The sequence below is a fragment of the Paenibacillus sp. RC334 genome (genome assembly GCF_030034735.1).
Lineage (GTDB): Bacteria > Bacillota > Bacilli > Paenibacillales > Paenibacillaceae > Paenibacillus > Paenibacillus terrae_A.
Window position 1 is genome coordinate 1,843,293 of record NZ_CP125370.1, and the last position, 115,343, is coordinate 1,958,635.

The 115,343-nt window shown below is 45.5% G+C and carries 106 protein-coding genes, 1 tRNA gene, 1 other RNA gene and 7 pseudogenes (1 of these 115 only partly in view); 87 read left to right on the forward strand and 28 right to left on the reverse strand.

What is annotated here, in order from left to right:
• Positions 1–4: 4 nt before the first annotated feature.
• The gene (locus QMK20_RS08675; RefSeq protein ID WP_283656236.1) at positions 5–817 is read right to left on the reverse strand and encodes a DNA alkylation repair protein; all 813 of its coding nucleotides are present in this window, start codon (positions 815–817) and stop codon (positions 5–7) included.
• A 158-nt stretch (positions 818–975) separates the two neighbouring features.
• Entirely contained in the window at positions 976–1,650 is a 675-nt protein-coding gene (locus QMK20_RS08680; protein WP_283655397.1) for a Crp/Fnr family transcriptional regulator, read from the reverse strand.
• Positions 1,651–1,848: 198 nt separating this feature from the next.
• On the opposite strand from QMK20_RS08680, the gene QMK20_RS08685 reads away from it, so the two are divergent.
• The gene (locus QMK20_RS08685) at positions 1,849–2,931 is read left to right on the forward strand and encodes an ankyrin repeat domain-containing protein (protein ID WP_283655398.1); all 1,083 of its coding nucleotides are present in this window, start codon (positions 1,849–1,851) and stop codon (positions 2,929–2,931) included.
• Positions 2,932–3,031: 100 nt separating this feature from the next.
• Here the strand turns inward: QMK20_RS08685 and QMK20_RS08690 are convergent, their stop codons facing one another.
• The gene (locus QMK20_RS08690; RefSeq protein ID WP_283655399.1) at positions 3,032–3,925 is read right to left on the reverse strand and encodes a LysR family transcriptional regulator; all 894 of its coding nucleotides are present in this window, start codon (positions 3,923–3,925) and stop codon (positions 3,032–3,034) included.
• A gap of 126 nt (positions 3,926–4,051) precedes the next feature.
• Between QMK20_RS08690 and QMK20_RS08695 the strand changes: the two genes are divergently transcribed.
• The 4 genes from QMK20_RS08695 to QMK20_RS08710 all read left to right on the forward strand — a co-directional run bounded on the left by QMK20_RS08695 (position 4,052) and on the right by QMK20_RS08710 (position 8,692).
• Positions 4,052–4,723 carry an O-methyltransferase gene (locus QMK20_RS08695; protein WP_283655400.1) on the forward strand — a complete coding sequence of 224 codons (672 nt, stop codon included), beginning with the start codon at positions 4,052–4,054 and terminating at the stop codon, positions 4,721–4,723.
• A 312-nt stretch (positions 4,724–5,035) separates the two neighbouring features.
• Entirely contained in the window at positions 5,036–5,782 is a 747-nt protein-coding gene (locus tag QMK20_RS08700) for a DeoR/GlpR family DNA-binding transcription regulator (protein ID WP_283655401.1), read from the forward strand.
• 2 nt (positions 5,783–5,784) lie between these two features.
• Positions 5,785–6,696 carry a 1-phosphofructokinase gene (gene pfkB / locus QMK20_RS08705; protein ID WP_283655402.1) on the forward strand — a complete coding sequence of 304 codons (912 nt, stop codon included), beginning with the start codon at positions 5,785–5,787 and terminating at the stop codon, positions 6,694–6,696.
• A gap of 67 nt (positions 6,697–6,763) precedes the next feature.
• The gene (locus tag QMK20_RS08710) at positions 6,764–8,692 is read left to right on the forward strand and encodes a PTS fructose transporter subunit IIABC (protein WP_283655403.1); all 1,929 of its coding nucleotides are present in this window, start codon (positions 6,764–6,766) and stop codon (positions 8,690–8,692) included.
• A gap of 184 nt (positions 8,693–8,876) precedes the next feature.
• On the opposite strand, the gene QMK20_RS08715 is transcribed toward QMK20_RS08710, so the two are convergent.
• The gene (locus QMK20_RS08715; RefSeq protein WP_283655404.1) at positions 8,877–9,761 is read right to left on the reverse strand and encodes a LysR family transcriptional regulator; all 885 of its coding nucleotides are present in this window, start codon (positions 9,759–9,761) and stop codon (positions 8,877–8,879) included.
• Between the two features lie 111 nt (positions 9,762–9,872).
• Between QMK20_RS08715 and QMK20_RS08720 the strand changes: the two are divergent.
• Positions 9,873–10,258: pseudogene (locus tag QMK20_RS08720) on the forward strand (tautomerase family protein).
• A gap of 68 nt (positions 10,259–10,326) precedes the next feature.
• Positions 10,327–10,662: a carboxymuconolactone decarboxylase family protein gene (locus QMK20_RS08725; RefSeq protein WP_283655405.1), complete on the forward strand. Its 336-nt coding sequence runs from the start codon at positions 10,327–10,329 to the stop codon at positions 10,660–10,662.
• Positions 10,663–10,768: 106 nt separating this feature from the next.
• Here QMK20_RS08725 and QMK20_RS08730 read toward each other — a convergent pair whose 3' ends face one another.
• Positions 10,769–11,389 carry a GntR family transcriptional regulator gene (locus tag QMK20_RS08730; protein ID WP_283655406.1) on the reverse strand — a complete coding sequence of 207 codons (621 nt, stop codon included), beginning with the start codon at positions 11,387–11,389 and terminating at the stop codon, positions 10,769–10,771.
• 22 nt (positions 11,390–11,411) lie between these two features.
• Between QMK20_RS08730 and QMK20_RS08735 the strand changes: the two are divergent.
• From QMK20_RS08735 to tkt, 10 genes and pseudogenes are all read left to right on the forward strand, one after another.
• A pseudogene (locus QMK20_RS08735) lies at positions 11,412–12,463 on the forward strand (GntT/GntP/DsdX family permease); the annotation flags it as partial.
• 224 nt (positions 12,464–12,687) lie between these two features.
• Positions 12,688–13,545, forward strand: coding sequence for a BglG family transcription antiterminator LicT (gene licT, locus QMK20_RS08740; protein WP_283655407.1), 858 nt, complete (start codon positions 12,688–12,690; stop codon positions 13,543–13,545).
• A gap of 183 nt (positions 13,546–13,728) precedes the next feature.
• The gene (locus tag QMK20_RS08745) at positions 13,729–15,588 is read left to right on the forward strand and encodes a beta-glucoside-specific PTS transporter subunit IIABC (protein WP_283655408.1); all 1,860 of its coding nucleotides are present in this window, start codon (positions 13,729–13,731) and stop codon (positions 15,586–15,588) included.
• Between the two features lie 76 nt (positions 15,589–15,664).
• Positions 15,665–17,074 carry a glycoside hydrolase family 1 protein gene (locus QMK20_RS08750; RefSeq protein WP_283655409.1) on the forward strand — a complete coding sequence of 470 codons (1,410 nt, stop codon included), beginning with the start codon at positions 15,665–15,667 and terminating at the stop codon, positions 17,072–17,074.
• Positions 17,075–17,218: 144 nt separating this feature from the next.
• On the forward strand, positions 17,219–18,121 hold the full coding sequence (locus QMK20_RS08755; protein WP_283655410.1) for a LysR family transcriptional regulator: 903 nt from the start codon (positions 17,219–17,221) through the stop codon (positions 18,119–18,121).
• A 123-nt stretch (positions 18,122–18,244) separates the two neighbouring features.
• Positions 18,245–19,384, forward strand: a complete 1,140-nt coding sequence (locus QMK20_RS08760) for a 5-methyltetrahydropteroyltriglutamate--homocysteine S-methyltransferase (protein ID WP_283655411.1) — start codon at positions 18,245–18,247, stop codon at positions 19,382–19,384.
• 415 nt (positions 19,385–19,799) lie between these two features.
• The gene (locus QMK20_RS08765; protein ID WP_283655412.1) at positions 19,800–21,845 is read left to right on the forward strand and encodes a BglG family transcription antiterminator; all 2,046 of its coding nucleotides are present in this window, start codon (positions 19,800–19,802) and stop codon (positions 21,843–21,845) included.
• The gene (locus QMK20_RS08770) at positions 21,842–22,123 is read left to right on the forward strand and encodes a PTS sugar transporter subunit IIB (RefSeq protein ID WP_044647107.1); all 282 of its coding nucleotides are present in this window, start codon (positions 21,842–21,844) and stop codon (positions 22,121–22,123) included. Before QMK20_RS08765 ends, QMK20_RS08770 begins: the two co-directional genes overlap by 4 nt.
• A gap of 15 nt (positions 22,124–22,138) precedes the next feature.
• A complete protein-coding gene (locus QMK20_RS08775; protein ID WP_283655413.1) occupies positions 22,139–23,497 on the forward strand; it encodes a PTS ascorbate transporter subunit IIC in 1,359 nt (452 codons plus the stop codon).
• Between the two features lie 55 nt (positions 23,498–23,552).
• Positions 23,553–25,565, forward strand: a complete 2,013-nt coding sequence (gene tkt / locus QMK20_RS08780; protein ID WP_283655414.1) for a transketolase — start codon at positions 23,553–23,555, stop codon at positions 25,563–25,565.
• Between the two features lie 142 nt (positions 25,566–25,707).
• Here tkt and QMK20_RS08785 read toward each other — a convergent pair whose 3' ends face one another.
• Positions 25,708–26,052, reverse strand: a complete 345-nt coding sequence (locus QMK20_RS08785) for a helix-turn-helix domain-containing protein (protein WP_044647110.1) — start codon at positions 26,050–26,052, stop codon at positions 25,708–25,710.
• Positions 26,053–26,197: 145 nt separating this feature from the next.
• Here QMK20_RS08785 and QMK20_RS08790 point away from each other — a divergent pair, with 145 nt between their 5' ends.
• The 3 genes from QMK20_RS08790 to QMK20_RS08800 all read left to right on the forward strand — a co-directional run bounded on the left by QMK20_RS08790 (position 26,198) and on the right by QMK20_RS08800 (position 27,309).
• Entirely contained in the window at positions 26,198–26,671 is a 474-nt protein-coding gene (locus tag QMK20_RS08790) for a hypothetical protein (protein WP_283655415.1), read from the forward strand.
• A gap of 119 nt (positions 26,672–26,790) precedes the next feature.
• Positions 26,791–26,895, forward strand: a complete 105-nt coding sequence (locus tag QMK20_RS08795; RefSeq protein WP_014280781.1) for a hypothetical protein — start codon at positions 26,791–26,793, stop codon at positions 26,893–26,895.
• A 231-nt stretch (positions 26,896–27,126) separates the two neighbouring features.
• Entirely contained in the window at positions 27,127–27,309 is a 183-nt protein-coding gene (locus tag QMK20_RS08800) for a DUF6386 family protein (RefSeq protein WP_283655416.1), read from the forward strand.
• A 188-nt stretch (positions 27,310–27,497) separates the two neighbouring features.
• On the opposite strand, the gene QMK20_RS08805 is transcribed toward QMK20_RS08800, so the two are convergent.
• Positions 27,498–28,628, reverse strand: coding sequence for a phosphodiester glycosidase family protein (locus QMK20_RS08805; protein ID WP_283655417.1), 1,131 nt, complete (start codon positions 28,626–28,628; stop codon positions 27,498–27,500).
• A gap of 249 nt (positions 28,629–28,877) precedes the next feature.
• On the opposite strand from QMK20_RS08805, the gene QMK20_RS08810 reads away from it, so the two are divergent.
• The 4 genes from QMK20_RS08810 (at position 28,878) to nspC (ending at position 34,336) form a co-directional block, all read left to right on the forward strand.
• Positions 28,878–29,501, forward strand: coding sequence for an SMI1/KNR4 family protein (locus QMK20_RS08810; RefSeq protein ID WP_283655418.1), 624 nt, complete (start codon positions 28,878–28,880; stop codon positions 29,499–29,501).
• A 181-nt stretch (positions 29,502–29,682) separates the two neighbouring features.
• Entirely contained in the window at positions 29,683–31,563 is a 1,881-nt protein-coding gene (htpG, locus tag QMK20_RS08815; RefSeq protein ID WP_283655419.1) for a molecular chaperone HtpG, read from the forward strand.
• 425 nt (positions 31,564–31,988) lie between these two features.
• Complete coding sequence (locus QMK20_RS08820) at positions 31,989–33,188, forward strand: saccharopine dehydrogenase family protein (protein WP_137062499.1); 1,200 nt, start codon at positions 31,989–31,991, stop codon at positions 33,186–33,188.
• Between the two features lie 8 nt (positions 33,189–33,196).
• Positions 33,197–34,336 (forward strand): carboxynorspermidine decarboxylase, encoded by a 1,140-nt coding sequence (nspC, locus tag QMK20_RS08825; protein WP_283655420.1) that lies wholly within the window; start codon positions 33,197–33,199, stop codon positions 34,334–34,336.
• A gap of 94 nt (positions 34,337–34,430) precedes the next feature.
• On the opposite strand, the gene QMK20_RS08830 is transcribed toward nspC, so the two are convergent.
• A complete protein-coding gene (locus tag QMK20_RS08830) occupies positions 34,431–34,919 on the reverse strand; it encodes a hypothetical protein (RefSeq protein WP_283655421.1) in 489 nt (162 codons plus the stop codon).
• A 381-nt stretch (positions 34,920–35,300) separates the two neighbouring features.
• Here QMK20_RS08830 and QMK20_RS08835 point away from each other — a divergent pair, with 381 nt between their 5' ends.
• Together QMK20_RS08835 and QMK20_RS08840 are read left to right on the forward strand one after the other, a co-directional pair.
• On the forward strand, positions 35,301–35,816 hold the full coding sequence (locus QMK20_RS08835) for a hypothetical protein (RefSeq protein WP_283655422.1): 516 nt from the start codon (positions 35,301–35,303) through the stop codon (positions 35,814–35,816).
• A 77-nt stretch (positions 35,817–35,893) separates the two neighbouring features.
• Positions 35,894–36,400 carry a GNAT family N-acetyltransferase gene (locus tag QMK20_RS08840; protein WP_283655423.1) on the forward strand — a complete coding sequence of 169 codons (507 nt, stop codon included), beginning with the start codon at positions 35,894–35,896 and terminating at the stop codon, positions 36,398–36,400.
• A 103-nt stretch (positions 36,401–36,503) separates the two neighbouring features.
• Here the strand turns inward: QMK20_RS08840 and QMK20_RS08845 are convergent, their stop codons facing one another.
• The gene (locus QMK20_RS08845) at positions 36,504–36,941 is read right to left on the reverse strand and encodes an N-acetyltransferase (RefSeq protein ID WP_283655424.1); all 438 of its coding nucleotides are present in this window, start codon (positions 36,939–36,941) and stop codon (positions 36,504–36,506) included.
• Between the two features lie 417 nt (positions 36,942–37,358).
• On the opposite strand from QMK20_RS08845, the gene QMK20_RS08850 reads away from it, so the two are divergent.
• Positions 37,359–37,442 (forward strand) — tRNA-Leu (locus QMK20_RS08850).
• 129 nt (positions 37,443–37,571) lie between these two features.
• On the opposite strand, the gene QMK20_RS08855 is transcribed toward QMK20_RS08850, so the two are convergent.
• On the reverse strand, positions 37,572–38,117 hold the full coding sequence (locus QMK20_RS08855; RefSeq protein WP_283655425.1) for a CGNR zinc finger domain-containing protein: 546 nt from the start codon (positions 38,115–38,117) through the stop codon (positions 37,572–37,574).
• A 115-nt stretch (positions 38,118–38,232) separates the two neighbouring features.
• Between QMK20_RS08855 and QMK20_RS08860 the strand changes: the two genes are divergently transcribed.
• Positions 38,233–39,102: an arginase family protein gene (locus QMK20_RS08860; RefSeq protein ID WP_283655426.1), complete on the forward strand. Its 870-nt coding sequence runs from the start codon at positions 38,233–38,235 to the stop codon at positions 39,100–39,102.
• A gap of 123 nt (positions 39,103–39,225) precedes the next feature.
• Positions 39,226–40,398: an enoyl-ACP reductase FabV gene (fabV, locus tag QMK20_RS08865; protein WP_283655427.1), complete on the forward strand. Its 1,173-nt coding sequence runs from the start codon at positions 39,226–39,228 to the stop codon at positions 40,396–40,398.
• 219 nt (positions 40,399–40,617) lie between these two features.
• On the opposite strand, the gene QMK20_RS08870 is transcribed toward fabV, so the two are convergent.
• A complete protein-coding gene (locus QMK20_RS08870) occupies positions 40,618–40,821 on the reverse strand; it encodes a hypothetical protein (RefSeq protein ID WP_283655428.1) in 204 nt (67 codons plus the stop codon).
• Positions 40,822–40,989: 168 nt separating this feature from the next.
• Here QMK20_RS08870 and QMK20_RS08875 point away from each other — a divergent pair, with 168 nt between their 5' ends.
• The 4 genes and pseudogenes from QMK20_RS08875 (at position 40,990) to QMK20_RS08890 (ending at position 46,189) form a co-directional block, all read left to right on the forward strand.
• The gene (locus QMK20_RS08875; protein ID WP_283655429.1) at positions 40,990–42,141 is read left to right on the forward strand and encodes a sn-glycerol-1-phosphate dehydrogenase; all 1,152 of its coding nucleotides are present in this window, start codon (positions 40,990–40,992) and stop codon (positions 42,139–42,141) included.
• Between the two features lie 198 nt (positions 42,142–42,339).
• Positions 42,340–43,437 (forward strand): GntR family transcriptional regulator, encoded by a 1,098-nt coding sequence (locus QMK20_RS08880; RefSeq protein WP_283655430.1) that lies wholly within the window; start codon positions 42,340–42,342, stop codon positions 43,435–43,437.
• A 346-nt stretch (positions 43,438–43,783) separates the two neighbouring features.
• Positions 43,784–44,495 (forward strand): annotated as a pseudogene (araD, locus tag QMK20_RS08885) (L-ribulose-5-phosphate 4-epimerase).
• Complete coding sequence (locus tag QMK20_RS08890; RefSeq protein ID WP_283655431.1) at positions 44,492–46,189, forward strand: ribulokinase; 1,698 nt, start codon at positions 44,492–44,494, stop codon at positions 46,187–46,189. The pseudogene araD and the gene QMK20_RS08890 overlap by 4 nt, the downstream one beginning before the upstream one ends.
• A gap of 175 nt (positions 46,190–46,364) precedes the next feature.
• Here QMK20_RS08890 and QMK20_RS08895 read toward each other — a convergent pair whose 3' ends face one another.
• Positions 46,365–46,949, reverse strand: a complete 585-nt coding sequence (locus QMK20_RS08895; protein ID WP_014280814.1) for a helix-turn-helix domain-containing protein — start codon at positions 46,947–46,949, stop codon at positions 46,365–46,367.
• A gap of 299 nt (positions 46,950–47,248) precedes the next feature.
• Between QMK20_RS08895 and QMK20_RS08900 the strand changes: the two genes are divergently transcribed.
• From QMK20_RS08900 to QMK20_RS09050, 31 genes and pseudogenes are all read left to right on the forward strand, one after another.
• Complete coding sequence (locus tag QMK20_RS08900; RefSeq protein ID WP_283655432.1) at positions 47,249–50,491, forward strand: hypothetical protein; 3,243 nt, start codon at positions 47,249–47,251, stop codon at positions 50,489–50,491.
• Positions 50,492–50,505: 14 nt separating this feature from the next.
• Entirely contained in the window at positions 50,506–51,414 is a 909-nt protein-coding gene (locus QMK20_RS08905; RefSeq protein WP_283655433.1) for a DUF6531 domain-containing protein, read from the forward strand.
• Positions 51,395–52,381, forward strand: coding sequence for a hypothetical protein (locus tag QMK20_RS08910; protein ID WP_283655434.1), 987 nt, complete (start codon positions 51,395–51,397; stop codon positions 52,379–52,381). The genes QMK20_RS08905 and QMK20_RS08910 overlap by 20 nt, the downstream gene beginning before the upstream one ends.
• 22 nt (positions 52,382–52,403) lie before the next feature.
• On the forward strand, positions 52,404–52,823 hold the full coding sequence (locus QMK20_RS08915) for a hypothetical protein (protein WP_283655435.1): 420 nt from the start codon (positions 52,404–52,406) through the stop codon (positions 52,821–52,823).
• Positions 52,765–55,890, forward strand: coding sequence for a polymorphic toxin-type HINT domain-containing protein (locus QMK20_RS08920; protein ID WP_283655436.1), 3,126 nt, complete (start codon positions 52,765–52,767; stop codon positions 55,888–55,890). Before QMK20_RS08915 ends, QMK20_RS08920 begins: the two co-directional genes overlap by 59 nt.
• Positions 55,887–56,480 carry a hypothetical protein gene (locus QMK20_RS08925; RefSeq protein WP_283655437.1) on the forward strand — a complete coding sequence of 198 codons (594 nt, stop codon included), beginning with the start codon at positions 55,887–55,889 and terminating at the stop codon, positions 56,478–56,480. Before QMK20_RS08920 ends, QMK20_RS08925 begins: the two co-directional genes overlap by 4 nt.
• Before the next feature lie 333 nt (positions 56,481–56,813).
• A complete protein-coding gene (locus QMK20_RS08930; protein WP_283655438.1) occupies positions 56,814–57,191 on the forward strand; it encodes an Imm8 family immunity protein in 378 nt (125 codons plus the stop codon).
• A gap of 123 nt (positions 57,192–57,314) precedes the next feature.
• Positions 57,315–57,506, forward strand: coding sequence for a hypothetical protein (locus QMK20_RS08935; protein ID WP_283655439.1), 192 nt, complete (start codon positions 57,315–57,317; stop codon positions 57,504–57,506).
• Between the two features lie 235 nt (positions 57,507–57,741).
• On the forward strand, positions 57,742–58,398 hold the full coding sequence (locus tag QMK20_RS08940; protein ID WP_283655440.1) for a tetratricopeptide repeat protein: 657 nt from the start codon (positions 57,742–57,744) through the stop codon (positions 58,396–58,398).
• A 203-nt stretch (positions 58,399–58,601) separates the two neighbouring features.
• Positions 58,602–59,456: a hypothetical protein gene (locus tag QMK20_RS08945; RefSeq protein ID WP_283655441.1), complete on the forward strand. Its 855-nt coding sequence runs from the start codon at positions 58,602–58,604 to the stop codon at positions 59,454–59,456.
• Positions 59,443–60,483 carry an RHS repeat-associated core domain-containing protein gene (locus QMK20_RS08950; RefSeq protein ID WP_283655442.1) on the forward strand — a complete coding sequence of 347 codons (1,041 nt, stop codon included), beginning with the start codon at positions 59,443–59,445 and terminating at the stop codon, positions 60,481–60,483. Before QMK20_RS08945 ends, QMK20_RS08950 begins: the two co-directional genes overlap by 14 nt.
• 76 nt (positions 60,484–60,559) lie before the next feature.
• Positions 60,560–61,213: a hypothetical protein gene (locus QMK20_RS08955; RefSeq protein ID WP_283655443.1), complete on the forward strand. Its 654-nt coding sequence runs from the start codon at positions 60,560–60,562 to the stop codon at positions 61,211–61,213.
• 110 nt (positions 61,214–61,323) lie between these two features.
• Positions 61,324–63,618, forward strand: a pseudogene (locus QMK20_RS08960) (polymorphic toxin-type HINT domain-containing protein); the annotation flags it as partial.
• A 19-nt stretch (positions 63,619–63,637) separates the two neighbouring features.
• On the forward strand, positions 63,638–63,958 hold the full coding sequence (locus QMK20_RS08965; RefSeq protein WP_283655445.1) for a hypothetical protein: 321 nt from the start codon (positions 63,638–63,640) through the stop codon (positions 63,956–63,958).
• Positions 63,959–64,365: 407 nt separating this feature from the next.
• Positions 64,366–64,646, forward strand: a pseudogene (locus QMK20_RS08970) (polymorphic toxin-type HINT domain-containing protein); the annotation flags it as partial.
• Positions 64,647–64,997 carry a hypothetical protein gene (locus QMK20_RS08975; protein WP_283656364.1) on the forward strand — a complete coding sequence of 117 codons (351 nt, stop codon included), beginning with the start codon at positions 64,647–64,649 and terminating at the stop codon, positions 64,995–64,997.
• Positions 64,998–65,017: 20 nt separating this feature from the next.
• Positions 65,018–65,338, forward strand: coding sequence for a hypothetical protein (locus tag QMK20_RS08980; RefSeq protein ID WP_283655446.1), 321 nt, complete (start codon positions 65,018–65,020; stop codon positions 65,336–65,338).
• 206 nt (positions 65,339–65,544) lie between these two features.
• Positions 65,545–66,195, forward strand: coding sequence for a hypothetical protein (locus QMK20_RS08985; RefSeq protein ID WP_283655447.1), 651 nt, complete (start codon positions 65,545–65,547; stop codon positions 66,193–66,195).
• 70 nt (positions 66,196–66,265) lie between these two features.
• Entirely contained in the window at positions 66,266–66,916 is a 651-nt protein-coding gene (locus QMK20_RS08990; RefSeq protein ID WP_283655448.1) for an RHS repeat domain-containing protein, read from the forward strand.
• A gap of 760 nt (positions 66,917–67,676) precedes the next feature.
• Positions 67,677–68,813 (forward strand): polysaccharide deacetylase family protein, encoded by a 1,137-nt coding sequence (locus QMK20_RS08995; protein ID WP_283655449.1) that lies wholly within the window; start codon positions 67,677–67,679, stop codon positions 68,811–68,813.
• A gap of 230 nt (positions 68,814–69,043) precedes the next feature.
• A complete protein-coding gene (locus QMK20_RS09000; RefSeq protein ID WP_014280817.1) occupies positions 69,044–69,469 on the forward strand; it encodes a phage holin family protein in 426 nt (141 codons plus the stop codon).
• Between the two features lie 82 nt (positions 69,470–69,551).
• Positions 69,552–69,839, forward strand: a complete 288-nt coding sequence (locus QMK20_RS09005) for a Dabb family protein (protein ID WP_250267997.1) — start codon at positions 69,552–69,554, stop codon at positions 69,837–69,839.
• A 24-nt stretch (positions 69,840–69,863) separates the two neighbouring features.
• On the forward strand, positions 69,864–70,304 hold the full coding sequence (locus QMK20_RS09010) for a DUF86 domain-containing protein (protein WP_283655450.1): 441 nt from the start codon (positions 69,864–69,866) through the stop codon (positions 70,302–70,304).
• An 8-nt stretch (positions 70,305–70,312) separates the two neighbouring features.
• Positions 70,313–70,961: pseudogene (locus QMK20_RS09015) on the forward strand (helix-turn-helix transcriptional regulator).
• 97 nt (positions 70,962–71,058) lie between these two features.
• Positions 71,059–71,382, forward strand: coding sequence for a YtxH domain-containing protein (locus QMK20_RS09020; RefSeq protein WP_283655451.1), 324 nt, complete (start codon positions 71,059–71,061; stop codon positions 71,380–71,382).
• Positions 71,383–71,590: 208 nt separating this feature from the next.
• The gene (racE, locus tag QMK20_RS09025) at positions 71,591–72,400 is read left to right on the forward strand and encodes a glutamate racemase (RefSeq protein ID WP_044646372.1); all 810 of its coding nucleotides are present in this window, start codon (positions 71,591–71,593) and stop codon (positions 72,398–72,400) included.
• A 117-nt stretch (positions 72,401–72,517) separates the two neighbouring features.
• The gene (locus tag QMK20_RS09030; protein ID WP_283655452.1) at positions 72,518–73,774 is read left to right on the forward strand and encodes a M14 family metallopeptidase; all 1,257 of its coding nucleotides are present in this window, start codon (positions 72,518–72,520) and stop codon (positions 73,772–73,774) included.
• A 133-nt stretch (positions 73,775–73,907) separates the two neighbouring features.
• Positions 73,908–74,174, forward strand: a complete 267-nt coding sequence (locus QMK20_RS09035) for a hypothetical protein (RefSeq protein ID WP_283655453.1) — start codon at positions 73,908–73,910, stop codon at positions 74,172–74,174.
• A 183-nt stretch (positions 74,175–74,357) separates the two neighbouring features.
• Positions 74,358–74,660, forward strand: a complete 303-nt coding sequence (locus tag QMK20_RS09040; RefSeq protein WP_014280825.1) for a heme biosynthesis protein HemY — start codon at positions 74,358–74,360, stop codon at positions 74,658–74,660.
• A gap of 23 nt (positions 74,661–74,683) precedes the next feature.
• Positions 74,684–74,905, forward strand: coding sequence for a YuzB family protein (locus tag QMK20_RS09045; protein ID WP_014280826.1), 222 nt, complete (start codon positions 74,684–74,686; stop codon positions 74,903–74,905).
• A 93-nt stretch (positions 74,906–74,998) separates the two neighbouring features.
• Entirely contained in the window at positions 74,999–75,268 is a 270-nt protein-coding gene (locus tag QMK20_RS09050; RefSeq protein ID WP_044646319.1) for a hypothetical protein, read from the forward strand.
• A gap of 153 nt (positions 75,269–75,421) precedes the next feature.
• On the opposite strand, the gene QMK20_RS09055 is transcribed toward QMK20_RS09050, so the two are convergent.
• Together QMK20_RS09055 and QMK20_RS09060 are read right to left on the reverse strand one after the other, a co-directional pair.
• Entirely contained in the window at positions 75,422–77,431 is a 2,010-nt protein-coding gene (locus tag QMK20_RS09055) for an LTA synthase family protein (RefSeq protein ID WP_283655454.1), read from the reverse strand.
• A gap of 239 nt (positions 77,432–77,670) precedes the next feature.
• Positions 77,671–78,831 (reverse strand): THUMP domain-containing class I SAM-dependent RNA methyltransferase, encoded by a 1,161-nt coding sequence (locus QMK20_RS09060; protein WP_283655455.1) that lies wholly within the window; start codon positions 78,829–78,831, stop codon positions 77,671–77,673.
• 157 nt (positions 78,832–78,988) lie between these two features.
• Here QMK20_RS09060 and QMK20_RS09065 point away from each other — a divergent pair, with 157 nt between their 5' ends.
• Positions 78,989–79,633, forward strand: a complete 645-nt coding sequence (locus QMK20_RS09065; protein ID WP_283655456.1) for an O-methyltransferase — start codon at positions 78,989–78,991, stop codon at positions 79,631–79,633.
• A gap of 124 nt (positions 79,634–79,757) precedes the next feature.
• Here QMK20_RS09065 and QMK20_RS09070 read toward each other — a convergent pair whose 3' ends face one another.
• The gene (locus QMK20_RS09070; protein ID WP_044646322.1) at positions 79,758–80,978 is read right to left on the reverse strand and encodes an MFS transporter; all 1,221 of its coding nucleotides are present in this window, start codon (positions 80,976–80,978) and stop codon (positions 79,758–79,760) included.
• A 230-nt stretch (positions 80,979–81,208) separates the two neighbouring features.
• On the opposite strand from QMK20_RS09070, the gene hemE reads away from it, so the two are divergent.
• The 10 genes and pseudogenes from hemE to QMK20_RS09120 all read left to right on the forward strand — a co-directional run bounded on the left by hemE (position 81,209) and on the right by QMK20_RS09120 (position 92,794).
• Positions 81,209–82,255 (forward strand): uroporphyrinogen decarboxylase, encoded by a 1,047-nt coding sequence (gene hemE / locus QMK20_RS09075; RefSeq protein ID WP_283655457.1) that lies wholly within the window; start codon positions 81,209–81,211, stop codon positions 82,253–82,255.
• Positions 82,256–82,286: 31 nt separating this feature from the next.
• Positions 82,287–83,228 carry a ferrochelatase gene (gene hemH, locus QMK20_RS09080; protein WP_283655458.1) on the forward strand — a complete coding sequence of 314 codons (942 nt, stop codon included), beginning with the start codon at positions 82,287–82,289 and terminating at the stop codon, positions 83,226–83,228.
• Between the two features lie 7 nt (positions 83,229–83,235).
• Positions 83,236–84,681 carry a protoporphyrinogen oxidase gene (hemG, locus tag QMK20_RS09085; RefSeq protein WP_283655459.1) on the forward strand — a complete coding sequence of 482 codons (1,446 nt, stop codon included), beginning with the start codon at positions 83,236–83,238 and terminating at the stop codon, positions 84,679–84,681.
• 156 nt (positions 84,682–84,837) lie between these two features.
• Positions 84,838–86,326 (forward strand): annotated as a pseudogene (locus QMK20_RS09090) (CapA family protein).
• 74 nt (positions 86,327–86,400) lie between these two features.
• On the forward strand, positions 86,401–87,174 hold the full coding sequence (locus QMK20_RS09095) for a glycerophosphodiester phosphodiesterase (RefSeq protein WP_283655460.1): 774 nt from the start codon (positions 86,401–86,403) through the stop codon (positions 87,172–87,174).
• Positions 87,175–87,208: 34 nt separating this feature from the next.
• Entirely contained in the window at positions 87,209–87,832 is a 624-nt protein-coding gene (locus tag QMK20_RS09100) for a fumarylacetoacetate hydrolase family protein (protein ID WP_283655461.1), read from the forward strand.
• A 214-nt stretch (positions 87,833–88,046) separates the two neighbouring features.
• On the forward strand, positions 88,047–88,853 hold the full coding sequence (locus tag QMK20_RS09105) for a DUF92 domain-containing protein (RefSeq protein WP_283655462.1): 807 nt from the start codon (positions 88,047–88,049) through the stop codon (positions 88,851–88,853).
• 17 nt (positions 88,854–88,870) lie between these two features.
• On the forward strand, positions 88,871–89,455 hold the full coding sequence (locus tag QMK20_RS09110) for a TetR/AcrR family transcriptional regulator (RefSeq protein ID WP_283655463.1): 585 nt from the start codon (positions 88,871–88,873) through the stop codon (positions 89,453–89,455).
• 120 nt (positions 89,456–89,575) lie between these two features.
• Entirely contained in the window at positions 89,576–91,522 is a 1,947-nt protein-coding gene (locus tag QMK20_RS09115) for an ABC-F family ATP-binding cassette domain-containing protein (protein WP_283655464.1), read from the forward strand.
• Between the two features lie 282 nt (positions 91,523–91,804).
• A complete protein-coding gene (locus QMK20_RS09120) occupies positions 91,805–92,794 on the forward strand; it encodes an aldo/keto reductase family protein (RefSeq protein WP_283655465.1) in 990 nt (329 codons plus the stop codon).
• Positions 92,795–92,814: 20 nt separating this feature from the next.
• Here QMK20_RS09120 and QMK20_RS09125 read toward each other — a convergent pair whose 3' ends face one another.
• From QMK20_RS09125 to QMK20_RS09150, 6 genes are all read right to left on the reverse strand, one after another.
• On the reverse strand, positions 92,815–93,714 hold the full coding sequence (locus tag QMK20_RS09125) for a LysR substrate-binding domain-containing protein (RefSeq protein ID WP_283655466.1): 900 nt from the start codon (positions 93,712–93,714) through the stop codon (positions 92,815–92,817).
• Positions 93,715–93,786: 72 nt separating this feature from the next.
• Positions 93,787–94,824 carry a M42 family metallopeptidase gene (locus QMK20_RS09130; protein WP_283655467.1) on the reverse strand — a complete coding sequence of 346 codons (1,038 nt, stop codon included), beginning with the start codon at positions 94,822–94,824 and terminating at the stop codon, positions 93,787–93,789.
• Between the two features lie 14 nt (positions 94,825–94,838).
• On the reverse strand, positions 94,839–95,261 hold the full coding sequence (locus tag QMK20_RS09135) for a LapA family protein (RefSeq protein WP_283655468.1): 423 nt from the start codon (positions 95,259–95,261) through the stop codon (positions 94,839–94,841).
• Between the two features lie 56 nt (positions 95,262–95,317).
• On the reverse strand, positions 95,318–97,114 hold the full coding sequence (gene pepF / locus QMK20_RS09140; protein ID WP_283655469.1) for an oligoendopeptidase F: 1,797 nt from the start codon (positions 97,112–97,114) through the stop codon (positions 95,318–95,320).
• Between the two features lie 199 nt (positions 97,115–97,313).
• Entirely contained in the window at positions 97,314–97,502 is a 189-nt protein-coding gene (locus QMK20_RS09145; protein ID WP_025686450.1) for a hypothetical protein, read from the reverse strand.
• Positions 97,503–97,509: 7 nt separating this feature from the next.
• Positions 97,510–97,743, reverse strand: a complete 234-nt coding sequence (locus tag QMK20_RS09150) for a hypothetical protein (RefSeq protein ID WP_044646374.1) — start codon at positions 97,741–97,743, stop codon at positions 97,510–97,512.
• Positions 97,744–97,916: 173 nt separating this feature from the next.
• On the opposite strand from QMK20_RS09150, the gene QMK20_RS09155 reads away from it, so the two are divergent.
• The 5 genes from QMK20_RS09155 to QMK20_RS09175 all read left to right on the forward strand — a co-directional run bounded on the left by QMK20_RS09155 (position 97,917) and on the right by QMK20_RS09175 (position 102,432).
• A complete protein-coding gene (locus QMK20_RS09155) occupies positions 97,917–98,114 on the forward strand; it encodes a cold shock domain-containing protein (RefSeq protein ID WP_010348936.1) in 198 nt (65 codons plus the stop codon).
• Between the two features lie 207 nt (positions 98,115–98,321).
• Entirely contained in the window at positions 98,322–99,737 is a 1,416-nt protein-coding gene (locus QMK20_RS09160; RefSeq protein WP_283655470.1) for an MATE family efflux transporter, read from the forward strand.
• A 225-nt stretch (positions 99,738–99,962) separates the two neighbouring features.
• Positions 99,963–101,042: a tetraprenyl-beta-curcumene synthase family protein gene (locus tag QMK20_RS09165; protein ID WP_283655471.1), complete on the forward strand. Its 1,080-nt coding sequence runs from the start codon at positions 99,963–99,965 to the stop codon at positions 101,040–101,042.
• Positions 101,043–101,065: 23 nt separating this feature from the next.
• Positions 101,066–102,037: a 6-phosphofructokinase gene (pfkA, locus tag QMK20_RS09170; RefSeq protein WP_283655472.1), complete on the forward strand. Its 972-nt coding sequence runs from the start codon at positions 101,066–101,068 to the stop codon at positions 102,035–102,037.
• A 191-nt stretch (positions 102,038–102,228) separates the two neighbouring features.
• On the forward strand, positions 102,229–102,432 hold the full coding sequence (locus QMK20_RS09175; RefSeq protein WP_014280850.1) for a DUF3906 family protein: 204 nt from the start codon (positions 102,229–102,231) through the stop codon (positions 102,430–102,432).
• A gap of 12 nt (positions 102,433–102,444) precedes the next feature.
• On the opposite strand, the gene QMK20_RS09180 is transcribed toward QMK20_RS09175, so the two are convergent.
• From QMK20_RS09180 to QMK20_RS09195, 4 genes are all read right to left on the reverse strand, one after another.
• Positions 102,445–103,815 carry an MATE family efflux transporter gene (locus QMK20_RS09180; RefSeq protein WP_283655473.1) on the reverse strand — a complete coding sequence of 457 codons (1,371 nt, stop codon included), beginning with the start codon at positions 103,813–103,815 and terminating at the stop codon, positions 102,445–102,447.
• A 197-nt stretch (positions 103,816–104,012) separates the two neighbouring features.
• Entirely contained in the window at positions 104,013–105,191 is a 1,179-nt protein-coding gene (locus QMK20_RS09185; protein ID WP_283655474.1) for a putative glycoside hydrolase, read from the reverse strand.
• Positions 105,192–105,422: 231 nt separating this feature from the next.
• A complete protein-coding gene (locus tag QMK20_RS09190; protein ID WP_082067170.1) occupies positions 105,423–105,611 on the reverse strand; it encodes a hypothetical protein in 189 nt (62 codons plus the stop codon).
• 172 nt (positions 105,612–105,783) lie between these two features.
• Complete coding sequence (locus tag QMK20_RS09195; RefSeq protein ID WP_283655475.1) at positions 105,784–106,605, reverse strand: YitT family protein; 822 nt, start codon at positions 106,603–106,605, stop codon at positions 105,784–105,786.
• Between the two features lie 325 nt (positions 106,606–106,930).
• Here QMK20_RS09195 and cshA point away from each other — a divergent pair, with 325 nt between their 5' ends.
• From cshA to QMK20_RS09215, 4 genes are all read left to right on the forward strand, one after another.
• Positions 106,931–108,520, forward strand: a complete 1,590-nt coding sequence (gene cshA / locus QMK20_RS09200; protein ID WP_283655476.1) for a degradosome RNA helicase CshA — start codon at positions 106,931–106,933, stop codon at positions 108,518–108,520.
• A 220-nt stretch (positions 108,521–108,740) separates the two neighbouring features.
• Positions 108,741–109,508: a YesL family protein gene (locus QMK20_RS09205; protein ID WP_283655477.1), complete on the forward strand. Its 768-nt coding sequence runs from the start codon at positions 108,741–108,743 to the stop codon at positions 109,506–109,508.
• 52 nt (positions 109,509–109,560) lie between these two features.
• A non-coding RNA gene (ssrS, locus tag QMK20_RS09210) (6S RNA) lies at positions 109,561–109,754 on the forward strand.
• A 213-nt stretch (positions 109,755–109,967) separates the two neighbouring features.
• Entirely contained in the window at positions 109,968–110,360 is a 393-nt protein-coding gene (locus QMK20_RS09215) for a DUF1499 domain-containing protein (RefSeq protein ID WP_283655478.1), read from the forward strand.
• 109 nt (positions 110,361–110,469) lie between these two features.
• Here the strand turns inward: QMK20_RS09215 and tpx are convergent, their stop codons facing one another.
• Entirely contained in the window at positions 110,470–110,988 is a 519-nt protein-coding gene (gene tpx, locus QMK20_RS09220) for a thiol peroxidase (protein WP_014280858.1), read from the reverse strand.
• A gap of 119 nt (positions 110,989–111,107) precedes the next feature.
• Here tpx and QMK20_RS09225 point away from each other — a divergent pair, with 119 nt between their 5' ends.
• Together QMK20_RS09225 and gltC are read left to right on the forward strand one after the other, a co-directional pair.
• Positions 111,108–111,731, forward strand: a complete 624-nt coding sequence (locus QMK20_RS09225) for a rhomboid family intramembrane serine protease (RefSeq protein ID WP_283655479.1) — start codon at positions 111,108–111,110, stop codon at positions 111,729–111,731.
• Between the two features lie 98 nt (positions 111,732–111,829).
• On the forward strand, positions 111,830–112,759 hold the full coding sequence (gene gltC / locus QMK20_RS09230; protein ID WP_014280860.1) for a glutamate biosynthesis transcriptional regulator GltC: 930 nt from the start codon (positions 111,830–111,832) through the stop codon (positions 112,757–112,759).
• Positions 112,760–112,856: 97 nt separating this feature from the next.
• On the opposite strand, the gene QMK20_RS09235 is transcribed toward gltC, so the two are convergent.
• Positions 112,857–113,528 carry a zinc metallopeptidase gene (locus QMK20_RS09235; protein WP_283655480.1) on the reverse strand — a complete coding sequence of 224 codons (672 nt, stop codon included), beginning with the start codon at positions 113,526–113,528 and terminating at the stop codon, positions 112,857–112,859.
• 44 nt (positions 113,529–113,572) lie between these two features.
• Positions 113,573–114,004: a MerR family transcriptional regulator gene (locus tag QMK20_RS09240; RefSeq protein WP_044646349.1), complete on the reverse strand. Its 432-nt coding sequence runs from the start codon at positions 114,002–114,004 to the stop codon at positions 113,573–113,575.
• Positions 114,005–114,299: 295 nt separating this feature from the next.
• Here QMK20_RS09240 and QMK20_RS09245 point away from each other — a divergent pair, with 295 nt between their 5' ends.
• Positions 114,300–115,343 carry the 5' portion of an ammonium transporter gene (locus QMK20_RS09245; RefSeq protein ID WP_283655481.1) on the forward strand. The gene runs 360 nt beyond the window's last position, so the window shows 1,044 of its 1,404 coding nt (coding positions 1–1,044); its start codon is at positions 114,300–114,302; the stop codon falls past the right edge of the window.

Here is a 115,343-nt window from a genome sequence, read left to right on the forward strand (position 1 = left end):
CTAATTACTGCTTTTTTATCAAGCTTCTTGTGGCTCGAGTGACTATTCGCTTCGTTTCTTTTGTATCCGAAGTCTTCAGCCACGCATCACAAACTTGAAGCACCCATTCCGGCTTGGTTTTACTGGCATCATTCAGCCAATTGCCTACCGAGTCCTGAACATATTTGATCGAGTCGGATTTAACAGCTTCCAAAAGTGGAAGTGCCAGCTCTGGGTGTTCTTTCAGTTCAGGAATGTGCTTGGCCCAGACACCTTGTGGCCGGGTCAATTCGATGGCAAAACGACGTATATTAGCATCCTGATTCCGTACCCAATCGTTTAAAAGCACGAGCGATTCCAGCAGTTGCATGGCTACGGGCCCTCTTACAGCCATCCAGGCAATTTCACGCACTCCGAAATGGGGGTCCGCTGCAAAGGAGCGAATGCCTGCCAATTGTTGCTCAATACTTAAACGGGGGTCAATCCCGACGATATAGGCAGCCCAACAGCGAATGCTGTCTGAAGGATGGGAGGCCATGACATTAAAGAATCGAGTACGTTCTTGATGTGTTTGTTGCTCGAACAAGTTCAGCCATGCTTGGGCAATCGCAGGGATTATTTTCATGATCTTATTTTCCTTCAGATGATCCAATTCGGACAGGAAGCTATCGGATGATCGCTGCAATCCAAACTCATCAAGTGCATTTTGTAGCAGTAAAGCATGGTCGACAGCTAGCCATTCGGTAAGATTCACCGTCTGAAGCTGTCCTTGCTGTAGCAGGTGAAGCACATCATCAGGAATGTCTGTTCCCTTGCGAGCCCCTTTTCGTTGTAATATCGAATCTGGAATTAGGAATTGTTTTTTAGGATTCATATATTGCCCCCATCAGTGCAAATAGAGTTAAATTTTGATTGGCCATTTCATTCGCTCCATATCGTATATTTTCTGGTAGGTATACGATACTTCTTTTCTCTGGACTATAGATGTAATGTAGCTTACAACTCCAGCAGCTTTTCGCGATGGATATAAATCGTCTTAAAGCCGGTTTTAATGACCTTTTCTTTTACAAGTTCCTGTAAAGCAGCAGTTACAGCTTCTCGGGTTGCTCCGACTAAATGAGCGATTTCTTGATGGGATAGCGGGAAATTGATTTTATAATACTCATCTTGAGTTTGGAGGGCGAACTGATCGGACAGTTTTATAAGAACATACAAAATTTTATCCTGTAAATTCCCTAAAGCCAGATATTGGGCCAACCGGCTCATGCCCGAGATTCGATCGCTTAACACTTTGATCATGTTCATCATGAATCGGGGATGTTGGATTAAAAAATGCTCAAAACGGTCTTTGTCCATCCGGCAGATATCGCATTCTTCGATGGTTTCTATGTACATATCCCGTGTCCCTAGTGAAATCATATCCATTTCGCCAAATACATTTCCTTCGCTGAGGATATCCAAAGTAAATTGCTTACCGTCCGCATTCAGCTTGTACAGACGGACCTTTCCCTTTTTCACAAAATAAAGTCCCTCGGAAAAGGTATCCGGGGTTTGAATAAATGTATTTTTCGGTAGGGTCGTAATGGAAGTCATTTGATCCATTTCAACTAAATCTTCTAATGAGAGACTATCAAGCAGATTAAATTGGGATAGGTATTGAATACTATTCATGTGTTCTCCTTATGGTTGCTTGTGACGTACAGAATCATAATACAATTATAGCTTCTCTAAGGAACTTTGGTCTCCTATTGCTCACTTTTTTATAAAGGAGAAGGTAATGAGCGCTTGGGAATCAGGCGGTTTTATGTTAAAGAGGGGATGGTATAAAATAGAGATATAAATACGAGATACATAGGAAAGGGAATGACTATGATCAAATTAAAAGATATCGGTAACTTTGACATTCTTCCTGAGATCGCAATGCATATCGTTGAAGGGAATATACCTGCTTTACGCCAAGCGCTAACCGAAGACTGGGATATTGAACAAGGCATCGTACTCAGCAAATATACAACATTAAGTCCCTTGGACATTACGCTCATTTACGGGCAGTTGGATGTGTTGAAGCTGCTGGTGGAGCAGGGAGTTCAACTCAATGTGAAAGACAATCCTGCATTCCTGACGGCTGTTCGCTATGGTAGAGATGAGATCGTCCGCTATGTAGTTGCCCATGGTGCCAAGCTGGACGGGAAGAATCAAGTAAAATCCGGGGCCTATGAACAAGCCTACTACGGTAATAAAAAGAATATCCCGCTTATTCATGAGCTTGGGCTGGATATAAAGCAACATGGTGGAGCAACGCTGCGCAACGCGGTTAGTAAGCATGACTTAAAAACGGTAGCTTTCCTTTTGGAGCATGGTGTAGATATTAATTTCAATGCCCCTAATATGGTATATCCTTATCAAGCCACGCCTTTAACCGTAGCGACCAGAGATAATAATTTTGCGATGGTGAAGTATCTGATCGAGCAAGGCGCTGATGTGACGTTGGCAGAAAAAGATGGAGAACGGGCGTATACAATTGCCATATCTAATAAAAACACGGAGATGGCAGAGTATTTAAAGTCTGTGGAGCCTCCAGAGTTTCATAACCTGGAAAATAAACGACATGCCTTAAAAAGCTACAAGCTCCCTAAGGACCTTGTGACCTTCCTAACGAGTGACCAGCTTCGTGTGGATATACCTGAAAATGATTATGCTATTGGATTTGTTGAATTTTTCTCATTGGTAGATACCGTTGAGATGAAGGTGGGGCGACAAAAGCTGCTGCGTGTTTCTTTAAAAGTAGACAACTACTCGGATATTCTGTTGGTGTGGAATCCGAAGCAAAAGTGTCTAGGTTATTACGACGAGGAGCATCAGGAATATGCGGATGTGTGCAGCTTTGCCGAATTTTTGGCACAGCCCGCAATCTTTCTGGAGAAGATTCTCGAAGGAGAGCTTTTAGATTAGGCGAAAAAAGCAAAAGAGCCATAGCTGCGGGTACCACCGTACTTATGGCTCTTTGCTGTGTTCAGCACGATAAGGGCTTTTTACAGATGCATAAACCGATTTATGAATAAGAATGGTTGCGGATGAGCTGAATAAGATTCATGCTGGCCGCAGATAGAGGTTCGTTTTTGCGGATACAGATGGCGATTGAATTTTGGAGCTGGATGTCTTCTACGTATACCCGACATAGCTCGCCGCGTTCTACATATTCGCGCACGACCAATGAAGACACAAAGTTCGCACCGTATCCGGCAATGACTGCGGTAATCGCTTCATGCAACCCCGTGAAGTTCAGGGTGATTCGGGGAGCTGGAGCATTGTAGGTTCGACATAAGGAAAATAATCGCTCCCGTGTCGAGCTTCCCTTTTCACGCATGACAAAGGGCTCATGCATCATCTCCAATAAAGTGACCTGCTGATTAGCATAGCGGTGGTCCGGTGCGACGACAAACCATAGCTCATCACGAAATAATTCTTCTGTCTGAATCGTATCCGGGTGTTGCTCCGGCAGTCCCCCATAGACGGCAAAATCCACTTCTATATTTAATAGCTGCTTTAATGCATCATTAGAATTGGTTGTGTTAATCGTCATTTCGACTTGCTCATATTGTTGCTTGAACTTCGCAATCCAGGTTGGAATTAGAAAATGAGCCGGTAAATATGTAGCAGCCAGCCGGATATGCCCGTGGGTTCCATCACGATAATCTTGTGAAAATTGTTCGATTTGCTGTTCAACGGCAAAGAGCCGTTTGGCGAGTAAAGCAAGCTTTTCACCGGCATCGGTCAAGGCAATTCCTCTTCCCAGCGGCATGAACAGTGTGAGGGATATTTCTTTTTCAAATTTTTTGATTTGAGCCGTAATAGCGGGTTGGCTGATATTTAACAGTTCAGAGGCTCGTGTCACACTCCCGGTGGAGGCGACCACATGGAATAAACGTAACGCATGCAGGTTCATTGCAGAACTCTCCTTTTCGACCATTCATACATTTAGATTATAAATAGCGCAAAAACATATATTATTTTTATAATAATAATTCATTTACAATCAAAATGTAAGTTAATCCAAAGGAGAGTGGAGCAAATGAATCAAGCGAACACGTGGGATCAAGTTGATCAGTATATTTCAGAGCGTCTTATTCAGCATGATGCTGTCTTGGAAAAAGTATTGGCTACGAACCAAAAAGCAGGATTACCTCCGCATGATGTAACACCCAATCAGGGCAAACTGTTAAATATCTTTGCTCAAATGCAAGGCGCACGACGTGTGCTGGAGATTGGTACTTTGGGGGGATACAGTACAATCTGGCTGGGAAGGGCATTGCCGACGGATGGAAAAATAGTTACGCTGGAAGCAAATCCGCTTCATGCTGAAACAGCCCGGTCCAATATAGCGTTGGCCCAGTTGGATGGGATGGTTGAACTTCGAGAGGGAGAGGCTTTGAAGCAATTAGCACAGATGGAGAAAGAACGCGTAGCCCCCTTTGATCTAATCTTTATTGATGCAGATAAACCGAATAATCCATTGTATCTAGCTTGGGCACTCCGTTTTTCGCATCCTGGCACGGTGATTATTGGCGATAACGTCATTCGTGAAGGAGAAGTCATTCAAGCCTTCAGCACAGACCCTCGTATACAGGGGGTAAGAAAATTTTATGATTTGCTGGCTGAAGAATCGAGGATTACAGCTACAGCCATTCAGACGGTAGGGAGCAAAGGCTATGATGGTTTCGTCATCGGAATCGTAAATGGTTAAATGGCCGAAATCTGCTAAGCACAGAGGGGACCAACCCGAGTGTTTAGCTTTTTTGTTGTGGTAAAATAATACTGATTAGAACGTCAGAACGTTTTTGAACGTTTACTGCTGAATTCCTATGTAAGAAGAATGAATTTACATAAAAATGGATGGCATTTCCTTTCAATGTAAACGCAACCATGGAGATGGGGCTGGGAATTCACCATTTTGTAAAAAAGTGAAGTTAAGATGAAGCCTTTTGAATCTTTTTGAAGAAAAATGATTGTTTTTTGTGAGGTTTATGGTACGATATGAACAGTTGGGGGAATGAAGATGCTGACGGAAGAAAGATACACGTTAATAATACAGCGCTTACAAGAGCGTGGTGTTGTAAAGTTGCAGGAATTGGTCGATCTGTTGGGCGCTTCTGAATCAACGATTCGGCGTGATTTAATCGATCTTGAAGCCCGTCAGTTGCTAAAGCGGATTCATGGTGGGGCTTCCTTGCTGAATCAGAAAAGTCAGGAACCTGGCATGGAAGAAAAAGCATTCAAAAACGTTCAACAGAAAAACGCAGTCGCCCGTATGGCCGCCAAAGAAATTTTGGATGGCGAATGTATTTATCTGGATGCGGGAACAACAACGATGGCGATGATTCCTTACATTGAAGCTAAAGACGTGACGGTCGTGACCAATGGCCTATCCCACGTAGAAGCACTGGTAAGCAAACGAATCAGAAGCTATCTACTGGGAGGGATGATGAAAATTCATACCAAGGCCGTAATCGGGAGTATTGCCCTGCAGAATATGGACAATTTTCGGTTCGACAAGTGCTTTTTAGGAACGAACGGGGTAGATGTGGAAATGGGGTATACAACTCCTGATCCCGAAGAGGCGCTGATTAAACGGCGTGCCCATCAGCTATCAGGCAAAACGTATGTGTTGGCCGATTCCAGCAAGATTGGTGAAGTTACCTTTGCCAAGCTGTTCGAACTGAAGGAAGCTATCCTTATTACAGAATCGGTGCCTGAACGCTCACGCCGATCCATTGCTCAGAAAACTAAGATAATTGAGGGATAACGATGATATATACAGTAACGCTGAACCCTTCCATTGATTATATCGTGGAAGTTGACGACTTGAAGTTAGGTGATTTGAACCGGATGAAACGTGATTTGAAACTGCCGGGCGGCAAGGGGATTAATGTATCGCGCGTGTTAAATCAGTTGGGAGCAGACAGCACGGCGATTGGTTTTCTCGGAGGATTCACAGGCAGGTTTATCAACGATACATTGCGGGAAGAATCCATTAAAACTAATTTTGTAATCATCGAGGATGATACACGGATCAACATTAAGCTCAAGCATGGCGATGAGACGGAAATCAACGGCTTGGGACCTGCTATACATGAGCAAGAGGCAGATGCGCTGGTGCAAAAGCTGTCGAGTCTCCAGAAAAATGACATTGTCGTCTTGTCTGGAAGCATCCCGCCGTCACTAGGGGGAGACTTCTATGATCGGTTGATTAGCGTATGCCAGCAGACCGGGGCTGAATTCGTCATCGACACCACAGGTGAAGCGCTGATGAAGGCACTGGTTCATAAGCCGCTGCTCGTCAAGCCGAATCACCATGAGTTGGCTGAGTTGTTTGGCGTTACTATCAACTCCAAGGAGGGGATTGTCACTTACGGCCGTAAGCTACTGGAGGCAGGTGCTAAGAATGTACTGATTTCCATGGCAGGAGAAGGCGCTTTGCTCATTACGGCAAATGAAGTGTACCACGCTAATGTACCGGCAGGAACGGTCAAAAATTCTGTAGGCGCAGGTGATTCCATGATTGCTGGATTTGTGGGTACGCTGGCCCTTCATGGCGACCCGATCGAAGCATTCCGTGCGGGTGTGGCATCCGGAAGCGCAACTGCGTTCTCCGATGATCTGGCTACAAGAGAGAAAATTGAACAATTACGGCCGCAAGTCACGATTTCGAATTGGTAGTCCCGCTACATCATGAGCTTATTAGGCGTGTGTCGACACGCTGATCGAACTTAGGAGAGTGTGAAAAATGAGAATAACAGACCTGATGATTAAAGAAACGATGATCATGGACTTGCAGGCAACGACAAAAGACGGGGCGATTGAGGAACTTATCGCCAGTCTCGAAGCCAGCGGACGCATTAATGACCGGGCATTGTTCAAAGAAATGATTTACAAACGCGAAGCAGAATCCAGCACCGGAATCGGCGGCGGCATTGCAATGCCGCATGCCAAAACCAAGGCTGTGAATGAAGCGACTGTCGTTTTCGCGAAAAGCAGTAAAGGCGTAGATTTCGAATCGTTGGATGGGGAGCCAGCGAACGTATTTTTCATGATTGCAGCTCCAGAAGGAGCAGCGAATACGCATCTTCGCACACTGGCGGCACTTTCCCGGTTATTAATTGATACTGATTTCATCGGTAAACTTATGAATACGCAAACACCGGATGAAGTATCCGAGCTGTTTGATACCAAGCAGGCCGAAGTAGAAACAGCCAAGCAAGCAAAAGAGGCGAAGAAAGAAGCTGCCAAGGCACAGCAAACGCCAGACGTTATCGTTGGCAACCCGGATTCTGACGAGTTTGTGGTTGCGGTTACAGCTTGCCCTACGGGTATTGCACACACGTTTATGGCTGAAGACGCTCTCATTAAGAAAGCGAAAGAGATGGGTGTAAATATCCGGGTAGAAACGAACGGCTCGGAAGGTGCGCAAAACGTACTAACCCCGGATGAAATTCGTCGTGCCAAAGGTGTAATCGTCGCAGCCGACAAGAAGGTCGAAATGGCCCGCTTTGACGGCAAGCCTGTATTGCAAAGACCGGTAAGTGACGGTATCCGTAAATCCGAAGAACTGATCCGCAAAGCGCTGAACGGCGATGCTCCAATTTACCGAAGCGAAGGTAGGGGGAACGCGGAGGAGACGAGAGCAGAAAAAGCCAGCGTCGGCAGTAAAATATACAAGGATTTAATGAACGGTATCTCTCATATGCTGCCATTCGTTGTAGGCGGCGGGATTTTGCTGGCGATTTCCTTCCTGTTCGAGCAGGTAGCGGGAGCAGATAATCCGATCTTCAAGCTGCTACAAACGATTGGCGGTGGAACGGGTGCGTTTCACTTCCTGATTCCTGTTCTTGCCGGATTCATCGCGATGAGTATCGGAGACCGTCCGGCACTGATGCCAGGTATGGTTGGTGGTCTGATGGCTGTAAACTCCAATGCCGGTTTCCTTGGCGGTCTGGCAGCAGGTTTCCTGGCTGGTTATGTGGTTATCTTCCTGCGTAAAGCTTTTGCAGGTCTGCCGAAAGCACTGGATGGTTTAAAACCAATCCTGTTATACCCGGTATTTGGACTCCTAATTACAGGCGCGATTATGTTCTACCTGTTCGATCCGATTTTCGGTGGTATTAATACGTGGCTTGTCAATGTTCTGAACAATTTGGGTACAGGTAATGCAGTGATTCTGGGACTGATTCTGGGTGGTATGATGTCGATTGACATGGGTGGACCTTTCAACAAAGCGGCTTATGCATTTTCAATCGGTGTCTTTACTTCCAGTGGTAACACGAACGGGGCTATGATGGCTGCTGTTATGGCGGGTGGTATGGTACCTCCGCTGGCGATCGCATTGGCTTCGACGTTCTTCAAAAATAAATTTACTGAGCAAGAGCGCAAGTCTGGTTTGACAAATTATGTACTCGGTTTGTCCTTTATTACGGAAGGAGCAATCCCATTCGCAGCTGCTGACCCTCTGCGCGTCTTAACCTCTTGTATTGTAGGTTCAGCGATTGCTGGTGGTCTGACGCAGTTTTGGAAAATCAATCTTCCAGCTCCACATGGCGGAATTTTTGTAGCAGCTCTTGCCAATCATGCTTTGCTGTTCTTGCTTGCAGTGGCGATTGGCTCCGTGATTTCCGCGCTCATTCTGGGACTGTGGAAAAAACCGCTCGAAGCGAAATAACGTATTATAAATGAGTGGAAGTTCGCTCCAATTTTTATAAAGCAAAGCCGTTAAACACAGATTCAGTGTGTTTAGCGGCTTTTTTGATATGAGGAACATATCTTTATAGATCATCTATACAGGAGGAGCTGCTTCAGCTGCAATTAGCCTGTTACCTGGGCTAGTCCTTTTCCATGTATTCAGGTCAGGGGCTTTGCGCAGACAGTTGTTCCTTAACCAGTTGCATAAGCAGTTTTTGCGCCGAAGGCATGTATTGCTGGTGCTGGCTGCTGTGTAATAGTCCGACGGGAATAGACGGATCTGCCAACTGTAGAGGAATCGTGATGAGTTCATCTGGCAAAGGTAATGACGATAGAACCACCCCCACCGAAGAGATCGTTTTTACAAATGAGGGTATAGACGAAATTTGGCTTACGGTATAAAAAAACGGCATCGGCGGAAAGCGGGAAAGCTCTTTTTCCAGTCGGATATGGTACAGGCAGTTCTTCCCTCCAACGATCAGCGGGTATTCATACAAGTCTTCTAGATGAAGCTCGCTTTTGGCTGCAAAGGGATGATCACGGGATACGATAAAAGCAATCTGTTCGTGATACACAGGTTCAAAGTGCAGGGAAGGAATCGAGTATGGTTCCCCGCAAATTGCAAAATCAAGTGTGTTCTCCATCAGAGCATTCGAGAGTGCATCTGTGTTTCCTACTGTAAAATGGCACGTCATATTCGGCTTATGCTCCCGAAACTGACGCAGAACCTCAGGCAGCACGGTAGCCGCCACGGTTTCGATCACACCAATGTGGAGGGTGCCTATTTCCTCCTTTTTCAGAGACTTGGCCTGATCCAATACATAATTCCAATGCTGAATAAGTCCATCTACCTCTTCCGCATAATAATTGCCCGCAGCGGTTAATTCCGCATCCCATCCTCTTTTAAAAAGCTGAAATCCCAGCTCCTTCTCCAGTCTCTGAACTTGGCTGGTTACTGTAGACTGTGCGTAGTTTAATTTGGCGGCAGCCTTTGAGAAGGTTCCTTCTTCGATAATGGTACGAAACGTGGTTAGCTCTTTCAGATCCATGAACACTCATCTCCATCGATAAAAATGAATATATTTATGATTATTTTCAATTATATAGATAAAAATAGATAGAGTACAATTAATTTATCCCAACGGACAGGAGAGATAAACATGCCATTTGTACGAGTAGGATACATGGAGGATCAATACACAGAGAAGGGGCTGCCTGGGATTAGCCGCAGTATCATGAACGCTTTGATCGAACATTTTCAGGTGCCGGCAAAGGATTATTTTCAGGTTTTTCATGCTCATAAGCAGAGCGAGTTTTATTACAGTCCGGATTATTTACAGGTACCGAGAACAGACAAGCTGCTCTATATCCAAATTACGCTCGGATCAGGCAGAAGTACGGAACAAAAAAGAGCTTCTACCAAAGGGTAGCCGAACTCTTATCCACCGAATGCAAGATCAGGCCGGAGGATGTATTTGTAACACTGGTGGAAACGGAATTAGAGGATTGGTCCTTTGGCAACGGACTTGCCCAGATGATTTTATAGCTGGAAACTGCACATCTGCATACGATCTGCATAACTGCACATCAGGAACGAAGGGAAGTGTTGAATAAATGAAGCATAAATTAATCACATCGAGTGTACGGGAAAAGGTTGGGGATTTTGCGCCCGCTTTTGTGAACTATACGGAAAATGTTCTTTTTGGGGATGTATGGAGAAGAAGTGAGCTATCTCTCAGAGAACGGAGTCTCATAACCGTTTCCGCATTGGTAGCGGGTGAGCATGGGGGGCAGCTTCCCTATCATCTGAATTTGGCCAAGGATAACGGATTATCGGAAGAAGAACTGGTCGAGGTCATCACTCAGCTTGCCTTTTATGTAGGATGGCCCCGAGCAGCCTCAGCGATTCAAATCGCCAAAGACGTATTTCGGGGAGGAAAAGAGGGTTAGGCGTTCGATCATCCACGAATTTTATACCCTAAAAGACCGCTAAGCACAAGGACTCAAGTGTTTAGCGGTCTTTTAGGCATGGCATTGAAATGGAGAATAGAAAAGCCTATCTGATCAGATGCAGACAAAAATCCAGATCGGCCTGGAGATGCTTCTTCATCAGCCGTTCTGCCGTGTCACCATCATGCGCCCGAATCGCTTCGCAAATGTGCTGATGCTCGTCAATCAGAAAGGGGCGATGATAGTAAACGACCGTATGACGGAATAAATAAATGACGGATTGCATCCGGTCAAATAAACCAATCATCATCGAATTATTGCTGGCGCTCATAATGATTTCGTGAAACTCTTTATTCGCTTGCATCACCTCATCCAGCGAGCCGGAGCGCCCAATTTCCACACATTGCTCCAAAGCCAGCAGCTCTGTCTCGGACAGATAGGCTGCTGCACTTCGCGCAGCATGTCCTTCAAGCAGCATACGCAGCTCAAAGGTATTACGCAGGTCGGTTTCAGAGAGCTTGACTACACGCTTATTGACGATAAGCCCCTCCTGCTCCAGTTTGCGGATGGATTCACGGATAGGTGTCCGGCTCACACCGAGCTGCGTAGCAAGCTTTTCCTCGACCAGCTTGGTTCCCTGAGGAATCGTTCCGTTCAGGATCATATCACGTAGCGTTTCATAGGATTGCTGGTGCGCCGTTCGGGAGTTATTGCTGCTGTACTGCATGGTCATTCACCTCTACGTCTACTTTAGCGAAAAGACGGAGGTTAAACCTATGATGGTTGTCGCTGTTATCTGCGGCATCCCTGTGTTCATACAGGTGGGTATCGTGCTGTTGTTCCCGCTCGTATTCGTGATTGCCAAGCATACGGGAACCTCACTGATCAAAATCGGGATTTCCCTTGTAGCTGGATTGGCAGTCGTGCACAGTCTGATTCCACCACATCCGGCGGCGATGCTGGCTGTAGGTATTTTTAACGCCAATATTGGTAAAACGATCTTCCTTGCGCTCATCGTAGCGTTGCCATCCGCAGCCATTGCGGGTCCGATCTACGGAAGCTGGATCGCCAAGCGTATCAAAGTGGAGACCTCTAGTGAGTTGATGGAGCAATTTACGGAAACGAGAGAAAGAGAGCTGCCAGGCTTCGGTATTACACTTTTCACCATTATGCTGCCTGTTATTCTGATGCTCATGGCGACGATTGTTGATCTGATTTTGCCAGAAGCCAACGGCTTTAGACAGGTCTTGATTTTATCGGCAGTCCGATCATTGCGTTGCTGCTTGCCTTGTTGTTCTCGCTCTACTCTTTTGGTTATGCACGCAATTTCGACAGCAAGCAGCTATTGAAATTTACGAACGATTGTCTCGGCCCGGTCGCTTCTATCATCCTGCTGATCGGTGGTGGCGGCGGTTTCAACAAGATTTTGACCGCCAGTGGTGTGGGTGATGCGATTGCAGGTTTTGCCCAGCATGCACATTTATCACCGCTTGTGCTTGCCTTTGTCATTGCGGGTCTGATCCGTGCAGCCGTCGGTTCGGCTACGGTAGCCATGATGACTGCGGCTGGTATTGTCGCTCCAATCGCGGTCACCATGCCGGGGGTAAGCCCGGAACTGCTGGTACTGGCTACCGGAGCAGGCTCGATCATTTTGTCCCATGTCTATGACTCCGGCTTCTGGATTGTCAAAGAATACATGAACCTGTCCGTACCGCAAACCCTGAAAACGTGGACGGTCATGGAAACCATTCTCGGATTTAGTGCTTTTGCCATCGTAATGCTGCTCAGTATCTTTATCTGACTTATATCATAATCTATATTTACCAAACGACTTTTAATCATGATTGTATTGTTATTCTGGTTTGAAAGCGTTATAGTAAAAGTAATTGAATGAAGGGGCAAGTAACCTTCGGGATTGTTACTGGTTAGCAGGCGATACCCAAATAATGACTAATTATTTAGTCGTTATTTGGTTTTTTTTGTTATTACAAACTTTGTCATTACATCAATGAGGTGAGTAGATATATGATCATCCGGCAAATATTTAACAACAATGTTATTCGGGCCGAAAATCAGGTTGGTCATGAATTTGTTGTCATAGGGAATGGTCTGGGCTTTAAAAAGAAAAATGGTCAGAGGGTCGATGAGGAAAAAATAGAAAAAACTTTTGTATTAAAGTCCGATAAAATTCCGCAAAAATTAATTGATCTCATTGGAGAAACATCTGTGGAATATTTAAAGGTAGCGGATGAAATTGTAGGGAACGCAAAAAAGGAAATGGGAGATATTTTTAGTGATAACATTTATATCTCTTTGATTGATCATATTCAATTTGCTATCTCTCGGTACAGGAAATCCGTGGGACTAAAAAATTCACTTTTGTGGCAAATTAAAAAATTTTACAAAAAAGAATTTATGATTGGTATGAATGCGCTGGATATGATCCACGCTCAATTTGGTATTCACATGGACGAGCATGAAGCAAGCTTTATTGCCATGCATTTTGTCAATGCAAGGCAAGACGGTCAGGGAATGAAGCAAACGGTTGAGATTACGGAGGTCATTGATGACATTTTCAACATTGTAACCGATTACTATCAGCTGGCATTGGATGAAACTTCATTCAACTATTCCCGGTTTATTACCCATTTACAATACTTTGCTCAAAGAATGCTGAGTAACGAACAAGAGCAACGAGCTTCAGGCGACAACTTCTTGTATGAGCAGGTCAAAGATAAATACACTAAGGCTTTTCAATGTACCCATTTGATTAATCAATACCTGGAAAGCAAGCATGAAAGCGCTATGTCGATTGATGAAAAGGTATACTTGACGATTCATATACAGCGTGTGACTTCCAGAAACGATATTGCTGGTTCCTAGAAAAAAAGCTTGCAAACGATTTCTGAGTGATTTATAGTAGGCTCACAACTTAAATATAAGGATTGTTACTGGTTAAGCAGGCGATACCTAAATGAATGGCAGTGATCATTTTCTTTGATTACACAGGCCTTTCGTTTAGGTATTTTTTTGTTTTCAGACAATCTGCCCAGAAGGAGAATGAACATGGACCATAAGAAAATGGGCGATGACATCGTACGCCTCGTTGGAGGAGAAGAAAATATTAACGGGCTTGTCCATTGTGCTACACGTCTCAGATTTGACCTGAAAGATTCAAGAAAAGCCGAAAGAGAATCGCTAGAGAAGCATGAGGGCATCATTACTGTTGTCGAAAGCGGAGGGCAGTTTCAAGTGGTTATCGGGAGCCACGTTGCCTATGTATATACGGAGATCATGAAAAATAGGGATTTTGGATCGGACTCTCCTGCGGCTGGTGAATCAAGCGGAAAGAAGACATCGATCATATCTACAATCTTTGAAGTCATTTCCGGCAGTTTCTCCCCGCTGATTCCGGCGATGGCGGGCTCGGGGATGATAAAAGCACTCCTGACGGTTTTGACCTTGCTGGGGTGGATGTCTGCAACAAGTGATACCTATATGATCCTGTCCGCTGCGGGGAATGCTGTGTTTTACTTCTTACCGATTTTGCTTGGGATCACGCTTGGTATAAAGCTGAAGGCGAATCCTTATGTAGCAGGTGTCATCGGTGCGGCCCTCATGGAACCCAACTTTACGGGGCTGATGGACAAAGGCTCTGATGTATCGTTTTTGGGAATACCGGTGGTCATGATGAACTACTCGGCCAGTGTTTTCCCGGTTTTCATATCCATCAGCATATATGCGTTGGTGGACAAGTTTTTGAAGAAGATCATTCTTAAGGATCTACAGCTTTTTTTAGTTCCGATGCTGGCTTTAATGATTATGGTTCCGCTATCTGCGATCGCATTCGGACCTTTCGGTACAGGGGTAGGAGATTGGATTTCTTCAGGTGTGACATGGTTAATCGGTGTAAGTGGCATTTTGTCAGGGATTGTTCTTGGCGGTTTTATGACCTTTATGGTCGTCTTCGGACTTCACTGGGGGTTTACACCCATCACGATTCAAAATATCGGTGTTGGTGGTGATCCGATTGAGGCGATGGCTGCAGCAGCAGTATTTGCTCAAATTGGTGTCGCATTTGGTATTTTCCTGAAGGCGAAAAAAGATAAAACACTTAGAACTCTTGCGGGTTCCACGAGTATTACAGGATTGCTGGCTGGTGTGACAGAGCCGATTGTGTATGGTCTGGTGCTTCGTTTTAAACGTGTCATTCCCATTGTCATTATCGCTGGGGCTATAGGCGGAGCCATCAATGGACATTTTGGGGTGAAAATGACAGCTTATGTTTTTCATAATATTTTTGCTATTCCAGTATATACGCCAACCTTAATCTACATTATCGCCATTGCATGTTCATTTATAGCTGCAACGCTAATGGTTCTTATTTTTGGGTATGAAAGCAAGGTTAAGGGGGAGGCCCCGGAAATGGATGAATCCGTGAAAACAGAAGAACCCGTGGCCGTCGACATCAAGAAAGAAACGATATACAGCCCGATCACAGGCAAGACTATACCACTGAGCCAAGTGAATGATTCTGCATTTTCTACAGAGGCCATGGGAAAAGGGTTAGCCATTGAACCGTCTGTCGGTGAGGTCGTAGCGCCGATAGATGGAGTTGTAACCTCGCTGTTCCCCACAGGACACGCGATAGGCTTGACTTCAAATGCGGGTACAGAGATATTGATTCATATCGGAATTAACACAGTTGCTCTGAAAGGGAAGCATTTTAATCCAGTGGTTAAAGAGGGGGACAGTGTGAAACAGGGCGATTTGTTAATCCAATTTGACAGGGAACAGATTATAGAAGCAGGATACGATATTGTGACCCCTGTCATCGTTACACTTACTAAAAATAAAGTGGACGTATTCGAGACAAATCAGGAGCAGGTTCAGAAAAACGAAGTATTGTTAACTTTGGTTGTGTGATACAGGAAAGCGTCATCATCACATACATGGATTGCGAACATCAGAAGGATATAACTATAACTGGAGGGACTATATCATGAAACATGACCAATTGAAGGCATTTCCCGAAGATTTTTTCTGGGGAGGTTCAACTTCCGCTTATCAAGTAGAGGGTGCATGGGACGAAGATGGAAAAGGACCCTCTGTCATTGACATGGCTAATCACGTCGAAGGGGTCACTGATTTTAAGGTAACCAGTGATCATTACCATATGTTCAAAGAAGACGTAGCTTTGATGGCTGAAATGGGCTTTAAAGCGTATCGTTTCTCTATTGCCTGGACACGTATTTATCCACAGGGCGTAGGTGAAGTTAATCAGAAGGGAATCGCGTTTTACAGCTCATTAATTGACGAACTCATTAAATATGGTATTGAACCGATTGTTACTATGTATCATTTTGATCTGCCTTATGCTCTTGAAAAACAAGGCGGATGGTCGAAGAGGGAGACGATTGACGCTTTCGAGCAGTATGCCAAAACATTGTATGAGAACTTTGGAGACAGGGTGAAATATTGGTTAACCATCAATGAGCAAAATATGCTGATTCTCCATCCCGGCTCCATCGGAACTTTAGATACAAGCCTGGAAAATCCGCAAAAGGTACTTTACCAACAAAATCATCATATGTTAGTAGCGCAGGCGAAAGCGATGGTGTTGTGCCATGAGATGCTGCCTGACGCGAAAATCGGACCAGCGCCGAATATTGGGGTCATTTATCCAGCGAGTTCCAAGCCGGAAGATACGCTGGCGGCTGACAACTATGCAGCCATTCGCAACTGGCTCTATCTGGATATGGCGGTATTTGGTCGATACAATCACATTGCCTGGAGCTATTTGGTCGAAAAAGGATATGAGCCTGTCATTGAAGAGGGCGATATGGACATATTAGCGAAGGGAAATCCAGACTTTATCGCCTTTAATTATTACACCTCTCAAACCGTAGGAGAAAGCTTGGATGACGGAAATGATTTTTCACATACAGGAGATCAGCATGAGATTGTGGGTGAGCCAGGAGCATACAGAGGCTCGGTGAATCCTAATCTGCAAACGACGGAGTTTGGCTGGGAGATTGACCCGGTCGGTTTTAGATCCACGCTGCGTCAAATTTATTCCCGCTACCATTTGCCTCTCATCGTGACGGAGAATGGTTTGGGCGCTTTTGACAAGCTTGAAGAAGGCGATGTAGTGAATGATCCTTATCGGATTGACTTTTTCAAAAAACATATTGATCAGATTCAACTGGCAATTACAGATGGCGTAGAAGTATTCGGCTTCTGTCCATGGTCTGCGATTGATCTTGTTAGTACCCATCAGGGCTCCAGTAAGCGTTACGGGTTTATCTATGTTGATCGTGAAGAGTTTGATCTCAAAGATTTGCGCCGTATTCGTAAACAAAGCTTCTATTGGTACCAAAAACTGATCGCTACCAATGGTGAAGTCCGTTAATTAAAGCAACAGTGCAAGAGCACCTCCCTGAAATGGATGTTACCATTTTGAGGAGGTGCTATTTTGGGTTTAGGGGTTTCTTAAACAGCAGTGTTATCATGTGTTATATAATAGAAGAAACACAAACGGAAAGGACATCATGCATTGACCTTACAACAATTAAAATATGTCATCGAGGTTGCCAATCGCGGCTCCATGAATGAGGCGGCAAAGCGGTTGTTTATTTCCCAGCCCAGTCTGTCGAACGCCATTCGGGATCTGGAGGAAGAGATTCATATCACGATTTTTGATCGTACCAATAAAGGTATTTCTTTGTCCAAGGAGGGTGTGGAGTTTCTCGGTTATGCGCGTCAGGTCGTCGAACAGGCGGAGCTGCTGGAAAGTCGCTATCTGGATGCCAAGCCTTCACCGCAGCATTTTTCCGTATCCACGCAGCATTATGCTTTTGCCGTAAATGCATTTGTGAATCTGGTGAATCAATATGGACAGGATGAGTATGAGCTGGCTTTGCGGGAGACGAAAACCCATGAAATCATACAGGATGTCAAAAGCTTGCGCAGCGAAATCGGAATTTTATATCTGAACGAATTTAACGCCAAGGTCATTAACAAGCTGCTAAAAGATGCGAACCTGCAATTTAACAGCCTGTTTATCGCCAAGCCGCATATTTTTATCAGCACCAATAATCCGTTATCCCGACAGTCCATTGTGACCATTGATCAGCTTCATCCTTATCCGTATCTGTCCTTTGAACAAGGGGAGTACAATTCCTTTCACTTCTCCGAGGAAATTCTTAGCACGTTGTCGCATCCCAAAAGCATTCGTGTCAATGACCGGGCGACCCTTTTCAATCTGCTGATTGGCCTGAACGGGTATACCATTTCTACCGGGGTGATCAGTGCGGATTTGAACGGTAACGAGATTATTTCCGTACCTTTGGAATGTGAGGAGTCTATTAATGTGGGCTGGATTTGTCATAAAAATGCTTCGCTCTCCAAGCTAGCCTCCGTCTATGTAGAAGCGCTGCATGAGGCGATAGGCGAGTAAAAGGTTTGGTATAGCTTTAGGCTATAACTAGCTATAGTTTATTGGAGTTACATTATAACTGAAAATGTGTGTTATCTTTCTTACAAGAACTTCACTACAGAAGCGAAAAAGGAGATAACCCTAATGAGCAGCATCCTTGACAATGCATCCCAACGAAAAGTGACCCCTTTCAGACATGATATGGTCGGCAGCTTTCTGCGTCCGCAAGCGATTAAAGATGCCAGAATTCAATTTCAAAATAACGAAATTTCTGCGGACGAACTGAGAAAGATTGAAGACAACGAAATTATCAAGCTGGTGGAAAAGCAAAAATCCGTAGGACTTAAAGCTGTGACAGATGGTGAATTCAGACGCTCTTGGTGGCATCTTGATTTTATGTGGGGTCTGGATGGCGTGGAAAAGGTAGAGCTTTCGAACGGTTACCAATTCCAAGGCGTGGAAACAAGAGCGGAAACCGCACGCTTGACTGGTAAAATCGGTCACTCCCTTCACCCTTTCATTGAAGACTTCAAATTCTTGAAGCAAGTAGCAGGTGAGGATGCGATTGCACGTCAAACCATTCCGGCACCAGCACAGTTCCTGGCCGAGCTGCTGCGTGGAGAGAATAAAGAAACAACCGATACCTATTACAGCAATCTGGACGAGCTGGTGACGGATATCGCCAAAGCTTACAAATCCGTGATTCAAGCGTTGTACAATGAGGGCTGCCGCAGCTTGCAATTGGATGATTGCACATGGGGCATGCTCTGCGATAAAAACTATTGGGAAGCCAGACAGCATGCGGGTGAGAATGTGGAAGATACCAAAAAGCTGTTCGCCCGCGTGAATCAGGAAACCGTAAATGATCTTCCAGCCGATTTGATCGTTACAACCCACGTATGCCGTGGTAACTACCATTCCACCTGGGCATCCTCCGGCGGCTACGAGCCTGTTGCCGAAACCCTGTTCGGCATCGACAACATCGACGGTTACTACCTCGAATTCGATACCGACCGTGCAGGCGATTTCACACCGCTGAAGCATCTGAAAGGCCAGCAGCAGATCGTCCTGGGCCTCGTTTCCTCGAAAACAGGTGAGCTGGAAGACAAGCAGACGGTCATTAACCGTATTAAAGAAGCAACTCAATTCGTCGACATCAACCACATCTGCCTCAGCCCACAATGCGGCTTTGCTTCTACAGAAGAGGGCAATATCCTGACGGAAGAGCAGCAGTGGAAGAAGCTTGCCTTTATTAAAGAGATTGCGGACGAGATTTGGAAGTAAGGGGTTAGAGGAATTGATTGGGTAGGTTCTTTAAACTAAAGCTCCGTTATCATAAAAAACACGCCACATGGGGCGTGTTTTTTATTTTGGCGTGTGACTTAGCTTCATTTCTTAATTAATATTCCCATAGTTTTATTCCGCTCAGATAGCACATGACTTGGTGTATAATCTTTATCCCCATTTATTTCTTGCGTTTGAGCGCACCCTGTAGAGGGCATACCTGTTTTGTAGAATTATTGTCTTCCCCTCTACAAGTCACACTATTGATTTTACAGGAGCCTCTTGCCTTTCGCATGTAAGTAAAGGATGACATTTCAGTCCAATACACCTGCCAACATCACAACAAAGATTGGATTCAACAGCTATGATATGGCTCATAATTTTCATTTATAATAAGCACAAGGAGGCTCATAAGATGTTTGACCACAAGTCATTGCAATTGCTAACTCAGATGGTTAACTATCCGAAGTTGTCAATTCCGGAGTTGAGACTTCAATTGAATTTATCGCCTCGACAGTTTGAATATACGCTGAATAAATTAAATGACGGACTAATTGAGTTGGATTTACCGAAGATTGAAGTAATTGAAATGGGGTTTAAGATTGACGAAAGAGTTAAGAAACACTGGAAAAATGAGGAATTATCACTTGGTCGCAAGCAACTGGTTTTTCAAGAGAATGAACGACTGTATTTGATTTATTTATACACGTATATCCGGCGGGAGCCGATTTCGATCGTTCATTATCAGTCTTTGCTCCAGGTAAGCAGGAATACGGCCTTGGCAGATGTCAAAAAGCTACGTGCGCTTTGTCAGGGAGAAGGTGTCAAATTAGATTATAACCGAACGGACGGTTTTAAATTGGAGGGAGAAGAGCGTCACAAGCGGCGATTTGCATCGGTATGTATTGGGACACTATCACAGCTGCCGATGGGACGCCCGGGTATCAAGCAGGTGATGGATAGTTGGAAATATGAAGATGCAAGTACAACGATCAAGCAGCAATTAACCGATATGGCTCATGAGTATCAGGTCGTCTTTGTGGGCAACAGGCTGGATCAACTTATTTATGAGCTGTTGTTTCTGCAATTCCGCTATGGGCGTAATGCACTGTTTTTGCCCGTTAAGCAAACAGAGTTAATACAACAACAACCACTCTTTCTGATGGGCAAGAAATTATCCGCTTATTTGTTTAATGAAGTGCATGAGATGGAGATCGTATATCTAACGATTCAATTATTGTCAGCTACGCAGGGCGTGCCCCATATTTATCCCAGTGAAGAGCTGAGTTATGTATCTGACGAAATTATCAGGGAAGTAGAACGCCTGACCCTAGTACCCTTTAAAGAAAAACCTATTTTGCAATCGATCTTGTACAAGCATTTGGTACCGGCTTACTTTAGGATTATGTGTGAAGTGCCTTTATCTAATCCTTTAATTGACACTATCAAAGCAGAACATGATGCCCTGTTCAAACTGGTCAAGCAAGCGTTGAAGCCATTGTCTGATTTTACAGGGGAGTGGATCTCGGATGAAGAGGTTGGATACTTTACCATTTTGTTCGGGGGGCATGTCCGCAGATTAGAACCTGAACCTAAAGTATACCGTGCTACAATTGTATGTCCAAACGGGATCAGTTCCTCCATGATGTTACGGACGCAATTGTGTCAGCTATTTCCGGGCGTGCATTTTACGGAATCACATTCGGTTGCGGAATTAAAACAGATATCTCCGGATAGCTATGACATGATTTTTTCTACTATTTATTTGGAATCATCCAAACCTGTTTACTTGACTCGCCCATTATTAACCGTATTAGAAGAAGATTATTTGCAACAAGCTGTTGCTGCTGATTTTGATCTGCCCGTACCTTCTGCGGTGCCCATAGATGAATTAATGGCTACCATACGGAAACATGCCACGATTAAAAGCGAAAAAGCACTTTATACAGATTTAACAAATCATTTACGACAGATGCGTTCAATTGAAAGGAGTCATTCCCCTATGTTGTCCGAGCTTTTAACTGTAGATAAAATTCGATTCACGGATGCTCCCCTGGATTGGAAGGAAGCGATTCAACTAGCAGCCAAACCATTAGAGGAACAGAACTATATTACACCTGACTACACACAGGCAATGATTAACAGAGTTTTGGAAATCGGTGCTTTTATTCATGTCGGCAAAGGAATTGCTATCCCACATGCAAGGCCGGAACAAGGTGTGCAGAAATTGGGAATGTCGCTGTTGCGAGTGAAAAAACCGGTGTTGTTGCTTGATCAGCCGGAGCATGCGATTGATATGTTTATTTGCCTAGCGGCGATTGACAATAAGTTGCACTTAAAGGCGCTGACGGAATTGACTTCGTTTCTGGTCAACGACGATTCGTTAAACCGTTTGAAAGAAGCTACAACAGCGGACGAAATTATAGCCATGATGCAAAAAAAAGGAGACGATAAAAAATGAAAATTTTAACAGTTTGTGGTTCTGGTCTGGGAACAAGCTTTATGGTGGAAATGAATATTAAGCAGCTATTGAATGAGATGGGCGTAGAGGGTGTGGAAGTAGATCATTCCGATCTGGGTTCCGCTACGCCTGGGAGCGCAGATGTGTTTTTTCTTGCCAGAGACATTGCTGAAGGCGGAGCGAGCCTGGGTGATGTGGTCGTTCTGGAAAACATTATCGATCTCGAGGAATTACGCACAAAACTAACAGCAGTCTTACAAGATAAAAATCTATTGTAAGGAGAATTGGCCCATATGAATAAAGCTTTGAATATACTGATTAACGTTTTGAGTGAGCCGTCTGTGCTAGTTGCGTTGATTGCTTTGGTAGGGTTGCTGGCTCAGCGGAAAAATCTCTCGGATATCCTGAAGGGAACGACCAAAACGTTTGTAGGATTTCTTGTCATCAGCGCAGGCGCAGGTGTTTTGCAGCAAGCTCTTGCACCTTTTGGCGATATGTTTAAAGCAGCGTTTCATGTAAGCGGTATCGTTCCAAATAATGAAGCTATTGTGGCTCTTGCCGTGAGTAAGTATGGTTCCTCCACCGCACTGATTATGTTTTTCGGTATGATTGTGAACCTGCTGATTGCTCGTTTTACACGATTTAAGTACATTTTTTTAACAGGTCATATTACGCTATATATGTCATGTATGATTGCTATCATTTTATCAGTGAGTGGTTTCACATCCGTCTCCCTTATCCTTTTTGGAGCGCTGACTGTAGGTATTTTCATGTCGCTTTCTCCGGCCGTTGTGCAGCCATTTGTCCGTAAATTAACGGGCAATGACAATGTGGCTTTGGGGCATTCTGGCGCGGTCGGCTTTGCTATTGGCGGGCTGGTAGGTATGGCAGTGAAAGGCAAGAAAGACATTGTATCCACTGAACAAATCAATTTCCCTAAAGGACTCGGCTTTCTGCGGGACAGTACGGTCAGTATTGCGTTAACGATGGCGGTCTTCTACATCATTGTAGCCCTTTTTGCAGGTCCGGCTTATGTCGAAAGTCACTTGAGTAACGGGAAAAACTATATTTTATTTGCGCTACTTCAGGCAGGGTTGTTTTCTGCAGGCGTATTTATCATCTTGTCGGGTGTACGTCTGGTCTTGGCTGAAATTGTACCGGCATTTAAAGGGATTTCCTCGAAAATTGTACCGAATTCCAAACCGGCGCTGGATGTCCCTATTGTTTATACCTATGCTCCGAACGCGGTACTGATAGGCTTTTTCTCCAGTTTTGTGGGGGGGATTGTCAGCATGCTCATTCTGGTTTTATCCGGCGGGATTGTTATTTTACCTGGGGTTGTCCCGCACTTCTTCACAGGAGCAGCAGCAGGAGTGTTTGGAAATACCATGGGCGGTGTGCGTGGCGCCATTTTAGGCGCATTTGTGAACGGAGTGCTCATCAGTTTCATGCCAATTCTATTAATACCTGTATTAGGGGATCTCGGGTTAGCCAACGCAACCTTCTCCGATTCCGACTTCGGTGTAGTGGGGGTGTTCTTGAGCGGGCTAAACCAGATGGGTGGAAAAACGATAACGATGATCGGGATCGGTTTGGTGCTGCTCATTATGATTTTGGTAAGCCTGAAAAAGCCGAAAAGCAGTGCGCAATAAACAATACAAATGAACACTATAAAAAAACGAGGATCAGGAAGAGAGGACAAACTTTATGAGATTTAACCAGCAAGACCTTCAAGCCGTTATGGCCATCCGAGCATTATCTTTAGACGCGATTGATGAAGCAAACTCCGGGCATCCCGGATTACCTTTAGGTGCAGCACCTATGGCTTATGCTCTTTGGTCACAGGCATTACTTGTAAATCCCAAAAATTCGCGATGGGAAAATCGGGATCGGTTCGTTCTGTCTGCTGGCCATGGATCCATGCTCCTTTACAGTCTGCTTCACTTATCCGGTTTTGATGTGATGATTGACGATTTGAAGAAATTCCGGCAGCTAGGTTCCCGAACGCCCGGGCATCCAGAAGTCGGACACACCGACGGTGTGGAAGCGACGACGGGACCCTTGGGACAAGGGGTGGCGATGGCTGTTGGCATGGCATTGGCAGAACGGCATTTAGCAGGTTTATATAATAAGGAGTCCTTTCCGATTGTGGATCACTACACGTATTGTCTGTGTGGAGATGGTGATTTAATGGAGGGCGTGGCTAATGAAGCGATCTCTCATGCCGGCCATGAGCAATTGGATAAATTAATCATGCTATACGATTCCAATGACATATCGCTGGATGGAGAACTGAGTCACTCTTTCTCAGAAAATATAAAACAGCGGTTTGAGTCCAGTGGGTGGCAACATATCCTGGTTACAGAGGGTAATGATCTTACCGAGATTACTGCAGCGATTGACTTGGCACGAGAAAATCATACACAACCTACAATTATTGAAGTGAAGACTGTGATCGGGTATGGCTCACCGCATGCCGGTACGCATAAAGTTCATGGTTCACCTCTGGGAGAAGCAGGAACGGCTGCGGCAAAATTGAGCTATCAATGGGAACTACCGGCTTTTACCGTATCAGAGGAAGTATATACCCTTTTTCGTGAAAAAGTAGCAGTTCGTGGTGCCAAAGCCGAGGCTGAATGGCAGGCTCTAATGGTGAATTATACGGAAAGTTATCCAGAACTGGCTAAACAGTTTCATGACAGCTTTACCAATATACTGCCCGTAGATTGGGAAAAACCATTGGCTGATTACGAAGCAAGCTCAAGTAAAGCAGGACGAGATACCGGCAGCGACATCTTGAACTTGATTGCACAGCAGGTCCCTTATTTCTTTGGAGGTTCAGCTGACTTAGCGAGCTCCAATAAGACATTAATTGCAGGAGATGAACGTTTTTCTAAATCAGCCCCAGCAGCACGTAACATTTGGTTTGGTGTACGTGAATTTGCGATGGCAGCTGAAATGAATGGCATAGCACTGCACGGTGGGTTAAAGATTTATGGAGGAACTTTCTTTGTATTTTCCGATTATTTAAAAGCAGCTATACGCTTGGCGGCCATTCAGCAACTTCCGGTGATTTACGTACTAACCCATGACTCCATTATCGTAGGAGAAGACGGACCTACCCATGAGCCGATCGAGCAACTGGCAGGATTGCGTGCGATGCCGAATTTAAATGTAATCCGTCCCGCAGACGGCAATGAAGTGATCGCTGCCTGGCATATGGCGATCTCATCAGTTTCAACACCGACAGCACTTGTCCTTACACGTCAGGCTCTGCCGATCCTTGCAGGCAGCTCTGAAAAGGCGTTGGAAGGTGTGAAAAAAGGCGGATATGTTTTAGCGCCTGCTTCCAAAGAAGTACCAGATTTGCTGTTAATCGCAAGTGGTTCAGAGGTGAAGCTGGCTGTCGAAGCACAGAGTATCTTGGAAAACGAAGGCATTTCAGCATCTGTCGTAAGCTTGCCGAACACATCTGCTTTTGATCAGCAGAACGAAGCTTACAAAGAAAGAGTCTTGCCCAAAGCAATACGTGCCCGCGTCGGCATTGAAATGGGGGCAAGCTTTGGCTGGGAACGCTATATCGGACTGGACGGAAAGATGTTAGCCATTGATCGTTTTGGCGCATCCGGTAAAGGAACCGAAGTTGTAGAAGCCTTTGGCTTTAACGCAGCCAATATCGTTGCTTTAGCGAAAGAGGTACTTGCTGAATTAAGGAAATGATAAGAAATTAGAAACACTGAAAAGGCGCAAACACGCTACTAAGCAGTTACGCAAAAAAAGTCGTTCATTAGATCAATCTGATGAGCGGCTTTTTTGATATGTTTCTACACGATGTAACTGAACCACATATGTGTGCGTGTCATTATTCATTGTTTAAAATCTCTTTAACAATATTTTTCGCTAGCTTAATTTTTTGAGGGTTTGACTTTCTAAGCAATGTTAGTATTTCATTTAGTTCGGCTTCATGCTTTGTAACCTTAATTTCCTCATTTACATAAGCAAAAAGCTGAATCAAATTAACATCCAGTGCATTTGCAATTTTAGCTATATTTAATAAGGATACGTTCTTTTCCCCACGTTCAATCTGCCCTATGTATGAAAAATGAAATCCGCCTTTTTCTCCAAGCGATTCCTGAGACAAGCCCTTTTCTTTTCGCAAAGCACGTATTCTGGCACCCACTAATTTGAGAACTTCTTTATCTTCCATCGTCTACACCTCACTATTCTAAAAGTGTAGACAAGATATCTAAAGGAAAACATTGAATGATGAATACAATAAATATTAATGATATCTATAAGTATTATTTCAGGATATAATAAGACTAATATTGAAATTCTCTGGAGGAATAGATATGAAAAAAGATCCTTCTACCCTTAACCGAAGTCATACCCAGCCATCCAGACGCGCACAACACTTACATCATTCAATAACCGATTTTTACACCCTAGCCCAATACCACATGAAACTAGCCAAAATCCTGCAAAAGCACAACCAGCTCCAATGCTGCATTATCCTGTGCGACTGGGCTTTGACTTCCATGCTGAAAGCCCTATATATGAAGGAAAACAATACCCTTTGCCCTCCAGATTTCCTGAGCATGACTGACCTGCTGCACTTATTACATACCGACACCAACCCGGGATTGGATGTTGTTGTTTTTAACGGCACCACTCAATTTCTGTCATCCCAGTTAGAAACCCCGCTCCTTCGAAAGATGAAGAACAAGGATGTGGGCAGACTGCTGCGCAGAACCGACGACATTCTGTGCCAGTTGTCCCCCCGTGTGATTACCGATCCATCCGAAACGTATCAGTCCATTTTCTAAGAAGTCCTATCCTGTCAAAATAAACTCGCTTGCCAAATAAACGTTGCCAATGCGCCCTGTCGTAAACCGTTTTTCTTCATACGATAAGAGTATGCTTTAAAGCAAGGAGGGATTCAGACATGGGTGAAGTTGGTTACGGTGGCGGTGGAGCATGGACATCCACAGGCGCAATTCTGGTATTGTTTATTTTGCTGGTGATTATCACTAAATCTTTTCTGATCTAACAGCAGGTTAGCATCGCTTAAATTCACAAAGCAGCCTTCTTTCACTATATAGTGAGGGAAGGCTTTTTTTGTGTGTAGAACGGATGCTAACCTAAGCATGTTGTCTGTCCCTGCAAGCATTGCTATACTTTATATACAGGGAAAATTTACCTTAGAAATGTGACATACATGGATACGCAGAATACGCGAAAAAAATGGAGATTCGTTGACCAAAATCAGGAGGACTACACAATGAACGTAGCAAGCAGTCCATTTCAATTCACGACAGATACGGCGACCCTTTGCGTATTTGATACAGAAGCACTTAAGCATCGTTTGGACGATGAGCCGGATTGGTGGTCCATCGAAGAGGACGAACTGGGCGAGTTGAACCAGGGGAATGTGGCTTTATTTAATCTATTTACCTTTCTTTAATACAGTGCAGCGAAGGCAGCAATAGCTTACAAGTCTGATCCGATTGTAAATACAGGATGAACCCTGTAACGACCCTGACAAGCCGCTTGAATATGCGGAAACCCTGAACAGGTGGAAACCTGAGCTTATGAAAATGGAAAAGGCCATCCCCACGGCTTACACATCCGTGAAGACAGCCCTTAACCCGTCTATTGATATTTTATAATAATCGCATTGCTGATTTGGCGGCCGGGTGTGGTGAGATAGGAACCGTTGTAATACAGCCCACTGGAAGCACCGCCATCCAAATTCATGGCCTGATAAGCGCCTGCCTGCTTCATGATTTGAGCAAGCTGTGGAATAGTGGCTCCGCCTGTGGTCAGGAGGATTAGCTTATGATCCCGTGTAATCCCGAGTGCACTGCGGGCCCCGCCGCCTGTTAATATTTTAGGGTCCTTGAAGCCTTCAGCTTTGACATTCAGGGAAACCTTTCCGTTCGTCACCAGACGAGGTCCGGCTTGTAGGGCGCCTTCGACGTTGCCTTCGCTTAACCGCTGTTCAAAGGCAGGACCCGAAACCAGTTCGGCCAGATGGTTAGCATCGTAGGTAAAGACGGTTCGTTGGTCGCCAGAGCTTTTTTTCAACAAATTCCCGTGGCTGACCAGATAGCCGTAAGGCGTTTTGTATGAGCTTTTGGTATAGGCGTCAAAGTAGGTGCCGTTGATGGCTACAACCGCTTGATTGCGTTTGGCGAGACCGCTTAAGTTCTCCACTTTGCCGATGGTATTGCCTGCCAGCGCCACATCCAGATTCACCTTGGGATGAAGCATGGAGATGGTGACCACCTTAGCGGAGTAGGTGCGTGATCCGACCTTGAAGCTTTTGTGAGCCGTCTGGATCGGTGTGGTGCTGCTAGGTAGCTTGCCCGTGAATACCGGAAGCCTGACAGACGTTGTGCCCTGCTTGATATGTACCGATGAGGTTTCCTTTTGCCATGAGACTTGCAGGTTTAGGTGCTGGCTGATGAACTGCAAGGGAACGTAGGTGGAACCATTATCGGTAAAAGGAGCCTTTTGCATACGGATTGTTTGATCATTAACTTTAGCCGTAGACTGTCCTGCAAATAAGGTGAGCCGGGTATCGCCTTGGGCAATTTCAATTTTTTTGTCCGTTGCCGTCATGTTGATGGTGATCCCTTCATAGCTGTTCAGGAGGCGAAGCGGGATGAAGGAGTGGTTATTCTGATCCACATAGACCAGCATGGGCGCTGGTGCAGCAGCGTAGATCGGGGTTACAAGGATTAGCAGGGACAGGATAACAAGTACGGTGATTCTTTTCATGAATAGATCAATCTCCTTATGTAGTCTTGACACTTTACGAGGTGCTTGTACTTATATCGGATTTTATAAGTTGTAAATGTATGTGCGAGACAGGGCGCTGGATCATCTGGCGTAACCATGAGCCACTGCGCTGGTAATACGAATATTTTGAAAATGATGATAAAAGCAAAATCTGTTAAGCTGAGCTTGGAAGAATGTGTAATGGCATATGATGCAGTTCTGATATAGAAAGGAAAGAGGTGCGGGGACATGGACAAGAAGGCGGATATTCGCACATCCATGAAGGAGTTATTTGCACATATGGATGAAGCTTTTTTTATGGATTTGGTAGAAAATGTACCCTTCGAGATGCGTGACGGCAATGCCGATGAGGAAGGCTGGATCAAGTGGAAGCCTCTTCCTTCGCAGATCACAGAGCAGGAGGTTCGGGATCTTGAGGAAACCTACCATTTCGAGCTTCCTCCCTTGCTGAGAAGTTTCATCATGTCCTATCATTATGTGTCTTTGCAATTCGATAACGAATTCATTCCTGGAGTCTACTGGAGCGATTGTACCTTTATTGAGTTTCCACGACTGCCTGTGGGCCAAGGCTTGAAGGGATTTCATGATTTGCTCCGCGAATGGTCGCCCTTGCTATCGGCAGGTTATATTCCATTTGCAATTGCTGAGGAAAACGAAGGTCCTGTCTGTTTGAATGCAGGAAGTAGACAAAAAGATGGTGACTATCCGATTGTATGGTTCTATCACCAGGATTTGAAACATCTGGACGAGGACGATTTACGCATCAGGGAAAATCTGATTCCCCATGTACAAGGACTGTTCCCATCTTCTGTCGAGATGTTTAACGTGATGTTTAAGCAGATCAGGCACTAACAATTTCGGAATTGGGACTATATTATGCATCTATCGTATTGACATAAAAAATGAGGAATGTTATAAAAAAAGGTAGGCTGGCACTCGAATGAGGGGAGTGCTAACAGACTTTCGAGTTTGGACGGTTCCCCATGTGCAGCCTTACCTTACATAAGGTTCATATTCGAAAGGAGATATCAGAATGGAGAAAAAACAGTTTCAGGCTGAGTCCAAGCGTCTGCTCGAAATGATGATTAACTCGATTTACACGCAAAAGGAAATTTTTCTAAGAGAGCTGATCTCCAACGCAAGTGATGCGATTGACAAAATTTATTACAAAGCGCTGACGGATGATCAACTGGTCTTTGATAAAGAAAATTACTATATCAAAGTAACAGCCGACAAGGAGAACAGAATGCTCACTCTTCGCGATACCGGGATTGGTATGACGAAGGAAGAACTGGAAAACAACTTGGGTGTCATTGCTAAAAGTGGCTCACTGGCGTTCAAAAATGAGAATGAATCCAAGGATGGTCATGACATCATTGGGCAGTTCGGGGTAGGCTTCTATTCGGCGTTCATGGTGGCGGATGTCGTTACAGTGACTACAAAGGCACTGGGCAGCGATACCGCTTATAAGTGGGAATCCACAGGTGCAGACGGGTATACCATTGAGCCGGCCGAGAAGGATGAAGTCGGTTCTGTGATTGTTTTGAAAATCAAAGCAAACACCGAGGATGAATCCTACGACGAATATTTGGACGAGTATCGTTTAAAAGCACTGATCAAGAAATACTCCGACTTTATCCGTTATCCGATCAAGATGGATGTTACAGGCAAACGTCTGAAAGAGGGCAGTGACAACGAGTTCGAGGATTACGAAGAAGAACAGCTTATTAACAGCATGGTTCCAATCTGGAGAAAGAACAAAAGCGAGCTGACCGACGAGGATTATCACAATTTTTATGTGGAAAAACGCTATGGCTATGACAAGCCACTCCAGCATATCCACGTCAGCGCGGACGGCGCGGTGGTGTACCAGGCTATTTTATTCATTCCAGAAAATATCCCGTTTGATTTCTATTCCAAGGAGTATGAAAAAGGGCTGGAACTGTACGCCAACGGCGTGCTGATTATGGAAAAATCGCCTGACCTGCTGCCGGATTATTTCAGCTTTGTCAAAGGTATGGTGGACTCCGAAAGCTTGTCGTTGAACATTTCCAGAGAGATGTTGCAGCATGACCGCCAGTTGAAGCTGATTGCCAAAAATATCGAAAGCAAAATCAAAGGCCAGCTGCTGACTCTGCTCAAAAATGAACGGGAAAAGTATGATCAATTCTACAAATCATTTGGAAGACAATTGAAATTTGGCGTCTACAACGATTATGGAACTCATAAGGAGACGCTTCAGGATCTGCTCATGTTCTACTCTTCTACAGAGAAAAAGCAGGTTACACTGGACGAATATATATCGCGTATGCCTGAGGATCAGAAGTATATTTATTATGCTTCCGGAGAGTCCAACGAACGTATTGAGAAGCTGCCGCAGACCGAAATGGTGGCCGACAAGGGCTACGAAATTCTGTACTTCACCGATGATATTGATGAGTTCGCTATTAAAATGCTCATGAGCTACAAGGAGAAAGAATTCAAATCCGTATCCAGTGGCGATCTGGGCATTGAGGCTGACGAGAACGAGAAGGAAACAGAAGCGGAACAAAACGACAACAAAGAGCTGTTCGAGTACATGAAGGGCTTGCTGGAAGGCAAGGTATCCAGTGTTAAAGCCTCCAAGCGCTTGAAGACACATCCGGTGTGTCTGTCCGCAGACGGTGAAGTGACGATTGAAATGGAGAAAATCTTGAACGCCATGCCGAACAACGCCGATGTAAAAGCGAATAAAGTACTGGAGATTAACATCAACCATGCGGTGTTCAACTCTTTGAAAGAGGCTTTTGCTGAGGACAAGGAGAAGGTCAATCTCTATACGGCATTGCTGTATAATCAAGCTCTGTTGATCGAAGGTTTGCCACTGCAAGACCCGGTTGAATTCACCAATGATATTTGCAAAATTATGGTTTAACAAGCTTTAATGCTGTACAGAGCCGTTCCCGCATCGGGGGCGGCTTTATTCATGATAAACAATCCTACAGTACCAGCCAATCATTTTCCCCCCCTCTGAATCTTCTTCAAAGGAAATGGCGGGTGGCCTTTTTACTAGAAATAAGATAATATTAACTCTTTAAGGCTGTTTACTTGGAGTGCAAAAAAACTTCTGGTAAACGTGCACTGACTTCCTTGGAACGCCTTGGGAGGGGCTTTGTGCTCTTTATTTTATGGTGATTTCATGCCTGAATTTGGGATTTGTAAAATTTTTGTGACATAGTGGTGTGAATTTTTACACTGCAAATTATCGTTTTTCTTGATTATTTGATGGGATGTCTTTATAATCATTTTGTTTGCAAGAATGATTAGCGATTAGCGTATGGAATAAGGAGGTTATTTATTTTGGGAAAAGCATTGATTATTGGCGCCGGTGGCGTGGCCAGCGTTGTGGTGCATAAATGTTGCCAAAACCCAGATGTATTTGAAGAAATTTGTATCGCGAGCAGAACTGTTGAGAAATGCGATGCGCTTAAAGAAAAGCTGGGTGGAGGCCGTACTAAGATACAAACGGCTCAGCTGGATGCTGACAACACCGACATGGTCATTGACCTGATTCGAAGCTTTCAACCGGATGTAGTTATCAATGTGGCTCTCCCTTATCAGGATTTGACGATTATGGATGCTTGCCTAGAGACAGGCGTTCATTACGTTGATACGGCGAATTATGAACCGCCGGATACGCCGAAGTTTGAATACAGCTGGCAATGGGCCTACAAAGAAAGATTCGAAAAAGCGGGCATTACAGCTCTGCTGGGCAGCGGTTTTGATCCAGGCGTGACTGGAGTATTTACGGCTTATGCTCAAAAGCATTATTTTGATGAAATTCATACGATTGATATTGTAGATGCGAATGCAGGGGACCACGGATATCCTTTTGCCACTAACTTTAATCCGGAAATTAATATTCGGGAAATTACGGCGAAGGGCCGTTACTTTGAAAATGGAGAGTGGATTGAAACTGAGCCGCTTTCCGAGAAAAAGGTATACGACCTTCCTGAAATCGGACCGAAAAACATATATCTTTTGTACCATGAAGAACTGGAATCTCTTGCAGTAAACATTAAAGGCGTGAAAAAAATCCGTTTCTGGATGACTTTCTCGGACAACTACCTGAATCATTTGAACGTGCTTCAAAACGTAGGCATGACTTCCATTGAGCCTATTGATTACGAAGGACAGCAAATCATTCCATTGCAATTCCTGAAAGCCATTTTGCCAGACCCGGCTTCCCTCGGACCTAGAACCAAGGGTAAAACGAACATTGGATGTATCATCCAAGGCGTTAAAGACGGAAAACCGAAAACGTATTATGTATACAATGTGTGTGATCATGAGGAATGTTATGCAGAGGTTGGCTCCCAAGCCATTTCCTACACGACAGGTGTTCCTGCCATGATCGGCGCAATGCTTATCATTAAAGGCATCTGGAAAAAACCAGGCGTATACAACGTTGAGGAATTTGATCCAGATCCATTCATGGAAGCACTGAATAAACACGGATTGCCATGGCAAGAGAGCTTTACGCCAACGTTGCTTGATTGAGGCCTGTGATGAATATTGATATTAGCGGACTTCCATCACCTTGTTACCTTGTTGACGAAAGACTTCTTGTGAAAAACCTTGAGGTTTTAAATTCTGTTCAAGAGCGAACAGGCTGCAATATTTTGCTTGCTCTTAAGGGATTTTCGATGTTTTCGACATTTCCTCTGGTTGGTAAATATTTAAAAGGCGTAACTTCCAGTTCGTTGTTCGAGGCGAGACTGGGTCGCGAAAAAATGGACAAGGAGGTTCACGTATACGCACCAGCTTATGTTGACAGTGAATTTGACGAGCTACTGGAGTATGTTGACCACGTCGTTTTCAACTCCTTCGATCAATTGAAACGGTTCAAAAGTAAGGTGCAAGGCGTGACTTCCAAAAAGATAGAAATTGGAATTCGGGTCAATCCGGAATATTCGGAAATCGAAACTCCGTTGTACGATCCTTGCTACAACAACTCCAGAATGGGTGTGACCTTGGCTAACTTCAGACCTGAGGATCTGGATGGCGTAGACGGTATTCATTTTCATACGATGTGTGAACAGAATTCGGACACGCTGGAGCGCACCATTAAAGTCGTGGATGAGAAGTTCGGGCCATACATTAAGCAAATGAAATGGCTTAATTTTGGCGGCGGTCATCATATCACCAGAGAAGACTATGATCTGGACACGCTGGTACGCTGCATCCAATATTTTCAGGATAAGTATGGTGTACAGGTTTACCTGGAGCCGGGCGAAGCTATCGCCTTGAATACCGGTTATCTGGTTGCTACAGTTCTGGATACGATGAAAAACGGAATGGACCTTGCCATTCTGGATACTTCGGCTGAATGTCATATGCCTGATGTACTGGCTATGCCGTATCGCCCGAATATCATTGATGCAGGCCAACCTGGTGAGTATGCACACACCTACAGACTCGGTGGACTTACTTGCCTGGCCGGAGATGTGATTGGCGACTATTCCTTTAAAGAGCCATTGAAGCCGGGAGACAAGCTTGTATTCTGCGACATGGCCCATTATACGATGGTCAAAAACCACATGTTTAACGGAGTCAACCTGCCAGCCATCGCCAGCTACAATGACGAAGAAGGCATTAAGGTGATCCGCCAGTTCTCCTATGAGGATTTTAGCTCACGTCTGTCGTAAGATATGGATAGTGTGAAATGACTGAACTACAAAAAGCCACGTCCCTTGAGATAGGGACGCGGCTTTTGATTTATAAGGTTAGAATTTTTAATATTTATTGTTCAATCGTAGCTGTAAGCCTATAATCGAACTGTTGACCAATTTCGTAGCCTGGAACCTCAACTGCTATATAATACCATTTGCCAGCTTCAAGTTCTTTGCCTAAAGTGTTCTGACGATTTTCCGCTGCTCTAATCTCATGACCATTGCTATCGGATAGAACCAATTTTAACCATGCATTAGGATACTTATCCCCTTCAATTTTAAAATTAACCCGTTTGGTCTGAAAAGCCTTGAACTTAAAAACATCGTATGAATCCCAATTCCCTTGAGTAAGTTTTCCAATGGTTCCATATATATCATCACCCAACCAAACTTCGCTTGCTTCTTCAAAGCTATTATTAGGCTCTCTGTCGGTCCCGTTATCATAGAGTTTAATCGATTCCTTAGTGGGTGAAGCAATGTCTTCTTGAGCAAAGGCGGCACCGGCAGAAGTACTTAACATAAGTGTCAGACCTAATGAAGCTAACAACGTTTTTTTCATGAATAAACTACCTCTCTTTTTGGGATTTATATTCATTTATATGAATATATTAGTAATAGAACTCAGATTAATTGTATGTGATTTACCAGTAAATTGGAATAATAAAAAGGAATATTTATCAATAAAATAAATATAATAGAACATTTTGTTACAAAGGTGTATTTTTTCATCCCTCAGAAGTAAAATCTAAGGAAGTTCTGTAGAAAGGAAATGAAGTATGTACTAACAGCTCAAAATGGAATACATAATCAGAGCTTTTTTTGCTGGAAATTCGGGGAATTTCTTGGCTGCAAACATTTATGATATACTCATTGGATTGGAAACCTATTTGAATGTTAAATGTATGAAACATATGGAATGATAGGCAGAGGTGAAATGAACATGTTTGACCCGACGGTTTTTGATAATTTAAAAGTAGGTATGGAAAATGCAGTATACGATCTGGATAGTCTGGATTCACGTATTGAAATCACGCAACGGATCGACCGATTGGAAATGTCCGTGATGTCGCGTGAATTCGCTATACAGTTCAGGCTGACGGAACGACCCGGTGTGACGGCAGAAATTCGCTTAAATGCAGATTTAAATAACTTGGCTGCGGAAATTTTGGAGATCGAAGATCAAATCCCCGGATGTGTGCTGCTGCTCAGCTTCTATATGGAGATTCGTGAGATTGAAACACAGTGCAGCCAGATTGAAGATTTATTGACGCAAATTTGGAAGCCGGATCTTAGGCCGCTCCAAACGCTCAGCTTTGTTTACGGGGAGGAGGCAACTACATACCAAAACAAGATTGAGCTTCAATTTTCCAGACAAATTAATGAAGATCAGATGGAGGATATCCCGGAGCTATTGGAGCATATTTTGCTGACGCTTACGGAATTACACAAGGTATGAAAATTGATTTCAACGATTTGGTCAGATTGAATTGAACTGGAAAGGGAAGTTAGAATTAAAGGAGCAGGGAATATAAAATGAATGAACTTGAATTCTCACAAGTGTATGCGATTATGGAAGCCTCTTTTCCTGAAACAGAATGTAGAATCTTTGCGTCGCAAAAGGCACTGCTTACTCATCCTTGTTATCGCTTAATCACTGAAAAGGATGAGCAAGGGCATACGATCGCTTTTCTGGCAGGCTGGGAATTTACACATTTTCGGTTTGTAGAGCATATTGCGGTAGATCAGGCTATACGTGGTGGCGGGTTAGGTAAAAAGCTCATGAGCAGATTTATTTCACAGTCCGATAAACCAGTAGTTCTGGAGGTTGAGCCACCTGAGGATGAATGGACTCGGAGAAGAATTGGTTTTTATGAACGCTTGGGATTCCATCTCAACGATTTTGAGTATGTACAGCCTCCTTTGAGGGAAAGACAGGCCGATCTGAGGCTTCAAATTATGAGCTATCCGTATGCGCTGACAGAGCAGGATTTTGCGCCGTTTAGACAAATTTTATATACCGAGGTTTACGGGCTGAAATGAGAGAACATATATATTAGTGTAGGTAAAATATATAAGGCTCTGCTTTTACCGTATTTATACGGGAGCAGAGCCTTTGACTTCATTGAGATAATGTAACTTAATGTTACTTGTGCTTTGTCCAAACCATTACAAATTCCTTTTCACGGGTTTCTGGATCAATGGATTCCTCTTGAATGATAAATCCATTTCTGGTATAAAAGTTAAATGCCTTCGTGTTGGACTGGTATACTTTCAATTGGATCTGCTCATATTGCTTCTTAACCCAATCTAGTAGTAACTTGCCATAGCCTTTTCGTTGGGAACCTACTCGTATAAATAAGGCCGCCAAATATCCATCTATCATGGAAACGAAGCCACCAATAGTGTGATCGTCCTGTATAATAACGTAGTTTTGAGCTAGAGGAAGGTATTTGTCTTCCATTTCGCCAACCTGTGATGTCCAATATTGTGGATCAATAAAATGATGGGCCTCTATGGAAGCTTCCAGCCATATAGCTGCTAAATCTTTAAACTCTTCCACTTTTCCTGGTTGAATAGACATAGAATGACTCCTTTTCCCGGTATGTAATGTGATTACAATAGTATGATGTTTAACATAAAAAAGACCGTCCGTAGACGGTCTTTCTACCCGTGGCGCTTATTTAAAGCTTTGATCCGTATCCCGCGCCTCCGTCATCTCTGAGAATTAGAGAATGGCGGACCGGGTAAGGGACACGTTCAACATCTGATTACTAATGTTGACGCACCTCCTTTCCTGATGCGTCCATATTACCATATATGGTATGAGAAATCCAGTTGTTTTCACATGTTTTCTGGAATTATATATAGAAAATATAATATAAGAATGGCTTGCTTTTATTCTCTATGAGCGATATAATCTTAATTACGGTGATTATATGTACTGGGCATTATTTATGGCCCTGTTACATAGATAAACATCGGCATGATTACATACTATGCGGTCGTGGCGGAATTGGCAGACGCGCACGGTTCAGGTCCGTGTGGGCTAACCCCCGTGGAGGTTCGAGTCCTCTCGACCGCATCATTAACATAAAAAAAGGTTCATCATTGCTCATTGTAGCAATGATGAACCTTTTTTATGTTATCTATAGCGCTGATAGTAATATCAAAGGGATGAGCGTAGCATTAGCCATTTACCCGGGCGTGTATTTCATTGTGATTCCCGGTGTTTCTTGACATGATAACGGGTAGAGCAACGTTTGCTACAGAACCGCTGTAGTCTGTTTTTAGAATGATCGGAAAATATTTCACGGCAAGGATCTGAGACGCAGACTTTGAGTCTTGGTCTTCCGTACAGGGTCAGTTCTCTTCCGAGCGTACGCGAACAGACCGCCAGAATACGGTCGGCCAAGCTGCCTGTGTTTTTATCAGGTGGACTGTAAACATAACGAAAGCTGCCGTCTCCCTGTGCATTTAATCGTGGGCGCAGGGGGGAACGCAATTCACTCTCCGTCAGAAATTCTCCCAGTTGCTCATCACTTCCACTCATAATCAAATCGCGCAGTCTGTCGCGGTAAGCACGCACGGCTGTTAGCTCCTTCAGAGCTACCGTTTCATCGCATAACACTCCATACTTTTGTAGCAAATCATTTAATTGTTCCGGACTGTCAAGCCGTTCCGGTTCTTCATAGTAGGGATCATAACTATTTAATAGATCGAAGGTGAAAGAAAACCAGAGTTCGTTGTAATATTCCAATTCAGTTTGACTCCTTACACGTTGAGGGATATAGTAATGCTTAAAGTATATTTTATGTATTACATTTTAGCAAATAGCTATGCCTCATAATCGAAGGTAAAGGAGTTGGTTGTCGATGGAAAAAGAAATCTGCATTATTCATGCCCCCACCAATCTTGGCCTTAGCAGGCATCCGGACGGTAGAGAAAGAGGCTGCTGGAAGCTTCCCGCTGTTCTTGAGGAGTTGGGTCTTCACACAGCGATCGGAGCACAAGTCGCGACAAGGCTGTCTCAGCCTGCATATCCGAAGAAGTATACATACAACGACGGCGCCTTATTTGGGGCTCAGGTGGCCGCTTTTTCCATTGAATTGGCAGATACGGTGGAGGAGGTACTGAGCACCTCTGCGTTTTCTCTTGTTCTGGGCGGCGATTGCAGTGTGCTGCTGGGAAGCGCCTTGGCGCTGGCGCGAAAGGGGAATTACGGACTAGTTCATATAGACGCACATCCAGATTATTACCATAAAGGAAATAGTGATAAAGCCGTTGTGGCTGGTATGGACCTTGCTATTGTTACGGGTAAAGGAACAGATATTTTAACCAATCTGGAAAACCGAAAACCTTATATTCAGAGTTCCAATGTCCTGACCTTCGGCTATCGCGAATCAGATCCGGAGCAGAGCATTATAGAAGAGGCAAAGACGGAGGGCATTACCTGCTTCAGTGCGGAACGCTCTCTTCGGGAAGGGGGTGCCAGGACTGAGGATTTTTTGAATGATTTCATTCATCAGCGAGAGGTTGACGGTTTTTGGCTTCACCTGGATGCAGATGTGCTTGACAAAACGCTCATGCCCTGTGTGGATTGCCCGGAATCTCATGGCTTGCAGTGGAAGGAACTCACAGATGTTCTTAGAGTCTTACTGAAATCACCTCAAATAGTAGGCATGAGTGTGGCTATACTAGACCCCCGATTTAGATCCCGGCTTGAAGGTAGCAGCAAACTTTAAAGAGATGTTGACTGCTGTATTACGCCCGCAAAAGGTTGAGCCTCAAGCTGATTTGCTATATAGTTATGACTGGACAACCATTCCATCTATATAAAATGAATGCCAAAGTAGGGGGCCCTTGCAATGATTATTAAACCGAAAGTCCGTGGCTTTATCTGTACTACTGCGCATCCAGGAGGATGTGCGGCTCATGTCAATCGTCAAATCGACTACATCAAAGAAAGTCCTTCAATACAAGGAGCCAAAAAGGTGCTTGTGATCGGAGCTTCCACCGGCTATGGACTGGCTTCCCGCATTGCTGCCAGCTTTGGTATGGGAGCTGATACCATAGGTGTATCCTATGAACGCCCTGCTTCAGAAGGACGCACAGCTTCAGCTGGATGGTACAACACTGTAGCCTTTGAGGAATCGGCTAGAGCGGCTGGCTACATAGCAGAAAGCATTAATGGAGACGCTTTTTCCCATGAAATCAAGCAGGAAACGTTGAAACTGGTTAAGGAGAAGCTGGGCAAGGTAGATCTGATTGTGTATAGTGTCGCTTCACCACGACGGACGCATCCCGATACGGGTGAAACCTTCAACTCCGTTCTCAAGCCCATCGGGCAGCCCTTTTCTGATAAAACGGTGAATACCAATACAGGTGTCGTATCGGAGATTACGCTGGAACCGGCTACAGAGGAGGAAATTGAAAATACGATAACGGTAATGGGGGGCGAAGATTGGTCCTTATGGCTAAAAGCGCTGGAAGAAGCTGATCTGCTGGCTGAAGGGGTAACCACACTGGCTTACTCGTATATTGGTCCAGAGATCACGGAGGCCATTTACCGTAAAGGAACCATTGGCCAAGCCAAAAATGACTTGGAGGCCACAGCGCACAGCTTAACGAAGCAACTGGAGCATTATGATGGAAAAGCCTACGTTTCTGTAAATAAAGCTTTGGTTACACAATCCAGCTCGGCTATTCCAGTTGTACCTCTGTATATTTCCTTACTGTTTAAGGTTATGAAGGAAAAGGGCTTGCATGAGGGCTGTATCGAGCAAGCGCAGCGTCTGTTCGGAAAGCTATATAGTGGATCGACAGTGGAAACCGATGAGGAAGGGCGCATTCGTCTGGACAACTGGGAAATGAGAGCGGATGTCCAGCAGGCTGTCCAAGAGGCTTGGTCCGGGATTACTACAGAAAATGTGTCTGAACGGGGCGACCTTGAACAATATCGTCTCGATTTCCTTCAGTTGTTTGGATTCGGGTTTGATGAAATTGATTATGATTTGGATGTAAATCCAGATATTCAGTAGAATCATGGCTGATCTCGAATTGTACTACACACATAATAAAAGCGGGCACTTACAAGCGAAATAAATCGCTTGTGAGGCCCGTTTTTTTATATCAGGATTTATGCAAAATCCTCATATGTTAGGCAAATGTATATAAGCTGAACTAAAAAAAGGTACATGCAAACGGAGCAGGCGGAATGGTGCTGTACAAGCAAAGTGTTCTTGTTTCAGTAGCTGAAACTATCGGGGATCTGACGTAGAAACCGATTTGTGATGAAGCAGACGAAAAACAGCGATGGTAATCATGATCCCGGCAACGCCAAATACAGATACGGAGGTCAAAGCCTGGTAGGCTTGCCAGCCGAATAAAAAAGCGATACCACTGCCAAAGGTTGTGCCTGCCAGTAAACCGAGTGCGCAAGCGATGTCTGTTCTGAATTTCATAAGCTTTTTTCCTTTCGGAATCAGGATTTGAAAAGCAACTTGTACTTTTCATCTGGACTTGGACAGGAACTTGTGCGTACAATTAAATAGAAATCGTTTTCAAAGAGAATCTTTTTAATAGTATGGATCATTCTTGTGCAAATTATTCCTTTTCAGGAGGTAGATCAAATGAATATGAATGAGCAGATCAAGCAGTGGAACGAAGAAGCACAGGCAAACTACACCGATCACCCTTACCGAAAGGTCGAATTGTTTATTGAGGTGCGTGATGGAGCGCTTGAAGCCGTCGTCCCTTATCTGAAGCAACAAAATTACCGTCATATGACGCTGGTAGAGGATGAACATACTTCTGCGGCGGCAGGGGAAAAGTTGACACAACGGATACGTGACGCAGGTTTGGTGGTCGATGTGGTTCGGCTGCCTCCCAATGCTGTGGGGGATGTGATTGCAGATGAGGGCTATATCGTAAAGGTGTTGTTGGGCGTGGCAGATGAGAGTCAGGCTGTACTGGCCGTAGGCTCCGGCACTATTCATGATCTGGTTCGCTTCGCATGCTATAAAATGAATCGTCCGTTCCTGTCGGTGCCGACGGCCGCTTCTGTGGATGGATTCACATCGGCAGGCGCGCCGTTGATTGTGGGCGGCAGCAAGCAGACATTCCAGGCTGTTCCACCGGAAGCGATCTTTGCTGATCTATCCGTACTGGCGAATGCGCCACAAGCGATGACTGCTGCAGGCTTTGGCGATATGCTCGGCAAATTCACCTCATTAGCCGATTGGCATGTGTCCAGGGATTTGGGGGGCGAACCGTATTCGCTTTTGGCTAATCGAATTACGGAGGAGGCGCTGCGGGCCTGTGTAGAGCATGTTGATGAGATTGCGGCGGGTAGCCAGGCAGGTGTCGAAGTGCTGATGAACGCGCTGATCGCATCCGGCATTTCCATGCTGATGATTGATCATTCCCGTCCAGCATCGGGGGGAGAGCACCACATTTCTCACCGAATTGAAATGGATTTTATTGCGGAGGGACGCAAGCAAGTTTTGCATGGTGCCAAAGTGGGCGTAGCTTCTGCTTTACTGGCGGACTTGTACAGGGACCTGGTTGCCAGCCAAGCTGTGGATGCTTTTGAGGTATATCGAACCTTGCCCACGTCGGAGCAGATGCGTGCATGGCTGGCTCAGGTCGGTGGTCCGTCTACGATTGCCGAGCTGGGCGTAACCGAGGAGCAGCTTGCGCGCGCACTTCGCACGGCTCATACCCTGCGTAATCGCTATACAGGGCTCAAGTATATGAACGATCATCAATTGCTTCGCTCATAAAATGCACATTTACAGAAGCGGTATTTAGACAGGATAACCAAGCACTTGTAACATGGAAGGGATTAGCGAATGGGTTTACGCCTCCGGCAGCTATACAACGATATCCTGCTCCTGTAACATTTGTATGTACAAATGAACGATATGCTATAATCGTGAAATACAAAAGGGTACACGATATTGCAAGTGACGGAGGAAATTATGGCGCCCAAATATATACAAGTTAAACAGGAAATTTTGTCATGGATTCATTCATCCAGGCTGGAGCCTCAAAGCCAGCTTCCATCTGAGCATGAAATGTCTGAGCAATTTGCGGTTAGTCGGCAAACCGTGCGTCAGGCGTTAGGTGAGCTGGTGCAGGAAGGTTGGCTGTTTCGCATGCAGGGCAAGGGGACCTTTGTCGCCACACGGGATAGCAAGCAGCCCGAGGACCCACGGACGATCGGGGTCGTTACGACCTATATATCGGATTATATTTTTCCGTCGATTGTGCAGGGAATTGAATCCAAATTAAGTCGTCAGGGCTATAAGCTACTGCTGTCAAGCACAGGCAATGACCCTGAGCAGGAACGGCAGTGTTTGGAAATGCTGCTTAGTCAGCCATTGAGCGGGATTATTATTGAGCCGACCAAAAGTGGGGAGCGCAACCCCAATCTCAATTATTACCTGACCGTGGAAAACCGCCAAATTCCTTATTTAATGATTAATGCCCGGTATGAGGAAATGGATGCGCCATGTCTGCGTGTGGATGATGAGAAGGGCGGATTTTTAGCGGCTGAGCATCTAATTAAGTTGGGACATCGGCGGTTAGCCGGGTTTTTCAAGACAGATGATATGCAGGGAATTCTTCGTATGAAGGGATTTGTGGCCGCCCACCGTAAATATGGGGTTACGCTGCATCCGAATGCAGTGACCACCTACCGGACAGAAGAAAAAAATGAAGTTCCGTTACAGCGTGCGTCTGCACTGTTGAGTATGGAGCCGGAAGAGCGCCCTACCGGATGGGTAACCTATAATGACGAGCTGGCTGTGCGTTTGTTGGACATTGTGCGTTCGGCGGGTCTGAGCATTCCGGGCGATTTGTCGCTGGTGGGGTTTGATGACTCTTTTTTGGCAACGGCAACGGAAATCAAGCTAACTACAATCCGCCATCCCAAAGAAGAGCTGGGACTTCGCGCCGCTGATACGATACTGTCGATGATCGAAGAAAAGGGCTTCCGCGAAGAGGATCGCCAGTGGATTATTCCACCTGAGCTGATTATCCGTGAATCTACGGGTCCTGTTGCCAGTGACGTATAAGAACCTAATAAATATGGGCGAGTTTTTATTTGGATACATGTAAGGACAAGTTGGAAGAAATGTAGTTCTGACACCTCACAGCGTATCGGCCTGCCTACTCGCCTTATCGTACAGCCTGTTTTCTGGATTGCAGAAAATAGGCTGTTTTTGCTATGTTTTTTCTGAAAACATAAACAGTTACGCAGTGAAAAAACGTATAAAAAAACACTGGCTAAGTTGTACGTACAAGTGTATAATGAAAGCGGAACCAAGGATAAGGGACATTATGATCCTCTTGTGGTTTTCCATTTGAAGCTGGGTTTAGCACTTCCATTTCAGAAATGATAGTAAAAGGAGTGTCTTATACATGTTAGAACAATTAAAACAGGAAGTATGGGAGGCCAATCTGGCTCTTCCCAAGCATGGTCTGGTTACTTTTACGTGGGGAAATGTAAGCGGTATCGACCGTGAGCAGGGACTGGTTGTAATCAAGCCAAGTGGTGTGGCCTATGAGGAGCTGAAAGCAGAGCAATTGGTTGTACTCAATTTGCAAGGCGATATTGTTGAAGGGGACCTTCGTCCTTCATCAGATACACCTACACATCTGGCACTGTACCGTGCGTTTCCACAAATCGGTGGTATTGTACACACGCATTCCTCTTGGGCCACAAGCTGGGCACAGGCAGGACGCGCGATTCCTGCATTAGGGACAACACAGGGTGATTATTTTTATGGAACGATTCCGTGTACTCGCGCGATGACTTCAGAGGAAATTGCCGGAGAGTATGAGCTGGAGACGGGACATGTGATTATTGAGACGTTTCAGGATATTAGTCCAGCGGATATTCCAGGTGTACTCGTTAATCAGCATGCACCGTTCGCTTGGGGGAAAAAATGCCGATGATGCCGTTCATAATGCGGTGGTGCTGGAGGAAGTAGCCAAGATGGCGTACCGTTCCTTCGCGCTGAACCCGGAATTAACCTCTATGGATCAGGCGCTGCTGGATAAGCATTTTCTGCGCAAGCATGGAGCGAACGCCTACTATGGTCAAACGAAAAAGGAGGAGACACACAAATGAGCAAGTATACCATTGGTGTCGATTATGGAACAGAGTCCGGGCGCGCGGTCATTGTTGACCTCTCTAACGGAGCTGAAATTGCTACACACGTAACACCATATCGCCATGGGGTTATTGATGAAGTGCTGCCTGGCAGCGGACGCAAGCTGGAAATGGACTGGGCGCTGGAGCATCCGGCTGACTATATTGAAGTGCTGACGACTTCTGTACCTGCTGTCATGAAGGAGACGGGGATTTCTCCTGACGACATCATCGGGATCGGGATTGATTTTACAGCATGTACGATGCTGCCAATCGATGCGCAGGGACAACCATTGTGTTTTGACGAGAACCTGAAGGATAACCCGCATAGCTGGGTAAAACTGTGGAAGCACCATGCAGCGCAGGATGAAGCGGATCGTCTGAATGAAATTGCCACACAACGCGGAGAGGCATTTCAGCCCCGTTATGGTGGTAAAATTTCATCCGAATGGATGATCGCAAAAATTTGGCAAATTCTGAACGAGGCGCCGGATATTTATGATCAGACAGATCGCTTTGTAGAAGCGACCGACTGGGTTATTTCCCAGCTTAGTGGAGAACTGAAACGTAATCAATGTACAGCGGGTTACAAGTCCATTTACCATCATCGTGACGGTTATCCGGACCGTGAGTTTTTCAAAGCGCTCGATCCTCGTCTGGAAAATTTGACAGATACGAAGCTGCGTGGTGAAGTTTATGACTTGGGTAGCCGTGCAGGTGGATTAACAGAGGACATGGCTGCAAAGCTCGGGCTGAATCCGGGAACTGCAGTAGCAGTAGGTAACGTGGATGCACATGCGGCTGTTCCGGCGGTAGGTGTCGTTACACCAGGTAAGCTGGTCATGTCTATGGGAACTTCTATTTGTCATATGCTGCTCGGTGAGGAAGAAAAAGAAGTCGAAGGCATGTGCGGTGTTGTAGAAAACGGAATTATCCCGGGCTATTACGGCTATGAGGCTGGTCAGTCGGCGGTAGGAGATATTTTCGCATGGTTCGTTGAGCATGCTGTTCCCGGTGAGGTGAAGGAGCAGGCTGCGGCAGAAGGCGTGAACGTCCATGTGTGGCTGGAGCGCAAAGCGGCAGCGTACAAACCGGGCGAAACCGGATTGCTTGCGCTGGATTGGTGGAACGGCAACCGTTCTGTGCTGGTGGATACGAACCTGACGGGTCTTATTGTCGGCTATACGCTGCTGACGAAGCCGGAGGAAGTGTATCGTACATTGCTGGAAGCCACAGCGTTCGGTACACGTAAAATCGTCGATGCGTTCCATCACAACGGCGTGCCGGTAGATGTATTGTATGCATGCGGTGGATTGCCGCAGAAAAACCGTCTCTTGATGCAAATTTATGCCGATGTAACCGGACGGGAGATCAAAGTGGCGGCTTCTACTCAAACCCCTGCCCTGGGCGCAGCGATGTTCGCGGCAGTGGCTGCGGGAGCAGAGGCCGGAGGGTATGACGATATCGTCGAAGCAGCGCGCCATATGGCTCGTGTACGGGACGAGAGCTTCAAACCGATCCCGGAGAACGCGGCCGTCTATGATAAGCTGTACGAGGAATACAGCCGTCTTCACGACTACTTTGGACGTGGAGGCAATCCGGTGATGAAGAAGCTGAAGGCGATTAAGGAAGAAGCCGGACGTTCTACACAAGCGGCAAGCACTCATTCTTAAAAAGATAAGGTATCTAAAAAAGCACAGTACGCCGGGAAAATGGCAGACTGTGCTTTCTTTGTTCTTATATTCCATGATTTGCAACAGGCGAAAGTCTTATGAAATGAAAGATGGTAATGCGTTCCTTTCATAGACTTTCAGGTAAAGTACAATCGTTTAGGTTTAACGGGCATTCTCACTTTTTCAGCATGGCATCAGCAAACAAGATGGATTTTGGAATGCGGAAAAACTGTTCCGCCTGATCCTGGAAGGTTTGAGAAGGAACGGTACCCTGGTGCAACCATTTTCGAAATGTGCCGGGATGAACGCCAATCCAATGACTGACATCGGTCACCGAAATATCATGGACCATACATAGACCCGCCAAAATCCGGTTTTTGACCGGGGAACGAGTCACAGTCCGTTTCATAAAACGGGACGGTGATGGCTGACAGATGAGCGGTGAACGCCGGACAACCTCTTCATTAAACAGAATATGGTGCGGATAACCAAGTGTATTACAAGCTTTTTCCAGATTAGTGTTGCCGGGAATACGACCTTCATATACCCACGCGCTGACGCTACGGGAGGAAATGGAAAGCTCCTCGGCAAGCTGAGACAGTTTAATGTCATTAGCCATCAAAACGGCTAGCAGAACACGATTGCGCACTTGACAGCGTGTCGGCTTGCGAAAACGTTTGACGCGCACACCTTTTCCCAAATATTTGCGATTGATCAGAGACCACGCCTGAATGGAATGTTTATCTTGTTGTTTAGGCATATATCCTCCGATTTTTTTAACCACATACTACTATACCCGAAGGGGGCTTTGCAAGTGACTCCCCTCCTGATTTTCTTTTAATCCCATGGGCTTAACCGGTTTATGGAAAATAAGGTCCATTTGACCTATGAAAAGGGGCGTTTAAGGGGCCGATATATTAAATTGTCGTATTTATTATGGAAATGAAGGAAAGATGTTCTTTTTTTATGATTGTAAGGCTTATAAGAGAGAGAAATGGATAGGGGACTCCAAGTGTACCCAACTATTTCCTGAATGACAAGAGGAGGTTATCCAGTCAGATGGTTTGTAAAAAGATAATGGTATGGTTTCTGACGGCACTTTTGGCAGCAAACACTTTGTTGTGCTTGCCTGGTGTGGCAGGAGCGGAGGAACAAGATTTAAGGGACGGAATGCAACTGGATCAAGTGGATACGGTACAGGAGGAATTTGAGGTTTCTGATGGAACCGTTTCTTTCACCCCGTCCACTTCTGCGACAAACAGCGTCTATAACGCACTGATGATGAGCTTGGCAGCGGTGGATAACACGACGCTCGTCATTCATCCCGGAGAGACCTATGAATTTGAGAATATAGATACTGCTGGTAGATCAATAACCAGTAATGCATCAACAAAAAATGATGTTACTTATGACCTGGTCACTTATAAAGCAGATGGGTCTATAAATGTAGCCTATCTGGATCACACTTCCACTTCAACTGTGGTTCCGGGAGGAGGTTCTTCTTTTATAACGGCTACAGGAGCAGGGCCTCTGGTCGTATCGGTTAAGCCTCAATTTACCTACAGCACCTCCGAGAATCCGGCACTGGAGCGCATTACTGTCTTTAAGGACGAGAGTTATCGCATTGTAAATGAGGGGGCGGGCAGCCGTACCATTTTGCATAATGCTTCGAGCGCGGACAATCGCCGTTTTGACTATGCAAAATATAAAGAGGATGGAACTTTAGTCGCATCGGGTCTTAATAGTATTGCTCACCCTACTTTTGCGGATGACGAAGAGCTGATTATTACAGGCTCCACTGCAAACGTGGTTAGCTTCGGATTTCCGTATGGCAAATACAGTATAGAAAACACCGGAGAGCCGGCTTATGCACGGGTTACCTTAAATCAAGGAGAAAGCTACCAGTTTATCAATGTGGGAACCAGATTGGACACGATTGAGAGCGATGGGACAACCAAGGATAAGCTTGACTACGTTGTTTACCTGGCAAATGGAACGGAGTCTTCACGCGGTAGTGGCACTTCGGGGAAGCCGCAGATTGGTGTGGACAGATACGCGGTAATTACTCAGGTCACTGCCAATCCGGTTACATACGGCGCTCCTTATCGTAACTTTATTGCCCGTCCTGTGGGCGGATATGCGATCAGCCGCGTCGAGTTTGAGGCAGGCAAGAGTTACATTTTCCATAATAACGGCACGCTGATGAATCCGATCTACAATAACTCCAGAAAGACTGGAAATTTGTTCGATTATGTTATCTATAAGTCAGATGGAACGGTATACACTTACGGTTTTAACAGTCAGGCAGGTCCTATGATCCCGGCTTCGGGATATGCCATTGTGACTGTGATTGGCCCGAGTCCCATTATCTTTGACTATACGGACGATTTTTCCTGGGAAACGAGCAGTGATCCTGCCTTTTTACGCGTAACACTGTCGAAAGGTGAAAGCTATGCGTATACCAATATCAGTAATCGTTTAAGGAATCTGCACAGCACCGCCAAAACCGTTAAAGGTAAATTTGAAGCGGTTCTGTATAAAGTGGATGGTACAGAGCAATCCAGGCGCAGTGATACAAGTACAGCCCCTCAGGTTGGTGCTGGAAAGACAGCTCTTCTTACGGTAACAGGTGATACGCCGATTACATTCGGCGGTATTTATCGGAGCTTCCATGGTCAAGGAGATGATGGTGACCCACTTCAGGAAACGACTTTGCAGCCGTGGGATTCCTATATTTTTGAGAATCATGACAATACATCGCAAACGCTGCGTCGTAACAAAAGCAGTGGAAGCTCTAGATTTGATTTTGCCAGCTACAAGGGACTTAGGCTACTCGCAGCCGATCATTTTAATACCTTGGCTGACCCGGAAATTATCGAGAATGGTGTTGGTATTGTAACGAATGTTTCGGATCGGCCTATCACCTTTAGCCATAGCACTAAGGTAAAGGCTTTACTCAGCGCGCAAATGGCATTTTATCGGATTACGTTAAAGCAGGGAGAAAGCCGGAAATTTATCAACAGAAGTCCGAATGCCAAGGCTTTGGACGTACTTTCTTCCACCGGGATGAAATGGAGTTACACTAACTATCTGGAAGATGGGACGATATACAGTCAAGCGATTGATACGACTCAGTTGCCACTAGTTCAGGCTGGCGGCTATGCCATCGTTACGACGGTATCGGAAATACCTGTGACTTTTGGAGCCGTATGGGGGATATTCGATGTTGAGGCTGCCGAGGTACCGACAGGCAATCAGATTACCGTCAAGCAGGGAGAAAGCTATGTATTCAATAATACTGGCTCACAGGCTTCCTCGTTGACCACAGATGCTTCAAACGAAAGTCGCCTTTATGACTATCTCGTATATGGAGCAGGTAGCGGTGTGAATTCCAAGGTGGATGGAGCAGGAATGGATGCTTCTTTACCCAAAATCTCACTTGGAGCTGGAGGTACGCTCGTTGTGACCGTCACTTCACCGCAAGCTGTGACCTTTTATTTCAACAATGACATTAAAGCGGAGCCAAGCCCAGAACCTGCGTTGTTAAAAACGTCTTTGTCCGGCGAAAAGCAGGAAGTATGGATCAATCGCGGAAGCGAGGCAGCCCCTGTCTTGACGAATGCAGAGACGGCTGGTGGAACGTATCAGTATACCGTTACGGATCAGGCTGGAAAAGTGATTCGTGAACATAAAGAGGCGACAGATAATCTACAGCAAGTGCCAGGTAAAGCAAACATTCATCTTGCCGTAGCGGCAGCTACTCCTGCTGTTAACTTTGGAGCGCCTTATCGTGTGTTTGCTATGAAAAATAAAGATGACAGCAAGCTGGACGAGCTCATTGAGCTCATAGAAAAGGAAGCTGACTTTACAGTAGGTCAGCAAGGGAAATATCGTTTTACACCCAAAGAAGACGGAATGTACCGTTTTGCGGTGATGGAAAAATCCAACTATGCTGTGCAGCAGCCTATTGTAACCTTGTTTACGGACCCAGATTTTTCTAATCAGCTTGTCTCCTCAACAGAGCAAGAGCAAATATATGGTTGGAATTTCACTGTTTTAGAGTATGAGATGAAGACAGGACAAACCGTTTATGTAAAGCTGACAGAAGCCAACAGTGGCGCATTACAAACCGTAATTAAGGAAGCACATATGTCGCTTGGCAAGGATACTTCATATGAATACGGCAAAGGGAACCGACTGAATAAAGTTATTTTTTCCACCGGAGATCAAATCGAGCTGCATTATGATTTAAACGGAAACGTCAGTATGCGGCTGAAAAAGGTATTTCCTTTTACAAATTAAATAGGGGTGAGCATGTGTTTAAACGTTATATTTGTAGTCTATTATGTGTGGCAATGTTGCTGGGTCCATGGAGTACATGGAGTACATGGGCATATGGAGAGGAAGGGAAAGGAGAGGCAGCGGCTTCTCAGGCTTCTTCGTCTTCCACTCCACAGATTATTACCAGAGCATGGCTTGCACAGCAAACGGGTAAGGATCAGGCTTGGATCAATACACAGTTATCCAAGGGCTATACTTTATATGATATTTATAAAGCATGGCAAAAAGATGGTGGGGAAAACTCATTACCGGAACAAAGTCCTGCCTTGTGGGTACAGCAAAATGGGCTTGAATTGAGCACAAAAGCGAAGATGGAACCGTCCAAGGAGCCGGCTGAACTAAAGGCAGGTGAAAAGCCCGTTCAGGATGAAGTGGTGAATCCCAAACCGCTGGATAAGGGTGAGGAACCATCGCTGGTCCCTGAGACGACTGAGGCAGGTATACCATCCTTACCCAGCGTACATGATTCCGTGTATGCACCGATTCCAGAAGAAAACGGCCTGATCGGGCAGGCTTTACTTAAACAAAGCTTGCTACAGGTATCTGCTGCAACAGATGTGTATGCTCCTTTGGATCAGGCAGCGCTTGCACAAAGCAGGTTAAGTGATGATACTTCGCGTTATGGGCTGGATTACGGTGACAACAGTGTATCCACCGCTTCTGGACAGCTTGTTGTTCAAAATACGGACCTCGTGCTGCCAGGGTCATTGCCCTTTGCACTGACTCGTGTGTACAACAGTTCATTGGCCAATAACCAGATTGGTGTGCAGCAAAATGAGGGGGGCATATACAAACACAAGTGCCATCCGCGAGGAGGAAGCAGCTTCAAGTCTGGGACGAGGCTGGAAATGGGATCTTCCACATATGCAGAAACAGGACGGTAAACGGTATTTGTACATGCCTGGAACAGGCTCCTATGAACTGAAAAATGATTTGAAGCTTGAAGGATATGCATACAAAGATCTGAAGATCAGTACAGATCAAAGCGCAAGCGTGCAGGGAATACGAAGTGAATACAAAATATCTGAGCTGAATGGAAATGACTATTATCTCGATCAGGACGGTTATTTGATTTTAATTCAGGATGCGTATAAGAATCGGGTAGAATTGGATTATACAAGCTCTGGTGGAGCTAAGCTCATTCGTTCGATTCGAAATAATGATGGCAGAGAGCTTGGCTTCACTTACAATGCCGGACAGCTTGTAGTCAAGGAGCAGGGAACGGACCATCAGTACACCTATCGTCAAAATGGCGAGGGAAGCAGCAAGGTGCTAACGGAAGTGCTGGATTCCCTGTCACGAAGCACCAGCTATACGTATACCTTCATGGATGCTCCGTTTAATTTGGTAGCAGATCGTGAAGGGAAAACGGGAGCCTTACAGCCCAATGCAACCGCGCTGCTGACACGAATTGTACGACCTACTTCGTCCATGACTGACATTCGTTATGAAGCCTACAACAAGCGCATAGGCGTATACGGTACACAAGGCGTGTTTAAAGTGATTTCACGCGCAGATGTGTACAGTACAACGGCAGGTAACCGTTTTTTAAATCAAACCGATCTCACCTATTCGGGAGAAGATCTAGCCAGCTATGGCAAAAACGCTGAATGGACGGTGGTTGCTACAGGAACACGTACAACAGAAACCTTCCATTTCGCTAAAACCTTTAGAGGAGAGCATGCGCCCGACAAATCGGTTCTTAACCGCTATGATCAAGAGGGAGATTCCACCGGGTATCATGTAGACTACACGTATAAGGACGCCATGGACTGGAATTTGCCTGCGCAAATGCGAGAGTCCTATACGGAGGGGGGGTTCTTCATCCGAGCCTGTCACGACCTCTTATGAGTACAATGAATATGGTCTCCCTTTGAAAATATCCCAAAGTACGGGGTCGGAGACGGTTCATACGTATAAAACCTCTAGTGAGCCTTTTTTCTGGGTACAACCCGTTCAGACGGTTAGCCAAATCAGTGAAGGAAAAACCGGAACGACAGTTCGAACCTATAAAGCAGAGGGCACATTGAATGAACTAAAAAACTATGAAGGCACAGCGCAGGGGAAGCTTTTATCACACAGCTATACTTTTTACAATGCAAAAGGGAATGTAAGCAGTCAGAAGGTTCTCATTGACGACAGAAACTATACGGATGTTTCTATAGATTATAAATCTTCCTATGGTTCTCAGCTCCCGACAAGGCAGCTTTTGCCTAAAGGTGTTGAGTATACGTATGACTACTATCCGACCGGAGAAAGATGCCAAGCGCAAAACGGAGTCCTATGTGTATGACGCGTTGGGGCGTGTAACGAAGGTTACTTATCCGAATGGCACTCAAACGGTTGTGGTATACAAGGATGATACGAACGATGTCACCGTCACCGGACCGGATGGCGTGAGTGCTGAAAGACTGTATAACCCATTCGGACAGCTGCTCCAGCAACAGGTGGACGATGCGATCTACGGATATGGTTATGATGATCATGGAGATATGGTCGAAAGCACGGATGCCGAACAAGCCACCACTCGCTACGCCTACGATGCTTTTGGACGGCCTGTGAAGGCGACCTATGCGGATGGAACAGCAGATACCGTGGCGTATCATGCGGTGAATCGAACGGTCACTTATACGGATGCAGCTGGTTATCGTGTGCGTGAGGTATCGGATGCTTTAGGCCGTGTGACTTCCACTCAAGAAGCTAACAATGGCTCCTTTCAGCCGCTGGAGTCGTTCGCTTACAATCATGCGGGTAGGGTCACTAGCCGGACGGACGGTAACGGCCAACGTATGACCTATGATTACGATGCACTGGGACAAATGACCTCCGTCACAGATCCATCTGGACAAAAGACCAGCTATATGTATGATCTGGCTGGAAATTTGAAGACCGTTCAGTATCCTGACGGGCAAAAGAATCTGTACTCGTATGATGAGCTGGGCAGACGCATGCTGCTGGAGAAATCCAGTGGAGGAACGACGCTAAATATTTACGATACGGATGGCAATATCACCCGTATGCTGACAGGGAAATCGCAAGCGATCACTTTTGAATATAATACGAACGGGCTGGTTACGGAAGCGGCGGGACCAGATTTTAAAACAAATTATACCTATGACCTTGCGGGACGCCGAACCAGCATGACAGATGGGCAGGGAATGACCTCCTATGCCTATGATCCAGCAAATGGGGCGTTGACCGGACTGAAATACCCGGACGGCACGCAAATAACCTACGAGTACAACAAGCAGTCTCGCACAGGCTATGTGCTGACCGATGGTGCTGGTACGTCTATGCACGTTCAATCCAAGCTGGATAGTTTGGGCCAAGTGACTCAAATGGACGTTAGCAGTGGAGCAGGGACAGCGGGCGTACAGAGTCTGGCAGGAGCGAGTGCTGCTACGGGTGGTTCACTGGATCGTATGACATTTGAGTATGCACCGAATGGGTTGCTGAAAAGTCAGGCTTCAAGCCGAGGGCTAAGTACGCGATTCAGCTATAACGGACTGGATTTGTCCGGAGTTACGGTGGAGCAAGGCGGTGCGGCATTGCACCAATTTGGGTATGAGCGGGATGGGAATAAAAACATCATCGGACGTACACAAAACGGAACCACGGATCAATTTGGATATGACCCGTCAAACCGAATGGCCAGCGAAGCCGCAGGTGAGAAGAACAAGACCTACGGCTATGATCCGAATGGAAACCGAAGCGCCGAAGGCAGCGGCAAAGTGTTCGGTATGGAAAACGCCAGTTATGGCTATGATTCCGTCAGTCGTCTGACCCATGTGAGCGGTGAAGGAAAAGAGGTCGGATACAGCTATAACGGAGACGGGCTGCTGTACGAGCGTACGGAGGGTGGCAAAACGACCCGGTATTACTACGATGAAGAAGCGAAGCTAATGGCAGAAGCTGAGGTCGAAGGTGGAACGCCGAAGATCACGTATGCCTACGTGTATGACTTGTCCGGTCAACTGTGGGCGAGACAAGACAAGTCAAGCGGACAGCTGCAATATTATCAGTTGAATGGCCACGGTGATGTGGTGGGCCTGAGTGATAGCTTGGGTAAGGAGCTGAACAGCTACAGCTACGACATCTGGGGCGGCCCGAAGACGGTGAAAGAGACTGTTCCGAACGTGCTGCGCTACGCTGGCGAGTATTGGGATGATACGACCGGACTCCAGTATTTGCGCGCACGTTGGTACGATCCGGGCACAGCCCGTTTTATGGGTGAAGATACGTATCAGGGCGAGATGAGCGATCCGCAGAGCTTGAACTGGTATGCGTATGTAGCGAATAATCCGTTAATTTATGTTGATCCAAGTGGACATTCTTTTGAGACCCTTGATTATCAAGAACTTCGGATACTATTAAATGATGCAAGAGTTAGAACGAATTCCACAAAAAATAAGGATTATCAGGTATACAAGGACTTCATACGAAAACGATACGATTTTGTGTCCATTTTTGGAGGAGCAAACCAGTATAATTACTTATACGACCTGTTAACGGGAACGAGTGGCTATAAGAATAGTGCAGGCAAGTCAGATTGGGCAAGAGGACAGTTGTTAAGTGCATACCAAAATTGGACAGATGCCGAAGTCCTTGGGATAGCGGCGATGGGGATGATTGGTGATGTAAAAGTTGGTGGAAAAGGGAGTAAAGTAAAATCATCAAGAGGGTGTAATTGCTTTACCGCAGGTACGAAGGTTCAAACAGACGAAGGGGAGAAGAATATCGAAGACATTACAGTCGGAGATAAGGTTCTCTCGAAGAATGAAGAGACTGGGGAGGTCGGTTATAAAGAGGTTACGGCGACCTTCAATCACGAAACGGGAACGGATGAAATTTACAAAATCCATGTTGGCGACCAAGTGATTGAATCTACCTTTAACCATCCATTCTGGGTGGACGGTCAGGGATGGACGTTCGTCAAAGACCTTCAAGTCGGTGATTTGCTTGTCCAGAGCGATGGGAATAAACTCAAGATAGAGAGCATCGAACTGGAGCATGAGCAAGCTACTGTTTATAACATGACGGTGGATGAGTTCCATACCTATTTTGTTAGTGACCTTGGGATTTGGGTGCATAATACGAATTGTAGTTATAAAGACATAACAGTAGGGAAAAGTGTAAGAAATATTTCAACTGACGTTACGAGAACAGATTTCGAGAAGAGTCTTTTGAATGATGGTTGGAAAAAAGCAGTTAGTAAAGATGGTAAAGTTTCTATCTACTCTAAAGATGGAGCTAGATATACTGTTCGTGACACGTCGAATCAAGGGCAACAAACAGCAGAGTTTTGGGCTAAGGGAGCTTCGGAGGTCACTACTAAGGTTAGATTGGGGTCACCTAAATGAGCAAACTAATTTCGGATAAAGAGAAATTTGAAGAAGCAGTAAATTTGGTTAAAAGAGCGTTTGACCATGAAAAGCGTTTACCTGAGCAAATTTTTAATGTGCCTTTTCAAAAAACATGTGTATTTGACTTCGATAAAGCAATGAGTTATTCCTTTTGGCATGAACTTGAGCGGCTCATTAATCTATCAAATGACCCATTTATTCTCATGGCTGTATTAGACCCACATCCGGTAGATTATTTTTATAAAGAGTTTTCACGTTACAATTTTTTTATCCTTTCAAGGGATGCAACAGCTGATGAATACTGGAAAATGATTGAGTCAAGTCCTGAGGAAAGCCCTGCTGATGCAATTGTGTTTAATTCGGAAGTTGTTGTTTGGCTTTCACCTTCAATGAAGTGGGCGATTTGGGGAGAAAGGAGCTACGGTATCTGTATTGTAGGTTTAAGTGAGGAAATAAGTAGTTACAAAAGCGAGTCTTGTTTAACAATTGATACAGCTATCTCTGATTTGGTATCATTAAATTTTGGTAATATAATACCCGACGAAGTAGTGTCAAAGCTATTATTGCATTATAACAATATGGATTAAATAATTAGTGAGACCTTGGTGGATAGTGACTCCAAGGTCTTTCTTTTATCCCCACCCAGTGCCGAATGAATCGGACTACTAATTCCAAGCTAACCTAACCCTCGTAATCCACCTATGAATTTTCCTCAAAATGTCATGTGCGCACAAAACTACTCAATAATTGAATTTTATACCCTTTTCTTTGTAACTTCCTGCTTCATCAAAACCTCAAAATCATCAGACTTTGTTGTTAGATATGGCTATAAGAAAGATGGATCACTAGAATTGAACTTAGAAAACAACATTGGTGGAAATTTCCATATAAAAGTTAAATGATTTGAAGGTGGAATTCGTGTGATAATACCTGTGCTTAAAGGTATTGATTTTGTTAGGAATCCAGAAGAGCAGACTAATTTTAATGTGAGAGCAACAGCTTATACTTCAGAAGTAAATGATAAGGGTGCGGACTGCTTTCATTTCCAAGTGGTTTCACCAGAATATCTAGCGAAATTTTTAAGTGAAAATAATATTTTTGATGGAAGGGCGACATTCATTGTTAGTAAATTTGACCTAGCTTTGTTGGAGCTAGAAGTAAATAAGATTTTAAAGGATTGTATCCGTCCTACTTGGGATGAAGTGGGGAAGGCTATTAACCGACATTTGAGATGGGAATACGATAACATTCAATACATGTCGAGTGAGGAGGTACAATTAAGGGTGGACCTAGATTAATGACAAGGATTCAAGCTGTATAGTTAAATAAAAATAACCAAATCAAATTAGCAGTAGCTATTGATTTAGCTCAAAAAGACTTAAGTAATCTCATTTGAAACACCTTGGAAGGGGTATGACCAGTTGTTAAGTGCATACCAAAATTGGACAGATGCCGAAGTCCTTGGGATAGCGGCGATGGGCATGATTGGTAATTCAGGTGGGAAGTCTGGTAAGGGAAGAACAACAGGCTTTACAAAAATCAGCTTCAAGACAGATTTGTTTAAGCGATATGAGGGCCATGTATTCTCATCCGACCATATTAATACGGGATAATGAAGTTAGGAAAAGATAAACAATCAATATGCAGCAGTATAACTGGAAAAATTGGCTCTGTAGATTCCTCTAAGTTAAAACAAGGTTCAAACCAAATGCATACTAATATTAACGGATATGATGTTACGATAAGACTTTACGTTAATGAAAATGGTACAGTTATTAACGTGAATACCTTTATGGGAACTGCTGACAGGGTAATTGGAAACTTCGTTAAATAAATTGGAGTGATAAAATGGAAGATATAAAATTGCAAGAAACTATATCAAAATTAGTTGTTAGTCGGGACTCTCTTGAGGAAGCAGAAAGGCTAATGCTAGACTATGTGAAAGTAAATCCAAATGATGTTGATGGTTGGGCTAGATTGGTCATTTTGGAGACACTTTCTTTGATTGAAGATTATGAACGAGCTACTAAGTATCTCACCAATGCTCTAGCCTTTCACAAGGATAATTTGTTATTTTTTGTTTTAATGTTGTTCTTCTCCGATTGGTATTTAGGCGGTTTAGATGAAAAGATGATAAGGAAAGCACTCGAACTAAAAAGTACAGTAAATTATGAAGTTTCCTCCATGTTGTCTTACATTCTTGCATGGCATTACAAGGGTATGGACATTTGTAAATTTGATTCATTATTAAATGAGTCGATACAAGAGTGTCCAAAACATGTTACTAACTTCACTGATTTGGGAAAGCACTATCTAGATAAGGGAGATAAAGAATTAGGAAAAACATTGATTCGGAAGGGAGTATCAAACGTTAAATTAATTTATAAAGATTCCAATATTGATTATGATCCACTCGATATAGTTCGCTTTGTAAATGAGAGGATAACTGGAGTATTTATGACTGAAAATATGTATCACTCTCTTAATAAATTGATACAAACTTAAATGTGAAAGACCTTAAAAGGGAAATGACAAAATTTCCAAGAGTCTCACCTACAAGCTCTTTCTTCTCTATACAAGATTTTAAACATTTAGCCACAATGCAATATAGTTTCGTGTTGTGGTTTTTTATTTTATTATTATAATTTATCTATATATTTACAAAAAAACAAGCGATCACCTTTCAATATAACGTGGCCAGGCTGGTTATGGAAGTGGCGGGACCGGATTTTAAAACAAATTATACCTATGACCTTGCGGGACGCCGAACCAGCATGACAGATGGGCAGGGAACGACCTCGTATGCCTATGATCCATCCAATGGGTCGTTGACCGGACTGAAATACCCGGACGGCACGCAAATAACCTATGAGTACAACAAGCAGTCTCGCACAGGTTATGTGCTGACCGATGCTGCTGGTACGTCTATGCACGTTCAATCGAAGCTGGACAGCTTGGGCCAAGTGACTCAAATGGACGTTAGCAGTGGAACAGGGACAGCGGGCGTACAGAGTGTGGCAGGAGCGAGTGCTGCTACGGGCGGTTCACTGGACCGCATGACGTTTGAGTATGCACCAAATGGGTTGCTGAAAGGTCAGTCTTCAAGCCGAGGGCTGAGTACGCGATTCAGCTATAACGGACTGGACTTGTCCGGGGTTACGGTCGAGCAAGGCGGTACAGCGCTACACCAATTTGGGTATGAGCGGGATGGGAATAAAAACATCATCGGACGTACACAAAACGGAACCACGGATTCATTTGGATATGACCCGTCCAACCGAATCGCCAGCGAAGCCGCAGGTGAGAAGAACAAGACCTACGGCTACGATCCGAATGGAAACCGAAGCGCGGAAGGCAGCGGCCGAGTGTTCGGTATGACAAACGCCAGTTATAGCTATGATTCCGTCAGTCGTCTGACCCATGTGAGCGGTGAAGGGAAAGAGGTTGGATACAGCTATAACGGAGACGGGCTGCTGTACGAGCGTACGGAGGGCGATAAAACGACCCGGTATTACTATGATGAAGAAGCGAAGCTGATGGCAGAAGCTGATGGCAGAAGCTGAGGTCGAAGGTGGAGCGGCGAAGATCACCTACGCCTATGTGTATGACTTGTCCGGTCAACTGTGGGCCAGACAAGACAAGGCGAGCGGACAACTGCAATATTATCAGCTCAACGGTCACGGTGATGTTGTAGGCCTAAGTGATAGCTCGGGCAAGGAGCTGAACAGCTACAGCTACAACATTTGGGGCGGCCCGGAGACGGTGAAAGAGACCGTATCGAACGTGCTACGTTATGCTGGCGAGTATTGGGACGACACGACTGGACTCCAGTATTTGCGCGCACGTTGGTACGATCCGGGCACAGCCCGTTTTATGGGCGAGGATACGTATCAGGGGGAGATCAGCGATCCGCAGAGCTTGAACTGGTATGCGTATGTAGCCAATAATCCATTGAAGTACATTGATCCAAGTGGGCATAAAGTTTGGCTAGTTCATGGCACTTTTTCTGATCCAAGTACATGGGATAATAGTAAAACGTATATTAAAAAAGAGCTTTTTCATGAACCGATTGAAACTCCACGATGGAGCGGTAAGAATAGTGATGGAGCCCGAGTTGAAGGTGCAGAAAAAGTAGCGAATGAGATTTATAATTATCACAAGGCTCATCCAAAAGAACCTATACGAATCATGGGGCATAGTCACGGAGGTAATGTTTCCATCATGGCAACTAATATTTTGGCTAAACGTGGGGTGCATGTCGATACACTTATTACTATAGCGACCCCAATAAGGGGATATAGGTTGGAAACAAATGTGGGACAACATATAAATGTTTATAACTATAAAGATATTGTTCAAATTAATGGAGGTAGTATCTGGGTTTTAGGAGATGCAAAACGTAAATACCCTGGTGCTGAAAATATTGAGGTGAAATTATCATCGTATTTTATTAAACATCCAATAGAAGCCCATTCTGTAATGCACAGTAATCCTAATATACTGGATAAATATGTCAAACCTCTTTTGTTACAACATAATTTTTCTGAAACTAGGTATAAAAATTTGATGGAGAATAGAGCTACACATTAAGCGGTAAGCGCTATTTAGATTTGATTAATGTAAATTGAAATGTAAAAATTAATGAAACATAGACAGGAGGGAGTAAATGAGTAAAATGCCTGTTTGGTTCAAAATAATATGGATGGTACCTATTCTTATAAATATAGCAGCCTTAATCTGGTTTATTTTAGGATCAACTGGAGGGTTTCAACGAGGACAAGATTTAATTGAGACAGTGATATTAATGGTATGTGGAATTCCATCCATTATCATTGTGCTGATATCTCTAACGTATATCTGGCAAGGATGGGCACCATTCAGCGGAATGAAGTATATAGTATCAGTACTGTTTATGGCATCATTACTCTTTTTTTCTTATCATTTGGTGGAGGGTACTCCTACCCGAGGGTGGTTATATGATAATGTTGATAGTGATCCTGTGCGATTAACGTCGGATCAAAAATATGAATATCGCATTGATATAATTAATCCTTTCCAGAGGAATAGTAGGGAACAATTGCATTTGAAAAATATTTCAACAGGAGAAGAAAAAAATATCGCTATTTCAATTATAAAGGAAAATAAAGGTTATTCAGGTGGTGATGGAAATGATTGGTCTTGGGGTATTTTAAAACCGACAAAAGTACCGAATCAATACGAGTTGTCTACTCTGGACGAACATAATAGAGGGCGATATGGTATGGATCCCAGAGTTTTTCTAATTGATATAGAGGAGGGGACTGTGCAAATATTGAAATAGGATTTTTAAACATTTTACCACAATGCGATATAGTTTCGTGTTGTGGTCTTTTTTTAATTATCAGTCCTTAATTGCGCTTACTTCAAACTATTGTAAATAAATATTATGGTGGGCTGGTTACGGAAGCGGCGGGACCAGATTTTAAAACAAATTATACCTATGACCTTGCGGGACGCCGAACCAGCATGACAGATGGGCAGGGAATGACCTCCTATGCCTATGATCCAGCAAATGGGGCGTTGACTGGACTGAAATACCCGGACGGCACGCAAATAACCTACGAGTACAACAAGCAGTCTCGCACAGGCTATGTGCTGACCGATGGTGCTGGTACGTCTATGCACGTTCAATCCAAGCTGGATAGTTTGGGCCAAGTGACTCAAATGGACGTTAGCAGTGGAGCCGGGACAGCGGGCGTACAGAGTCTGGCAGGAGCGAGTGCTGCTACGGGTGGTTCACTGGATCGTATGACATTTGAGTATGCACCGAATGGGTTGCTGAAAAGTCAGGCTTCAAGCCGAGGGCTAAGTACGCGATTCAGCTATAACGGACTGGATTTGTCCGGAGTTACGGTGGAGCAAGGCGGTGCGGCATTGCACCAATTTGGGTATGAGCGGGATGGGAATAAAAACATCATCGGACGTACACAAAACGGAACCACGGATCAATTTGGATATGACCCGTCCAACCGAATGGCCAGCGAAGCCGCAGGTGAGAAGAACAAGACCTACGGCTATGATCCGAATGGAAACCGAAGCGCCGAAGGCAGCGGCAAAGTGTTCGGCATGGAAAACGCCAGTTATGGCTATGATTCCGTCAGTCGTCTGACCCATGTGAGCGGTGAAGGCAAAGAGGTCGGATACAGCTATAACGGAGACGGGCTGCTGTACGAGCGTACGGAGGGTGGCAAAACGACCCGGTATTACTATGATGAAGAAGCGAAGCTGATGGCGGAAGCTGAGGTCGAAGGTGGAGCGGCGAAGATCACGTATGCTTATGTGTATGACTTGTCCGGTCAACTGTGGGCGAGACAGGACAAGGCCAGCGGACAGCTGCAATATTACCAACTGAACGGCCACGGGGATGTGGTGGGCCTGAGTGATAGTGCGGGCAAGGAGCTGAACAGCTACAGCTACGACATTTGGGGCGGCCCGAAGACGGTGAAAGAGACTGTTCCGAACGTGTTGCGCTATGCTGGTGAGTATTGGGACGACACGACTGGACTCCAGTATTTGCGAGCCCGCTGGTATGATCCGGGCACAGCGCGTTTTATGGGCGAGGATACGTATCAGGGAGAAATAAACGAGCCGTTAAGTTTGAATGGATATACGTATGTGCATAATAATCCGTTGACTAACAGTGATCCAACTGGGAATTGGTGTACAGCGACGGTTAGGGGGAAATATTATTCTCACCCTGGATATTGCAGTGGCTCAGGTAAAAATGCAGACTATATTTCAGATTCCATTTCCATTAATTTTGGTCGGTCTATCTACGCTGCAGGAGTAAAACAAGGGACATGGTATCCTAAAGGCGCGACTCGGATTACATGGGATAAATCAGGTATATCTGATGCTGTTATGGGTTGTTACTATGATGTACAGTGTGCAAGTTTTGTAAGTGGTTCCCTTGTAGAAGGACCTGCCATAGCTAAAGTGACTAAAAGTAAAGGTGCCGGTGCGGGCAAAACAGCAAAAGATATAATAAGTAAATGTAATTGCTTTACAGCGGGTACGGAGGTTCAAACAGATGAAGGGGAGAAACCGATTGAGGACATTGAGGTAGGTGATAGAGTCCTAGCCAAAGACGATGAGACAGGAGAAATGGCTTACAAGGAAGTTGAATGGCTCTTTCAACGTGATGTTAAGGAAACATATAATATTACTGTCGGCGGCGAAATCATAACGACTACTGACGAGCATCCGTTTTGGATTGTCGGCAAAGGTTGGGTCAAATCCAAAGACCTATTGGTGGGCGATATTCTTACAACCTCGGCTGGCAAGGAATTAGACATTGAGAAAATTGAGGTTAAGAAGGAACATGCTACTGTATACAATTTTATGGTAAAGGACTTCCATACGTACTTTGTATCGAATCTTGGAATTTGGACGCATAACAGTTGTGGTACTGGATGGATAAAACATGACACGTACAATGAAATTCGTAATAAGTTTGGTAAAGATGCAGTAGACAAGTTTACTGATGCTATGAATAAGGGGTTAGTTAGTGGACAAGGGGCAAATGGAATCAAACTCCTTTCAGGAGATGGGGTTAAGGTAGGAGGTTCTTTCTTTAAATATGAAATTAAAATAAAAGGTAAGTATGGAGATTGGAGGGTTTATGGTAACTATGACGCGAAATTAAATCGAATTATATTTAACAAATTTGACAAAGGAAAGCATTAGAAAAGGTGTGTTGATAATTATGAATGTCGGGGAATTAAGAGAATGGATTATTAATAACAATATCGAACATCGTTCAATAGAGGGATTCTGGATTGCGTTTAATAATTATATGGAAGAATCTCCAGATGAGTTTAAAATCTATTTTAATTCTTTTAGTGAACAGTTTTTGGATATTAAAGTACAACAAGTAGCACTGATGATTAGTGATTATCCAGAATATGAATCAATTCATGTTGTAACGTACATCCCAATTATTTATAATTCCAGAACGATTGGGCTGTTCAGATTGTTTTTCTCTCTTGATGGTGTAGTATATGATGATTATTTTTCACTGGATTGATTTTTCTGACCTTGAGGAATTATCCTCAAGGTCTTCCTTTCACCTGCACCTATTATCGAATGAGCCTAGAATCGAACTTAACATTCATTACCCTCGTATAATATTTCTCTAATATAGCTGTAGGCACGTGTATAGTCTTGAATAGTATACCCTTTTATTTTAATGTTCCACCCCCGTTATAACGTAAAATCATCAGATAAAAAAAGAAACAGGCAATCATCTGCATTATGCGATAGCTAGTCAACATCCTTTACAGCATGTTGAAGAACAAAACCGAATACCGTCTTATCGCTATACCTGAACGGCGGCAAGCTAATGATACAATCGCAGTAGCTGAAATAGTTGCTACCTTCTTTCTTCCCTGAACCAAGTTTATAACTAACAAAGGGGAGAAGAATATCGAAGACATTGAAGTCGGTGATAAGCTTCTTTCCAAGGGTGAAGCGACTGGCGACGTAGCTTACAAAGAGGTTACGGCAACGTTTAACCATAAGACGGATGAGATTTATAACATCCATGTGGGCTACCAAGTCATGAATCAACCTTCAATCATCCGTTTTATGTTGAAGGTAAAGGGTGGACGTTCGTCAAAGACCTCAAACCCGGTGACTTGCTTGTTCAGAGTGACGGGAATACACTCAAGGTAGACAGCATTGAACTGGAACACAAGCAGGTTAGGGTTTACAACATGACGGTTGATGAGTTCCATACCTACTTTGTAAGTGATCTTAATATTTGGGTTCATAACACTAACTGTGTGCAAGCTTGGATAAAAAGAGATACCTATACTGATATTCAGGATGCATTCGGAAAAGAAGCCGCTAATAAATTCTCAAATGCTATGAAAAAAGGATTTGTAAATAGTGCTAAGAGTGATAATGGTATAAAGGCACTATCTGGTAGTGGAGAAAAAATAGGCAGCACATATTATAAATATGAAATTAAAGTAGTTGGTAAATATGGAAATGCAAGAGTATACGGTAATCTTGACCAAAAATCGGGCCATATTATATTTACCAAATTTGTTAAATCACATTAATTAGGGAAGGTTTGTGTTTGATGGAAGTTGGGAAACTGAAGGAATGGATAGTTAATCATCAGGTTGAAAAAAGAACTCTAGAAAATTTCTTTCTAAACTTCGATAATTATATGAAAGAACAAGCAGAAGAGTTTCACATGTTTTTTGGAGATTATGATGATAAATATTTGGATGTATATCTAAAAAAAATTGCTTTAATGTTGGATAATTTTCCGGTGCTTGATTATGTTCATGTCATTTCTTATTTACTAATTGAATATAAAGGGAAGGTGGTAGGTGAATATAGGCTACTCCTTACTTTGGATGGAGAGGTTTATGACTTCTTGTTAACTTTATATTAAGTTGGAGGGTGGCAGCAGAAAGTTGCCACCTTTTTCTTTGCTTTGTCAAGATTACAACTAACGAAGGAAAATATTGATATTAAAAAATACTAGTTTTTATTTATTGTTAAATAAGGTAAGTATTTGAGGTATTCAAGTATCAGTATCAGTTATTTTACAATGTGAGGAATCATTTTAGTGAGAATTTAATGACTGGAGGGAAGGAAATGAAAATGCCTATCTGGTTCAAAATAATATGGATGATACCTATTCTTATAAATATAGCGGCTTTCATATGGTTTATTTTAGGCTCAACGGGGGGCTTTCAACATGGACATGATATCTTGGGAACCGCTACAATGGTTTTATTTGGAGTTCCGTCAATTATAATTGTATTAATATCGTTAACGTATATTTGGCAGGGATGGGCCCCATTTAGTGGAATAAAATATGTGGTGTCAGCAATATTGATGGCATCTTTACTGTTTTTTTCTTATTATTTAGTAGATGGAACTCCCACTCGAGGATGGCTATATGATAATGTTGATAGTGATCCAGTACGCTTAACTTCAGATCAAAAATATGAATATCGTATTGATTTAATTAATCCTTTCCAGAGGAATTGTAGGGAGCAATTACACTTAAAAAATATTTCAACAGGAGAAGAAAAAAATATTCCTATTTCAATTAGAAAGGAAAATGAGGGCTATTCAGGTGGAGGTAGCGAGGACTGGGCTTGGGGTATTTTAAAACCGACATATGTACCGAATCAATACGAGTTGTCTACACTGGACGAACATAATAATGGGAGGTATGGTATGGATCCCAGAGTTTTTCTAATTGATGTAGAGGCGGGGACTGCGCAAATATTGAAATAGGATTTTTGAATATTTTACCACAATGCGATATAGTTTCGTGTTGTGGTCTTTTTTAATTATCAGTCCTTAATTGCGCTTACTTCATGTTATTGTAAATAAATATTATGGTGGGCTGGTTACCGAAGCGGCGGGACCGGATTTTAAAACCAATTATACCTATGACCGTGCAGGACGCAGAACCAGCATGACAGATGGGCAGGGAACGACCTCGTATGCCTATGATCCAGCAAATGGGTCGTTGACCGGACTGAAATACCCGGACGGCACGAAAATAACCTACGAGTACAACAAGCAGAGTTTGGCAGGGGCGAGTGCTGCTGCGGGCGGATCACTGGATAGCATGACGTTTGATTATGCCCCTAACGGGCTGCTGAAAGGTCAGTCTTCAAGCAGAGGACTGAGTACGCGATTCAGCTATAACGGACTGGACTTGTCTGGGGTTACGGTGGAGCAAGACAGTACAGCGCTGCACCAATTTGGTTATGAGCGGGATGGGAATAAAAACATCATCGGACGTACGCAAAATGGCGAGGATACGTGTCAAGGTGAGATAAGAGATCCGCAAAGCTTAAACTGGTATGCATGCGTTGCGAATAATCCGTTGGGGTATGTTGACCCGAGCGGGCAAGAATTTATGCCTACGACTAAAGGCGGAATATTTTATACTAACCAGAAGAACATTATACATTGTGAAAGAGTAGAGATTTTTGGTTCAGAGTAAAGCCAAATTCGCCTTGAGGGATAAATTCCTTCAAGGTTTTTCATTTGCATTGGACTCATTGGGTTATTTTATGCAGATGAATTGAATATGGGAATTTCATAATAGGGAAGTATAAGAGTACAATGGGTACAGCCATAAAGCTGAATTAAATATATTTAAAACTATTGCCGTAGAGTCACGTTTAATTGCAGAGTATAATGCAATTGATGGTGAAGGAGTTCTCTACAACTTGGAAGCAATAAGGAGAATTAAGACTAGGGGATTTCTTTTTTTATGAAAATAAGAGCAGGTTCGGAAAAAAAGAAGTTATCTTATTTTCAGAAGAATGTCTTAATGAAGTTTCAATAATTATTGTATGACTGTAAAGGGGAGTGGTCTGTTATAGCCACTTAATACTGAGTACAAAATTCATGAAAGGCTTGTTTTATAAGCTCTAGTTCTACTAAAAGAATTTATTAATCGCTTGCATTTTAACTCAGCTAATTTATTCACAACTTTGTAATCTCGATGGTCGGGGAGATTGCGAGATTGTTGTCGAATTGTTTCACTATATTTACATACTATACTCTGGTAATCTATTAATATATATAGGGGGGGGACGGAAAGGCGTTCCGATTCAAAAAGTTGAGATACGTTTATGTTCTATATGTTTAGTGAATGTCTATATTGCCATGTCTATACCGTCATGTCTGTATAACTTCATAGACAAGCTAGAGATAGCTCCCGCACATATAAAATACAGCACAGGATGGTGTAAGTAATGAAGTTTTTGAATGTAAAATGGATGGCTGTATGTTTGATGGCAATCTGTTGTTTGGGTCTGTTGGGCATACATACGAATACGGCAAGTGCGCAAGCGAAGACTCCTTTGCTGGGAGTCAATGATGTATTACTGGATTCTAATACGATTCAGCCGGTGATGGAAAATGACAAGTTGTATGTACCTATCGTTACATTAGGTCAAAAGATGGGGATTTCGACTTCGGTCAGCGGACGTACATTGCAGTTGACGGGACATAATCGCAGCTTTACGCTGGATGTGACCAAGGGTGATGTTTTTGAGCGCGGAGGACGTACGATGGTGCCGATTCGCACATTGGCGGATGCCTTCGGTTTTACCATCACGATACCTTCAAGCAATGTATACCGGATTCAGAATGCGAATGCAAGCTTGTCTGATGCACAATTTTTGAACAAATTTGCCGCAGAAATTAAACAGTATGTTGCTGTGAAGCCAGGAAAATCTGGCAATACAGGAACTAAGGGGAACGCTTCCCCATCAAGCCGTACGATTTATTTGAGCTTCGATGACGGTCCTACAGCCCATACTTCACAGTTGTTGGATATCTTGGATAAATATAATGCCAAGGCGACTTTCTTCATGTTGGGACCGGAAATTCGTCAACATAGTGCAGTTATGAAGAGAATGGTAGAGGCGGGTCATGGTTTGGGCTTGCACGGGATGACGCACCAGGTGAAGAAAATCTATGCTTCTCCGGCAGCGGCGCTTGCAGAAATGAATCAGGATAATGAGATTTTATTCCAGGCAACAGGGCAACGCACTTCTTTAATTCGTACGCCTTATGGCAGCAAACCTTATTTGAATAAAGCATTCCGTGATCAACTGACGGGTGCAGGCTATCATATTTGGGATTGGAATGTAGATTCCAACGATTGGCGTTATACCAAAAATCCAGAGCATTTTGAACAGAGCGTTCTGCGTGATATTAAAAGATTGAAGAAACAAGGCAGAACACCTGTCGTTCTTATGCATGATAAGCCATCTACGATCAAGGTGCTTCCACAGATCATGGCAGCTTTGCAGAAAGAAGGCTATTCGTTCGAGCCGTTAAATGGCAATTTGACTCCACTTAATTTTTGGAATGATCATCGTTAATTGAATAGCTGTCAGAAAAACAGGCTACCCTACTTTATTTTTTTGAAGAGGGGGTCTGTTTTTTTATAAGCGGTAAGCAGAAATCAGGCGTGTTGGATAAACAAGTATTACGTTGCCCATAAATTTTATATGAATCTATGAATTACATATCCCTGTTCAGGTCATATGACTTTACGGGTTGCCACGTCGCTGCATATATTGCAGTAACCGCCCCGAGAGGAGGAACAGGTATGAATATTAACCCGGCTATGTTTAGTATGTTTTGTGCTACCACAGGTGCCATTATAACATTTGCATTTGGCGGCTGGAATCAGTTGATGGTGCTGTTCACAGTTGCGATGGCTGTTGATTATGTGACAGGAGTTGCCGCAGCGATTAAGACTGGACAAGGCTTGAGCAGCAAAGCCGGTTTTTGGGGATTGACGAGAAAGGCTTTGATGCTGATGGTGATTTCTTTGGCACATCATATGGATCTCCTGATGGGCACCGAAATCATGAAAGGGGCGGCGACGTATTTTTATTTATCCAACGAATTAATCTCGATTACAGAAAACTGCTCACGCATGGGCTTGCCACTTCCACCAAAGCTCAAGAATTTTTTTGCTCTGCTGAAGGACAAGGAGTCTGGTGGGAAAGATGGTGGAAAAGATCGCTAGAATTATAAAGCTTCTTTCCGTATGTGGGGCGTTATGATAAAATTTTGAAGAGAACATTTTAAAAGATAAGGAGCCTATACGTATGATTAAACATATTGTTTTGTTCAAATTGAAAGACCGCTCCCCTGAAAGCATTGAGCATACGGCATCCATTTTGCGCAGCATGAACGGTAAAATCAAAGAACTTCTGTCACTCGAAATAGGTACGGATGTGATTCGTTCGGAACGATCTTATGATATTTCCCTTACGGCTGTAGTCGAAACATTGGAGGACTTGCAAACGTATCAGGTACACCCTGTGCATCAGGAGATCATTGTACACATGAATGAAGTGAAGGATGTATCGATCGCAGTTGATTATGAAATTTGAAGCGGTTACGGGAGGTGCAGGATCTTGTATTATGTCAACCGGGAGCAAATTGAGCTTCGGCTAGGGGCCGTTACCGACATTGTTGCAGGACTCCGCCGCATATCGGCCGCTTGGAACGGAGATTTGTTGCAGGGGCTGGTGCAGGAGCGCTGCCTTCATCTGGCGATTGAAACGGTGACGGACGTAGGAAGCTATATCATTGACGGATTTATTATGCGCGATGCCAGCAGCTATGAGGATATTATTGGTATCATTCATGAAGAGGGTGTACTGGATGATACCGTGTTTAATCCGCTGCTGGAGCTGGTAGCTTTGCGGAAACCCTTGGTGCAGGAGTATTTCCATTGGGACCGGACGAGCCTTCATCCGCTTACACCTGAGCTGCCCGAGCTATTGGAGCGTTTTGCATCCAGTGTGCATGACTACTTAAATAAGGAATTGGGTCAGCAGCCCGAGGGAGTGTAAAGGCTAAAGTGACGGATAAGCATATCGTACCCGAAATGCCCACCAGGCGCATGATTATGACACTATTGAAAACCCAGGGTCCTGTGGGCGTCGGAAGCTTGGCAGCTCAATTGGGCATTACTGAAATGGGGGTGCGCAGGCATCTCAAATTGATGGATCAGGATGGTCTCATCGTCGCTACAGTAGTGCGGCAGGCGATGGGACGTCCGACGTTTTTGTACAGTCTGAGTGAGCAGGGAAGTGAGCAGTTCCCCCCGAAATTATGATCATTTGTTGCTGGAGCTGCTGGAGGAACTGGATGAAGAGCGGGGAATGGAAGCTGTTTACTCTCTGTTTGACGGCAGAAAACGCAAAATGATGAAGCGTTACGCCCCTCAGATAGAGCGCGAGACCACGCTGGCTTCACGTGTGGAAAAGCTTTCCGGTATTCAGAACGCTTCCGGTTATATGGCGGAGTGGCGGGAAGAAGAGGACGGGAGCTACTCTATTGTGGAATATAATTGTCCGATTTTCCAAATTGCAGGCCGTTACCGCAAGGCTTGTGAATGTGAGCAGCAAATGTTCGAGGAGCTGCTTGATGCCGAAGTTGTCCGTGAGGATTGCTTGGCGGATGGAGGACGTTGCTGCCTGTACCGTATCCGGTCCCGAAAAATGTAGGAACTTTCATGGCTTGTTCGCTGTGTCATGACAAGCTCTCCGTGCTTATAATGCATTAACAGATGGGCATTCGCCCGGGCACAAGGGAGAGATGATGATGAAAGAATACCACAAAAGCTTTATCCGTGGTGCGGTAGCAGGTAGCATTGCCGGTTCGCTCGCTGCGCTGCTGTTTGCCCCCAAGTCAGGTCGTGATCTGCGTCAGGACATAAAGGATCAGGCCCGTCTTGTCAGTGATAGAGGGCAGGAACTGGCGGGGAAAATTACAGACGCCTCTATTGAGTATACCGATAAAATTAAGGATACGGCCTCAGCGGTCATTCATGAAATCGGACAATTTCGTAAAAAAAGTGAAGTTCTTCCCGAAGTCAGCATTTCATCTGCTCCTGTTCAAGAAGATACGAAAAAGGATTCTCTGTAATCAGCTCTAAATGAATATAATATAGCTGAATATGGATTCGCTTTGAGGCTTCTCCTGTTGGGATGAAGCCTCTTTGTTGATGGCTTTCCCTTTTTCGAGTAATATTTGGGGGTACCTTTTACTCGAATACAACATAAGGTATGTAGCAACGGATAGCTTCCCGAGAGGGAACGACTCATACTTGAACAAAAAAGGAAGCGGTGTGTACGTGCAGCAAGCGATTGCAATATTGGATTCCGGTGTAGGAGGTTTGACGGTAGTTAAAGAAGTCATGCGTCAGCTTCCACGGGAAAAAATCATTTATTTTGGAGACACTGCGCGCACCCCGTATGGACCCCGGCCATCGGAAGAGGTTAAGAAATTTACAGAGCAAATGGTTGATTTTCTGATTCAATTTGATCCGAAAGTCATTATTATTGCCTGCAACACGGCAACAGCCGCGGCATTGGATTATATTAGCCAAAAGGTATCCATTCCGGTGATCGGAGTCATCCACCCTGGGGCACGTGCTGCAATCAGCGCAACAGCCACCGGGCATGTCGGGGTGATTGGGACTGTCGGTACGATTCGAAGCGGAGCCTATACGGCTGCGCTGAAGCAACTATCCCCCTATGTAGACGTGTTGAGTCATGCCTGCCCTGCTCTCGTTCCTTTGGTGGAACAGGGACTGTTCCGCTCAGACACAACATCAGAGGTCGTAGAGGAGTCGTTGAAGCCGATTCAAGCGTACCCGATTGATTGTTTGATTCTCGGTTGTACGCATTATCCTTTTTTGAAGGAAACGATTCAGGAAGTGATGGGCCCTAACGTGAAGCTGATTAGTTCAGCAGACGAAACGGCTCGTGAGACGAGTACGATTTTGTATAACAAGGGCAAGTTAGAGGCCGGGGATGAAACCCCTGTGCATCAGCTTTTTTGTTCCGGTGATCCGGAAATGTTCCAGAGCATTGCCGCACAGTGGCTTGGGGAGCAAATTCGTCAAACGCCTGTTGTTTGGCAGGTTACCAATCTGGATTGATGAGGCAGCCGATTTTTTTGTCATTGGACAAAAGAATCGGCTGTTTTGGTATTCGTTACATCAAGACACGCCGCGTCTGCATAACATGCAGTAAGACAGATGGAAGGGGCGTAGAAGATGAGGGAATATATCGTACAAAAAGGAGATACTTTGCACCGGGTCGCCTCGGCTTTTAAATTATCGGCAGATACATTGATGGCAGACAATCCGTGGACTGCCGCGCAACCCTATCTGATTTGTGGTCAAGTGCTGTACATTCGTCCGTCAATGGATCGTAAATACGTTATTCAGGCCGCTGAGCATGCCAGACAGATTGCCAAGCAGTTTGGTATGGAGCTTGATGAGCTGCGGCAGGTCAATCCCGAACTTGCGGAGCATGATTTTGTGGAAGGAAAAACCATTATTATACCTGAAAACCATCAGAATCAGATTGTACGTTTGCGTGGAGAGTATGGATACGAGGACTTGAGAGAAGATCTTGCGGCCCTGGCTCAAAGGTATCCGTTTATTGAAGTGGGCAGCATCGGCACCAGTGTCATGGGGAAGGATATCCCCTATGTACGCATTGGACGGGGCCCGCTGAAAATTCACGTCAACGCCTCTGTACATGCCAATGAATGGCTGACGACACCATGTTTGCTGCGTTTTGTAGAGCGATATGCGCAAGGAGTCGACAGTACGAATGGAAATAAAGGTGGGGAGCATCATGATGAGCGTGAGGATCAAGGCGAGGCTCCTCTATGGATATATGGAGTTTCTCCACAAACCTGGCTATACCGCACTTCTTTATGGGTAGTGCCCATGGTCAATCCAGATGGGGTGGAACTGGTTCAACAAGGTGTCCTTCCGTCTCATCCCCTGTACCATGACTTAAGAAAGTGGAATGAAGGCCGTGCTGATTATCGTGGATGGAAGGCTAACATTCGCGGTGTGGACCTTAACGATCAGTTTCCGGCGTATTGGGAGGAAGAGGTACGTAGACGCGGTAAAACAAGCCCGTCCAGAAGGGATTATGCGGGTCCTGCGCCTTTGTCTGAGCCGGAGGCTAAAGCGCTTGTCGATCTGACGGAGCGGGAACAGTTTGATATGGTGTTGTCCATACACAGTCAGGGACAGGAAATCTATTGGAATTACCGGGATTTGGAGCCAAAGGAGAGTCGGGATTGGGCATCACGGCTGGCGGCTGCAACAGGATACCGGGCGGTAAAGCTGGGGGGCAGTGATGCGGGATATAAGGACTGGTTTATACAGCGGTTTGGAAAACCGGGTTTTACCGTTGAAGTCGGGCTGGGTGTAAATCCGCTGCCTATGCGTGATTATGACGATATTGCGGCAGAGGTGGGCATGTTAATGGCAACGGTGCTTTCATGGTAAAGGGGTTAGCCTGAAACTCCATGGTTTATCAGCACGTATTAGGAGGAGCACGTGTTTTTACAAGTGTTCCTCTTACATGTCCCTTCAATGGGGGATATATACTTAGGAGCATTGGAAATGGAGTGAACAACCTATGAAGTGGAAAAGATTACTGTCTCTCCGTCAATGGTCACATGTGTTTCGTCGCATGCCCCGGTTTATTACTTCGTCGAAGATTCCATTGGGTGAAAAGTTGCTGTTTGCCGTCCCTGTATTGCTCTATTGGGTGTTGCCAGATGTCATGCCATTTATGCCCATTGACGACATTGGGGTGACGCTGCTGCTGATGAACTGGTTTGTGACCCGCGCTGAACGTAAATATCCCGATGTGCTTGAGAAGCAGCACGTACGTGTCCAGTAGGAATAAAAGCTTATGAATTTCGTGATTGCGATTTTTCGCCATTTTCTTTACAATAGGAATATTGCCTTTCTAGTATAGAGGCTATTTTGTAGTTGTTGAATTTACCTGTTAAATTGTGTGGCACGGATATTCATACTCCGATGGACCACACTTCATTTGATTAATATGAAGGAGATGAAGTTGATGAATTGCAAAATTACTCGCAACGCAGCTAAAGTATTAAAGCTTGAATTGGATAAAGAAGAAAACCAAGGGAAGAGCCTGCGCGTTGTCATTACTCATTCCCATGGAGACCATGCTCATTACGGGCTGGATTTGGACACGCCTAAAGAAACAGATACCGTCGTATCTACAGATAAAGGCATTGATGTTATTTTGGAAAACGGCCAGCCGCTGCTGGATGGTGTAAAAATTGATTACTTATACTTCCCCGAAGAAGGATTTGTCATTACTAACCCTTCCCAAGGTAATCACGGCGACCACTAAGCCGGAGCACGGAGGGATGACAGATGGCCAATGATATTCGCGTATGTGATGAATGCAATCATATTCGCTTGAAAACGATCCTGCCCAAGCTGCAAAAGATGGCACCGGATGCGGAGATCAAAATCGGTTGCAAATCGTATTGCGGTCCTTGTGGAAAGCGGGCGTTTGTATATGTGAACGGACGTTATATAAGTGCAGCTACAGAGGATGAAGTATTGGAGAAGGCTGCGCGTTTTATAAAATAATTCCAGTACGCAGCATTCACAGCTTTGTATAGTTCCCCTTCTTCTGATCCATGCTAATGGATGCAGACCACTGCCCAGAAGGAGGAGTGACTCATGGCCCAATATGATTCCAATCTCGACAATCACAGTGTCGAGGCCCAAACGCAAAACTCGGTGGACAAGCTTCACCATGCCGTTTCTCAGGCACTGTCACATCCGGCTGAGCAACTGATTGAGCAGGCGGAGCAGTCCCGTACTCATGCGGAGCATGCCTTAGAGCAGGCGAAGGACAGCCTTGGCGACGATGCGGTAGAGGTTGCCGAGGAAATGCTTGGTGAAGAGACACAACGGCTGGAGCAAGCCAAAAAAGCATTGCGCCCATAAGCATTCGTAAATGCAAATGAGCGCGGTTTACTAGCTCAAGAATACAAAAAGCCCGATCATCAGCATATTGCTGCTCGATCGGGCTTTTCTTGTTGGTATTATCTTTCCGGGAATCTGGGAAGAGTGCTGTGTAAGCAACCTTCCTCAGAAAATTTAATTGGATGTCGAAGGAGTCGCAGTGACTTCTTTGATTTCCGGTTCCCATTGGCGAATGAGATCATATGTGATCACCTGATCGGAAATGTTCAACCGATTGAGAGCTTCAGTATACCCCGGTCCGCAGGCGTTCACATCCGTAGGCTGGCCTGTGGTGAGGTTGTAACAAGTTCCTTTGGAGAACGTGCCATCCTCAGATGGAATGTAGTACACACGACCATCAGTGAAAGCGCCACTGCGCAGCACGACCATACGAGGCTTTTCGCTGAACAGATCATTACCCATAAAGTAATACGGTTTCGTTGAAATGCCAAGCAGATGCATCACCGAAGGTGTCAGATCAAGCTGTCCTGCCGGTTCAGTGTAAGTTCCCGCGCGGCTTCCACCGGGAAGATGCACTAGCAGTGGCACCTGGTTCATGATTTTTTGCATGTCGAGATCTGTGAGTGGTTTACCCAGAAATTTCTCATACAGTGCCTTATCTTTAATAGAATTGTCGTGATCCCCGTAGAACATGAGGATCGTATTATCCCACAATCCGTCTTTCTTCATCTGATCGACCAGCTCGCCTAGTGCTTCGTCCACATAATGGACGGATTTCAGATAGTCTCCGAACATGGTCCCTTCAAACTCACCAACGTCCAGATCCACGGCGTCTGGTGGCAGATTGTACGGGTGGTGGCTCGAAATTCCGACCATATAGGCGTAGAACGGCTGTTTTACTTCAGTGGTGAGATCATTGAGCGTTTGACGGAAGAAGGATTTGTCTCCCAGTGACCAGCCGAGTGGCTCATCTATCTCAAAATCCTTTTTACTGTAGAACTTGTCATAGTTCATTGCCTTATACATTGTATAGCGATTCCAGAAGCTGCTGTCGTATACGTGAAATGCATTAGGGCTGTAGCCAGTATCTTTTAGAATAGAAGGCAACGTATCGAATTTATGGTCCGCATAACGGATGAATACCGAGCCTGTAGGGAGCGGATGCAGAGAAGCATGTGTAGAGAAATCCGCGTCCGAAGTACGGCCCTGCGCAGTCTGGTGATAATAATTGTTAAAATACATGCTTTCCTTCGTCAGCTTGTCAAAGTTAGGCGTAATGGCCTGACCGTTGATTTTTTTGCCGATGAAAAAGTTCATATACGCTTCAGCTTGAATGACCATCACATTTTTGCCTTTATACTTGCCGGATAGGTCATTTTTCACTTGGAGCAGCTTTTGATGCTGATTAAACCATTCCTTATCCTTATCGGACTCCGCCTGAGCCAGCGTAGGCTGGGATCCCAGATGATCCTGACTATAGCGGTAAATGTCGTACCCGTGAAATCCGATCAGCCCGGTTACATTGTACAGGGCCATCGACCACCAGTTACCGACGAATATGCCGGTTGCCCACGTGGACGTATAATATTTAATCGGTCCAAAGGTAAAAATGTAGCCGATCAGGAAGGCCAGCGCTCCTTTGGAGAAGCGAAGCAAAAAGCTTTTGGTGAATGAGCGGCGGGACGTTTTGAAGTAAGGATCACTTGTTACATACCGACGCCGTAAGGAAGCCATGAACATCACATACGGAATGAACAGTATCCAGTCTGCAAAAAAGAAAAGATCCCACCAGTACATCAGAGATGCGATACTTCCACCCAAGGAATCAACTTGTCCAGCTTGAAGCAAGACGGGGATCGTAATGAAATCCTGAAAATACCGATAATAAACCATGTCAGAATAAATGAGAGCGGTAAGCAAAATATCGAGCACTACAAGAGCGACCAAACGTCCGCGCCTTGACAGCCATAGGGTCCAAAAACTCACAAGCAGGAGCGAACCGATAGCGATGACATAATCCAGCGGATTCATGTCAATATTTTGGGCATGCAGGTTATGGTGGATCAGAACGAGCTTGCCAATCATAAGTACAAAAAACAGACCAAACCCAAAATATCGGGACAGCAGCATTCTGCTGAACATGTTTCCAGTGCGATTTGCACCGGCCGTGCGAATAACCAACACTTTACCCCCTTCGGCATAAATGTTCGGCTAGTATAAACTACATATTAACGTAATGTTAAAACCGAAATCGCCTTTAATTATTATAGCGCTCATCCCGCGCATTTCAATGATTAAGTAAAGAAAATACAGCATTTTCCTTCCAGTACAGCAGGGGAAAGCCACATTTTTATCCTATGAACAGCACAAATCAGGCCAGGAGGCGAACGGATGGTTCGCTTCCTGGCCTGGGCATCATCTATTTAAGACTGCAACGGCGGAGTATCTTTGCGGCGCGGCGGTAGAGGGCCCAGATACTGATAGTATTGGCATTCGATCCGGCCATTAAACAGCTTGCGTCTCTTATCGGCTTTACGGCCCCAATAGTGCTCGAATTGCTTGGTGGAGCTGATAGCAAAGAAGGACCATGTCTTCATTTCCGCTGCCGTGCGTGCGAGTGAACGGATCAGCTTTTCCACCTCGGATTGCTCGCTCAATCTCTCACCATAGGGTGGATTGGTAATCATCACACCATATTGGCCTTCAAGTCTGACTTTCGTTACAGGCATTACCTTTAGGGAGATATCTTTAGCGAAGCCTGCCGACTTTACAGCTGCCTCTGCGACTTCGATGGCACCCGGGTCAATATCGCTGCCTGCAATCTCGAAAGGAATGTCATCGCGGGTCAAATCCATCGCTTCGTCACGAGCTTGATCCCAAAGCTCGCGACCAATGACAGGCCAGTCCTCCGAGTTAAAGGTACGTCTCAATCCCGGGGCAATATTCCATGCCTGCATTGCTGCTTCTACCAGCAGAGTACCGGAACCGCAGCACGGGTCATAGAATGGTCGATCCGGGGTCCAGCGGCTAAGCTGAATAAGAGCCGAAGCCATCGTCTCTTTGAGCGGTGCCTCCGTTACGAGCTTGCGGTAGCCGCGCTTGTGCAGCCCCGGACCCGTCGTATCGAGCGTTAGCAATGCACGGTCATTTAAGAGAATGACCTCTATAACATAACGAGGGCCGTTCTCCTCAAACCAATCCGTGTGATAGGTTTCCTTGAGCTTTTCCACAATCGCCTTCTTGACGATTCCCTGACTGGCTGGTACGCTACTAAGCTGTGATTTGTGCGAACGTCCCTCTACAGGAAATTCACCATCCAAAGGAATCCAATCCTGCCATGGCAAAGCTTTGGTGCCCTCAAACAGCTCATCGAAGGTGGTTGCGGCAAATTCACCCATTTTAATAAGAACGCGGTCTGATGTGCGCAGCCACAGGTTACACCGGCATATATCCATATAATCACCGGAAAAAACGACGCGGCCATTCTCGACGGTCAGGTCCTCATATCCGAGTTCTCTGAGCTCCCGAGCCACGACGGCTTCAAGTCCCATCGGCGCAGTTGCAATTAGTTGCAGTTGAGTCATTAAACGTATTCACTCCGTCCCCATAATCATATAAGCTTGTTTCAATCCCTATAGTATAGGTCATTGTACACGAAGAGACAAATAATTAAGGCAAATAATTTACGAAGGACATCGCTTTCAACCTGCGTTATGATAAAGCGAGAAGGAGAGATGAAACGTGGAAATTACACCCAATATGACGCCTGAACAATATGTAGACCAACTGGTACAGGAGGATGAAGCGCTCCGCGGCATCAGGGAGGCCATTGTTGGAGAGGGAATGCCTGAGGTATCGGTGGCTCATCCTTACGGGAAGCTGCTTACCTTTCTGATTGAGGCATCCGGCGCGCAGCAGGTACTGGAGATTGGCGCATTAGGCGGATACAGCGGATTATGTCTGGCCCGTGGGCTGGGAGAAAAGGGACGCATTGTGTCATTGGAGCTGAAAGAAGCGTATGCGGCACTGGCACATAGACATATGGAGGAAAACGGCTACGGTGACCGTGTCGAATATCGTCTCGGACCTGCAGCGGACAGCCTGAAGGAGCTTCAGGAAGAGGGGAGGACCTTCGATTTTTTCTTCATCGATGCCGATAAGGAAAATTACCCGGTGTATCTGGAATATGCGATTGCTCTGGCGAATCCAGGAGCCATTATTGCGGGAGATAACTGTTTCCTTCGCGGACGGACGCTTAATACCGACAAGAACGGCCCTGCCGTACAGGCTGTGAGACGCTTTAACGAAACGATAGCTACGGACCCACGGCTGGTTAGTACGCTTTTGCCAGCCTATGACGGATTGGCATTGGCACGAGTAAAATAGGTTGTAATACTACTTATATAGCTATACAAAAAGTAGCTATACAAAAAAGAACCTCCTTGTCCACAAAATTGTGGATCGGAGGTTCTTGTCTGTTCTGGAAGGTTGCCCTTACGAGAGGGCTATTTTACCTGAAATCAGGTGCTGGCTTACGATCGTAGAGCTTCATACGTACCCAGAATATGTTGACGATCAGCAGGACACCTGACATGATGAATAGTCCTTCGATGCCGATAAATCCGGACAGCACCCCGCCAATGACAGCGCCCAGCATATTACCAAGCGACAGCGAGCTGGTATTGAAGCCGAACGAACGGCTTTCCATGCCTTCCGGTGTATACGTGCGAATCAGCGCGTTTACGCTCGGCAGCAGACCGCCCATAAATATACCCATGAAAAAACGAATCGTGACGAGCTGCCACACCTGATTGACAAAAGCCTGTGGAATGAGCATAAGTGCTGTTCCGAGCAGAGCGAGGGTCAAAATGCGGTGTGCCCCGATCTTGTCACTCAATCTTCCAAGCAGCGGCGCAGCGACCATATTGGATACGCCGGTAATGGCTGTAACAAAGCCAGCAATGAGCGCAATTCCTTCTGCCGACCCATACAGCTTTTGCACATATAACGGCAACAAAGATACCGTACTGATCATGGCAAACTGGAGCAGGAACGTTACGGTAAACAGAGCCGGAAGCTGGGGCGTATGGCTTAGCTCCTTTAATCCGGCAAGAACCGAAATTTGCGGTATTCGTGCAGCTTCGGCTTTGCTGAAATCTTCCTTAACCAGAAACATTGCGATGAGAGAGGCTACAAGAATAAGAGCGCCTGTAATGTAAAAGATCGGTCTGAATCCAACCCAGTCAGCCAAAAAACCGCCCATCAGAGGGCCGAGAATCGTACCCGCCATCTGACCGGATTGCATAATCCCCATAGCGAAACCGGTCCGTTCTTTGGGTGTGGTACCCGACACCAGAGAAATCGAAGCCGGATTGAAACCCGAAATCGTACCGTTCAGCAGACGAAGCGCCAACAGTTGCCACGGATGGGTGACCAAACCCATGCAGCCGATCACCAGAGCCATACCGAAACCCGAGCGGAGTAGCATTGCTTTGCGTCCATATCGGTCAGCCAGCTTGCCCCATAGAGGCTGGAACATAAATGAAGTCAAAAAGTTTGCGGCAAAAATAACTCCGGCCCACAGCCCGATATCATGTTCTCCCTTCACATGAAGGTCTTGAGCCAGATAGAGGGCGAGGAATGGAGTAATCATCGTAATACCCGCATTGACCAGAAACTGACCGAACCAAAGCACAATGAGATTGACTTTCCACGTCTCCCACGTTTTCAATGTGCTTTCACTTCCTTTCTGTCATTTCTTGCTGATGCAAAACTACTTATCCTAAGTAGAACTTCCCGGAGCTTTAAAAAAGCCATTTCTCTAGTATAGCACACTTCATTGAAACTTTATCCAAATGTCATGGGTTTGTCATGAATTGTCTGCCAGTGGCGGTTGTTACGACTCTTGAAAAAGGGCATAATAAAACACAGTAGTTACGATTCGAACTGGAGGCTGAAGTCATGACCTACAACGATACCTTTATCCGCGCTTGCCGCAAGCAGGCTGTGGATCATATTCCCGTATGGTACATGCGGCAGGCCGGAAGGTATGATCCTGAATATCGCAAAATTAAAGAGAAATACACGTTGCTTGAAATTTGTCGTCAGCCCGAGCTGGCCGCAGAAGTGACCTTAATGCCCGTGCGCAAGCTCGGGGTGGACGCTGCTATTTTATATTCTGATATTATGAATCCGGTGGCCTCGCTGGGGGTTGATTTTGATATTGTCAAAAATATTGGTCCGGTTATTGATAATCCGATTCGTACTGCGGCGGATGTGGACAAGCTGCGCCCGATTGATGTAGAACGAGATCTGGGTCATATTTTGGAAACGATCCGTATTTTGGACCGTGAGCTGGAGGTACCGCTGATTACGTTCGCCGGAGCTCCTTTTACAATTGCTAGTTATTTAATAGAAGGCAGACCGTCCAAGGGATATATCCGCACTAAGGCCATGATGTACGGAGAGCCTGAATTATGGCGTCGGCTGATGGACAAGCTTGGAGACATGGTTATTACATACGTGCGTGCCCATATCGCTAACGGCGGCAAGGCATTTCAACTGTTTGACAGCTGGGTAGGGGCGCTTTCGCCTCATGATTTCCAAACGTTTGTGCTGCCGACGATTACACGTATTTTCCATGAGCTGTCCGATCTGGACGTACCGAAAATTTATTTTCCAGGTGTAAGCTCCGGTGAGTTGCTTCCGCTGCTGGGCGGGGTAAAAGCCGATGTGATCGGACTGGACTGGCGGGTGAGTATACCTGAAGGACGCCGTCGTTTGGGGAATGCTTTTGGTGTGCAGGGAAATCTGGATCCTTACGTGCTCACAGCGCCGATACATGTAATTAAACAGTACGCGAAAACGATTGTGGATGAAGGAATTTTGGAGCCGGGATATATTTTTAATCTGGGTCACGGTTTATTTCCAGAAGCTTCGTTAGATAAGCTGAGAGAGCTTACAGAGTATGTGCACGAGTATTCCCGTTCCGTTTTGACAAAGAAGTAATCAATCCAAAATGTTAAGAGGTGATGTGCTGATGAAAACCAAAGTGGGTGTACTGGTTATGTCCTACGGGACACCGGAAAGTTTGGATCAGGTGGAAGCCTATTATACGCATATTCGTCGTGGTAACGCTCCTTCCCCGGAGCAATTGAAAGAATTAAAGGACCGTTATGAAGCCATTTTGGGCGGTGTATTTCCGCTACGTCAAAATACGGATCGTCAGGTTCACAATCTGCAAGAAACCTTAAATCGGGAAAATCGTAACCCGGATATTGAATTTGTCTGCTATCAGGGACTCAAACATGCCAAGCCGTTCATCGAGGATGGTGTGGAGGCTATGGTGCAAGATGGTATCCGTACAGCGGTAGGTATCGTGCTGGCTCCGCATTATTCCGTAATGAGTGTAGGCACTTATATCAAGCGCGCACAGGCCAAGGCACAGGAACTGGAGCTGGCTATATCGTTTGTGGAAAGCTATCATCTTCATCCAAAGCTGATCAAGACGTTGACCGAACGTGTGAATGCAAAGCTGGCGCTTTTCGAAGAGGCAGGGGCGAATCGGGACGAGGTACGTGTATTGTTCAGTGCGCACAGCTTGCCTGAGCGGATTTTGGCGATGGGTGACCCTTATGTAGAACAATTGATGGCTACTTCGCAAGCAATTGCGGATAAGGCAGGAATCACCAACTGGCAGTTTACGTGGCAGAGTGCAGGTCGCACAGCAGAGCCTTGGCTCGGTCCTGACATCCTGGATACCATGCATAGTCTCAAGGAAGAGCAGGTTGAATATGTGCTGACTGCGCCAGTCGGCTTCGTTTCCGATCATCTAGAGGTACTGTACGATCTGGATATTGAGGCGCAGGCTTTAGCGAAGGAACTGGATATGCGTTTCCAGCGGATTGATTCGCTTAACAGTGATCCATTGTACATGGAGACGCTTAGCGATGTCATCATAGACCAATGGAAAAAGGGATGAGGACATTATGGAGCAAAAACTACGCAATATTGTGATTGTAGGCGGAGGATTGACCGGACTGAGCGCAGCTTTTTATACACGTAAAATGTACAAAGAAGCAGGCTACACACCACGGATTACGCTGGTGGAGAAGGCCCCGGTGCTGGGCGGGAAAATCGAAACGTTGCATAAAGACGGGTTTGTGATTGAAAAAGGGCCGGATTCCTTTCTGGCCCGTAAAACGGCTATGATCGACCTGGCAAAAGAGCTGGAGCTGGATCATGAGCTGGTAAGCACGAATCCTGAGGCGAAAAAAACATACATTTTGCATGAAGGTCAGCTTCATCCGATGCCCCCCGGTCTGGTACTGGGAATTCCGACGGAGCTGCAACCATTTCTGCGAAGCGGGCTCATCTCTTTGGGCGGCAAGCTGCGGGCCATGATGGACTTTGTTATTCCGCCTCGGCGCATACCCGGTGATGAAGCCTTGGGTGATTTTATCGAACGCCGATTGGGCAAAGAAGTGCTGGAAAATGTAACCGAGCCGCTGCTGGCTGGCATATATGCTGCCAATATGAAGACGCTGAGCTTGCAGGCGACCTTCCCGCAATTTGCTGAAGTAGAGCAGCAATATGGAAGCCTCATTCACGGGATGATGACCGGAAGAAAGCCAGCCGAGACGCATACAGGCACGAAAAAAAGTGCTTTCCTGACCTTCCGACAAGGACTGCAAAGTTTGGTACATGCGTTACTGAATGACTTGCATGACTGTGATTTGCGTATAGGCGTTGCTGTTACAGAGTTCACAAAGACAGCAGACGGTGAAGGAAGCATCTACCATGTTGTACTGGATAATGGGGAGACGTTGGAGGCGGACGATCTATTTATCACGACTCCGAATTTTGCCGCTGCGCCGTTGTTGCGGGGACATGTAAAGGTGGCGGCACTGGAAGCCGTTAATTACGTGTCCGTGGCGAATGTGGTCATGGCCTTTCATAAAAAAGACATCGAGAATGTCTTTGATGGTTCCGGTTTTCTGGTTCCTCGTAAAGAGGGACGCAGTGTGACGGCCTGTACGTGGACGTCCGCCAAGTGGCTGCATACCAGTCCGGACGATAAAGTACTGCTGCGCTGTTATGTGGGGCGTGCTGGAGCCGAAGAAACGGTAGAGCTACCCGATGATGAACTGACTGCGCTGGTACGTAAGGATTTGCAGGACATGATGGGCGTTACGGCGACTCCACTATTTACGGAAATTACCCGTCTTCGCCACTCCATGCCGCAATATCCGGTAGGACACCCGCAGGCTATCGCCGATCTGCGGGAAGAACTGCGTACAACGATGCCGGGAGTGTATGTTCTGGGTGCCGGCTATGATGCTATCGGCTTGCCGGATTGTATCCGTCAGGCCAAGGAATGGGCCTCTGTCGCCGTCCAAGCTGCGGAACGGGAAGCGGTCGAGGTACAGGTATAATTAAATGAATGGAGCAACTTGAATAACGAACCCTTCGCAATCCCAAGCGAGGGGTTCTATTTATACCGAAATTTGATATATAATGGAGAAGGTGTCAAAAGCGCCGGATCATTTTAGGAAAGTAATGCATATGCAACAGCATAGAAGGAGTGAAGAATGTACCCTCCCAGATCACAGAAAAATGAAGGTCGAAAGAAAGCAAGGAAGCGAAAAATAGGCAAGGCCTGGATCATTACGAATCTTGTCCTGCTGCTTATGATCGTAGGTCTTTTTGGATATTATTACATATTTGAACACAGGGAGAGTAGCTCTCTTGCGGAAAACGCCGGACTATTGCAACAGGAGAACAAGGCCAAAACGGATTCTGCGGGTGGAGGACAGTCTTCTAGCCCGATAAGAGAGAACGTTACAGCCGTTTCAAATGAACAAATGGACGATAGCTCCAATGGAGGCGAGCAAGCTGATGACGATAAAACGGAGCATTCTTCTGATACTGCTACAGATACAGACAGCCGCCCCGTGACAACGTCTGACACAAATATTCCCGAAGGCAACTCGTCAGAATCAGGAGTATCTTCAGAGAACGCAGGGCAATCACCGGACAGCTCTTCAAATAAGGGGGCATCGAACAGCGAGAATTCTGCTGACCCCAACGAATCGGAGCAGGGAAAGAACGTGGCATCGGATGGAACAGCTTCACCGACAGTCACGCTCCATTTTGTAGGGGATGTGCAGTTTTCCGGTAAGGTTGAGCAGCGGTTGGAAAAGAACGGATTTGATTTTCCATATCAATATCTTGGAAATCTGTTTCGCAAGGACGATCTGACGATAGCCAATCTGGAAACGCCGGTTACAACCGGGGGCGTGGGTGCGCTGAATAAAACGTATGTGTATAAGTCTTCTCCCAAGGCGTTGACTGCGTTGGCTGCGGCAGGAATAGACGCTGTAAATTTGGCCCAACAATCATATTTTGGATCAGGGCACAGACGGATTACTGGATACGCTGAAATATTTGAAAGAAAATGATATAGCGTATACCGGAGCCGGGCGTAATGCAAAAGAAGCGTATGCTCCGCACTATTTTGAACGTAAAGGTATTAAAATTGCGTTGTTGGGAGCCACACGGGTTATGCCCGAGGCCAACTGGAATGCAGGCGCCAAACAGCCCGGTGTTGCAGGAGCCTACGATTCGACCGCGATCGTGAAATCGATTCGTGAGGCGCGCAAGCAGGCTGATTTGGTTATTATTATTGCCCATTGGGGCAAGGAGCGCGTGAATGTATTGGAGCCTCATCAAACCGAGCTATCGCATGCTTTTGTTGATGCAGGGGCAGATCTTGTAATTGGAGGTCACCCGCACGTGTTACAGGGGATGGAGCAGTATAAAGGCAAATGGATTGCTTACAGCACAGGCAATTTTATTTTTTCTAAATCTACAGTACCAGCCACCTGGGATACAGCGATATTTCAGGCAACTTGTACCCGGGCTGGGGCTTGCAGGATGAAGCTGACTCCTTACCGGGCGGAGCTGGGGCAACCAGTTCCAATGAAGGATGCGGAGGCCGGCAAAATTTTGCAAGGAGTAGCGGCGATGTCACCGGCTAATGTTTCTGTAGGCGCAGACGGTTCAGTAACCGCCCGATAGTTGTCGAAGGAAATCTTTTACACGAGGCTGGTCTGTATTGAGGCTACCACTTGTGGATGGAGGTCATAACCGGAATGGATCATTTGTGCGTGGCTCACCGTGGTTTTTCGGGAATTGCTCCCGAGAACACGTTGGCGGCCTTTAAGCTTGCGATCGATCAGCTGTTTGTGCGCTGGATTGAGCTGGATGTACAACTGTCGAAGGACGGCGTTCCGGTGGTCATCCATGATTTCACGTTGGAGCGCACGACTAACGGCACAGGTCGAGTGAAGGATACGGACTGGAAAGAGCTGAAACGTCTGGATGCTGGTGGCTGGAAAAGCGCGGAATATCAAGGAGAAAGGATTCCTACTCTCGCACAAGTGCTAGATCTGTGTCGTGGCCGCGTATCGCTCAATATTGAGCTAAAAACCGCAGGGGATATGTATCCGGGGCTGGAGAAGGCGGTACTCCGTGAAATTGTGGCGCGGGATATGGAGAATGAAGTGGTATTGACCTCTTTTGAGCGTTCCGCTTTACGTCGGGCCAAAGAGCTGGCTCCAGGTATCCGTACCGGGCTGATTATTGATGCTCGTCCGGATGATCTGGCAAAGCAGTTGGAAGGGCTGCAATGCTCTTTTCTATCCATGGGCTACCCGCGTTTGGACCGAAAGCTGATGAAAGACTTGACCGGACGCGGTATCACTGTCATGGCGTGGACAGTGGATGACCGTAGCATTATGCGAAGATTGGCCTCATTACATCCTGAATTGATGATTTGTACCAATTGGCCGGATCGCTGGGAGCAGGTTTTTTTGCATTTCAAGCACCGGATGTGGCACTATATACGTAATCTATTTATTAAATAATTGGACTATATACGCGGGAAGGGTGACGGTCGTAATGAACGTAGAAATTCGTAATGTCTACTGTGTCGGGCGCAATTATAAGCTGCATGCCGAGGAACTGGGAAATGAGGTTCCTACAGAACCGATGATTTTTTTAAAGCCTTCCCATGCGGTAGTACCGCTGGATGGTGCAACACTGGAGCTTCCTAAAGATCAAGGAGACATTCATTATGAGACAGAGCTGGTCGTGGCGGTAGGCCGTAATTACGAACCGGGTATGTCTGCGGAAACGATTCTGAGTGCATTTGCCTTTGGTATTGATTTTACCCTGCGTGATGTACAAAGCGTTCTCAAGAAAAAGGGTCACCCATGGACGGCGGCTAAAGGTTTCAAATTTTCTGCTCCCGTTACACCGTTCTTGCCTTTAGAGAAACTGGACACGCTGGAGCAGCAGGATTTTTCATTGCTCAAAAATGGGCAGGAAGTACAGCGTGGCCATATCAAGGATATGATTTTTTCCATCGAGCATATCATTGATTACATAGCGACCCATTATGGACTGGGTGAAGGCGATATTATTTTTACAGGCACTCCGGCAGGTGTAGGGCCTGCAACGAGTGGAGATCGCTTCGAGCTATTTTGGGGAACTGACCATCAAGGAAGCTGCACAATTGGTTAAGTTAATTCGTGTGATTGCATCAATTAAGTTGGTTAAAAAGGGAGTTCTCTTGGTAGTTGGGCAGTATGGGGGGATTTCCGCAGGCAAGAATGTAAGGGCCGTGTCCTGTGCCATAGCATGGGACACGGTTTTTATATAAGTGTAGAGCGTTGTACAATAAATTACGAACTGAAAAATGAAAAACGAGAGATTCATTTCAAAGTGGGGGTATATCATGGATTGGATCATCGGATTGCTTGGCGCTGCAGTAGTGGCGGGAGCTGCTTTTTATAAAAAATCCTTAACCTTATCGGGCTTTGCGGCGGCTGTGCTGATGGGAACCGTGTATTATGGTGCAGGTAACCTGTTTTGGTTCGGGACCTTGCTCCTGTTCTTCATTACATCGACCTTGCTGTCGAGGTTCAAAAAGGAGCGCAAGGCAGAGCTTGAAAAATCGTATGCCAAAACCGGAAATCGGGATGCTGGTCAGGTATGGGCCAACGGGGGATTAGGTATGCTGTTATGCCTGTGCTATGCGATCTGGCCTCATGTTGCCTGGCAGTTGGCTTTTGTTGGCGTCATGGCTACAGTCACGTCGGATACGTGGGCAACGGAATTTGGCAGCCTGAGCCGCAAGCCGCCTCGCTCGATACTGAATGGCAAGGTGCTGGCACCCGGAACCTCGGGAGGTGTATCTGTTCTAGGGACAGCTGCGGCCTTGGCTGGGGGAGTTCTGATTGGAATAGGAGCATGGGTCTTTGGACACGCCATAGGAATGCCAGGCTTGCCGCTATGGCTGTGGGCACTGATCGGCGGAATATCTGGTAGTGCGGGGGCCTTCGCCGATTCCTATCTCGGTGCTACGGTGCAAATGATGCGTTCCTGCACGGTTTGCGGCCGGGAAGTAGAGGTAGACTCGCACTGTGGACAACCGACGGTCTATGTGCGGGGCTGGCGTTGGATGAGCAATGATAGAGTGAATAGCATCAGTTCGATTTTCGGGGGGCTGGTCGCTCTGGCAGGCATTCTGTTTATACTCTAGTACAGGGAGGTGCGAAGATGGGCGGTATACATGGAGATAAATATGAGGCCATTTTGGACGCCGCTTACACAGTCTTCGGCACCAAAGGCTTTTATGAAAGCAAGATTTCCGAGATTGCAGAACAGGCGGGCGTCGCCAAAGGCACGGTATATTTGTACTTCAAAAGCAAAGAACAGCTGTTTACAGCGGTCACGCGCAGAGATTGCGAGCAATACCTGGCTGAAATGCAGGGCGCATTGGCTAACCGCGCTTTGGAGGAGGGACTGCTGCGAATGGCAAATCTGCACTTACATTACTACTACAAGCGCAAGCAGCATACCAAGTTGTTTTTTATGACCCCGAACAATGACCCTGATTTAATGGAGTTTATGCGCGGATTTATTCAGGATTATACCGATATGGTCAAAAACAAACTGGCTTTGGAGGGTGTGCAGCAGCCTGAGCTTCATGCGAAGGCTTTCATTGGCATGATGGAGCGCCTCAAAATGGACATTTTACTGGATAAAGATTTCTGTGAATGCGATGTGGATCAGACGGCTGAATTTGCGACTAACTTGTTTATGTACGGCTGTGAAGCCGGCAGCGGGATACGCAGATCGTGATATTGTAAAGCTAGAAACCGTACTGACTTCGTTCAGATCACGGTTTTTTTAATCATTTGGTGTGACTGTGTTAAAATAAACAAGATGCATCACAAAATAGGGGAAGAGTAGGGAATCCGTATGAATATTATGGCCGTTGAACATATAACGAAAAGCTATGGCGAAAAAATGCTGTTTGAGGATGCTTCCTTTGGCATGGATGAGCGTGACAAAATAGGAGTGGTCGGTGTGAACGGCACTGGGAAATCGACGTTTTTACGTGTGATTTCCGGCTTGGAGCCACTGGATGATGGTAATATTGCGGTCAACAACGGTGTACGCATTCAATATTTGGCGCAAAATCCGGAGTTTGACCCCGAGGTGAAGGTACTCCAACATATTTTCCACGGCAACCAGCCGGAAATGAAGGCGGTGCGCGAATATACGGAAACGATGGAGATGCTGGAGCTGAATCCGGGCAGCGAGGAGCTTCAAAACCGCCTGTTGCGGGCAAGCCAGCAAATGGATACGCTCCAGGCATGGCAGTTGGAGAGTGAGGCCAAAAACATACTGACCCGGCTGGGTATTACGCAGTTTGAGGCACGTATGGGAGTGCTCTCTGGTGGACAGCGTAAACGTGTTGCTTTGGCAGCAGCTTTGATCCAGCCCTGTGAGCTACTCATTCTGGATGAGCCTACCAACCATATTGATAATGAGTCGGTTGAATGGCTAGAGCAGTATTTGCAGAAAAGACGCGGCGCGTTGCTGATGATTACGCATGATCGCTATTTTCTGGATAGAGTGGCAACTGTCATGCTGGAGCTGGATCATGGTCGACTTTTCCGCTATGAGGCCAACTATACCCGTTTTCTGGAGCTAAAGGCGGAACGTGAGGAACGGGAAGCATCTTCGGAGCAAAAACGGCAAAACCTGTTGCGCAATGAGCTAGCCTGGATTCGCCGGGGGGCAAAAGCCCGTTCGACCAAGCAGAAAGCGCGTATTGAACGATTTGAACAGCTTAAGGATCAGCAGCCGGAAGCCCGTTCCGGGTCTGTAGACATGTCGGTAGCCTCGACGCGTCTTGGTAAAAAAATACTGGAGCTGGATCACCTGTCCAAATCGGTAGGTTCCCGTAAGCTGATTCAGGATTTGAGCTATATCGCTGTGCCCGGTGACCGGGTCGGGATTGTGGGTCCCAATGGTAGCGGAAAATCGACTCTGCTCCAAATGATTGCACAGCGCGTAGAACCGGATTCAGGCAGTGTGATTGTGGGACCGACCGTGAAGCTCGGTTATTTTACCCAGGAGCATCAGGAAATGAACGAATCGCTGCGTGTCATCGAATACATTAAGGAAGAAGCCGAAGTGATCCGGACAGCAGATGGTTCGGCTATTACAGCCGCGCAAATGCTGGAGCGTTTTCTGTTTGCGCCAAGCTCGCAATGGACGGTCATTTCCCGGTTATCAGGGGGCGAGAAACGGCGCTTGTACCTGCTTCGTGTGCTGATGTCCGCACCGAATGTACTGTTACTGGATGAACCAACGAATGATCTGGATATTCAGACTCTATCCGTGCTGGAAGACTATCTGGATGAATTTCCGGGTGTTGTTTTTATCGTTTCTCATGACCGGTATTTCCTGGACCGGACAGTAGACAAGGTACTGGCATTCGAAGGAGAAGGACAGGTACGTGTGCATGTGGGCGATTACAGCGAGTATGCAGAATGGATCAGTAAAAATGCTCAATCCGCTTTGAATCCGCCTGTCCCCGCGGGTACTTCTTTTGCTCAGTCTTCCACGTCTAAGTCTGCGGATGCTTCGGATTCAGTTAAGGAGACTAGCAAAACCAGGCTTAAATTCACCTTTAAGGAACAGCGGGAATATGAGCAAATTGACGAATTGATCGAACAGGCTGAGGAGAAGTTGGCTAGCATCCAGCGACAGATGGAAGAGTCTTTCAATGATTCCGCACGACTACAAGAGCTTATGGCTGAGCAAACAAAGGCCGAACAGCATTTGGAGCATCAAATGGAGCGCTGGACCTATCTGAACGAGCTGGCCGAGCAAATTGAACAAAGCAAATCTTAAAATACGAAACAAGTATATTGCGTGAATCGTTTTTCCGTCGTTACTTAAACAAGCAAGTCTCCGTTAAGCACTGGAGACTTGTTTTTTCGTATTTATTCCAGTACATCGGTCGTGGAAACAACTCATGTCCTGACTTGGAAACTCGAAGCTACCTATCATTATGCAAATGTATTGAATGAATTAATTAATATGTTTTTCGTATTAATAATCAGTTTATTATATATTTCTAATATTAAAATTTGCTTGCTATAATCAAATTTATATGGAAGGGAGGCATTCAAAATGGAATATCGTAAACTTGGAAAAAGCGGCTTGAGGGTAAGCGAGATAGCATTGGGGAACTGGATAACCCACGGTGCACAAGTGGATGACACCACGGCGAAAGCATGTGTCCATGCTGCATTAGATTCAGGAATCACAACGTTTGATACCGCTGATGTTTATTCAGAAACGATGGCGGAAACGGTTTTAGGTCATTCTTTAAAGGGAATACGACGTGAAAGTATTGAACTATGCACAAAGGTTTTTCATCCAACAGGTACCGGACAGAATGATAAAGGGCTATCCCGCAAGCACATTATGGAGGCCTGCCATGCTTCTCTTCGACGCTTGCAGACGGATTATATTGATGTTTATTATGCACATCGTTTTGATCCAACCGTATCACTAGAAGAGACATTTTTGGCATTATCCGATTTGGTTCGTCAGGGGAAGGTTTTGTATGTAGGGGTGAGCGAGTGGACAGCAGACCAGATAAAGCAAGGAGCGGATTTAGCGAGAGAACTAAAGGTCCCCTTCGTGGCAAGTCAACCCCAATATTCCATGCTCTGGCGTATTATTGAAGCTGAAGTGATTCCCGCTTGTGAGCAGGAAGGAATTGGACAGGTCGTTTGGTCGCCTCTGGCACAGGGTATTCTTTCTGGGAAATATGCAGTAGACAAGCCGCTTCCCGAGGGTTCACGTGCTTCTACGACAGCAGGTTCACCATTTTTCGAACGCTTGGCCGGGCAATGGTTACGTAAAGAGGTCCTTCAGGCAGTGGAGCTGATCCGGCCGATTGCACAGGAAAATGGTTTGACGCTACCACAGCTTGCAATAGCATGGGTTTTACAAAACCCGCAAGTGTCCTCAGCTATTATCGGTGCTTCCAAGCCAGAGCAGGTGAAGGAGAATGTAAAAGCTGCGGGTGTCCGTCTCGAAGGGGAGGTTATGAGACAAATTGACAGTATTTTAAACGGCGTTGTTGAACTTGATCCGAGTAAAACGGGTTAAGATTAGGCGCTGATGGTAGTTTACATGCCTAATTGCTCACTACAAGCTGTTTCTTCAACCACCTCCAGAAAACGAGTCAGAACAGCGTCATTTGCATCTGTTTTCCATGCAGCGTAAAGTGGGACGGACGGAGAATCTTCGCGAAAAGAACGAAATACGACATCACTGCGTTGGAAAACAGAAACGGAAGAGGGAACAATGGATATGCCTATACCAGCAGCTACCAAGTTAACGATTGTATACATTTGAACGGCTTCCTGTACGATTTGGGGCTGGAAGCCGTGTTGTCTGCAAAAGTCTAATATGAGGTCATGAAAAGACGCTCCCATATGAGGTGGAGACAAGATAAAAGATTCTTCCGCTAAAGAACGTAAAGACAAGGTTAAGTGGTGGGCTAGCGGGTGTGTTGCGGGAAGTACGGCGATGAGTGATTCGTTGGTGTAGAGTTGAGAGGTGATATGTATAGATGGATCTGCCCAGCGCAGGAAGCCCACATGAACTTTGCCGTCGTGTATGGCTTTCAGTTGTTGGGCAGATGTCATTTCAAACAACGTAAGCTTCACGTCTGGAAAACGCTCCCGGAATTTCTTTAAGGCGTTAACCATCAGACTGCCAGATGCCGAATCAACAAAAGCGATGGATAAATGTCCGAATTTCCCCTGACTTGCAAGCTGTGTCATTTTAATGGATTTTTCCAATTGAGAAACCATGTTTCTGGATTCTTCTAAAAAGATGGCTCCTGCGGACGTAAGTCGAACTTGCCTTTTGGTTCGTTCCAAAAGTTTCACGCCAAGCTCTTCCTCAAGGCTTTGGATTTGTTGGCTCAAGGGGGGCTGGGTGATATTCAGTTTTTTTGCAGCACGATTAAAATGTAGTTCTTCTGCGACTGCGATAAAGTAACGTAGTTTCTTCAGATCCATAGTTGTGATTTCCTTTCGCCAAGCCTTCGCCGACCTATTCTCAGTGGAACAGGTCGGTCGTCATTGTTCGGATTAAACCGTCACATAAGCGGCAAGCAGACGAGCAGTGTTCACCACAGCCTGCTTGTGCGTACGCTCCATCGCATGGGAGGCGTGTACGCCAGGGCCGATCAGCGCAGCACGGATATTGTTACCTGCTTTCAGCGCAGCCGAAGCGTCAGAACCATAGTGCGGATAAATATCAACCTCATACGGGATATTCAGCTCCTTGGCCAGCTCAATCAGACGAGTCGTCATGTCATAATCATAAGGTCCGGAAGAATCCTTGGCACAAATGGATACATCCGTCTCCTTGCAGCTCAGATCCTCGCCTATGCAACCCATATCGACGGCAATCATCTCGCTGACCCCTTCAGGGATGTAAGCAGCTCCGTGACCGACTTCCTCATAGTTGGAGATGAGCAGCTTAACAGTATGACGGGGCTTCCAGTTTTCGCGTACAGCGGATTCCAATAAACCAAACAGCGCAGCTACGCTGGCTTTATCATCCAGATGCCGCGACTTGATAAAGCCGCTGGGTGTCACGACCGGACGGGCGTCAAACGAAATAAAATCGCCTACCGCAATGCCGAGCTGGAGCACATCTTCTTTGGACTCGACAAGCTCGTCGATCCGCACCTCCATATGGCTTTCCTTGCGTTCAAAGCTGCGTGCATCATCATAGACATGCACAGACGGATGGCTCGACAAAATCGTGCCTGTATACGTTTGTCCGCTTCTGGTATGAATAAGGCAGTATTCGTTCTCGATGCTGTTCATCATGAAACCGCCGACAGATGTCAGCCGCAAGGTGCCGTGACTGGTAATCGAGCGTATCATTGCGCCTAATGTATCCACATGCGCGCTCAGCGCAACTGTACGGTCTTTTTCATGGCCCTCCAGGGTCAAGATGGCACCGCCTTTGGCGTTCCATTCTATGGGCATCCCAAGGCTTGCGGCTTCCTTACGGATCAGTTCCATCACATGATGTGTGTAACCGCTGGGACTGGGGGTGTTCAATAGTTGATTCAGAAAGGTCATTATATAATTCTCATTCAGGTGAATCATCATGTTGTTGCTCCTCCTCATTTGGACAACCGGTCAGGGTCAGAGAACGTTTGCTCTGTAACCTTGTCGGATGTAGACACCGCGCTGGACGAACCCGTCGTGCCATAGGCCGTATCCGCATATGCTTCCACAACGGGTGTGTGCTCTTCTTGCAGTGTATGAAGCTGGGTGGTCAGACGTTTGATTTCTCTCTGAAGCTTATATTGACGGAAAATACCGAAGGAACCGACGATAAGCCCTCCAAGAAGAGTGCAGCCGAGAATAAGTAAAATCAAAGGAACGTTGACCGTACGAAATAGTAGATTTACTTGGACCGATTTCACGTTAATGACAGCGAATACAGCCGTTAACAAAGCAATAACAAGAGCTGCAATCAAAGACCATTGTGTTTTCAAAATGCCACCTCCTTCCGCTACATTATAAAATCCCTTGCCCGTCATGGACAAGGGATTTATCCGAGCATCGTTTCAATGCCAGATTCTAATCGTGTATGGTTTTACTTTCCGGCGGTCAGCTTTTCCATTTCCGTAATAACTTCCTCGAATACGCTCATTGCTTCGCGAATCGGTTGCGGAGAGGACATATCCACGCCGGCCTTCTTCAAAATATTAATCGAATAATCGCTACCGCCGCTCTTCAGGAATCCTAAATAACGGTCAACGGCTGGCTGGCCTTCTTCCAGAATCTGTTTCGAGAAGCTGGTTGCCGCAGAGAAGCCGGTAGCATATTTGTAGACATAAAAGCTGTTATAAAAATGGGGGATACGCGCCCATTCCATTTCAATGTCTTTGTCTACTTTCATGCCAGAGCCGTGATATTTCACATTCAGATCATAATAAATCTCTGATAGAAGCTGCGGTGTAAGGGACTCTCCCTGTTCTGCCCGCTCATGTACGATTTTCTCAAACTCCGCAAACATCGTTTGACGGAATACCGTCGTGCGGAATTGGTCTGCATAGTAGGTAAGGAGGTACATTTTCTCTTTTGGATCGGTGGACTTTTTCAGCAAGTAGCCCATCAGCAACGCTTCATTCGTTGTCGATGCTACTTCAGCCAGGAAAATGGTGTACTGGGCATCCCGATACTTCAACGCATTATCCGAGTAATACGAATGCAGCGCGTGTCCCATCTCATGAGCGAGTGTAAACATGCTGTTCAGGTTATCTTTATGGTTCAGCAGCACATAAGGGTGAGTGCCGTAAGCACCCCAGCTATATGCACCTGTACGTTTATTTTCATTTTCGTACACATCAATCCAGCGATCATCGTAGCCTTTTTGCAACGAAGCCAGGTAGTCCTTGCCCAGCGGCTTTAGACCTTCCTTCGTTTGCTTTTTAGCATCTTCAAACGAAATGTCGAGCTTGTATTCGTCCACAAGCGGAGCGAACAGGTCATACATATGAAGCTCATCCACACCCAGCAGCTTTTTACGCAGCTTGATATAACGGTGCAGCAAAGGCAAGCTTTCGTGAATGGTGTCAATCAGATTGGTATACACTTCTTTTGGGATATTGTCACCGTATAACGACATTTCCAGTACAGAAGGGTATTTGCGAATATTAGAATAAAAAACATTTTTGTTCACATTGGCACTCAGTGTGGAAGCAATCGTATTTTTATTTTTGGCATACGTATCATAGACCGCTTTAAAAGCACGCTCACGAACTTCCCGGTGCGGACTTTCGAGAAATTGAATATAGCTGCCATGTGTTAGCTCAACCTCTTTGCCGTTTTCATCCTTGATTTTAGGGAATTTCATATCGGCATTGTTCAGCATACCGAAAATGGTTTGCGGTGCTTGAGCCAGGTTACCGACCTGTGCGAGCAGGGCTTCTTCCGACTTACCCAAAATATGCGCTTTCTCCCGTTTCATTTCCTGGAGCGTAAAGCGATAATCTGCCAGCTTCGGATCTTCAATCAAGGCATCGAGCTGATTGTCGGGCAGCGCCAAAATTTCAGGTGTCACGAAAGACAGGGCTTCACTGACCTCAACGCCTAATTTTTTGGCTTTTTGCGAAAGGCCCTGATATGTAGGTTCAGCGGTATCCTCGTCATGATGTAGATGGGCGTACACGTATACGCGCTCGGTTTTGAGCGATAGTTCATCTTCCAGCTTAAAGCAATTGACAATCACTTCGGCTGAATTCAGCTTGCCCTGGAATTGTGCAGCCTTTTTGGCTAGTTGTTTAACTTCTTCGTACTCTTGATCCCATGCTTTGCGGTCTGGAAACAGATCTTCTAGCTTCCAGGTATTTTCCGCAGGCGCATCTGCGCGTTTTACGATTTCACTCATGGAGAGCCTCCTCTGATCGAACGAAATGTGGGGTGGGGCTGCGGCGGTACGGGGCGGCTGCCAAAACGAAGAAACCGCCACGCTGACCGTGAGCAGCAGAGCAAGAGGTTTTGTGGCATGCATGTAACGGCATATCCTCCTTATACCATGGCTTGTTATGCCATAGTATGACCTCCTGCGCCCAAAAGTATAATTTTCTTTACCTTGGGTCGGAACCTATATTTAATAAGCTGTATACAATAAGATAAAAGGCAAAGCAAACCATGATTACGGCAGTGAGGGCCATCCACTTTTTGAGAGGAGCCGGTAACGTATCACGTTTCATGATCAGCACTCCGCCCAGCGTAAAGGCCAGAATAATGAAGATGAGAAAGCTATTGGATACCATGAATGCGCTATACCTGTTTGAAAGCGTTCATGATCTGCTGCCACTCTTCCTCGTTATCTTGAAAGGACTGCTTGGGAAACCGATTTTGAGCCCAATGCATCAGCGCCGGACGGCTCAAAAACGTGTGGGCTTCTTCGCCCCAGTCATCGGATATTTCCCGTAGAACAATGTAACGGCCCTGCACCTCGACAGTCATCATGTTCCAATTGTCTTTTTTGTATATTTCGTGTTTTTTCATCATATGCATGTCTCCGATTTTAAAGATGTTTTGGTTCATGATACCGCAGTTTCCGCCGCAAAAGCAAATCATTCCAGCCTGCAAAAGCCCTCAAAACATCAATTGCATTGTGAAAAAGCATGAAGTATAATATGGATATTCGCCATAGATGGCGGTATTTTTAGGAGGTTGTTCACTTGAAAGGTACAGTAAAATGGTTTAACGCAGAAAAAGGTTATGGCTTCATCCAAGTGGATGGTGGCGAGGACGTATTCGTACATTTCTCCGCAATCCAAGGCGACGGCTTTAAGACTTTGGAAGAAGGTCAAGCGGTTGAATTCGAAATCACTGAAGGTAACCGTGGGCCCCAAGCAGCTAACGTAAATAAACTGTAAGTGTAACTGAATTGTAAGAAATGTTCCGTTTATGCGGATGTCTTATATATTACGGTTAAACGATGAATTGAGAGCGCAGTTCCTTAAAATTTAAGGGACTGCGCTTTTTTGCGTAAAAAAGTTTATGATATGAGAAAGCTGAACTGGAATAGGGTATTATACCGTAATGGAAACAAAACATTCGTTATTATTGAAGGAGTTGATAAGATGAGCGCAGCAGAGGCGAGTCGTAAACCTTCTTTGACCGAAGGTCCAATTGCCAAAACACTGTTTTTATTCTCCTTGCCGATGCTGTTCGGAAACGTGATACAGTCGCTGAATGGAACGATCAATTCGATCTGGGTCGGCAAGTTTCTGGGCGAGGCTGCATTGACCGCCGCTTCCAACGGAAACATTATTATGTTTTTTCTCATCAGCGCCATCTTTGGTGTCACCATGGCTGCCACTATCATGATCGGACAGAAGATTGGTGCGGGAGATGTCGCTGAAACCAAGCGTATAGTAGGCACAAGTGCAGTCTTTTTTCTTGTACTTGCTCTGGCTGTAGGCATTATTGGATTTTTTGGATCTCCCTGGATTCTTCGTGTGCTGAACACACCTGCTGAATCTGTGGATATGGCAATCACATATACGCGTATTATTTTTGCGGGCATGCCTTTTTTGTACGGTTATAACTATATTATGACCGTGATGAGAGGGGCGGGGGATTCCAAAACACCATTTTACTTTCTACTCGTTTCTGTCGTACTGGATGTGCTGCTCAATCCGCTGTTAATATTTGGATGGGGACCTATACCCGCGATGGGCATCGGGGGTTCCGCAGCGGCTACACTGATCGCTCAAGGGGTCAGCTTTGTGCTGATTCTCATTTATCTTTACCGTGTAAAATACTTTTTGCGTATTACATCTTCAGAGCTTCATTTGCTGAGATTCGATTGGGAAATTATTGGGACCTTAATCCGTAAGGGAGTGCCTATGGGTCTGCAAATGATTGCTGTCTCCTCCAGTGCAATTGCGTTGATGAACTTGATTAACGGATACGGGACAGTGGCGGCTGCGGCTTATACTGCAGCAAATAACTTGTCCAGCTATGTGCAGATGCCAGCCATGGCGCTGGGTGCTGCTGTGTCTTCCTTTGCGGCACAAAATATCGGGGCTGGGCGTTGGGATCGGGTGCGCAAGATCACATGGATTGGAATTGTGTACAATTTTGTACTGACTGGTGGATTAGTAGTATTGATTTACATCTTCAACCGGGAGGCCTTGCTGATGTTCCTTCCTTCTAGCGGCGGCGCTTTGGAACTGGGGATGCGGATTAATCTGATTACGTTGTGGTCTTTTGTCATATTCGGTATTACAAATGTCATTACAGGGGTTGTGCGATCTACGGGTTCCGTAGTCGTGCCACTTTTAATTACCATCATTTCATTATGGGGCATTCGTATTCCTATGGCCTATGCGTTCGTCGATGAATATGGTCTGGATGCTGTATGGTGGAGCTTTCCTGTCGGTTTTGCCATCTCAGCAGTAGCGGTCATTTTCTATTATGCTTTTGGAAAATGGAAGCAGGCCAGCATGGGGGATGCCTTTCAAGGCTTGAAGCCCGTAGAGGATGAGGGATAGGCAGGGCTTTTAACCTATTTTGAATCAGGGTAAATTTTGTTTAATTTCAATTTTTGTGCATTTGATCATGACAGGTATAAAGATTTTTTTTGAAAATGGCTCATTTTTCTTAAATATTAAAGAAAAAGTGAGGTTGTTCATTTGTGCTAAAAGGACGATCATATTATAATGAGTATGGTTTGGATAGGTATAATTACGTAGACAACAATGTGGAGGCACCGTCATTTGAGTTATGTTGAGCAAGGACGTTATCAAGTTCCGAGAGGCCCCATAGGTCTAATGAGCCGAATGTACAAGCACATTCTCCCTGAAACGAAGCAGGAATTGGGAAATTGGAAACACAAGGCTAAACAGATTCCGGATCCCGAGCTGAGAAGTCAGGCACTTGCAAGCATAGCAGAAAAGACGTTTCACTGTGTAGGCGGGGCGGTTTATGCCGCAGGGAATATGTCTGCCCGGCAGACGTTAATTCCGCTTATTGTGGCGTACCAGACGATTAGCGATTATCTGGACAACCTGTGTGATCGCAGCACGTCCATGGACCCGGATGATTTCAGGCTGTTGCATCAGTCTATGCTGGATGCGGTCAACCCGGCAGCCAAGCCAGTTAATTATTACGCTTTGCGTCGTGAGCAGGAGGATGGCGGTTATTTGACCGGGCTGGTGACAACCTGTCAGTCTTGTGTAAGCAGGCTTCCGGGCTATGAGGCGGCAATGCCTTACGTTCAGGATCTGGCGGGATTATACACGGATTTGCAAGTTTACAAGCACATTAAACCCGAATTGCGCGAACAAGCGCTATTGGATTGGTGGTCGGTTCATAAGGGCCGTACACCGGAGCTGCGCTGGAACGAATTTGCTGCGGCTACCGGTTCAACCCTGGGGGTCTTTATGCTGTTTCTTGCTGCCAGCGACCGGCATCTCACGGATGCGGGGGCTGCCTCAATACATGCATCGTATTTTCCACATGTGTGCAGTCTTCATATTTTGCTGGATTATCTAATCGATCAAGACGAAGACCGGAAGGGCGGAGATCTTAACTTCTGCAATTACTATGAAGATGCCGACATGATGCTGGACCGGATCGCCTACGTTGTGAATCGGGCGCGGGTTGATATTGCAGATGTCCCTGCCAGCTCCTTTCACCGGATGATTATCGAGGGATTGCTGGCGTTATATTTATCCGACCCCAAAGTTAGCGAGCAGCAGGAAGTGCGCGCGGTTTCGAAACGTTTAATGAAAAACAGTCCGCTCATGCGTTTGTTTTTCTTATTAAACAGTCGATGGATAAGAAGGCTTTTATGAACATTTTGAGGAGGTCATAAATCATGACAGCAGTTAAGAAAATCGCAGTATTAACGAGTGGTGGAGATTCACAGGGGATGAACGCCGCAGTTCGCGCCGTTGTGCGCAGCGGCTTGTATTTTGGACTTGAAGTATTCGGGGTTCAGCGCGGATATCAGGGCCTGCTGAATGATGATATTTTCCCGATGGATTTGAGAAGTGTCGGAGATATTATCCAACGTGGGGGTACAGTACTTCAATCTGCAAGATGCAAGGAATTTACGACTGAAGAAGGGCAGAAAAAAGGCGCGCAAATTTTGCGTAACCGCGGAATTGATGGCGTAGTCGTGATCGGTGGCGACGGTTCCTATCAAGGGGCTAACAAACTGACCAAGCAAGGAATTAAAACCATGTGTCTTCCGGGTACGATTGACAATGACATTTCCTTCACCGACTATACGATTGGTTTTGATACGGCGGTTAGTATCGTAGTGGACGCCATCAACAAACTGCGTGATACGATGTCATCCCACGAACGTTCTTCTATCGTAGAAGTTATGGGACGTCATTGCGGCGATATTGCTTTGCATGCAGGTCTGGCATCCGGCGCAGAAACGATTTTGGTGCCCGAAGTAGAGTTTGATCTGAATGAAGTATCTGATCGGATGAAGCAAAACTTTAAGCACGGCAAACGCCACAGTATCATTATCGTTGCTGAAGGCGCAGGCAAAGGTGAAACCGTAGCACAGGTAATCCAGGAAAACTGTCCGGATTATGAGCCGCGTGTAACGGTGCTTGGACACATTCAACGTGGAGGCACACCAACCGCATTTGACCGTAATCTGGCAAGCCGTTTGGGTGACTTTGCTGTTCGTCAATTGATTGAGGGTATATCGGACAAGGCTTGCGGAACGATTGATGGCAAGCTGGTAGCCACTGATATTGACAAGGTCGTAAATACGAAAAAAGAATTCAACATGGAGCTTTACGAGCTGGCTTTGCGCTTGTCCCAGTAATGAATAGCCGTTTTATGTAACAAATTGATTCACATCTAGGAATTCTTAAACTCATGCGGATGACCCCAGTCATCCGCTTATTTTTTAACATGAGGATTTTGCAAAAATCCAAGAAGCGACCTGTAATTGGAGCGCTGGAATCAAATTTTTCAAAATCCTGACATTTAAAGCAGATCTGGAGGAAATAAACCATGTATTTGTTCAAAATCGAAGTGGACAGCTCGGAAGGAGCCTTAACTGTTATTCTCGTTGCGGAAAATGAGGAGCAGGCATTTCAGGCTGTGGATCAGCATGTGGAGAGACATTTTCTGTATCCTCCGAAACTGAACGAAGTAGCTATTGTGGAGAAAAAAAGAATAACTTCGGGTACTGCCTATGTCATGGAAACACGCTGATACACGCAAAGGCTAAACAGCCTCTGCGTGTCGTTTATTTTCGGTAAAACGTCGTTGTACAACCAGCAGGCGGAAGAGAAGTGCCACTGCTCCCGCAGCCAAACCTGTAATCAAGCCAATCCAGTAGCCGTAGGGACCAAATGATGTCCAACGTGCGATCATATATCCTACAGGAAGTCCGATAACCCAATAGGCCAGGAACGTAATCAGAAAGGCCGAATTTACATCCTTATATCCACGCAGTGCTCCTTGAGTAGGTGTAGCGATAGCGTCGGATATTTGAAAGAAAATCGCATAGAGCAGGAAATGTTGCGCTAACAGAATAACCTGTGGATCGGTGGAGTACAGCCTTGCGACCTGTTCGCCCCAGATCACAAGCACAACAGCCGTGATCAATGACAGACCAATCGCACTGCTGATCCCCATTACGCTGTATATTTTTGCATCCCGCGATCGTCCTGCCCCTGCCTCATACCCAACCAGAATTGTGAGCGCCATACAAATACTGAGTGGAATCATATACAGCGTGGTCGCAAAGTTCATAGCGGCCTGATGAGCCGCAATTGTTGCAGTATTATAACTGCTCATGAAGAGGGTAACAGCTGCGAAGACAGCGGTCTCGAAAAAAATCGCAAAGCCGATGGGTACGCCGATTTTGATAAGCTCTTTCCAAGCGCTAGCAGCGATGCCGTATATCTTGCTGAAAACCCCGTATTCGGCAAATATCTTTCCCCGATGTGTGGTCATGCCAGCGACAAGCATAACAATCCAGTACGTGGCGGCAGTTGCTACTCCGGAGCCCACACCCCCCAGACGGGGAAAACCCCAGTTTCCATAAATAAGTAAGTAATTCAACAAGACATTGATAGGCAACGACATCAGCGTGATGGTCATTGTAAACCGAGTTTGTCCCAGCGCATCCATAAAGCTCCGAAGGACCGTATAGGCAAAGAGCGGGGCAATGCCGAAGGCCATCGCACAAAGGTAGTACAAGGCCACATTATGAACCCTCAACTCCAGATTCATTCCGTGAAGAATGGGCTTAACGAGAAAAATACCTGCAATCAGAACAATCATGGATAGAGTGAGTGAGAGCCACAGCGCCTGAATGACATAGTAAGAAACCTTGTCCTTGCGCTGTGCTCCAACCAATTGGGATACAATAGGGGTGATGGCCATAAGTATTCCGTTGAGGCCTGTTTGTACAGGGACCCACAGACTCACTCCGATAGCTACACCAGCCAAATCGGCAGAAGAAAAGTGTCCCGACATATTAGTATCAAAAAAAGTCATCGCGGATAGTGCAAGCTGTGTTACCAGAATAGGAAGCAAAATGTTAAAAAGCTGCTTCCATTTTTGGCTGTTAGTTAGCGTCAAATGCATGTTTATGTCCTCACTTACTTGGAAGTTATCAATCGTATATATCATAACGTGTCAAGTATTTATTGTAAGGGATGTAGCAGTATTTGAACAGCAACAAAAAAGACTGCACCCATGATCAAACGAATGGGGCAGCCTTGGAAACCTTTAAATGATTTGGTGTATTGTGTAGAAATAATGATAAAACCGGGATACATGGATTATTTGTACGTTACTCCGCTAGTATAGCGGTTTGTAGCATTCCAGAGTAAATATTCGTCAACCTTCATATCCTTGAGCGCTCGAATTTGATCCTCGACCTGGGTTTTACCATACTTCGCATAATGACCGCTTCCCAGCCAGCTTGCGGTAAAATCCTGAATCCATGGACGAATGATTGGTTTCAGCTTGCCTGTCGGGTCAAGCTTTTTGTGCGTATCTGCCATCGAGCCTTTAATGGTCTGGTACGGATTTTTGTCAGGGTCTTTTACACCGAACCAGCCTGTTGTATAGTGGCTTGGATAAACCATAGGAGAAATGACATCCACGTTTTCTGAAATTTTGGCGAAATCCTGTCCGATTCCTTCCGCAGCAGGAACGGATGCGGCATACCCGAAAATATCTACCGATACCCGCACACCCAGTGGAGCAAGCTCTTTACGGGCATATTGCACGAACTCAGCGACCGCATCCACACGTGATTGATCGGATTTGGTATATTTCAGCTTGTCCGCTCTTTTTTCAAAGCCTTCAGGGAAACGTACATAATCAAACTGAATTTCCTTGAAGCCCAGCTTTGCCGCCTCCTTGGCGATAGCAATATTATAATCCCAAACCTCTTTATTATAGGGATTGACGAACCCATCTCCCTTGCCGTTTTTCCAGACAGAGCCGTCAGGATTGCGGAAGGACATTTCGGGATTTTTGTTGGCTAATACCGTATCTTTAAATACTACAATACGGGCAATCGGGTACACGTTGTGCTTTTTCAATCGGTCCATCAAACCGGAAATATCCCGAATGAATTTTTGCGGCTTGCCCAATTTCAGCAGCTCGGGATTGGTCGTTGGATAAGTGATGTAACCTGCATCATCCTTAATATCAATAATCATGGAATTGAGCTCTGTTTTGTCGAGCAGTTCAAGCAGCTGGGTCATACGCGAACCGCCTGCACTATAAGCCGTAACATAGATGCCCTTGATAGCAGGAGTCGTCGGCTGTGGGTCAATTTTAACCGGAGGATTGGAGGCATCCACCTTCATATTACTGTGCTGAGCCTGAATCATCGCGCTGCTGATTGTCGTTGCCACCGTATCTTTTACATTTGGGGCGTTGGCTGAATGATCCCCGTTTCCGCCTATTCCCATTGCCAATAGCATAATTGCCCAAATCATATTCATTTCCTAACTCTCTCCCTTATGTAAGTCGCTTACCTGATTATACGTAAAGTTATGTATCGAAAAACAACACGGTTGTAACCAATACTGGAATCATCAGGCACAGTCTTACATGATTAACCCAACCCTTGTTCATTGAATCCGTAAAATGGCATAAATAATGCCGCTTTCTTCGCGGCTGCGCAATTGCGACCGGAAGAAGCGGCACTTGGTGGAGAGATTTAATGAAGATGTTTACTGAAGATACGTATTGTCCTGATGCTCACAAATACTGTACTGAATAATTTCGAGCGCATCCGTGGGCTTGAGAATGGCCATCCCGTCCCGAAGTACAATCATCGAGTTCAGCTCATTCTTTTTGAGAAACGGGAGCATTTCTGGATACCATCTCAAGACAATGTCGGACAGTTTTACCGTTTCCATTTCCACAAAAATCACCCTTTCCTGCTCGGAATCATTCCATAAGAATCATTCGGTACGAATCGGAAAAGCAAAGTGCCTGTGAAATAGCAGGTAAAGCTGGTCTTTATATAATATGGGAACAGCGCACGTATAGTGTACCACAGAAACTGCATTTTGACACTTGGGTTCGTGCTTATCTTCGGCGGAAAGAGCCCATAACCCCTACCGTTTCTACGATATTAACGAAAGCAGAAGGATCCACTTTCTTAATAATGCGTTTCAGTTCTGCCAGCTCGTAGCGTGTTGTAACTGTCATCAGCATATCCTTTTCGGTATGAGAAAATGCACCTTCAATTTTAATTTTACTTACTCCACGCGGCGTTGTCAGCATTCGGCTGAGCAGCTTCTCGGTATGCTCAGTGATGATGTAAACGGTTATTTTGGTGTGGCTCACATAAATCTGATCCAACACTTTGCCGGTCACGAAAATGGATAACATGGATGCAAGGGCAATGTTCCAGTCTTTATTCAGATATCCCGCTGCCAGAATAACCAGTCCATTCAAACCGACGAGCACAGTTCCGACAGGGAAATCGCGGTAACGGGTGACAATGGAGCCGATAATGTCAAAACCGCCAGTAGACCCCCCCACCCGAAAGGAGATCCCTGCTCCAACGCCAATCAGTACTCCACCAAAAACGGAGGCAAGCAGCGGATCTTTAACGAGAGGTTGCACCGGAATACAGGCCAAAATCCATGTTGTGGCGACAACAGACAAAATGCTCATACTAATAAATCGTTTGCCCAAAATAAACCAGCCAGCAATAAGCATCGGGATGTTCAGGACAAAATACATCACGCTGATATCGAATTTTGTAAAGTAGCCGATTAACATGGAAAGCCCTGCTACTCCGCCGCTCAACAGGTGGTGGGGCACGAGAAACAGATTAAAACCGCTTGCTATAGCAGCGGCTCCCAAAATGACAACAAAACAGTTTAACACTATTTTTAACAACGTTTTTTCACCTCATTTAAAATATACGGAAAGCAACTTGCTGGTATTCATGAATTGTTTTGTGCTATAATGCGATGTGGATATTCTTGAGTAGGGACCTTCTGTCCAGAGAAACACTTAAAATTTAAACTGTTTTAAAAAGGATAAATTCGTTTAAGATGTATCGGATAAGGTTACCCGAGTTTATACAGAAAGATGCAGTTATAGGCCTAAATAAACTGTTACTGTATTGGGAAAACCTATACAATAATATCGCTACTTAAGAATACAGACAACATTGTGGATTGTCCACCACATCCACCATTATGAAGGAGTTTGAATAAATTTGACGACATTTGCAGAATTTAATCTTGAACCGAAAGTACTTGAGGCGATTACAGAGCTAGGTTTTGAAGAAGCGACGCCGATTCAATCCCAATCCATTCCTCTTGCGTTGCAAGGAAGAGACATGATTGGCCAAGCCCAAACAGGTACAGGTAAAACCGCAGCTTTTGGTATTCCGTTGATCAGCAAAATCTCTAAAAACGACGACAAAATCAGAGCACTGATTATGGCTCCTACACGTGAGCTTGCCATTCAGGTTGCTGAAGAAATCGAAAAGCTGTCCCGCTTCAAAGGCCTTCGCACCCTGCCGATCTATGGCGGTCAAGATATCGTGCGCCAGATTCGCGCTTTGAAAAAGAAACCTCAAATTATCATTGGTACACCAGGTCGCTTGCTCGACCATATTAACCGCAAAACCATCAAGCTGGAAGACGTAAACACCGTCGTTTTGGATGAAGCGGATGAAATGTTGGATATGGGCTTTATGGAAGATATCCAATCCATTCTGAAGCAGGTTCCGGACGAGCGTCAAACGATGCTTTTCTCGGCTACGATGCCTCCTAATATCAAAAGACTGGCTGAACAATTCCTTAAAAACCCTGAGCATGTTTCAGTTATCCCTAAACAAGTTAGTGCTCCACTGATTGATCAGGCCTACATTGAAGTTCCTGAACGTCAAAAATTCGAAGCTTTGAGCCGTTTGATCGACATGGAATCTCCAGAACTCGCTATCGTATTTGGTCGCACCAAGCGTCGGGTAGACGAGCTTGCTGAAGCTCTGCAAAAACGTGGATATTCCGCAGACGGTTTGCATGGTGACTTGTCTCAGAACCAACGTGATGCTGTAATGCGCAAATTCCGCGACGGAAGCATTGACGTGCTCGTAGCAACTGATGTAGCTGCCCGTGGTTTGGACGTTTCCGGTGTATCTCACGTTGTGAACTTTGACCTTCCGCAAGATCCGGAAAGCTATGTTCACCGTATTGGACGTACTGGACGTGCAGGTAAAGAAGGGGAAGCATGGTCTTTCGTAACGCCTCGTGAAATTGATCATCTGCATTTCATTGAACGTGTAACTCGTCACCGTATTGCGCGTAAGCCGCTTCCAACCTTGGCTGAAGCTTTGGAAGGCAAACAACGCATCATCGCAGAACGTCTCCTGGAGGCTGTAGAAAGCGGTGAGCTGAACGAATACAAAGGTTTGGCTATTCAAATGCTGGAGCAGTATGACTCCGTACAACTTCTCTCCGCAGCTCTGAAGCTGATGACTGGCGAGAAAAGAGAAGCGTCTGTTGAGCTGACTCCGGAAGATCCAATTCGTGCAAAACGTCGTAAACCGGATGTTCGTTCTGGCGGACGCAAGCCGTCTAACTACAGCGGACGCAGTAACGGTGGTTATAACTCCAACCGTACTGGCGGCAGTGGTAGTGGCAGCAAAGGCGGATATGGTGGCTACAACCGTGGCAGCAAAGAAGGCGGTAGCTACAACCGTGATTCCGCGAGCCGCAATAGCGGAGATCGCAGACCACGTCCAAGCAGTAGCGGAGAAACTCGTCGTCCTGCAAGACGCGAAGATTCCTCTTCTGAATAAGAATTGAAATAACAGGAAAGCCGAAGTGAATTCTCGCTTCGGTTTTTTGTTATAGATCAAAAAGTATAAAATTCTTAGCAACCTGCTTCGACGGCTGAAGTATTGATTTCACTGGCGCATTGGGGATGAAATACGGTATGATATAGTCAACAGCCGGAATTTACAGGCGCAGCAACATGAGCCGTGGAACTGCCAGGGCTTGCGGAGGGAGAGACTAACGTTGGAGTTTAAAGGAGCTATGGGTGGTATTTATCGCCTGACTGAATGGATTACCCGACTGGCGGCTACCAATTTGTTATGGGTGTTATGCTCGTCGCCTTTTATGTTCTGTCTCATACTCAAACTACTTGTGATGAATCAGAACTTGGCTAATGAATCTTTACAAATGAACTGGGCGATGGCTGTTTTGGCACCGCTTACTTTATTCCCGGCTACATCGGCCATGTTTAGCGTCGTTCGCAAATGGGTAATGGGCGATACGGATGCAGGTGTGTTTCGTACCTTTTTTAAAGGATACAAGGAAAACTACAAGCAGAGCCTGATCGGAGGCATCTTTTACACGCTGCTGTTTGTCATTATGTATGTGGATTATACCGTGTATATGACGCAGCTCAACAATTTGCAAATTGTAGGCATTATCATGCTTATTCTCATGATTATTTTGCTCGTATCCATGTTTAACTTTTTCTCGATGGTTGCTCATTATCATATGTCCATCGGACAACTGATCAAAAATGCGGTCTTGCTGACGCTCATTCGACCGTTCCGTGTATTTTCTACCTTGCTCGGTAGCGCGGTTGTTATCTTTATCGGGGTCAAATACCCTGTGCTGTTCTTGTTCTTCATTGGTAGTGTGGTAGCCTGGTTTGCTTTCTTTAATTTTTATGGAACGTTCCTCAAGATGCAGGATCAGATGGAAAAAATGAAACAGAAAGACGAAGAAGCAGCAAGCACGGAAGACAAGAAAAGTGATAACCTCCAAAAATAAAACAGATTTCTCCTAGCATTTACTTTCCAAGTGAGAAGCGCTATAATAAGGTCACATCCTGCGATGCACGTTACGGTCATTTGTTGTTTTGAACCAATGACAATGTCTAGGGAGATCAATACGGGTGGACAGCTGAAAAGCCCTGTCAATTCTGACAAGGGGACTTCAAAAGTTTGTCCTGCGGTCACCCACCTGCTTAAGCAGGTTCAGAAGACGCTATGGTCGGACGGCATCGGCGGGTACTCTATAACGTAATCAACACACCCTGATACTGCTCCGTGCAGAAACAGGGTGTTTTTTGTATGTAACAATGCTAAAATAAGAAATAAGGTACTCAATCGCATACCGCAGGTATGATCGGGTTTACTTTGTTGTTTTAACTTTTTTATAAAAGCGCTTGCAGCAAAGGGAAATCGATGTGCTGTATTCAGCAACGATTATCATGAAGGAGGAAATGTCTTGTCGTTGAAGAGGACTCTGGTAGGGATTGTGCGCAGCCAAGAAGGTACAAGCGACCGGGTCAAAGACCCCCAAATGAAGACGCGCTATTATAACTTATCGAGGGACAAGGCCTGGGAAGAGGTATCGTCCGTTTTAAAAAAGATTCCTGGCTACAAGGTGCTGCATGAAGTGCCCTCCGTAGGTGAGATTACGCTTGAGAAGCGAACAGCATTCGGCAGAACTGTGGACATTACCGTTTCTATATTGTCCGTCTCGCCAGTTCGGAGCGCTGTGGATATTTATTCCGCTTCGCGCGGATCGCTGGGGGACATGGGTGCAAATTATCGCATTATTTTGCAGTTGTTCGCTGTGATTGACAAGAAACTGTCCGCTTATAAGGTTGTACAGTGATTGCAGACATGTGGGCAGCAAAGTGACAGATAAACGTAAAAAAAGCGAGGAAGGCAGCCCTTCACTCGCTTTTTTAATATTCGAATCACATCAACGTAAGTGACATGAATTAAACGAGCTTCTTCACCGCTGCAATCGCTTGCTCATAGTCAGGATGCTCAGACATTTCGCTCAAGTATTCTACATAAGCGATTTTATCGTTTTGATCAATAACGAAAATAGCGCGATGATCCAGGTGGAATTCCTTAATGAACACGCCATAGGCCTCTCCAAAGGAATGGTCCTTGTAATCGGATAGTGTCAATACACGGTCAATGCCCGCAGCACCACACCAACGAGCTTGGGCGAACGGCAGATCGACGCTGACAGTCAGTATCACGACTTGGTCCCCAAGAGAATCCGCTTCTTGATTAAAACGACGGGTTTGTGCGTCACACACGCCTGTATCAAGAGAAGGAACAACGCTGATTAGCTTGACTTTACCTGCAAAGTCTTGAAGCGTAGCAGCTTCCAGCAGATTTTTTTGCAATTTAAAATCAGGTGCCTGATCTCCAACTTTCAGTTCAGGACCCACGAGAGTCAAAGGATTGCCTTTAAAAGTAGCAACTTCTTTACGTTCTTGTGCCATATGTAATAGCCTCCTTGGTTTTTAGCATTGGTTATCGGTGCCGAAATCTATTATAATCTTTTATAAAAGACATTGTCCAATTTGAATAAGGTGGAGACACCCATGAAGGAAGGATTGCCTTGATTTTTTTACGTTATGAGAACTGGAAAAGTTATTTACGTTTTTACCCGGTAACCTGTTTGATTCTGCTTATCAATATCGTGATGTTTATTGTGCTGACTGTTCATGGTGGATCGGAAAATAGTTTAACACTGATTCGGTATGGAGCCTTGATCAATGAGGATCCCTTTACCAACCAGTTATGGCGGTATGTGTCAGCTATGTTTTTACACGCGGGGTTTGATCATCTTTTCTTTAATTCCTTTGCGATTCTCGTATTTGCTCCACCGCTGGAACGTCTGCTAGGGTCCTTTCGATACGCGCTGTTGTACCTTGCTACAGGCATTGTAGGAAACGTAATGTCCATTGCGCATTACAACATGGTAGCGGAAACTACGGTCTCTGTAGGGGCCTCAGGAGCGATATATGGCATCTACGGTGCATTTCTGTACGTTGCCCTGTTCCAGCGGACGCTTATGGATGAGGCTTCGCGCAAAACACTGTACACGCTGCTCGGCTTTGGTATCCTGTTTTCGTTTGCTGTGGCGAACATTAACTGGACCGCCCATTTTGGAGGACTGCTCAGCGGGTTTTTCCTGTATGGATTGATGATCAGATTGACTGGCCAACGTAAACGTCACTAAAGACAGCTTTACCGTAAGTCAGCAGAGCAAGAAAGAGGGAGAGGTCCACCTAACCTCTTCTTCCTGATGTTGAAAAACAGATTGGAGCGAATAACGGAGTGGAACTACGACAGTTGCAATACTTTATGAAGGTAGCGCAAAAGGAACATGTCACTCAGGCGGCCGAGGAGCTGCATGTGGCGCAATCTGCGGTCAGTCGGCAAATTCATCAGCTTGAAGAGGAGCTGGGTGTGAACCTTTTTATGCAAAAGGGCCGCAACTTGCAGCTTACACCGGTGGGGCAGTTATTTTGCAAGCGGGTTGAAACGATTATAAAGGATTTGGAGCGGGCTGTTCTGGAGGTTCATGAGTTTTTAGACCCGGAGGGTGGAGAAATTCGTATAGGCTTCCCGCACAGTTTGGGCATTCATCTTATTCCTACGGTTGTAGCTGAATTTCGTAAACGGTATCCGAATGTTAAATTTAGATTTAAACAGGGGATGTACCCAAGTTTGATCCGTGATGTGTTAGCGGGTGAGGTGGATTTGGCTTTTGTATCCCCTTTTCCGGATCGTCATGATCATGTCGAGGGCGATGTGGTGTTGACTGAGGAACTGTTTGCGGTCCTGCCCCCTAACCATCCTTTGGCTTCAGCCGGGCACATCACGCTGGATCAGCTTAAAGGAGAAAAGTTCATTCTGTTCAGAGATGGTTACTCTTTGCGTCCGATTGTCTGGCAGGCTTGTCTGGAGGCTGGATTTACGCCGGACATCGCTTTTGAAGGCGAGGAGACGGATACGATCCGCGGATTAGTTGCCGCAGGCATGGGGGTCAGCCTTTTGCCGGAGATGGCGTTGTTCCAGACCAATCCGCTCCAACCTGCGAGAGTGTCGATTGTTGATCCCGAAGTGACGCGAACTATTGGCTTAATTCACCGTAGAGACGACAAGCTTCCGTTGGTTGCCAAATCGTTCCGTACTTTTTTGTTGCAATATTTTGGTCTTCAAGGTAGTGGCACTGTGACGGATGGAAGTGCTAAAGCGGACTAATGGACAGGCGAGTAAAGGAATTGGATAAAATATAAAAAAGGTTGTTCCTCTACCATCATCATGGCGGAGGAACAACCTTTTTTTGCTACAAAAGCGATTAGTCACGGCTGTTGAAGATACCGATCAAGCGAATCAGCTCCAGCAAGGAAACGAGAGCGGCGGCCACATATGTTAATGCAGCGGCATTCAATACTTTAGCTACACCTCGTTCTTCATCACTGCGGATAAATCCTTCGGACACCATAATTTCACGGGCTCGGTTGGAAGCATTAAATTCGACTGGCAATGTAATTAATTGAAAAGCGACAGTAGCCGAGAAAAAGATAATGCCTAAGCCAATCAGGTTAGTGTAGCTGAACAAGAACCCGGCAATCAGCAGAAACGGTGCAAGACCGGATGCGAAGTTGACAATCGGGAAAATCCGGTGACGCAGCGCCAGCATAGGATAATGCTCTTTATGCTGAATCGCATGACCGACCTCGTGACAAGCCACTGCAACTGCGGAAATAGATTTTTCATAATATACAGGCTCGGACAAGCGTACTACTCGTTGCATCGGATCATAGTGGTCAGATAACGCACCGGGCACAGGTTCAATGGGCACATCATGCAAACCGTTGCGATCCAGCATGTGCCGGGCGGCATCGTAGCCTGTCATGCCGTTTTCGTTAGGAACATCAGACCATTTATTAAAGGTACCTTTAACACGAAATTGCGCCCATAAGGATAAGCCGAACGCAAGAATAATCAATAGATACATCCCCATCATAAAAGCAACCCTCCAATATTATTTCATCAGTATAGCCTGGAAATTTACATCATAGAGCTATGCTCCAGCAAATACTTCAGAGCTTCGATACAAGCGGCGCTTTGCGGTAGTAGACCAGTAAGCAGCTTACGCGCTTGAACGGGCTTGAGCTGCCCCAAAAGAGGTTGTAGCTCATTGACTTCGCGCTCCAGGCGCTGCATGTGCATCTCCAGACTTGTCAGCTTGTCGGTGACGTGCTCTTCGCCTGAAACCGAATTCCACTTCATTAATGTCTGTTTGATTTCCTCGAGGCTATACTTCTCTTGTTTCATTTGGTTAATACGTTCAAGCCTTTTTAAAGTTTCATCATTGTATAGCCGATAATTTTTCAAAGATCGTTCTTCAGGTGTGATCAAACCAAGCTTCGTATAATAATCAATGGTCCGTTCGCTGACACCAGCCGTCTTGGCTAGCTCGCCAATTCGAAATAGCTTCATATCCCCATCTGTCCTCACCTCGCGCTCTTCATTCAGCCTTCCATATTACGCATCTGCAAACAGAGTGCTTATAAAAATATTTTACATGATTCCCAACCGTACAGTCAAACGTCATGCTTTTTTAGGGTATGATACAAGCTACTTTAATAGTTAGTAAACATGACATTTGAAGTTATAGATCTATTTTTTTTCAGTTAATAAAAAAAATCTTGTCAAGTTTCATGTATTCTGATTATAATGACAATAAGAATTTCACGAAGTGTAAAGAAACTTAACATTCGAGGGAGTGGGCTTCATGAGAAAAAAGTGGTTTGTTGCATTACTGGCCATGCTGACGGTACTGGCTTTTCCAGTGGGGGCATTCGCTGCTGATGGTCCGACAAATATTCAGCTTCAAGCTGGATTAAACACGGCGTTTACCTTCTTGGCATTTATTCTTGTGTTTTTCATGCAGGCGGGATTTGCATTGCTGGAGGCTGGCTCCACACGAATGAAGAATGCGGGGCATGTCGCTGGTAAAACGATACTCACCACGGGCGTTGCTGCATTGTCATTCTGGGCTCTCGGGTTCGGGCTAGGCTTCGGTAACGATGGCGGCAACGGATTTATGGGGTTGACGGGTTTCTTCATGAGCGGCACGGATGCTGCTGTATCGTTTGACTCCCTTTCAGGTCTGGATGTTCCGATTACAATCATGTTTTTGTTCCACTTTGCTTTTGCTGCTGTGTCTCTTTCTATCGCATGTGGGGGAATGGCAGAGCGTGCAAAATTAAGTGTATACATCATTTTCGGTATCTTGTTCTCCATCATAATCTATCCGGTTGTAGCTCACTGGGTATGGGGCGGCGGCTGGCTTGGCAAGCTGGGCATGCAGGATTATGCCGGTTCGACGGTAGTCCATCTGACAGGCGCTACGGCGGCACTTGTCGCTACACTGCTGCTGAAACCGCGTTTGGGCAAGTTCAATAAAGACGGCAAGCCGAATATTATTCCTGGACATAATCAGGTGTATTCCATACTGGGTGTTATTATTCTCTGGTTTGGCTGGTTTGGATTTAATCCGGGTAGTGCTGTATCGGCCATGAATGACGGTTTCTTCGGGTATGTGGCGGTAACCACGAATCTTGCTGCGGCGGCAGGTGGAGTATTTGCCCTGCTGGTATCCTGGATGGTCTATGGAAAAGCGGATATTCCGTCCATGCTGAACGGTGTACTGGCGGCTTTGGTCGCAATAACAGGGGCGTGCGCATTTGTAGCTCCTTGGGCGGCTCTGGTCATCGGTGCGGTAGCAGGGATTATTACCTTCTTCACAGCACAATGGTTTGAGCGTGCAAGAGTA

What these genes read in the sequence shown, in the direction of transcription:
- QMK20_RS08695 (WP_283655400.1), top strand. Translation starts at nt 4,052, where the DNA reads ATGAATCAAGCGAACACGTGGGATCAAGTTGATCAGTATATTTCAGAG.
- QMK20_RS08750 (WP_283655409.1), top strand. Translation starts at nt 15,665, where the DNA reads ATGAAACATGACCAATTGAAGGCATTTCCCGAAGATTTTTTCTGGGGA.
- QMK20_RS08890 (WP_283655431.1), top strand. Translation starts at nt 44,492, where the DNA reads ATGAGCAAGTATACCATTGGTGTCGATTATGGAACAGAGTCCGGGCGC.
- QMK20_RS08790 (WP_283655415.1), top strand. Translation starts at nt 26,198, where the DNA reads ATGAAAAAAGATCCTTCTACCCTTAACCGAAGTCATACCCAGCCATCC.
- QMK20_RS08940 (WP_283655440.1), top strand. Translation starts at nt 57,742, where the DNA reads ATGGAAGATATAAAATTGCAAGAAACTATATCAAAATTAGTTGTTAGT.
- QMK20_RS08995 (WP_283655449.1), top strand. Translation starts at nt 67,677, where the DNA reads ATGAAGTTTTTGAATGTAAAATGGATGGCTGTATGTTTGATGGCAATC.
- QMK20_RS09130 (WP_283655467.1), bottom strand. Translation starts at nt 94,824, where the DNA reads ATGATGATTCACCTGAATGAGAATTATATAATGACCTTTCTGAATCAA.
- QMK20_RS09240 (WP_044646349.1), bottom strand. Translation starts at nt 114,004, where the DNA reads ATGAAGCTATTTCGAATTGGCGAGCTAGCCAAGACGGCTGGTGTCAGC.
- QMK20_RS08985 (WP_283655447.1), top strand. Translation starts at nt 65,545, where the DNA reads ATGAAAATGCCTATCTGGTTCAAAATAATATGGATGATACCTATTCTT.
- QMK20_RS09175 (WP_014280850.1), top strand. Translation starts at nt 102,229, where the DNA reads ATGTATTTGTTCAAAATCGAAGTGGACAGCTCGGAAGGAGCCTTAACT.
- QMK20_RS08965 (WP_283655445.1), top strand. Translation starts at nt 63,638, where the DNA reads ATGAATGTCGGGGAATTAAGAGAATGGATTATTAATAACAATATCGAA.
- QMK20_RS09095 (WP_283655460.1), top strand. Translation starts at nt 86,401, where the DNA reads ATGGATCATTTGTGCGTGGCTCACCGTGGTTTTTCGGGAATTGCTCCC.
- QMK20_RS09180 (WP_283655473.1), bottom strand. Translation starts at nt 103,815, where the DNA reads ATGCATTTGACGCTAACTAACAGCCAAAAATGGAAGCAGCTTTTTAAC.
- QMK20_RS08800 (WP_283655416.1), top strand. Translation starts at nt 27,127, where the DNA reads ATGAACGTAGCAAGCAGTCCATTTCAATTCACGACAGATACGGCGACC.
- nspC (WP_283655420.1), top strand. Translation starts at nt 33,197, where the DNA reads ATGAATATTGATATTAGCGGACTTCCATCACCTTGTTACCTTGTTGAC.
- QMK20_RS09105 (WP_283655462.1), top strand. Translation starts at nt 88,047, where the DNA reads ATGGATTGGATCATCGGATTGCTTGGCGCTGCAGTAGTGGCGGGAGCT.
- QMK20_RS09120 (WP_283655465.1), top strand. Translation starts at nt 91,805, where the DNA reads ATGGAATATCGTAAACTTGGAAAAAGCGGCTTGAGGGTAAGCGAGATA.
- QMK20_RS08760 (WP_283655411.1), top strand. Translation starts at nt 18,245, where the DNA reads ATGAGCAGCATCCTTGACAATGCATCCCAACGAAAAGTGACCCCTTTC.
- pfkB (WP_283655402.1), top strand. Translation starts at nt 5,785, where the DNA reads ATGATATATACAGTAACGCTGAACCCTTCCATTGATTATATCGTGGAA.
- hemG (WP_283655459.1), top strand. Translation starts at nt 83,236, where the DNA reads ATGGAGCAAAAACTACGCAATATTGTGATTGTAGGCGGAGGATTGACC.
- QMK20_RS08845 (WP_283655424.1), bottom strand. Translation starts at nt 36,941, where the DNA reads ATGTCTATTCAACCAGGAAAAGTGGAAGAGTTTAAAGATTTAGCAGCT.
- QMK20_RS09030 (WP_283655452.1), top strand. Translation starts at nt 72,518, where the DNA reads ATGAGGGAATATATCGTACAAAAAGGAGATACTTTGCACCGGGTCGCC.
- licT (WP_283655407.1), top strand. Translation starts at nt 12,688, where the DNA reads ATGATCATCCGGCAAATATTTAACAACAATGTTATTCGGGCCGAAAAT.
- QMK20_RS08920 (WP_283655436.1), top strand. Translation starts at nt 52,765, where the DNA reads ATGACTACTATCCGACCGGAGAAAGATGCCAAGCGCAAAACGGAGTCC.
- QMK20_RS08945 (WP_283655441.1), top strand. Translation starts at nt 58,602, where the DNA reads ATGGAAGTGGCGGGACCGGATTTTAAAACAAATTATACCTATGACCTT.
- QMK20_RS08830 (WP_283655421.1), bottom strand. Translation starts at nt 34,919, where the DNA reads ATGAAAAAAACGTTGTTAGCTTCATTAGGTCTGACACTTATGTTAAGT.
- QMK20_RS08715 (WP_283655404.1), bottom strand. Translation starts at nt 9,761, where the DNA reads ATGGATCTGAAAGAGCTAACCACGTTTCGTACCATTATCGAAGAAGGA.
- QMK20_RS08835 (WP_283655422.1), top strand. Translation starts at nt 35,301, where the DNA reads ATGTTTGACCCGACGGTTTTTGATAATTTAAAAGTAGGTATGGAAAAT.
- QMK20_RS08870 (WP_283655428.1), bottom strand. Translation starts at nt 40,821, where the DNA reads ATGAAATTCAGAACAGACATCGCTTGCGCACTCGGTTTACTGGCAGGC.
- QMK20_RS09005 (WP_250267997.1), top strand. Translation starts at nt 69,552, where the DNA reads ATGATTAAACATATTGTTTTGTTCAAATTGAAAGACCGCTCCCCTGAA.
- QMK20_RS09020 (WP_283655451.1), top strand. Translation starts at nt 71,059, where the DNA reads ATGAAAGAATACCACAAAAGCTTTATCCGTGGTGCGGTAGCAGGTAGC.
- QMK20_RS08980 (WP_283655446.1), top strand. Translation starts at nt 65,018, where the DNA reads ATGGAAGTTGGGAAACTGAAGGAATGGATAGTTAATCATCAGGTTGAA.
- QMK20_RS08810 (WP_283655418.1), top strand. Translation starts at nt 28,878, where the DNA reads ATGGACAAGAAGGCGGATATTCGCACATCCATGAAGGAGTTATTTGCA.
- QMK20_RS09235 (WP_283655480.1), bottom strand. Translation starts at nt 113,528, where the DNA reads ATGATGGGGATGTATCTATTGATTATTCTTGCGTTCGGCTTATCCTTA.
- pfkA (WP_283655472.1), top strand. Translation starts at nt 101,066, where the DNA reads ATGACAGCAGTTAAGAAAATCGCAGTATTAACGAGTGGTGGAGATTCA.
- QMK20_RS09000 (WP_014280817.1), top strand. Translation starts at nt 69,044, where the DNA reads ATGAATATTAACCCGGCTATGTTTAGTATGTTTTGTGCTACCACAGGT.
- QMK20_RS09045 (WP_014280826.1), top strand. Translation starts at nt 74,684, where the DNA reads ATGGCCAATGATATTCGCGTATGTGATGAATGCAATCATATTCGCTTG.
- hemE (WP_283655457.1), top strand. Translation starts at nt 81,209, where the DNA reads ATGACCTACAACGATACCTTTATCCGCGCTTGCCGCAAGCAGGCTGTG.
- QMK20_RS09110 (WP_283655463.1), top strand. Translation starts at nt 88,871, where the DNA reads ATGGGCGGTATACATGGAGATAAATATGAGGCCATTTTGGACGCCGCT.
- QMK20_RS09100 (WP_283655461.1), top strand. Translation starts at nt 87,209, where the DNA reads ATGAACGTAGAAATTCGTAATGTCTACTGTGTCGGGCGCAATTATAAG.
- tpx (WP_014280858.1), bottom strand. Translation starts at nt 110,988, where the DNA reads ATGGCACAAGAACGTAAAGAAGTTGCTACTTTTAAAGGCAATCCTTTG.
- QMK20_RS08765 (WP_283655412.1), top strand. Translation starts at nt 19,800, where the DNA reads ATGTTTGACCACAAGTCATTGCAATTGCTAACTCAGATGGTTAACTAT.
- pepF (WP_283655469.1), bottom strand. Translation starts at nt 97,114, where the DNA reads ATGAGTGAAATCGTAAAACGCGCAGATGCGCCTGCGGAAAATACCTGG.
- QMK20_RS08860 (WP_283655426.1), top strand. Translation starts at nt 38,233, where the DNA reads ATGGAAAAAGAAATCTGCATTATTCATGCCCCCACCAATCTTGGCCTT.
- QMK20_RS08745 (WP_283655408.1), top strand. Translation starts at nt 13,729, where the DNA reads ATGGACCATAAGAAAATGGGCGATGACATCGTACGCCTCGTTGGAGGA.
- QMK20_RS09150 (WP_044646374.1), bottom strand. Translation starts at nt 97,743, where the DNA reads ATGATGAAAAAACACGAAATATACAAAAAAGACAATTGGAACATGATG.
- QMK20_RS08680 (WP_283655397.1), bottom strand. Translation starts at nt 1,650, where the DNA reads ATGAATAGTATTCAATACCTATCCCAATTTAATCTGCTTGATAGTCTC.
- htpG (WP_283655419.1), top strand. Translation starts at nt 29,683, where the DNA reads ATGGAGAAAAAACAGTTTCAGGCTGAGTCCAAGCGTCTGCTCGAAATG.
- hemH (WP_283655458.1), top strand. Translation starts at nt 82,287, where the DNA reads ATGAAAACCAAAGTGGGTGTACTGGTTATGTCCTACGGGACACCGGAA.
- QMK20_RS08725 (WP_283655405.1), top strand. Translation starts at nt 10,327, where the DNA reads ATGAAGCATAAATTAATCACATCGAGTGTACGGGAAAAGGTTGGGGAT.
- QMK20_RS09050 (WP_044646319.1), top strand. Translation starts at nt 74,999, where the DNA reads ATGGCCCAATATGATTCCAATCTCGACAATCACAGTGTCGAGGCCCAA.
- QMK20_RS09160 (WP_283655470.1), top strand. Translation starts at nt 98,322, where the DNA reads ATGAGCGCAGCAGAGGCGAGTCGTAAACCTTCTTTGACCGAAGGTCCA.
- QMK20_RS08925 (WP_283655437.1), top strand. Translation starts at nt 55,887, where the DNA reads ATGAGCAAACTAATTTCGGATAAAGAGAAATTTGAAGAAGCAGTAAAT.
- QMK20_RS08710 (WP_283655403.1), top strand. Translation starts at nt 6,764, where the DNA reads ATGAGAATAACAGACCTGATGATTAAAGAAACGATGATCATGGACTTG.
- QMK20_RS08910 (WP_283655434.1), top strand. Translation starts at nt 51,395, where the DNA reads ATGCAGAAACAGGACGGTAAACGGTATTTGTACATGCCTGGAACAGGC.
- QMK20_RS08700 (WP_283655401.1), top strand. Translation starts at nt 5,036, where the DNA reads ATGCTGACGGAAGAAAGATACACGTTAATAATACAGCGCTTACAAGAG.
- QMK20_RS08785 (WP_044647110.1), bottom strand. Translation starts at nt 26,052, where the DNA reads ATGGAAGATAAAGAAGTTCTCAAATTAGTGGGTGCCAGAATACGTGCT.
- QMK20_RS09145 (WP_025686450.1), bottom strand. Translation starts at nt 97,502, where the DNA reads ATGGTATCCAATAGCTTTCTCATCTTCATTATTCTGGCCTTTACGCTG.
- QMK20_RS09135 (WP_283655468.1), bottom strand. Translation starts at nt 95,261, where the DNA reads ATGACGGGCAAGGGATTTTATAATGTAGCGGAAGGAGGTGGCATTTTG.
- QMK20_RS09035 (WP_283655453.1), top strand. Translation starts at nt 73,908, where the DNA reads ATGAAGTGGAAAAGATTACTGTCTCTCCGTCAATGGTCACATGTGTTT.
- QMK20_RS08975 (WP_283656364.1), top strand. Translation starts at nt 64,647, where the DNA reads ATGACGGTTGATGAGTTCCATACCTACTTTGTAAGTGATCTTAATATT.
- QMK20_RS08900 (WP_283655432.1), top strand. Translation starts at nt 47,249, where the DNA reads ATGGTTTGTAAAAAGATAATGGTATGGTTTCTGACGGCACTTTTGGCA.
- QMK20_RS09185 (WP_283655474.1), bottom strand. Translation starts at nt 105,191, where the DNA reads ATGAATATGATTTGGGCAATTATGCTATTGGCAATGGGAATAGGCGGA.
- QMK20_RS08875 (WP_283655429.1), top strand. Translation starts at nt 40,990, where the DNA reads ATGAATATGAATGAGCAGATCAAGCAGTGGAACGAAGAAGCACAGGCA.
- QMK20_RS09125 (WP_283655466.1), bottom strand. Translation starts at nt 93,714, where the DNA reads ATGGATCTGAAGAAACTACGTTACTTTATCGCAGTCGCAGAAGAACTA.
- QMK20_RS09115 (WP_283655464.1), top strand. Translation starts at nt 89,576, where the DNA reads ATGAATATTATGGCCGTTGAACATATAACGAAAAGCTATGGCGAAAAA.
- QMK20_RS09060 (WP_283655455.1), bottom strand. Translation starts at nt 78,831, where the DNA reads ATGACTCAACTGCAACTAATTGCAACTGCGCCGATGGGACTTGAAGCC.
- QMK20_RS08685 (WP_283655398.1), top strand. Translation starts at nt 1,849, where the DNA reads ATGATCAAATTAAAAGATATCGGTAACTTTGACATTCTTCCTGAGATC.
- QMK20_RS08840 (WP_283655423.1), top strand. Translation starts at nt 35,894, where the DNA reads ATGAATGAACTTGAATTCTCACAAGTGTATGCGATTATGGAAGCCTCT.
- QMK20_RS08775 (WP_283655413.1), top strand. Translation starts at nt 22,139, where the DNA reads ATGAATAAAGCTTTGAATATACTGATTAACGTTTTGAGTGAGCCGTCT.
- QMK20_RS08950 (WP_283655442.1), top strand. Translation starts at nt 59,443, where the DNA reads ATGGCAGAAGCTGAGGTCGAAGGTGGAGCGGCGAAGATCACCTACGCC.
- QMK20_RS08955 (WP_283655443.1), top strand. Translation starts at nt 60,560, where the DNA reads ATGAGTAAAATGCCTGTTTGGTTCAAAATAATATGGATGGTACCTATT.
- QMK20_RS08795 (WP_014280781.1), top strand. Translation starts at nt 26,791, where the DNA reads ATGGGTGAAGTTGGTTACGGTGGCGGTGGAGCATGGACATCCACAGGC.
- tkt (WP_283655414.1), top strand. Translation starts at nt 23,553, where the DNA reads ATGAGATTTAACCAGCAAGACCTTCAAGCCGTTATGGCCATCCGAGCA.
- QMK20_RS08730 (WP_283655406.1), bottom strand. Translation starts at nt 11,389, where the DNA reads ATGCAGTACAGCAGCAATAACTCCCGAACGGCGCACCAGCAATCCTAT.
- QMK20_RS08895 (WP_014280814.1), bottom strand. Translation starts at nt 46,949, where the DNA reads ATGCCTAAACAACAAGATAAACATTCCATTCAGGCGTGGTCTCTGATC.
- QMK20_RS08690 (WP_283655399.1), bottom strand. Translation starts at nt 3,925, where the DNA reads ATGAACCTGCATGCGTTACGTTTATTCCATGTGGTCGCCTCCACCGGG.
- fabV (WP_283655427.1), top strand. Translation starts at nt 39,226, where the DNA reads ATGATTATTAAACCGAAAGTCCGTGGCTTTATCTGTACTACTGCGCAT.
- QMK20_RS08805 (WP_283655417.1), bottom strand. Translation starts at nt 28,628, where the DNA reads ATGAAAAGAATCACCGTACTTGTTATCCTGTCCCTGCTAATCCTTGTA.
- QMK20_RS08880 (WP_283655430.1), top strand. Translation starts at nt 42,340, where the DNA reads ATGGCGCCCAAATATATACAAGTTAAACAGGAAATTTTGTCATGGATT.
- QMK20_RS08770 (WP_044647107.1), top strand. Translation starts at nt 21,842, where the DNA reads ATGAAAATTTTAACAGTTTGTGGTTCTGGTCTGGGAACAAGCTTTATG.
- QMK20_RS09190 (WP_082067170.1), bottom strand. Translation starts at nt 105,611, where the DNA reads ATGGAAACGGTAAAACTGTCCGACATTGTCTTGAGATGGTATCCAGAA.
- QMK20_RS09040 (WP_014280825.1), top strand. Translation starts at nt 74,358, where the DNA reads ATGAATTGCAAAATTACTCGCAACGCAGCTAAAGTATTAAAGCTTGAA.